Source organism: Candidatus Pelagibacter sp. HIMB1623 (assembly GCF_052047695.1).
GTDB lineage: Bacteria > Pseudomonadota > Alphaproteobacteria > Pelagibacterales > Pelagibacteraceae > Pelagibacter.
In genome coordinates this window covers 57260-172351 of the sequence record NZ_JBNAJN010000001.1, presented here as the reverse complement: position 1 = coordinate 172351, position 115092 = coordinate 57260, and the positions used below count along the sequence as shown (strand labels likewise).

Sequence of the window (115092 nt, the reverse complement as noted above, 5' to 3'; positions counted from 1 at the left end):
GGTGTTCTTCCACTTAAACCATCTAAAATTGATCCTTTTGGTAATTTTTTTTCAGGTTGTTTAATTCTAGTATTTTGCACTGGATTAGACATGATTTCTTTGCCTAAAATTTTTTCAACAACATCTAAAATGTTTTTATTTGTGATTAAATTCCATAAAGATTGAGTAGCAAAATAATCACTGTCTTTCTTAACGTGATCTCTTGGTAATCTAGTGTTAAAATATTGATCTAAATCATCAATTTTTAATTTTGATATATGTGAATATTTTTTTTTAAAATCTAAATTAAGAACTTTTTTTACATCCTTTTTTTTCGCAAATTTTTGGATTAAGCAATCCATTACAAATTCCATGTCATTAAGGATTGGCTTTAAATCTCTTTGATAGTTAAGAACATTTTTTACTCTCAAATATCCTTGTTCAAATAATTTTTTTTGTAGATTATTTGCCATTAATAGAACCTAGTAGAATTTATTAACAATATCAATTCTTAGGAGCAGTTGTTAAATAATTTGCATCATGGAAAGAAGTTAACATTTTTTTCTTAGTACTGATGATATGTGGATAGTAAGCTGTTCCTTTAAAATTCCAAATAACAGGTTTATTGAGCGCATAACTTCCATAAATAAAAAATCTTTTTGGACAGTTTTTTTCTATAAAACGCTTAACTCCATGATAAGAATTTGGTGTTGATTGAAAAAATACCACAGTTCCTTTCTTTGGTGTGAAAGCTTTAACTATTTCTAGTTCACTCATTTTTGGAAATCTTCTGAAACTTTTTCTTAAATTTTTCTTAGATTTTTTTCTATAGATTGTAAGCGATCCTCCATTTTTTTTTGGGATATCTGTTAGATAAATTAAGAAATTATACAATCTGGTTATATCATCTCTATGGGGACGCAATCTGTATCCTCCTTTAGAAACCGAAAAATCAATATCTAAATTAACTTTTGGGTTAGTGTAATTGTTTCCTAATAGTTTTTTTAACTCGCTCGAATTTAATTTCTTTTTAATAGTAAATTTCTTTTGATTAAATATTTTTGGTTTGTGAGTATTTGTCCAAGATCCATCCTTAAAATTTTTAGAAAAAAGAGTTTCAATTTTTTTATAAAATGCTTTGCTATTAAAAAGTTGGAAGAGTTTTGCAGAATTATTTGAAGATTTAATGTAGTTATTAAAATTTTTTGAGCCTTTGTTAATTCTGCTTCGACCACCCATAATCATGTCATCAAAAGCTTTAGATTTACTAATTTCATCAATTAATAAATTACAAGTTTTTTTCTCAACAACTTTGTCTCCAACTAGTACAGGAAAATTACTTTTAATTTTTTTTAATCGATTAATTTTAAGCATTAACTATACATACCTTCTTTCACCTTAATCATTTTATACATCAGGTCATTTAAAGGTGTTTTTACTCCATGTTTTTTTCCAATTTTAGAAACAGCACCACTTATAAAATCAATTTCTGTTTTTCTTTTGTATTGAACATCAAAAGCCATTGAAGATTTGTTAGTTTGCATAGAATCTACAATTTTATTGAACATAAATAGACACTCATCTTCAGAAACATTAACTCCATCAGCAAGTGCTACTTCTCTTGTCTCTAAAATGATTTCTTTACCAAGCCCTCTTGAAACATCATTAGCCTTATTATTTATGTAAAGATCGGTGTGATGTAGATCAAATATAGCTGAAAGAGGACCAATTGCTGTTAGAGCAAAAAGCTTCATCCATTTTCTTTTTTTAACATCTTCAGCTGCAATCATTTCTAAATTATGTGCAGTAAAAGTATCAGCTATTTCTGTAATTCTTTCTGTTATTCCTCCTTCATATTCACCAATCCATGAAGGCAATGCGCCATGGTTCATTATATGACCTGGTCCTAAAATATTAGAAGCTTGTGTTGTTGTTCCACCGATTACTTTTTCATTACCAACAATACTTTGAATTATTGCTTCATGACCAATTCCATTTTGAAAAGACATGAATACTGTTTTTTCACCAATAATATTTTTAATGCTATTTAAAGCTGGTTCTAATGCAGTTGCTTTACACATAACAATCACTGCATCCATTTTATCTAACGATGAAGGATCTGAAGTAGCATTAACTTTAATTATACGATCACCACCGTGACCATCCATTTTTAAACCATCTTTATTAATTGTATCTACGTGCTCTTTCCAAACGTCAATTAAAGTTACATTTAAACCTTTTTCAGCTAGCAATCCTCCAAACAGGCAGCCCATAGCACCTGCACCTAATACGGCTACTTTCAAATCTTTATTTATCATCGTTACCTTTTTAAAATTATTTATGTATAGAAATTATATATATTATCTATAGACAATATGCAAAATAAATTATAGCTTATTATCATCATGCAATTAAAAATAGAAAAAGGAACTTTCTCAAATCATTCACTTGAAGATATAGCGAGTGCATTAAAAAAAGGACTTTCAGAAAATTTTAAAAATGTTGAAGTAGAAGTTGTAGATTGTCCTAATCTTCGTGAATGGGATTGCCCATCTGAAGGAATTAGCGGTAACCAAAAAATCATAGATGTTGGTGGTGAGCCATACATGCATGATCCTAATTTTATTGGTGCTGAATTTGATTATCAAGAAATTTCTAAAATGATTGGATCAGAAAAATCTTATGCTTTAGGTGCTGGATCTGGTGCAATGTCGTGTTTGGATGGTCACTGCGGAGAATTAGTAATTAATGAAAATTTAATTACTGACGAGTCTAGATCTATTATTGCAAGAGTAAGTCCTGATAAAAAATGTATTGTTGAAAAATATAGCGCACGAAAACACGGTGGACTTGGAAACATTTATTATACAGATGGTAAACAAGGAAAAGTAATTAAAATAAAAATCAAAGGAAGATCAGGTGATCAAGGTTCGCTTCCACAAGCAATGAGATCTTCTTTGTCCAATAATTTAAATCTCAAAGAAAATGAGCATATTGCTATTGCAGGTGTGTTTAGAATTTTAGAAGGAAAAGTAAGATCTCATGTTCAACCAGATTATAAAGATATTAAACATGAATACTATGATCCAAAACAAATGAAGTGTGTAAAAGATTTTCTTCAATTTTATGAACCTGTTGGTCCAAAATTGCAGTGTTATACAGTACTTTGGACTGGAGACCCTACTGGAGGAGAATTGAATTTAAGAGAGTCTGGTGAACATACGCATTTTCATTCTTATGAAGATGATAAAGATGCTGGTCATTATCATTTCGATGTAACACCAGATGAAATAGAATATGAAGGATATTTTAATACAGCTTCAGAAGTGCATAGAGTAAATAATATTTATAAAGAACTGCTAAGCAAAAATAGTATTGAATAGAAAACTTATTAAGTTTAAGTTTATTTAAATGAAAAGACAGTTTAAGTATCCAAAACATTTTGAAGAAGATAAAAAAATTCCAAAACTTACACAAAAAAGAATTAAATTAGCTGAAATTTCACTTGGAGATTTTGAGGGAAGGTTAGCAAATGAGTTATTAAATTGGTTTTCTTTAACACCTCAACACTGGATTATGTTGCATATGGTGATGCTTGCTTATTATAAAAATAAATCCATTACTAAAAATGAACTGTTAAGAGTTATAGAGAAATCTTATTTAACATCGAATGTCTATATTGATACGGCTATAAAGAAAGGATACTTTAGAATTATCAGAAACGAAAAAGATAAAAGATCAATTTTTATTTTACCATCAGTTGTTACTATTAAAACATTCGAAGGATTTATAGATAGAAGAGATATTCTCTATAAAGATGTTAAATAATGAAGAATGTCTATACATGGGCTGCAAAACCAGCCAAAAGATCAACCACAGTAGGTGATTTAAAAGCAGCCAAAGGTAAAAGAAAATTTACTCAAGTTACTGCAAATACTGTTGATGAAGCATCAGCTGCAGAAAAAGCTGGTTTTGACATGATTATTGCTAATGCTAAAAATGTTATTCCAGTTAGGGAAGGGTCAAAAAATCTTTTTTTAACCGCAGCTTTAGTTTTGAACGAATTTGTTACAGCAGATGATATTATGCGTGGAGCATTTAAAGCTTTAGAAAATGGTGCTGATGCAGTGATGACACCAAGAAGTATGGACATAGTAGAAATGCTAGCAAAAGAAGATGTGCCTGTTATGGGTCACTTAGGATTAGTTCCAAGAAAATCAACTTGGATAGGTGGACTTCGAGCAGTTGGTAAAACTGCAAATGAGGCTTATGAGTTATTCCAAAAATTTAAAAGATTGGAAGATGCAGGAGCTTTTTCTGCTGAGTGTGAAGTAATACCTGAAAATGTAATGGGAGAAATTTCTAAACGAACAGATATTGTCACAGTCTCTTTAGGATCTGGAAGAAATGCAGATGTGATGTATTTATTTATGGAAGATATTTGTGGTGATACCGAAAATCCGCCAAGACATTCTAAAGCTTATGGAAACTTATTAAAACTTAGAAATGAAATTAAGGTTGAAAGAGTTAAAGCTCTTAAAGCATTTAAAAAAGATTCTATGACTGGAAAGTTTCCAGGTAAGAAACAATCTTCTAATTTAGATAAAAATCAGTTTGAAGAATTTTTAAATCAACTTGATTAATAAGTAGCGTTGTCGTCTTTTTTAGACAAAGAACCTTTCATCTTATCTACAGTTGCTTTTGCCCCAGCACTTAAAGCTCTTAAATCAGATGCTATTGTTACAAAATCGAAACCTTTTTTAATCATCTTCGTTGCGTATTCTGTTGTACCATTATGAATTCCTGCAAAAATATTATTTTTCTTTGCATGTTCTAGAATTCTTAAAATTTCAGAATAAGCTTTTGTAGTTTCAGCTCGATCAAATCCAGGTTTTTCACCGATTGCTAAACTTAAGTCTGCAGGCCCAATATAAATACCATCAACACCTGGTGTAGACATTATCTCATCTAAATTTTCCAAAGATTCTTTAGTTTCTATCATTGCTAATTTAAGAATTTCTTCATTAGCATGATCTGCATAATCTGCACCACCATAAATTAACCCTCTAACAGGACCAAAACTTCTGTAGCCATCAGGTGGGTACATACAAGCTTGAACAAAATTTTCAGCTTCTTTTCTATTACTGACCATTGGACAAACAATTCCATAACAACCAGCATCTAAAATTTTCATTATTTGTCCTGGCTCATTCCAATTAACTCTAGCAAGTGGAGTGACATCTGTTGTCGAAATTGTTTGAAGCATTGGAAGAGCATTACTGTAATCAACTAAACCATGCTGCATATCTATAGTTAATGAATCCCAGCCTTGATGTGCCATCGCTTCTGCAGATGCAGTACTTGGAATTGCACACCAACCATTAATGACGGGTTTACCGTCTTTCATCATTTGTTTAATTTTATTTTTTCTCATGATTAAACCTTTAATGCCATGTGAGTATATTTAACGTTTAGATAATCTTTGATAGCCATTGATCCACCTTCACGTCCATAACCAGTTTGTTTGATACCACCAAATGGAGCTTCTGCTACAGCAACTGCTCCAGTATTAACAGCAACACAACCAGATTCTAACATTTCAGATCCTCTATTAGCTTGATCCATGTTGTTTGTGTATAAATAACTACATAAACCAAGATCATTATTATTTGCTCTTTCAATAACTTCATCAAATGTTTTAAACGTAAGAACTGGTACTAAAGGACCAAATGGTTCTTCTCTCATAATTGTAAAGTCGTCTTTCACATTATCAAAAACAGTTGGCTCGTAAAAATAACCTTTGTTAAAACCAGAAGGTCTTTGTCCTCCCATTAAAACATCAGCCCCTTCATTTTTTGTTGTCTCAACTAGTTTTTCAATTTCCTCTAATCTTTTTGCAGTTGTTAATGGACCTAAGATAGTTCCTTCATCCATACCATTTCCAATTTTTAATTTCTTTGCTCTATCCATAAAAGCACCAAGAAATTCATCTTTTTTATTTTCTTGGATATAAAATCTATTTGGAGATATACAAACTTGCCCGTTGTTTCTAAATTTTGCAGTTATAGCAATGTCTGCAACTTTATTCATATCAACATCATCACAAACTATGAAAGGTGAATGACCACTAAGTTCCATCGTTACTCTTTGAACTTTGTCTGCAGCTTTCTTTAATATTAACTTACCTACTCTTGTTGAGCCTGTGATTGATACTTTTTTAATAATATCAGATTCTAATAGTTCATTTGAAATTTCTGCAGGATCACCAGATAACAAATTTACCACCCCATCAGGAACTCCTGCTTCTTTACAAATATTAACTAATTCCATAACTGCACCAGGTGTAATTACATCTGGTTTACAAATTACAGAGCAACCAGCTGCTAATGCTGTTGAAATTTTTCTTGCAGCCAAAATAATTGGAAAGTTCCATGGTATTAAAGCAGCTACAACACCTACTGGCTGATAATAAACATGGACTCTTGTATCAGGAAATCTACTTTGAACTGTTTGACCATAAATTCTTTTTGTTTCTTCTGCATTCCACTCAAATATATCCGCTCCTCCACCAACTTCCCCAACTCCTTCAGCAAGAGGTTTACCAACTTCAAGTGTTAACCATTTAGCAAGAACATCTTTTTTTTCTCTCATTAGATCTGCAATTTTTCTAATTACATATGATCTTTGCCAGGGAGTAGTGTTACTCCAAACTTTAAGACCTTTCTCAGCTGACTTTAGTGCTTTTTGTACATCTGCTGAAGACGCTTTTGATGCTTTTCCAATCACTTCCTCAGTTGCAGGATTGATTACATCATATGTCTCTTTTTTTTCTGCTTCTTGCCATTTTCCATCAATGAATTGTCCAAATTTGCTATACATAATTTTTATTTTTTAAGGTTTACTAAGTTGGGTTTTTTAATTTATAAATATAAATATATATAAACATTATACATAAAAAAAATAAACCCAATTATGAAAAAAATCACTCTTACTTGTGCACATGCAATCGTTAAATATTTAATTGCTCAAAAAATATTAATTAATGGCAAAAAAGAAGCACTCTTTCCTGGTGTCTTTGGAATTTTTGGACATGGAAACGTAGCTTGTTTGGGTCAAGCACTTGAAGAAAATCAAAAAGAATTACCAACCTATAGAGGCCATCATGAACAAAATATGGCTTTAACTGGAATAGGTTATGCTAGAGCTAAAAGAAGACAACAAATTTTTGTTGCTACTTCATCTGTTGGTCCAGGAGCAACCAACATGGTTACTGCAGCAGCAGTTGCAATGAGTAACAGATTACCAATTTTATTTTTACCTGGTGATACTTATGCAAATAGAATGCCAGATCCAGTATTGCAACAAGTTGAACATTTTAACAATCCAAGCATAACTGCAAACGATGCTTTCAAACCAGTTACAAGATATTTTGATCGTATCACTAGACCTGAACAAATAATTCAATCATTTCCTATAGCAGTTCAAACAATGTTAGATCCTGCTGATTGTGGTCCTGCTTGTATTGCGTTAAGTCAAGATATCCAAGGTCAAACTTTTGATTATCCAGGAGAATTTTTCCAAGAAAAAGTTCATACAATTAGAAGACCAAGACCAGATGAATTTCAAATTAAAGAGGCAGCTGAGAAAATTAAATCTTCAAAAAATCCAATTATAATATCTGGAGGGGGAGTTTTTTATTCAGATGCAATGGAAGAATTAAGTCAGTTTGCTATCAAACACAATATTCCAGTTACACAAACTGTAATGGGTTATTCAACAATGAAGAGAGATCATTCTCATTTTGCAGGTCAAATTGGAGGACTTGGAGGGAAAAATACAAACACATTAGCTAAACAAACTGATCTTGCTATTGCAATAGGGACAAAACTTGCTGATTTTACAACAGGATCATGGGCAAACTTTGAAAACGAAAATTTCAAATTAGTTTCAATCAATGTATCAAGATATGATGCAAACAAACACTTAGCACAAGCAGTTGTTGGAGATGCAAAAGTTTCATTAACTGAACTTTCCCAAGCTTTAGGTGATTGGAAAGCAGGGGAAGATTGGAATAATAAATCTCAAACAGAACTTAAGTCATGGAATGAACATATAGATAAAGAGAGCGCTCCAACTAATCAGGAAGTTCCAAGTTATGTTCAGGTAATTGGTGCAATTTACAGAAATTCTGATCCAACAGATATTGCAGTTACAGCTGCAGGAGGTTTGGTAGGTGAAGTAATTCAAGTATGGAGACCAAGAGAACTTAATACTCATGAAACAGAGTGGGGTTTTAGTTGTATGAGTTACGAAATATCTGGAGCATTAGGAATTAAAATGGCTAATCCAGATAAAGAAGTAATCTCATTTGTAGGTGATGGGTCTTATCTATTAAATAACACTGATATTTATTCTTCAGTAATTACAAAAAATAAATTGATTATAGTTGTTTGTGATAATGGAGGCTTTGCAGTTATAAACCGACTTCAATTATTCAAAGGTGGAAAAGAGTATAACAACTTATTAAAGAGTTCTAACACTCCTGGTCTAGTAGATGTAGATTTTGCAAAACATGCAGAAAGTATGGGTGCGAAATCTGAACACGTTACTTCGATTTCAGATCTTGAAGCTGCATTTAAAAGAGCTAAAGCATCCGATGTAACTTATGTTATTTCAATTAAAACTCATGCTTATAAATGGGTAGAAGGATCATCTTTTTGGGATAGTCCAACTTTAGAAATTCCAACTACTAAAGAAAATGAAGAAGCTTTAAAACTTTACAAAGAAGGAAGAAGCAAGCAAAGACAAGGTATTTAATCCTCTATGAACAAAGTATTTAAAGTTGGCCTTATAGGTTGTGGTCATATTTCAGAAACTTATTTTAGAGCTGAAAAATATTTTAATAATATAAAGATAGTTAAATGTGCTGATATCAATCATGCTAATGCACTTAAATGTGCAAAGACTTACAAAATTAAAGCATTATCAGTAAAAGATTTATTAAAAGATCAAGAAGTAGAAATCATATTAAATCTAACTATTCCAAAAGCTCATTATCAAGTTGCTAAGCAATCCTTGTTGAATGGTAAACATGTTTATTCTGAAAAACCTTTGGCCATTAATTTTAAAGATGGTTTAGACCTTGTTAAAATCGCAAAGAGAAAAAAACTTTATATAGGAAATGCACCTGATACTTTTTTAGGCGGCGGAATTCAAAAATCAAAAGAATTAGTAGAGAAAAATATATTAGGTAAAATTTCATTAGGAAATGCAATTTTTGCATTTCCAGGTGTTCAATCCTATCATCCAAATCCAGAACCTTGGTTTGCTAAAAAAGAAGGTGGTCCAGTTATTGATATGGGACCTTACTATCTAACTGCTTTAGTAAATTTATTGGGACCAGCTAAAAAAGTAACTGGTAGCATAATGGAAGGAGTAAAGAGACGAACAATTGGAATTGGACCTAAAAAAAATAAAACTTTTAAAGTTGAATGCCCAACAACATATTTATCAACAATTCAGTTTGAGAATGGCACAATTATAAGATTAACTTTATCATTTGATGTTATTGCACATCAAAGAAATCACATTGAATTATATGGAAGCAAAGGTTCCATGATTGTACCAGATCCAAATATGTTTGGTGGATCTGTTTATGTTTGTAATAAATTAGGAGACCCTTGGAAAGAGTATAAAACAAACAAAATGCATCTTGGTAAAATCAACATAAGATCACAGAGTTCTAGAGCAAACGAGTCTCCTACAAATGCAAATTACCGTGGAGCAGGACTAGCAGAAATGGCTTATTCAATTGAAAATAAAAAAATAAACAAATGTAATGGAGATCTATCTCTTCATGTTTTAGATATTATTCAATCAACAATGAAAGCATGTAAGACAAATAAACCACAAGTAATTAAAACTACATGCAAAAAACCAAGTTTATTTCAAACAAAAGATATAAAGAAAATATTGAAATAATATTTATAATCAAAATATGAAAGTTCAATATTTTGACCTAAAAGACAAACGTGCTTTAGTTTCAGGTGGGGCATCTGGTATTGGTGCATCAATTGTTGAACATCTTTGTGAACAAGGTGTCGAGGTTTATTTTTTTGATATAGATAAAAAAGAAGCTCAAAAGTTAATTTCGAAAATTAAAAAGAAAAAACAAAAAATTCCTTCTTTTCATTTCTGCAACATTAAAAATATAAAAAAATACAAAACTTTAATTCAGAGTATTATTAAAAAAAAAGGTCCAATTGATATTTTAGTAAATAATGCATCCAATGATCAAAGGCACACAATTGAAGAAATTACCGAAAAATACTGGGATGACAGAATGGCTATAAATTTGAAGCACTATTTGTTTGCTATTCAAGCAGTAAAAAAAAGTATGATTAAAAATAAAGGTGGTTCAATAATAAACTTAGGTTCTGTTAGTTGGATTAGGGGAGCCGTGATGTTTCCAGCATACAGTACTGCAAAAGCTGCAATTTATGGTTTAACCAAATCTTTAGCTAGAGATTTAGGGCAACACAATATTAGAATAAACTCTATTGCCCCTGGGTCCGTTGCAACTAAAAGACAGTCAAAAGTGTGGTTAAATCCAAAATTTAAAAAAGAAATTTTAGACAAACAGTGTCTTAAAAAACAAGTTTTACCTGAGGATGTCTCAAGAATGGTTTTATATTTAGCATCAGATGTTTCATCTGGATGTACTAAACAAAATTTTACGGTAGATGCTGGTTTAATTTAGAGCTTAGCTTAACTTCTTTTTATTTTCAGCCATTGATAATGCAATTTTAAATGAATTTAAAATTGGAGCTAAGTTGGCTTCATTTTTGCCTGCAATTGCAAATGCAGATCCATGTGCAGTTGTTGTTACAGGAACAGTTAGTCCACCTTGAACAGTAACACCTCTATCAAAACCAAATGCTTTAAGTCCAGACTGAAGTGCATCATGATACATGCCAACCATACAATCATGGTTTTTATTTTTATAAGCAACTACAAAAGAAGTATCACATGGTAACGGGCCATCCGTATTAAATCCAAGTTTTTTTGCCTCTTCTATTGCTGGAATAATTTCATCTTTTTCTTCAGTACCAAATTCTGCATGTGGGTTAAGTGCTTGAACTGCTATCCTAGGATTTTTCACTCCGTTCAATTCCATAACTTCATTTATTAATTTAATAGGTTTTAAGATATTTTCTTTTGTGATGTGCTGAGCCACTTCTTTAATAGGAATGTGAGAGGTTACTCTTGCAGTCCAAAAGTTATCAATAACATTAAACTCACAACAAAAACTTTTCACATCTAATTTTTCAGCCATTAATTGCAATTCATCTGAGTGGGTATTTCCTCCAAGTTTTAAACTTGTTTTGTTCATTGGCGCAAAATTAATAGCATCAATTTTTTTTTCTTTAGCAAGCGTTAGTGCTAAATCTAAAGCTTCCAAAACACTTTCACCTGATTCTTTTGAAGGTTCTGCTATTTTATATTTATGATTTTTTCCTTTTGAAATATCTAATAAAAATCTGTTTGATTTATTAAAATCAATTTGATCAAAATCTTCAACGATTTCAAGTTGATGAGGGATGCCGGTTACATTATATCCACTCTCAAGTATTTGTTTTTCACCAATTACAACAATATTTGCTTTATTTGTAATTTCTTCTTTTAATAGTTTTGAAATAAGCTCAGGTCCTATCCCCGCAGGATCCCCAAGTAGTAGAGCAATGTTAGCTTTTGTTTGTGTCATTTTTTACTTTACGTCTTATATCTGAGTATGATTAAATATTTATATATAAGTTGTATATATATAAACTAAATAAACTAAAGAGGGAAATAATGAAAAAAAGCTTTAAACTATTTTTAGCAGCTGCTTTTTTAGTAACTGAATTTTTTGTTGTAGCTCTTCCATTAATGATCACTTCAGCAAAAGCTGATGGACATCCAATACAAGCAATTACTCACGCTGGTTTTGGTGGTGGAACTGACGTTACTACTAGAATGATGTTATTAAGAGCAAGAAGAGTTCTTAAACAAGATATGCAGTTAGTGAACAAAAAAGGTGGTGGTGGAGCAGCATCTATGGATTACATGATGTCTTTACCTGCAGACGGTAACCACACTTTAACTTGGACTACTGGTCACGCAGTATCAATGGCTTTAGGAAAAACTAAAGTAAAATTAAGTGATATGCAGCCTTTAGCAAGAGGTACAGACGATCCTCAATTATTTGTTGTTAACTGTAACAATGAAATTAAAGATGCTAAAAAATTCATTAGCGCGCAAAAATCAAAATCACTAAAATATGGAACAACACATACAGGTGGTATTGATGACGTTAGTGCAATTGCATTTACTAAAAAAGGTGGATTAACAGATCCAACTATTGTTGCTTACAAAGGTGTAGCGCCAATTAAAACTAACCTAATCAAAGGCGATATCGATGTAGGTGTTTTAAACTTAGGTGAAGCATTAACTGAAATCAACGAAGGTAAACTTTGTGTATCAGTTGTTTTAGCAAACAATAGAATGGCTAAAATTGGTGACTCTCCAACAGCCAAAGAATTAGGAATTCCTGTTTCTTTATCTACTGTTAGAGGTTTCGTAACTAAAAAAGGTGCTCCAGCAGACAGAGTTAAACAATTAGAAGCTGGAATGATGAAAGCTATGAGCCACAACTATTACAAAAATTTCTTAACAGAAATTGGTCTTGATGACACTAGTGTAGTTGGTGCTGACGAGTGGGGTAAGCAAATGGAAGAAATGCTTGCTGAAATGACTGCTCAGCTAAAAGCTTTAGGTTACATTAACTAATCTAATTAAAAGTACATTTGCATATGAAAAATGTACAAAAACAAAAAAGGGCAAACAAAAGTTTGCCCTTTTTTTTTAGAGACGAATTTAAAGTCTCTTTTGTAATTATTTTTATATCTGTAGCATTATTAATCACTACTTTTACTTTTGATATTGTTCCTCCTATTTTGAATAGAGGAATACAGCCTGCAACATTTCCAAAAGCACTTTTAGTATTAATAATAGTAATGACTTTATTAATTTATTATTTAGCAACTAAAAACCCTTGGAAGGTTCAAAAAGAATTACCAAAGTCATTTTTTTTAACACTTTCTAGTTTTGTGATTTTTTTAATCATTTCAAAGACTTTAGATTTCTTTTTAGCAATTTCAGTTTTATCTATTTTTGTTTCTTATTGTTGGGGAGAGAAAAGAATATTTTATTTATTGCTTGTTGGAATTATTTTTCCTGTGATTGTCTTTATTTTTTTTGAAACAATTTTAGGTTTAAGATTTCCACCTGGAATTATAACTAACATTTATTATAGCTAGATGGATAATTTATTATTAATGATGGCTCCTTTATTTAGCTCAAAGCTATTATTGGTTTTATTTTTTGGAACATTGTTTGGATTAATTTTAGGAGTGTTACCTGGTTTAGGTCCAACAACCGGTGGTGCATTAATTTTACCTTTTACAATGACACTTGATCCATTGTCAGCAATTGTATTGTTAACTTCTATTTATTGTGCCGGTACTTATGGTGGCGCGATAACAGCAGTTCTAATTAATACACCAGGAACACCAGCTGCTGCAGCAACTTGTTTAGATGGTTATCCTTTGGCACAAAAAGGAGAGGCAGGAAGAGCCCTAGGAATGGCTACTGTTTCAAGTACAGTTGGAGGTATTTTTAGTGTTGTAATACTTGTCTTTTTTGCACCTATATTAGCTCAGCTTGCATATGAATTTGGTCAGCCAGAATATTTTGCATTAGCTATTTTCGGTTTAACAATGCTTGCATCAATTGGAGAAGGTAGTCCTATTAAAAATTTGATTGCAGGCGCATTTGGAATTTTAATTTCAACAGTTGGTAAAGATTTTATGACATCAATTGATCGTTTTACTTTTGGAATTAACGAGTTAACTGAAGGGATTGGTTTTATTCCTGTTGTTGTTGGGTTGTTTGCAATGAGTGAGATGTTAACTCAGTCAACTTTAATTAATCAAGTATTTAACAGAATAGCCTTAAAAGCAATCAAGCTTCCAAGCAAAGATGATTACAAAAAAACTTGGAAAACAATTTTAAGATCTAGTGGTATTGGTTCATTTATTGGAGTGCTGCCTGCAGAAGGTGGAACAGTTGCTTCCTTAATTGGATACTCAGAAGCAAAAAGATTTTCAAAAAAACCAGAGGAATTTGGAAAAGGATCTATTGAAGGTATTGCAGGTGCAGAAGCTGCAAACAATGCAGCAACAGGAGGTGCGATGGTACCAACCCTTGCACTTGGAATTCCTGGTAGTGCAACAACAGCTGTTATCTTAACTGGATTAATTATACATGGGGTTAGACCTGGTCCAGATTTATTTAAAGAACAACCTGATTTTTTATATGGAATATTTGGAGCAATGCTTATTGCTAATGTTTTGTTCTTTATATTTGGTTTTTTTGGTGCAAAAATTTTTGCAAGAATAACATTGGTGCCTAATAAAATATTATGGCCAATGATTTTTGCAGTTTCAGTTTGTGGAACTTATTCATTAAATCAATCTATAATTGATGTTTGGATAATGTTATTTTTTGGTGTGCTTGGTTTTTTTATGAGAAGATATGGTTTCTCAGTTGTCCCTGTTATTATTGGATTAATTTTAGGTGAGTTGGTTGAAGGTACGTTAAGACAATCTCTGGTTATATTTGATGGAAATTGGTTAATGTTTTTTACAAGACCAATAGCTTTAACATTCTTTATTTTATCTTTAATTGCTTTAGCTTTTCCTTTAATAAGAGCAAAAAAAATTAGAAAATAAACATGATTAAATTTGATTTAAATAACAGAGTAGCAATTGTAACTGGTGGAGCTCAAGGGTTTGGATTAGCTATCACTGAAAGATTTATCGAGTCTGGTGCTAAAGTAGTAATTTGGGATATCGATGAAGGTGAAGCTAAAAAAGCTTTAGAAAAAGTAAATTCTGAAAATTTAACTTATCAAATAGTTGATGTAAGCAACTATGAGACAATTAATTCAAAATTATCAGAAGTTGAAAAATCACATGGGAAGATTGATATCTTTATAAACAATGCAGGTGTAGCAGGCATGAACACTACTGTTGCAGAATATCCAATAGAAGAGTGGAACAAAGTTATTAACCTTAACTTAAATGCAGTCTTTTATTGTTGTAAAGCAGTTGTTCCATTTATGGTTAAGAATGATTATGGAAGGATTGTAAATATTGCATCTATCGCAGGTAAAGAAGGAAATCCAAATGCAAGTGCTTACAGTACTTCAAAAGCAGGAGTTATAGGTTTAACTAAATCTTTAGGTAAAGAACTTGCTCAAAAAAATATTGCAGTAAATTGTGTTACTCCAGCCGCAGCAAAAACTAGAATTTTTGATCAAATGACTGAGGAACATATAAATTATATGCTTTCAAAAATACCAAGAAATAAATTTGCTAAGGTTGAGGAATTAGCTTCTTTAGTTGCTTGGTTATCAAGTGAAGAAAATTCTTTTTCAACAGCTGCAGTATTTGATCTAAGTGGCGGTAGAGCAACTTACTAAAAATTATGCAAGTAGGTATAGATGTCGGTGCAACAAAGATAGAGAGTGTTGTTCTTGAAAAAGATGGACAAGAAAAACATAGATCTAGAATATCATGCCCAAAAAATTATACTCAAATTATTACTGCAATAAGAGATATTCATAAAAAATTAGAACAAGAGTTTAAACAAGAACTTCCAATTGGTGTTTGTCATCCAGGAGTTCACTCTCCTCAAACAGGATTAGTTAAAAATGCACCTAATATAACTTGGTTAGAAAAAAAACCTTTTCAAAATGATTTACGTAAAGCACTTGGGAAAGAAGTGTTTTGTGAAAATGATGCAAATTGTTTTGCCTTGTCAGAGGCTATAGATGGATCAGGCAAACATTATAAAATTGTTTATGGAATAATTTTAGGATCTGGAGTTGGAGGTGGTTTAGTAATAGATAAAAAAATTGTAAGTGGTCCTAATGGTGTTGCTGGAGAGTGGGGTCATAATCAAATTCCTTATTTCGCTGCAAAGAAAGAAAATTTCGACTCAAGTAATCCAAGAGAAGCAGAGATTGAGAGTTTTTTATCTGGTTTAGGGCTAGCTAAAAGATTTAAAAAACTTTACGGAAAAAATTTAAAAACAAATGAAATTTTTGAATTAAATAGAAAACATGATTTAGATGCAGAAAGATTTATAGATGATTTTAAAGTCAATTTAGCAATGTCACTTTCAAGTATAATAAATATTTTAGATCCTGATGCTTTTATTTTTGGAGGAGGAGTTTCAAATGAAATTGATTTTTTACATGAAATAGATTCACTGGTGCGAAAATTTGTGATTGGAAGAGAATACGAAGGTGTTTTTTTAAAACCAAGATATGGTGATGCTAGTGGCGTTCGTGGTGCTGCAAGATTAGGAAGAAGCGCGACATATTAGTTATAAATTTCTTGTTAAAATTTAAATTAGAAAAATTCTAATTTAATAAAAATAAGTAATGTCGCGAAAAAAATCTTAAAAAAAAATTTCAATTATTAGTTGAGCTTACATTTTTTGTTATGAACTCTTTTCAAATTAGTTATATTTCGTTTTTTAAATTAATTTAAAAACACAAAAAAAGGGAGAAATAATGAAAAAACTTATACTTTCGATTGCAGCTCTTGCATTATTTGCAACTTCTGCGTTCGCTGAAAGATATGTCATGATTACTCATGGTGAAGGAAAAGATCCTTTTTGGCCTGTAGTTCAAAAAGGTGGTGAAGATGCAGCTAGAGCAATCGGTGCTGACTTCGAATATATCTACAACCCTTCTGCTGACATGGCTGATATGGCAAGCTCAATTCAAGCTGCTGCAGCTACTCAACCAGATGGAATGGTGATTTCTTTACCAGATCCAGATGCATTAGGCCCAGCTATTAAAGCTGCTGTTGCTGCTGGTGTTCCAGTAATTACAATGAACTCTGGTTTAGAGTCATCTGCTAGCCTAGGTGCTTTAATGCACGTTGGTCAGCCTGAATTACTTGCTGGACAAAAAGCTGGTGAAAGAGCAAAAGCTGAAGGTGCTTCTAAAGCACTTTGTATGATTCAAGAAGCATACAACACAGCTCTTGTAGACAGATGTGAAGGTTACGGTTCTGCTGTTCCTATGCAAATGACTGATACTACATCTGACCCTGCAACTATTCAAACTAGAGCAACTGCTGCTTTACAAGCTAACAGCGATATCGATGCGATCCTTTCAGTAGGACCACACGTTTGTGAAGCTGTTGATAAAGCTTTAGTTGATCTAGGTATGACAGTACACCACTCTTGCTTCGACTTAAGTCCTGCAGTTATGGATTTAATTGGATCTGGAAGAGTTGCTTTCACTATCGATCAACAACAAAGATTACAAGGTTATATGCCAGTTATCGTATTACACTTGTACAACAACAGTGCTGGACTTTTACCAGGAGCTAACATCCCATCAGGACCTGGCTTCGTTGACAAGTCTAACGCTTCTTCAGTTGCTGCTTTAGCAGGTATTGATAGATAGTCTGTAATAATTTAAAGGGTCGATTATTCAATCGGCCCTTTTTTTTTAACAAAATTAATAAGTCTTTTATAAATGAATACATCAACAACAAAAAAACCAAGACAAGAGTCTGACCGACAAGGTGAAAAAAAATGGTACTCTGCATTTATGTCTCGACCAGAAGTTGGACCTTTTGGAGTTATGGTTTTACTTTTTTGTATGTTGGGATACTTTTCTATTCCAGAAGGACAATTTTCTCTTAACCCTTTTTCTGGTGAAGGATTTAACGCTTTAGGAATTAGAAATAATTTTAGGGTAATTGCACAATTAGGGATCGTTGCACTTGCTGCTGGAATGTTAATCATTGCAGGTGAATTTGATCTTTCGGTTGGTTCAATGATCGGCTTTGCTGGTGGTTGTATGGCAATGATACTAAAATGGGGTTTTGCTGTTGTTATTCCTTACATATCTTTTGAAGGTGGTTTTCATTTTGAAGGATTTACATTATTTAAAATTCAAGATGTATCTCCATTATTAGCAATATTAATTACATTATGTATGACATTATCTTTTGGATGGATACAAGGATGGATAGTTGTTAAAAGTGGTATATCCTCTTTCATTGTTACACTAGGTGGACTTTTTTTCTTAAGAGGATTAACTGAGGTATCATACAGAGCATTTAACAAAGCTCCTGATCAAACTGCTGGATCAACAACTGTTACAGATTTACCAGATATCAAAAACATTATAAATGTACCAGGTCATGGAGAAATGGAAAGAGACGCGGCCAAATCTTTACCAAATGACCAATTATTAGAAATTCTTAGTACTGTGCCAGCGAGCACGGTTGCGAAATTAACTGAACGATTAACATATGTTAACGAAAAAGTTGCAGCTTACAAAACTGCCATGAATGCTGAAAAGATGATTGCAACTTTAGAAAAATCATTAGCTGGAGCAAAAAAATCTGGCAATGACTCAATGGTTGAAATTTTAACAAAGAAAATTGAAGCTGGAGTTAATGTTCCTGATGTTGCTGCAAAAGCTGTTACGGATATTGATATAGCAAAAGCTTACATCGACACAATTGTTACAGCTAGACCAGTCGCTAATTTCTTTGGAGGCGACATTATGGAGCCAGTATTTAATTGGCTATATTATACGGTAGATTGGAACGTAAATAACTTTGGAAATATTTTTGCTAAAGGGATGTATTCCGCATTAATGATCTGGGGACTGATTGCATTTATTTGTTATTTAATTTTAAGTAAAACTCAAGCAGGTAACTGGATTTATTCAACAGGTGGAAATCTTAATGCTGCAAAAGCTAATGGTGTACCAACGAATAAAGTAAAGATTTCATTATTTATGTTCACAGCATTCTGCGCAACTATGTTTGCAGCTTGTCAGGTATTTGAAGTTAACACAGCAGATACAGCTAAAGGTAATTTAAAAGAGTTAGAAGCAATTGCTGCAGCGGTTATTGGTGGTGTAGTATTAACTGGAGGTTTTGGAACCATAGGTGGAATAATTCTAGGAACAATTATTTTTGGAATTGCAAAAGAAGCTTTCTTTTATATTCCTGGAATTGATGGATCATTCTACAGAGTGTTCCTTGGAGCAGTGCTTGTTACTGCTGCCTTTACTAATGAAAATATAAGAAAACGAATTATGGGAACTATCTAATGGACAAAAAACCATTAATTGAAATAAAAAATTTAGTAAAAAAATTTGGAGCATTTACTGCTTTAAATGGTGTTTCGTTAGATGTTTATCCAGGTGAAGTTCACGCACTTCTAGGTGACAATGGTGCTGGAAAATCAACTTTGATTAAAGTGTTATCTGGTGTTCATCCTATGACAAGTGGAGAAATAAAAGTCGATGGAGAAATTGTTAACTTCACCTCACCACGTCAAGCATCTGACGCAGGTATTGGAACAGTTTATCAAGATTTAGCACTAAATGCTCTAACTTCAGTAACAAGAAATTTTTTTCTTGGACGCGAATTAGTAAAAGGCCCTAGTGCATTTGGTTTAATGCAAATGGATGAGATGGATAGAATAACAACAGAAGAAATGTCCAAAATTGGAATTAATATTGCAAACCCTAATCAGCCAGTTGGAACAATGTCAGGTGGACAAAGACAAACATTGGCAATTGCTAGAGCAATTTACTTTGGTGCAAAGATATTAATATTGGATGAACCTACATCAGCATTAGGTCAGAAGCAGCAAATGGAAGTTTTAAAAACAATTAAAAAAGTTCAAAGTTTAGGAAATATTGCAATTATACTTATTACTCATAATGAAATTCATGCTCGTCTTATAGCTGATCGATTTACTTTTTTAAGTTTAGGAGAGGTAATTGGTTCAGGATTATCTTCAGAACTTGGAAATGAAGATGTGAAGAGATTGATGGCAGGTGGTGCTAAAATTGGCGATCTAGCTAAAGAATTAGAGTTATAATTTTTTATTTTTTTTTAATTTTTTTTCACTTAAAATTTATCCATGCGGAAATTCTCAACAGATAGTTTTAATATTACTGAAGCAATAAATGAATTAATGCATGAGTCTGGAGTTATTGTTATTGAAAATGCATATAATTTAAACGATATCAAAGAAGCAAGAGAGATTGTTAATCATTTTGCTGACACACAAGAGCAAAAAGAAACCCACTTTAATGCTGAAGCTGAAGCATATGATAAAATTAAACTTCAACAAAGGATATGGAACCTATTTGGCAAAGGGGAGGTTTTCAGCAAATTAATAACAAATGAGATTATTTTTAGCTTAATGTCTAAACTTTTAGGTTCAGAGTTTTTTTGTGGATCTTACTGTGCAAGTAGGTTGTTACCAGGATCTATAGGTCAAGAATTACATATCGATTATCCATATTGGGATTTTTATAATAGTGAGACTTTTCCCATAGGTCTTAATAGTTCATTTGCACAAAACTGTCAGGCTACTATACCTTTAGATATCTGTTCAGAACAATCAGGAGCAACGGCATACATACCAGGATCACAAAAGAAACTACACTATCCAAATAAAAATGATGACTTTTCAAACAAACAACAAATGATTGCTAATCCTGGAGATTTAGTTTTTTTTAATGGTAACTGTTGGCATGGAGCATCACCAAATAAATCAGATCACCAAAGAGCAGCTTTATTGATAGAGTTTTTACCTAAATATATAAAACCAGTTGAAGATTTAGTTACTTATCTATCTGAAGATTTTAAAAATAATTCAAATCCAAAAGTACGACAGCTTTTAGGATTAAATTATGAATATCCAAAAATTATGGATGCGAGTAAAAAAATAAATAATATCGGTTTAGGTTATAAAGCTAAATAAAATATATATTTTTAATTTAAATACTCTATAAATAGTAAAAATAATAAAAACAGCATTAAGAAAATTAATCAAATAAAAATTATAAATAATGCTGATAGAGATTTTTGTAACTAGTGGAGGATTAAGAAAATGAAAGTAAGATATTACGATTTAGAAAATAAAAGAGTATTTGTTACTGGCGGAGGATCAGGAATTGGAGCTTCAATTGTTGAACATTTTTGTGAACAAGGTTCAGAAGTTTACTTTATAGACATTAATGTATCAGAGTCTGAAAAATTAATTGAAGATATAAAAAATAAAAAATATTCAATACCAACTTTTATTGAATGTGATTTGTTAAACATAAAACAACTTCAAAAGACAATTGCAGATATCATAGATCAAAAAGGTCCAATTGATATATTAATCAATAACGCTGCTAATGACACAAGACATAAAATTGATGATGTTACAGAAGAATATTGGAATGAGAGAATGAATGTAAACCTAAGACATTATTTTTTCACAGTTCAATCAGTAAAAAAATCAATGATTGAAAATAAAGGGGGGGTAATTGTTAATATGGGTTCAGCATCTTGGATGGTTGGACAAGGTGGTATGGCAGCTTATACAGCTGCAAAATCTGGCGTAGTTGGCTTAACAAGATCCTTTGCTAGAGATTTAGGAGAATTTAATATTAGAGTTAACTCAGTAGTTCCTGGATGGGTATTAACTCAAAGACAAATTGATATGTGGTTAAACGAAGAATCCGAAAAAGATTTGATGAAAAACCAATGTTTAAAAGAGAAGTTAATGCCCCACGAGCTTGCACAAACGGTATTATTTTTTTCATCAGAACAATCTTCTGGTTGCACAAATCAATCTTACATTGTTGATAAAGGCTGGCTATAAGGGACTTTGTGAAAGTACAAAGTTCAACGATAGAAAATAAGTATTTAAGAGTTAAATCAATTAATATTGGTGCTTGTTTATATGAAGTTTATGACAAGCAAAGGAAAATTAATTTAATCTTAAATCTAGGTCCTACCAAAAATTATGGTAGTAAGAATTTTTATGTGGGTGCTACTTGTGGCAGGTACGCGGGCAGAATTTCAAATTCAAGATTTAAGATTAAAAATAAGATTTATAAACTTGAAGGCAACGAAGGAAGAAATACACTTCATGGAGGAAAAATAGGATTTGATAGATTAGAATGGAAAATAAAACATCATTCAAAAAATAAAATTATCTATCAATTGTCATCTAAACATCTAGATCAAGGTTTTCCAGGAGATTTGAATTCTGAGTGTATTTTTGAAATCAAAAACAAAAGTTTATTCATTAAATACCAATATAAATCAAACCAATTAACTCATGTGAGTTTAACCAATCATAGTTATTGGAATTTAAACAAGAATAAAAAAGAAACAATTTTTAATCATGATTTAAAAATTAACTCTGAAAAATATCTTGAAGTAACTAATAAATTAATCCCAACTGGTAAAATTAAAAAAGTTAAAAATACCATTAATGATTTTAATAAGTTTCAAAATATTGGAAAAAAAATAGACATTATTCAAAACAAAAAAATAAAGAGAGTATCTAATACAATTAATCAATTAGGATTTGATTTAACATATTGTATTAAAAAAAATTCTAAAAATTATTTAGCTTCTCTAAAAAATAAAAATACTAATATTCAATTAGACTTTTATTCAAATCTTCCCGGAGTGCAGCTCTATACTAGTCAAGGTTTAAGATATAAAAATAAACTTGCTCCTTATCAAGGTGTATGTTTGGAAACTCAACACTATCCAGATGCACCTAATAATAAAAATTTTCCAAGCACTTTAATTAAACCTAAAAAACTTTATAAGTGCTTTACAAAAATAAATATCTCATAAAATGAATAAAAAAATAAACATATCAATTGTTGGAACTGGTTTAATGGGATTGCAGCACGTAAAAGCAATTTCAAAATCTAAAAAAGCAAACCTTCATTCAATAGTAGATATTACTAACAATGCTAAAAAATTATCAAAAAAATATAAAATCCAGTTGTATTCAAATGTAGACGAACTTTTAAATTCAAAAAATTTGGATGCTGTAATTGTAGCTACTCCAAATCAACTTCATGAAAAACATACTGTTAGTTTTTTAAAGAAAAAAATTCCGGTATTATTAGAAAAACCTATTTCAGATAACATTAATTCTGCTAAAAAAATTATTAGTAGTGCTAATAAAAATAGAACACCGTTATTAATTGGGTATCACCGAAGACATAATTCAATTGTATCAAAGGTAAAAGAGCTTATCGATAAAGGAAAATTAGGAAATATTGTTTCAGCAAATGTCTTGTGTTGGCTTTATAAACACAAAGCTTATTACAAAGAAAAATGGAGAATTAGTAAAGGCGGAGGGCCTCTAGGAATTAATTTAGTCCATGATATCGATATGATTTGCTACCTACTTGGATCTATTAAATACGTTCAAGCATTTACAACCAATAAAACTAGAAAATTTGCAGTTGAAGATACGGCCACAATTAGCTTAATTTTTAATTCAGGTGTACTTTGCACCTTAAATTTATCAGATACAATTGTTGCTCCATGGAGTTATGAGTTAACTGCAGGAGAAAATCCTGCTTATCCAATAACTAATCAGTCTGCATACATGATTGGTGGCACCAAAGGATCATTACAATTTCCTAATTTAAAATATTGGTTTTATAAAAATGAGCGAAGTTGGTGGAATAAAATATTTGTTAATGAAGATAAAGACAAAAAAGACGATAGTACTTTAGTAAACCAAATTGATCATTTTGCCGATGTTGTTTCTAAAAAAGTTAAACCAAAGGTAAATGGAAATGATGGTTTAATTTCTCTAAAAATTTTTGCAGCAATAACAAAAAGTGCAAAAACTGGTAAGAAGGTTAAAATTTAAAGATTAGCCAATATTGAATTAGAACATTTTAAGGTATCAGCATCTCCACCTAAGTCTTTAGTTCTATTTTCTTTTTCATTTAAAGATTTTTCAATAGCTTCCACAATGGAATTAGAAGCTTCTTTTTCCCCTAAATAATCTAACATCATTGCACCAGACCAAATTTGTCCTACAGGATTAGCTATACCTTTTCCAGCGATATCAGGTGCTGAACCATGAACTGGCTCAAATAAAGATGGAAATTTATTTTCAGGATTAATATTTCCAGATGGAGCAATTCCAATGGTTCCAGTGCAAGCAGGTCCTAAGTCAGAAAGAATGTCTCCAAATAAATTAGATGCAACAACAACATCAAACCACTCAGGATTTAGTACAAATCTAGCAACCAAAATATCAATATGATATTGATCTGTTTCAATATCAGGATAATTTTCTTTCATTGCATTAAAACGTTCATCCCAAAACGGCATTGTAATTGAAATACCATTTGATTTTGTTGCATTCGTTAATTTTTTCCTTTTTCTTTGTTTTGCTAATTCAAAAGCAAATTTTTGAACTCTATCTACTCCATGTGCAGACATGATTGTTTCTTGAATAGCTATTTCTCTATTAGTATTTTTAAACATTCTTCCACCAACAGAAGAGTATTCGCCCTCGGTATTTTCTCTAACAATTAGCATATCGATATCACCTGGTTTTTTATTTGCTAAAGGAGGATTAATTCCAGGAAATAATTTTACTGGTCTAAGATTGATATATTGGTCAAACTCTCTTCTAAACTGAAGTAAGGATCCCCATAAAGATATATGATCTGGAACTTGATCTGGCATACCCACTGCACCAAAGAATATTGCATCATGTTTTTCTAATTTTTTCTTCCAATCATTTGGAAGCATTTTTCCATGTTTTTCATAATAATCACATGAAGCAAAATCATATTCTGTAAAATTTATTTTAAATTGATGTTTTTCAGCAGCGTCTTTTAATACTTTTAAGCCTTCAGGAACTACTTCTTTTCCTATTCCATCTCCTGCTATTGATGCAATATTATATTCTTTCATCAGTTGAGTTTTATACTTCAAAAACACTTTAATTTATAATGTTAAATTATTTTTAAAGTCTTAATCCTTCATTGTTTTGACATATTTTGTTTGTTAAATTTAGTTATGAAAAAAATACTTCTTTTAATATTCTTTAGTTTCTTTTTTGTTTCAAATTCAAATGCAGCGTGCGATGATCCATTAACAGATGGGGTTGATTATTCTAATTGTAGATTTTCTGATGCCCAAGATCTTCAAGGAAGCTATTTACCAAATTCAAATTTATCTTTTGCAAGTTTTATTCAGGTAAATTTAGACAAAAGTATCATGATGAATTCAAATCTATCTTTTGGAACTTTTCCAGAATCAACATTTGTAAGAGCTAATCTTTACGAGACAATTACAATAGGTGCTAATTTTGAAAAAACGAATTTTACAAGCGCTAATCTAACTAGGGTTGATTTTATGGGCGCAACTTTAATAGAAGCTAATTTTCAAAATGCTAATTTAATGGAAGCAAATTTTACATCTGCAAACATTACAAATGCTAATTTTGATGGTGCAAATTTAATTGGTGCTACTTGGACTAATGGTCAAACTTGTGGTCCAGACTCTATTGGAACCTGCAAACAGTAAAACATGAACACTTCAGTTAAAACTGATGATGTTATATTTAATTTTTTTAAACAAATATGTGATGAAAAAGATGACCAAAAATGCATTGAACTTGGTAAAGAGTGGATTAAGGCAATGGAAACCAACCTTTCTTCTATGGAAGCAAATCTGAATGGTGCCGATTATCTAAAACATAAAGACGATATTAAAAGTAACCGAGATCATTTAAATAGTTTAAAAGACAAGAATTCTTCAGAGTGGAGAGAGTATGCAACTCAGTGTATGATTGAAATAATGAATCATAAAGGGCAACAATAATGAGTAATCAAGAGAGAGTGTTTTTAATTATTTGTGCTTCTTTAATTATTTTTACTCTTCATTATTTAATTGAAAAACACTTTTTTTAATAAGAGCTAGATCTCGCCCACTTATTAATATTTCCGTCTTTAGCTTTTTTATTTATTTCTTTAAGTTCTGATTTAGAAAAATTTAAATTATTTAAGCTTTCAATATTTTCTTTAATTTGTTTCACACTACTCGCACCGATTAAAGCTGTAGTCACTGCTTTATTTTTCAACACCCAAGCTAGAGCCATTTGCGATAATGTTTGACCTCTTTTTTTAGCAATTTGATTTAAATCTGAAATTATCTTTATATTTCTTTTAGTTATGAAACTTTTATCTAGAGCTGATTTTGGATCACTTGCTCTTGATGTTTTTGGTATCCCTTTTAAATATTTATCTGACAGCATCCCTTGTGCTAATGGAGAAAAAGCAATAGTTCCAATTCCTAATTTAATTAAATTTTTATCTAAATCTTTTTCAAACCATCTATTTATTAAAGAGTAAGAAGGTTGATGGATAAATATTTTAATGTTTCTTTTTTTTAAAATATTAAACATCTCAATTGTTTTCTTTGAGGAGTAAGAAGAAATACCAATATAAAGAGCTTTACCAGATCTATAAATAAGCTCTAAAGCATCTGCTGTTTCTTCTAATGGTGTGTTTGGGTCAAATCTATGCGAATAAAAAATATCTACATAATCCAATCCCATTCTCTTTAAACTTTGATCACAGCTTGCAATGATATATTTTTTTGAACCCCATTCACCGTAAGGTCCTTCCCACATATCATAACCTGCTTTAGATGAGATAATTAATTCATCTCTATATCTTTTAAATTCTTTACTTAAAATTTTTCCAAAATTAGCTTCAGCACTTCCTGCTGGTGGACCGTAATTATTTGCTAAATCAAAATGAGTAATCCCTGAATCAAAAGAATAAAACAACATTTTCTTTGCTTCAGATGTAAGTTGTTTTCCACCAAAATTATGCCAAAGACCAAGGCTTATTAAAGGTAGATCAACACCACTCTTACCACATCTTCTATATTTCATGTTGGAATATCTTTTTGGTGATGCTTTGTAGTTCATAACTTCCAATATAACTTAATTTATTAGTTTAAAAACTTAAAATTAATTATATAGTTAAATAAAGGGGTGTCTTAACAGACTGAGATTAAACCCTAAGAACCTGTCCGGTAATTCAGAAAGGGATAAAATGGATAACACATACTTTTTAAGTCAATCATCATCATTAACATTAGTAATTATAATTAGTTTGATATTTGCTGCTTTAGGAATTTATCATTCTAAAAAATTCCAAGGAATAAGTAACTATTTAACAGCCAATAGAAATATAGAATTGTTTTCATTAACGACCAGTCTTATTGCATCTGCTTTAGGAGCATGGATTTTATTTGGTCCTGTTGCTGCTGCTACCTGGGGAGGAATAGGGGCAGTTATTGGTTATGCACTTGGTACAGCTTTTCCAATGATTTTCTTAATTTATTTTGGAAGAAAAATTAGATCAGAGTTTCCAAAAGGCTCATCTTTAATTGAGTTTATGAGAAAAAAATTTGGAAGAAGTTTATTTAAACTGATTTTGTTAATGACGATCTTTTATATGTTTATTTTTCTATGTGCAGAGGTGACAGCTGTTGCAGTTTTAATCAATTATCTATCAGGTACAGATCTTTGGATCACAGCATTAATAGTGCTTTTAGCTACTTTAACTTATACGCTTTATGGCGGTCTAAGAGCTTCTATTTTTACTGATAATATTCAAATGATTGTAATTGGCTTTCTTTTATTAATTCTAATTTTAATTATCAGTTCATCAACGGGAGATAATTTTTCATTTGAATTGATTAAAGAAAAAAATCCACAACTATTAAGCCCATCTTATATTCCAAGTTATACAGCTGGATTAACTTTTTTTATTGCAGTTGCAGCTACCAATTTATTCCACCAAGGAAATTGGCAAAGGGTTTATGCTGCTAAAGATTACGGAACTTTAAAATCAGCATTGATCATTTCTTTTTTTGTAATTGTACCGATAGTTTTTTTAATGGGCTTTATTGGAATGGTGTCATTTTCTATTGATCCATCAGTAAGAGCTGATTTAGGATTTTTCACTTTATTGTTAAAAGAACAAACTGAAATTTTATCCTTAATTATAATTATCCTTGGATTAGCTTTAACAATTTCAACAGTTGATACATTGGTTAATGCGATATCAAGTTTGTTTGTTGTTGATGGAAAAGCGACTTTTAATTTAGATAAAAAAACAGATTATCTAAAAATTTCTAAATACTTTATTATATTTTTATCATTAATAGCATTTGGTGTTGCTTCAAAAGGATTTGATATTTTATATTTATTTTTGCTTGCAGATTTATTTTGTTGTGCGTTTGTATTCACAGTCTTTTATAGTTTTTATAATAAGGTAAATGAGAAAACTGCTTATGTTTCGATTATAATTGGTTTGATTGGTGGATTTTTAATGTTTCCGTATCCAGATTTTTCTAAGAGTTTATTGGTTGGAGGATTGATGTCTAAAGATTTATTTTCACCTTTCATAGCTCAATCTTTATTATTTTTATCCTTTGTTATTGCAACTTTTTTACCAGCAATAATTTTGAAATTAAAGAATAGTTGATTTAGACCACAGAATTTAAAGCTTCATAAATAAGTTCTTTGGTTGTCTCACCAATGCTTCTGTAAACTTCTTTATTATCTTTAAAAATTAAAAGGGTTGTTTGATATTGAACATTAAAAAATTTAGCGATTTCTTTATTGGTTACATCAAATGTAAAATATTCAATATTATCAAAATCATTTTTTGCTTTATCGAGAACTTTCATTTGACTAGCGCAAGACGTGCAATATTTAATCCATGAACTAACCACGACAACTTTCCCATCCGATAAAGCTTTATCAAACAACTCTTTAGTATAAGTTGTTTCTTTAGCTATCCCATTAGTCGTAAATGCTAATATAAAACAAATAAATATAAAAAATTTTTTCATTTAAGTTAGTTTGTAAACAAATTTTAAATTATTGTAATACTATAAATTGTCTTTATATATGCCTAGTTCATGTCAGATCAAATAAGCATAAATAATCTATCAAAAGTCTACGATAATGGCTTTCAAGCCTTAAAGAAAATAAATTTAAATATCAAAAAAGGTGAAATTTTTGCAATGCTTGGACCAAATGGTGCGGGCAAAACTACACTTATAAGTATAATCTGCGGAATCGTTAGGCCATCTTCAGGAAAAGTTACTGTAGATGATTTTGACATCATAGATGATTATAGAGAAACAAGATCTAGAATTGGATTAGTTCCTCAAGAATTAACCTTAGAACAATTTGAAACAGTATTTAACAATGTTTCTTATTCAAGAGGTTTGTATGGAAAAAAACCAGATCCGAAACATATTGAAAAAATTTTAAAAGACCTAAGCCTATGGGATAAAAAAGATTTAAGATTAAGACAATTGTCTGGTGGAATGAAGAGACGTGTATTGATTGCAAAAGCATTGTCTCATGAACCAACTATATTATTTTTAGATGAGCCAACAGCTGGAGTTGATGTTGAATTACGTCAAGACATGTGGAAGGTAGTAGAAACTTTAAGAAAAACTGGTGTAACAATTATTCTAACCACTCATTATATTGAAGAGGCAGAAGCAATTGCAGATAGAGTAGGGGTAATCAATCAAGGAGAAATTATTGTTGTTGATGAAACCAAAGAACTTTTAAAAAAAATGGGACATAAAAAACTTACAGTAGATCTTCAAGAAGAGATTACTGAAATCCCTAATAGTTTAGATAAATATAATCTAGAACTTGGAGAAGATAAAAAATCAATTAATTATACTTATAATGTTAGAGCTAAAAGCACTGGAATAACTAACTTGCTTCAAGATTTAAAAGATGCAAACTTAAAATTACAGGATTTAAAAACTGAACAAACGACTTTAGAAAAAATATTTGTGACATTAGTAAAGGAGAACAATGAAGTTTAATTATTATGCATTTAGAGCAATGTATTTGCATGAAATGGATCGATTTAAGAGAACATTGATGCAATCATTGTTTTCACCTGTTTTATCTACTTCATTATATTTTATTGTTTTTGGATCTGTAATTGGTGGTTATGTAGAAAAAATTGATGGAATTAGTTATGGATCTTTTATTGTTCCAGGTCTTTTAATGTTAACATTGTTAACTCAATCAATCAGTAACACTTCGTTTGGAATATTTTTTCCTAAATTTAATGGAACTATTTATGAAATTTTAGCTGCACCAATTTCAACTTTTGAAATTGTTTTAGCTTTTGTGGGTGCTGGTGCTACTAAAACTCTTATAGTTGGAGTGGTTATATTTTTAACATCAACGTTCTTTGTTGAGGTTCAAGTAATGTATCCATTATTAATGATATTTTTATTAGTGTTAGTGGCATTTACATTTGCTTTATTTGGTTTTTTAATTGGTTTAATGAGTTCTAATTTTGAGCAAATGTCAATTATTCCAACTTTAGTTATTACGCCAATGGTATTTTTAGGTGGTAGTTTATATTCTCTAGATATGTTGCCTGAGTTTTGGCAAACTGTTACTTATTTTAACCCAGTTGTTTACTTAATTAATGGTCTAAGATTTGCCTTTTATGGAGTTTCAGATTTCAATATTTGGGTGAGTGTTATTTCAATGGTAGTATTTTTGATGTCTTGTGTAACTGTGGTTACAGTCCTATTAAAAAAAGGATATAATATTAAATCTTAGCTGCTAGCTATTTTCTTTTTTGGATCGTAAAAAGGTTTTTCTACAATTGTAGATGAATATTTTCCTTCATGTGTTTTAACATCTAATTGATTGCCTAATTCCGAATGATTAATTTCAATCATTGCAAGTGCAATATTTTTTTTTAATCTTGGGGAATATACAGCTGATGTTACTTTGCCAACTATCTTACCATCTTTTTCAACTGGCCAAAAAGTTGTATTAGGTCCTGTTAAAGGATCACAATCAATTATTAATCCGACTTGTTTTCTTTTTATTCCTTCTTGTTTTATTTTCTTTAATGCTTCTTTACCTATAAAATTAATTTCACTATCTAAATTAACTAATCGATCAAAGCCTAATTCAAATGGATTTGTGTGAATATCGGCATCTGCATGATAAGAAAGCATACCGCCTTCAATTCTTCTAATAGACGATGTATGACCAGGTTGAAGATGATATTCTTTACCAGCTTCCATTATTTTTTCATAAAGCTCATTACCTCTTGAACCATCTCTTAAATATATTTCATAACCAAGTTCACTTGACCAACCTGTTCTTGAAACAATTAATGGAATACCATCAAGTTGATATTCTTTTAACCAATAATATTTAAGATCTCTGACACCTTCACCAAATAGTTTGACCATTATTTCTTGTGAGGTAGGGCCTTGTAACTGTAGAGGGGATACATCTGGTTCAGATATTTTTACATCTAAACCTGAATTAATAGCAACACCTTGTGCCCATAACAAAACATCACTATCTGCTAAAGATAACCAAAAATGGTTTTCAGCTAATCTTAATAAAACTGGATCATTTAAGATACCACCATCATTGTTTACGATTAAAACATATTTACATTGTCCAACAGATAACTTTGAAAGATCTCTAGGAGTTAAAAGCTGAGTAAATTTATATGCGTCAGGACCAGTGATCTCAACCTGTCTTTCGACTGCAACATCGCATAAAATTGATTTTTCAATTAAGTTCCAAAAGTTTTGCTCAGGACTTCCAAAATCTCTTGGAATATACATGTGATTATATACAGAAAAACCTGTTGCCCCCCATTTTACAGTAGCATCAAAATACGGAGACTTTCTTATTTGTGTTCCAAAACCAAAGTTTTTATTAGACATTTGTGACCCTTAACAGTCTGAGTATTAATTACAAATAAAAAAATAGCCCAATTAAGGGCTACTAAAAAAAATGGAGAGGGAAAGTATTTTTTTTAAAATTGTTCAGATTCAGTAGATCCAGCCATAGCTGTTGTTGAGCTTTGGCCGCTACTAATAGTATTTGAGACTGCATCAAAATAAGATGTGCCAACTTCTCTTTGGTGCTTAACACTAGTATAACCGTCTTTTTCTCTAGCAAATTCCTGTTGTTGAATTCTAGAATATGCAGCCATACCTTCTTTTCTATATTTCTCAGCAAGTTCAAAAATTGCAATGTTTTGAGTATGAAATCCAGCAAGAGTAATGAACTGGAATTTGTAACCCATTTTAGCGATTTCTTGTTGGAATGAGGCAATCTCGTCATCACTTAAATGTTTTTTCCAATTGAATGATGGAGAACAATTGTAAGCTAATAGTTTTCCAGGAAATTTCTCATGAATTGCATCTGCAAATCTTTTGGCTTCAGCTAAATTAGGAGTTGCAGTTTCACACCAAATTAAATCAGCATATGGTGCATAAGCTAAACCTCTAGAGATAGCTTGTTCAATTCCATCTTTAACATAATGAAATCCTTCTGGAGATCTTTCACCAGTTAAAAATGGTTTATCATTTTCATCAAAATCATTTGTAATAAGTTTTGCAGCATTAGCATCTGTTCTTGCTAATATAATCAAAGGAACCTCAGCAATATCAGCAGCCAACCTTGCAGCTTTTAAGTTTTTGACCATGGTACCAGTTGGAACAAGAACTTTTCCACCCATATGACCACATTTTTTTTCACTAGCTAATTGGTCTTCAAAATGAACACCTGCAGCACCAGCTCTTATAAATTTTTTAGTTAATTCAAATACATTTAATGGTCCACCAAAACCCGCTTCACCATCAGCAATAATTGGAAGCATGTAATCTACTTTTTCCTCTCTTTTCATGTCCCCATCTTGCATTTCCATATGTTGAATTTGATCAGCTCTAATTAAAGAGTTATTCATTGACTCAACTAATTTAGGAGCACTATCATAAGGGTATAGAGATTGATCTGGATACATCTCTCCAGCAGTATTAGCATCAGCTGCAACCTGCCAACCACTTAAATAAATTGCTTTTAAACCAGCTTTTGCATGTTGAACAGCTTGGTTACCTGACAAAGAACCAAGGGTATTAACATAAGCTTCTGTATTTAATAATTTCCAAAGTTTTTCTGATTGATTTTTGCAAAGTGAGTATTCAATTTTAATTGAACCTCTTAATCTCTCCACTTCTTCATCAGTGTAGTCGCGTTTGATACCTGCGAATCTTTTTAACTCATAAGAGATTTTCTCTGCGCTCATTATTTATAATCCTGTGTTGAAGAAAATTGAAAAAAGTTGAATTAGTTACTATCGTTTAAAGCTTCGATTAGTTCACTCATTCCACTTGAACCCCAATCACAATGATCATCTCTCATGTAAATTCCTTTACTATGATGGTGGTCTAAATCTTCTTTTTTGATGATTTGAGCTTCATTTTCTGTGTTTTTTAAGTTTTTATCCATGTAAATTATATATTTTACAAAATTTACAAAATCTACAAAAAACGTTAAAAAGCTTTGTAAATTGGGAAAAAATATTGTAAAAATAAATTTACAAAATTTACAAATAGAAAAATGAGTCAAATTAATCTTAAAATAGGGCCAAAAATAAGAGCTTTTAGAAGACAGCTTGGACTGCAAGCCAACAAATTAGCTGAAGATTTAAACATTTCTCCTAGTTATTTAAACTTAATTGAAAGTGGAAAGAGAAAAATAGATGGCGATTTACTTTTAAATGTATGTGAAAAACTAAACATCCAATTATCGGATCTTACATCAAAGACAGATATTAATCTTCAAAATACCATTTCTGAAATTTTAGATGACAGTTTGTTTGAAGACTTAGATATTTTAGGTCCTGAAGTAAAAGATTTAGTAAGCACTAATCCAAAGATTGGAAAAGCAATTGTAAGACTAGGTGATATTCTTAAAAAAAAAGATCATGAGTTAATAAATAAAATTGAAAAAATTTCAGGTAAAATTGTTGATAATAGAAAAAATTCTTTTCCAGGTGAAGTCATTTCAGATTTTCTCCAAGAGCATAAAAACTATTTTCCAAAATTAGAAGAGTTTGCAAATAAAGTTTTTGATAAAATTCAAAAAAATAATCGAACAAGATATATTGCTTTGTGTGAATATTTAAATTCAGAATATTCAATAACAGTCAAAGATGTTATTCCAGATGAAAATAAACCATTTTCAAAAATTTATAATAAAAATAAAAAAGAACTTTTATTAAGTGATTACAGTTCTCTTGAAACAAAAAAATTACACGCAGCAGCTCAAATAGCTCAAGAGGGAGCTAATAAAGAAATTGATAATTATTTATCGAAATTTAGTTTCCCTTCAGAAGAATCTAAAAAGCTCACTAAAGTTGCATTGTTAAATTACTGTGGTGCTGCAATTTTGATGCCATATAAATTATTCCACTCTGAATGTAAAAAATTGAAATATGATTTAGAGTTACTGCAAAATACTTTTGCAACTTCATTTGAACAAGTAGCTCATAGGGTTACATGTTTACAGGACCCAAAACTACCTGGTATTCCTTTCCATTTTTTAAGAGTTGATATGGCTGGAAATATTTCAAAAAGGTTTTCGTTATCTGGAATTGATATACCAAGATATGGGGGAGCGTGTCCAAGATGGAATGTTTATTCTGCTTTTACAAGACCTGGTGTGATTCAAGCTGCAGTAAGTAAAATGAACAATGGTGAAAAATATGTTTGTATTGCAAGAACTGTTGAAAAAGGAATAGGAAGATTTGGACAAGCAAAAAGTGTTCTCTCTATTGGACTTGGATGTGATGCAAAATATGCAAAAGACTTTGTTTACACTGAAAATGTTAACATTAATGATAAATCTACAGAAATACCAATTGGTGTTTCATGTAGAACCTGTGACAGATTAGATTGTTCACAAAGAGCATTTCCGCCACTACATAAAAAGTTCGATGTTGACTTAAATACAAGAGGTGTTTCAGTTTATGTCAGTGACAACAAATCTTAAAATATGATTAAATATATAATTCCAGCTATCATTGTTTTCTTAATTGTATTATTTTGGGAAAAAATTACTGATTTTGTTGAGAAAAAGTTCAATATTAAGCTTAATTATATTGTTGTTAGTTCTATTATTGCAGCCATAGCAATTATCCTTTTGCTTCTTAATTACTAGGATTTATGAACAGCATTGATTTTTCAAATTATCAATTAGATGAAGCTGATGGTGTATTTACTTATAAAAATGAATATACAACGCTAGGGTTCGTTAGATTTAATGAAAAGGGAGAAGTTGAATACATTTTCGTTAATCCAATTTTTAGAAAAAAAGGAATAGCAACAAAATTATTGCAGTTAGTTAAACAAAAAACAGGAAAAGAAATAATTCTTCAAGAACCAATTAGTCCTTTAGGATCAAAACTATTAAATTCATTGAAAAAATGGAAATAAACTTATTATTTTTCTTCACAGTAGTTCCAGCAATAATTTTATATGGTATTGCAAAATCCGGTTTGGGTGGGTCGATGACTTTAATATCTATTCCATTAATGACTATTGTAATGCCTTTAAACCAAGCATTAGGAATAATTTTGCCAATTTTAATATTTTCCGATTTTATTGCGGTTTATAAATATAGAAAGGAATATGACTTAAGCACCCTAAAGTTAATGGTTCCATTTGCTGCTGTTGGAATATTAATTGCTTCTTTCACGTTCACATATTTTTCAGAAGAATTATTAAAATTTATGATTGGTTTAATGGGATTTATTTTTGCAGGTCATTATTTTTTTTTTAAAAAAGATAAAGAAGCTAAGTCACAAAAAAATTCTATTAAAGGAGGAATTTGTTCAGTAATAGCTGGATTTACAAGTTTCTGCGTCCATGCAGGAGGAACACCGGTAAGTGTTTATATGCTTCCATTAAGAATGAAGAAAGAAATTTATGTTGGAACAAGAATTATATTTTTTACTTTTGTTAATCTAATAAAACTTCCTCTATATATTAACCTCTCAATGACAAATTTAGTAACTTTTAAACAATCAGTATTTTTATTTCCACTTGCTTTTATAGGAATATTGATTGGTTACCGATTAATTAAAATTATAAATGAAAAATTATTTTATAATATTTTGTATATTTTAATTTTTATAAGTAGTTCAAAACTTTTATATGATTATTTAATATGAAAAAAAAATTTAATCCTAGAATAAAAGCTCGTATAAGAAAAAATAAACAAGTTCTTAATAAACAAATTGATAATTTTTTTGGTTGGGTAAAAGGTGCTAAACTTGTTGAACTTAAAGAATGTAATGTAGAGGAAGATCCAGTTCGACCAGAATTAGATAATGAATTTAGAACAGGATTTGGAAGAAAAATTTATGGTGTTGAGTATCAAGGCGAAATTCATGCTGTTATGTGTTTTGCTTACACCAATGAAATTCCTAAAAGTGTTGATGAACTTGAAAAATTAAGCACCGATGCTTTTTTGCAAAGTGCAATGAGAGATCAAAAAGGTGGACAAATCGCTATTGCTTATACTGTTTGGTCAAAGAAAAAAGGAGGTGGAAAGTTAATTGTAAAAGAAGTGTTTAAAAAGATTAAAAAATCTAATCATTTAAACAGATTAGTAACCCTTTCACCTTTAACAGAAATGGCAAAGAATTTTCACGAAAGAAATGGAGCTAAATTAATTCAAATTAATGAAACAACACAAAATTTTGAATATAAAGTCATTTAATCCATGAACCTAAAAAAACAATTAATTCTTCTATTTTGTACTTTCTTTGTTTTACCGTATTCTATTGTTATGGCCAATGAAGAAGCAAAGTATGAAGTAGTTGATAAAAATGAAATTTATGAGATTAGAAAGTATTCTGATCGTTTAGCAGTTGAAACCTCTAGAGCTGGAATAGATAGTAATTTTAGAAAATTATTTAATTATATTTCTGGAAGAAATGATGCTCAGGAAAAAATAGCAATGACTACTCCAGTTACTCAAGTAGAAAAAAATGGTAATATGACCATGCAGTTTTATTTACCTTCAAAGTTTAATTCAGATAACGTACCCAATCCTAGTAGAGAAGATGTAAGTATAGTAAATATTGAAGGGGGATATTATGCTGTACTTAGATATTCTGGTCGAGCTTCTGATGGAAATTTCATAAAACATAAAGAAATCCTAGAAAAAGAGTTAAACAAAAATAATATTTCAATTATAAGTCCACCTATTAGAGCTACATATGATAGTCCATTTACCCTTCCAATGAATAGAAGGAATGAAGCAATGTATAAAGTAGAGTTTAATTCATGAAATCAAAGTTTAAAGCAATGGTGTTATCTTGTATGGACCCAAGATTTCAACATTTAGTTCATAATCATTTAAAGAAAAAAAAATTAACTGGAAAATATAGTGCTTTTACAATTGCTGGTGCCGCGGTAGGGGTCACACATAATAAATTTAAAAAATGGCATAATACTTTTTATGATAATCTTGCAACTTCAATCCAACTTCACAAAATAGAAAAACTTATTGTTATTAATCATAAAGATTGTGGTGCTGCAAAAATTGCTAATGGAAAAAAAGAATTTAGTCCAGCAAATGAAAAAAAAATACACCAAGAATCATTTAATAAACTTAAAAAAGAAATTAAAAAAAGATTTCCAAAACTAAAAGTGGAATTAAATGTAATTGCTTTAGATAGTAAAATTACAAAATTTTAATTATTGATTTCTAATTAAAGGATAAACTTTTGGATTTAGATATTTTAAGTTTGTTAACATAATCAATAACAATGTTACAAATCCAATTGAAAAACCTAAGTAAATTAAAACTTTAAAATCAAACATCCACACAAGTTCAAAGATATTTTCCATAATAAATTTTGAACCAATTACAGCAAAGAATATTGCAATTAGTATGACTGATTTAAAGATAATGATGAATTCTATTAATGATGAGAGGATTATTTCTTTTTTTGAAAACCCTAGAATTTTAAACACTAAGTTTTGATATTCTTTAACTTTACCTTGAACCATAATTGCACTCGAAATAACAATTAAACCAATCACAATAGTTACAGCTGATATTAAAGTAACTGCAATGAATACTTTATTTAGCACAGCTGTTACTTTTGTCAGATAATCTGCAATTTTAATCATAGATAAACTAGGCATAACTTCTAGCATTTCAGTTTCATCAAATTTATCAGAATTAAATTTTGCTGTTGCTAAATATTCATGAGGAATATTTTGAGCGAATTGTGGGTTAAATAGCATTGCAAAGTTAATACTTAAATCTCGATAATCAACTTCTCTAAAATTAACCACTTCACCATCTATTTCTCTTCCATATATATTTAAAGTAAAAATATCTCCTAATTGAATGTTAAAATCTCTTGCAACTTTAGCATCTAAAGATATTTGAAGTTGATTAGGTTTATTTAAATCCCACCATTTTCCAGCAACTAATGGATTATCTTCAGGAACATCTTCAACCCATGAAGATCTTCTCTCACTACCAATTACCCAATAACTATCATTATCAGGTTTAATATAAGTATTTGGATTAATACCATTAATTTTTGCAATGCCAGATGAAACCATTGGAACAACTTCAATGTTTGCATCAGGATCCATCTTTAATATTCCTTGCTCAAACTTTTGACGCTCTCCTTTTTGAATACCCACAAAGAAATAATCAGGAGCGATATCAGGAATTGATTTAGCAATTTCCCTTTGAAAATTTGTTCCAACTAACGCTAACGTTAAAAGTAAAGTAACTCCTAATCCTAAAGACATAATAGTAATTGGAGTAATACTTTTAGTTTGAGTGATATTCTTAATTGATACCTTTAATGAAATATTGGAGCTTGATTTAAATTTTTTAAGAAAAAATATAATTATTCTTGAAAGAAAGAAAAATACAATCAAACAAACAAAAAATGCCGCAAAGTATCCAAGACTGTAAGTTGGTTGCTCTGAACCAACTGTAAATAATAAAACTAAAATAGAGAGCAAAATAAAACTTAAAACAACAGACTTTTTTGAATAATAAAATTGCAAGTTTTGAAAAACGTTTCTAAATAAATTAGAAGCTTTTACTTGATCAATTGAACTTATTGTTGGGATAGAAAATATTACAAGTACTAATAAACCAACTAAAAATATTTTAATAAAATTAACTATAGAAAATACTGGATAAACATTTAATCCAAGTCCATCTGATAAGTACTTATCAGCGATAGGTACTATTAAAAAACTAGAGCCATAAGAAACAACTGTGATTACAAATAATAATATTAGCAACTGAAGATAATAAAGTGTCTTTATATTTCCTGAATAAAATCCAACTGCTTTTCTAACTGCAATTGACATGTTGTTTTGATTAATAAAAGAGAGAAGGGTATTTGCAATCCCAATACCCGCAATCAACATCGCACTTATTGAAACAAGAGATAAAAATTGTGAAAAATTATTAATTATTCTCTTTATTCCACTTGCTGAATTTTCAGGATAACGAAGTTTTACTTTTTGATCATCTTTAAAGATATTTTCAATTCGTTGTTCTAACTCTTCAGAGCTATCTCCTTCGTTAAATTTTACTTTATATTCGTAGTTTAAAAAGCTTCCAATACCATTTAGTTTTAATATCTCTAATGTTTGTTTTCCAGCAAGTGCCCAATCACCAAAAGCAACAAATCCACTAACATCAGGAACTGATTTTATAATTCCAATAACGGTAAAGTTTTGGTTTTGAACTTTAACTTGTTCATTAAGTTTTATGTTCAGTGTCTTTGATAAGCTTTCATTTATTAAAATAGTATTTGGTTCTTTTTGCATTCGCTCATATGCACCTTCGGGTTCAAATACTACTTCGCCATATAACGGATATTTTTCATCAACTGTTTTAATTCTAGTAAATAAAGATTTGTTTTTTTCTCTTCCAGTTGTTGAAAGCATAGTGCTGAACTCAATCATTTGAGATACAGTTGCAAACTCTCTAACTTGATTAACTAGTTCTATATTTCCTTGATTACGATTGTAATCAATTTCTAAATCACCACCCAATAAAGCTTTTGCATTATCGTTCAGTTCTTTTTTAAGACTATCTTCAATTGTAAAAATAGCACTTAATATAAAGAGACTGATAAATAGAGTAACAATAATACTTGAGATTTTGTGATAGTTTCTGCTTAAATCCTTTAAAGCATATTTAAAAATCAAACTAAATTCAGATCGATTATTTAATTTTTCCATCTTTTATTTTGATTTTTCTTTTTGCTTTATTGGCTAGTTTTGGATCATGCGTTACCATGATTAAGGAAGATCCTTCCTCTTTTACATATTTAAACAAAATATCTGATATCATTAGTGAGTTTTCAGTATCCAAGTTTCCAGTAGGCTCATCAGCAAGGATTAATTCAGGTTTCATAGCTATAGCTCTTGCAATTGCAACTCTTTGCTGTTCACCACCTGATAACTGACTTGGTAAATTATTAAATCGGTGCTTTAAACCAAATCTATCTAATAAACTTTTTGCTTCACTCTCAGGATTTTTAAAATTATTTAACTCTAGAGTTAATGCAACGTTTTCAACTGCAGAATAATTTGGAATTAAGTAGAAGGATTGAAATATAATGCCAATATTCTTCTTTCTAATTTCTGAAACTTCATCTTCATTAAGTCCTGTAATTTCTTGATCTTGAAAAATAATTTTTCCAGAAGTTGGTTTTTCTAAACCTCCAACCAACATGATTAAACTAGTTTTACCAGATCCACTTTCACCAACGACAGAAACTGTCTCTTTTTTCTTAATAGTTAGATCAATATTCTTTAAAACACTGATACTTTCTTTACCAGTTTGGTATTTGAGATTTATTTTTTTTAATTTAAGAAGATCACTCATGAATAAAAGTTTATTTATAAAAATTTTGATAATCTTTCTAGTGCACATAAATGCATTCGCAATAGAAAAGGTTGTATTATTTGGCGACAGTTTGATGGCTGGGTATGGTTTACCTAAAGAGCATCACTTATCCGTAGTATTAGAAGATAATTTTAAAAAAGATGGTTTAAATATAAAGATAATTAATGGCAGTGTTTCTGGGAGCACATCTTCAGGAGGATTAAACATTGCTGAATGGAGTTTATCTGAACCTGGTATCGACTTAATCATTTTAGGCTTAGGCGCCAATGATATGCTTAGAGGAATAAAACCAGAGGAAACTGAGAAAAATTTAGAAGAAATCATAAAGATAGCTAACAATAAAAAAATTAAAATTATTATTGCAGGTATGGTTGCTCCAACCACGCATGGAGCTGAATACAAAAAAAAGTTTGATGCAATCTATCCAAAACTATCAAAAAAATATAATTTACCCCTGATCCCATTTTTACTTGATGGAGTTGCACTTGATTCAAGTTTAAATCAGCAAGATGGAATTCATCCTAATAAAGAAGGAACAATTAAAGTAAGTGAAACTATTAAAAAAAGTATTATTAGTGTTTTAAATTAAATGAATAAATTTTTATACAATCTGAAAGAAAGTAGAATTTTTCAGTTTGTTGTTATTTCAATTATTATTTTAAATGCAATTACAATTGGCGTTAACACTTATGATCTAAGTGAATTAACTAAACAGGCAATTAATTATTTAGATTATTCAATTACTATTTTCTTTGTAATTGAAATTGTAATTAGGTTTGTAGGAGAACCTAAAAAACTATATTTTTTTAAAAGTGGTTGGAATGTATTTGATACTTTAATTGTCTTAATTTCATTAATACCAATTCCTAACAATTCTAGCTTCTTACTTTTAAGGTTACTAAGAGTATTTAGAGTATTGAGAATTATCTCAGTAGTCCCAGAATTAAAAAAAATAATTGAAGCTCTTCTTGCGTCTGTCAGAAGAGTATTTTACGTTGGATTATTATTGTTCATAATTCTTTATATATACGCAACTATAGGCTCTATTTTATTTAGCACAGATATTCCTGAGAGATGGAATGATGTTGGAGTTTCAATGATTACATTGTTTCAGGTTTTAACATTATCAAGCTGGGAACAAGTAATGCTGCCATTACAAGATATTTATTGGTGGGCCTGGATTTATTTTTTTAGCTTTATAATTATCTGTGGCATTACAATGCTTAATTTGCTGATTGCGATATTAGTAGACGTGGTAATCAATCAGAAAAAGTTATAAAATTTCCTTAATGAAAAAAATAATATCACTTTTAATTTTATTAATTTTAACTAACTATTCTTATGCAGAATTAAAAAATCCAAACAAAAATATTTCACCAAAGGAAGTTGTTAAAATTCAACTTAGTGGGTTACAAAAAAATGATTTAAATTACAAAGATAGAGGTATAGAGCAAACTTGGATTTTTGCTCACCCTAACAATAAAAGAATGACTGGACCCTTAAATAATTTTAAAAGAATGATTAAAGGAGCCTCTTATCAAATGATGATTAATCACCTAAGCCATACAATTACAGAGCTTGGCAGTAGTGACAAATGGGCCCAATTTGAGGTCATAATTTTAGATAAGGACAAAATTTATCATAAGTTTAATTGGCAAGTCGAAAAATATACTGAGGACGGAGATTTAAAAGATTGTTGGTTGACCACCATGGTCTCAAGTCCAATTCCCCTCGGCAGCTCAATTTAATTATCCACAGATACATTTTTGTTTCGTTACTAATAAAAATTTAGTAGGAATCACAAAATGAAAACAAAAACTAAAGTCGTAGTAGTTGGTGGAGGAGTTGTAGGTGTCAGTGCTCTTTATCATTTAGCAAAAAAAGGTTGGTCTGATGTTGTGCTTGTTGAGAGAAAAGAGTTAACTTCAGGTTCAACTTGGCATGCAGCAGGTTTATTGCCGCTATTTAATATGAGTTATTCTGTAGGTCAGCTCCACAAGTATGCAGTAAATCTTTATAAAACTTTAGAAGAAGAAACTGGAAAAAATGTTGGCTTTAGTGTTGTTTCAAATATTCGTTTAGCAAGCACAAAAGATAGAATGGATGAGTACCATCAGTATGCAGGTGTTGCTCGAACAATTGGAGTCGATGTAAAATTTTTAACTCCTCAACAAGTAAAAGAAATTTGGCCTCTATGTCATACAGATGATTTAGTTGGAGCAATTCAACACCCAGAAGATGGATACATCCAACCAGCAGACTTAACACAAGCTTTAGCTACTGGTGCAAGAAATAGGGGAGCTGAGATTTATAGAAACACAACTGTTCTATCAATGAGACAAACAAAAGATGGATGGATTGTTGAAACAGATAAAGGATCAATAGAGTGTGAACACGTAATTTCTTGTTCTGGAAATTTTGCAAGACAAACTGGTGAAATGGTTGGATTAGATATTCCAGTTATTCCTGTTGAACATCAATACATTGTAACTGAACCACATCCTTTAATTCAACAAAGAAAAAAAGATGGTTTGCCAGAAATGGGTGTTTTAAGAGATAGCGATAGCAGATGGTATATGAGAGAAGAAGCGGGTGGATTAATTTTAGGACCTTATGAAGATGGTGCACCAGCATGTTATGTAGAAGGACCCTCAAAGAATTCTGAATACGAATTATTTCAAGAAGATTTAGATAGATTAGCTCCACATATCGAAGGAGCAATACATAGAGTTCCTGCTTTTGGAGAAGTTGGAGTTAAGAAAGTTTATAACGGAGCAATTTGTTATACACCTGATGGAAATCCAATTGTTGGACCTGCTTGGGGCCTTAAGAATTTTTGGATTAATGAAGGTCATAGTTTTGGAATAACTGCAGCAGGCGGTGCAGGTTGGCAACTTGCTGAATGGATTGTAGACGGCGAACCAACAATTGATATGTTGGGAGTTGAGCCAAGACGATATGGAAATTATGCAACAAAATCTTATTTAAAAGCTAAAAATGAAGAAGCTTATAGTCATGTTTTTATAGTTCACTATCCAGATGAGGAAAGACCTGCAGCAAGACCTTTAAGAACAGCTCCATGTTATGAAAGAATGAAAAATTTAGGTGCAGTCTTTGGTCAAAAATTTGGATGGGAAAGACCTAACTTTTTTGCAACAGATGGAATGGAACAAAAAGATGATTGGTCATTTAGAAGATCAAAATGGTTTGATGCAATTAAAAAGGAATGTCAAAATGTAAAAGAAAATGTTGGTCTTTTAGATATGACTGCTTTTGCAAAATGTAGAATTAGAGGACCTAAAGCAGAAGAGTTTTTAGACTATTTAGTTGCAAACAAACTTCCAAAAAAGATAGGAAGAATAAATCTATGTCATGCATTAAATACCAAAGGTGGTGTGCATTCAGAATTTACAATCATGAAAGAAGCTGAGAATAGCTATTATTTAGTATCAGCTGGAGCAAATTTAAGACTAGACCATGATTGGATTCAAAAATGGATGCCAGATGATGGTTCTGTAATTTTTGAAGATTTAACAAATAGCACAGGTGTATTGGTAGTAGCTGGCCCTAAAGCGAGACAACTAATGCAGAAAGTTTCAACAGATGATTTTTCAAATGAAAACTTTAAATGGCTCACTGCAAAAAATGTCAATGTAGGATACGCACCAGTTAATGCTATGAGAGTAAATTTTGTTGGTGAACTTGGATGGGAACTTCATCATCCAATCGAGTATCAAAATCATATTTTTGATAAATTAATGGATGCTGGTAAAGATTTAGGAATTAAACCATTTGGTATTAGAGCAATGAATAGCTTAAGGGTAGAAAAATCTTACAAACTAGTTGGAACAGAATTATCTATTGAATATTCTCCATATGAATCTGGACTAGATAGATTTATTCATCCAAATAAAGGAAACTTTATCGGTTTAGAGGCGCTCAATAAATGGAGAGAAAAAGGTTTTGATAACAAATTAGTAACTTTAGAAGTTCACAATACTAAAGATGCAGATGTTTTGGGAAATAATCCTATATTTAAAGACGGTAAAGTGGTTGGAAGAGCAACAGGCGGTGAGTTTGGATTTAGATTAGATAAATCAATCGCTCTTGCAATGGTAAAACCTGATTGTTCTAATGTGGGTGAAAAATTACAAGTTGATATATTGGGTGAAATGTATGACGCTACAGTTTTAGATGAAAGTCCATACGATTCAGAAAATAATTTGTTGAGAGCTTAATGAAAATCTTGGTAGCAGTAAAAAGAGTTATTGATTACAACGTTCAAATCAGAGTTAAAGAAGATGGCACTGGGGTTGTTACTGACAACGTAAAAATGTCAACCAATCCACCAGATGATAATGCTATCGAAGAAGCAGTAAAAATTAAAGAAACAGGAAAGGCAACCGAAGTGGTTGCAATTACTGTAGGAGAGGAAAAAGCTCAAGAAACTGTCAGAAAGGCTTTAGCAGTTGGAGCGGATAGAGGAATTCATGTTAAAGCAAATGGAATACTAGAGCCATTAGCTGTTTCAAAACTTTTACAAAAAGTTGTTGAAAAAGAAAAACCAGATTTAGTTTTTATGGGAAAACAAGCAATTGATGATGATTGTAATCAAACAGGTCAAATGTTGAGTGCATTATTAAATTGGCCACAAGCAACTTTTGCATCAAAGATTGATGTCAAAGATAATAAATTAGAAGTTACTAGAGAAATTGATGAGGGACTTGAAACGATTGAAATAAATGTTCCAGCTATAGTAACTTGCGATCTAAGATTAAATGAACCACGATACGCTTCTCTTCCTAACATTATGAAGGCGAAGAAAAAACCAATTGAAGAAATTTCTGCATCTGATCTAGGTGTTGATACTTCTCCAAGAGTAGAGCAAATTAAAGTAGAAGAGCCACCAAAAAGAAAAGCAGGTATTAAAGTGGCTAATGTAGCAGAATTAGTTCAAAAATTAAAAAATGAAGCAAAGGTAATATAATGGCAGTTTTACTCATAGCAGAACACAACAATAAAGAGTTAAGACCATTTACATTAAATGCGGCTACAGCTGCTTCACAAATTGATAGCGAAGTTCACGCTGTGATAATTGGAAATAATAGCGCGGAAGCATCAAAACAACTATCAGAACTTCCAGTGATAAAAAAAGTGTTAAGTGTTGAGGCATCACACTATGAAAACTTTACTGCAGAAAATTTTGCTCCAGTTGTTGTAAAGTTAGCAGAAAATTATTCTCATATTATTTGTTCAGCAAATACATTTGGTAAAAATTTAATGCCAAGAATTGCTGCTCATCTTGATACTTCGCAAGTTAGCGACATTATTAAAGTAGTTTCACCTGATACTTTTGTCAGACCAATTTATGCTGGAAATGCTTTTGCAACAGTTAAAAGTAATGATGCTAAAAAATGTATTACTATTAGACCAACTTCTTTCGAGCCTTGTGAAAGTTCTGGAGGTTCTGCACCAATTGAAAAAATTGAAGCTAGTGAAGAATTTTCAAATACTAAATTTATAAAGAGAGAGGAAATTAAATCTGATAGACCTGAACTTGGAACTGCTAGAATAGTTGTTTCAGGTGGAAGAGGAATGCAAAGTGGAGATAACTTTAAATTAATTACTGAAATTGCTGATAAACTTGGAGCAGCTATCGGAGCATCAAGAGCAGCAGTAGATGCAGGTTATATAAGTAATGATCACCAGGTTGGTCAAACAGGAAAAGTTGTTGTGCCAGATTTATATATTGCAGTTGGAATTTCAGGAGCAATTCAGCATCTTGCAGGAATGAAAGAAAGTAAAGTTATAGTTGCAATTAATAAAGACGGTGAAGCCCCAATTTTTAGTGTGGCTGATTATGGTCTTGAGGCAGATCTCTTCGAAGCCTTACCTCAATTCATGGAAGAGTTGAACAAATTAAACACTATACAAAAATAATCCTTACAGTTAAAAATTAGAGTATGTCTAGAGAATCGATGGAATATGATGTTGTAATCATAGGTGGAGGGCCATCGGGATTATCAACTGCTATTAAATTAAAACAATTAGATCCAAACTTAAATGTTTGTTTGTTAGAAAAAGCTTCAGAAATTGGAGCTCACATTTTAAGTGGAAATGTTTTTGAAACAAGAGCGCTAGATGAACTGTTACCTAATTGGAGAGAATTAAATTCACCCATAAAAACAAAAGTTACTAAAGAAAAATTTTTATTTTTAGGAAAAACTAAATCTTTAAGTTGGCCAACTTGGCTGCTACCAGCAGTTCAGCAAAATCATAAAAATTATATTATTAGTTTAGCTAATTTATGCAGATGGTTAGCTGAGCAAGCAGAAGCTTTGGGTGTAGAAATTTTTCCAGGTTTTCCAGCAAGTGAAATTTTATATAATGATGATGGTTCTGTTAAGGGAGTAGCTACTCAAGATATGGGTATAGACAAAGAGGGTAACAAAAAAGATAGTTTTGAACCAGGTATTGAGCTTTTAGGAAAAGTTACAGTTTTTGCTGAAGGTTGCAGAGGTCATTTAGGAAAACAATTAATTCAAAAATTTGAACTGAGTAAAGGAAAAGATCCTCAACAATATGGAATTGGTTTTAAAGAAATTTGGGAAATAGAAGAAAAAAATCATGAAGAAGGACTAGTTATGCATACAGCTGGGTGGCCACTTGATAACAATACTTATGGTGGAAGCTTTATGTATCACGCTGAAAATAAACAAGTATTTTTAGGCTATGTAATTGGTTTGGATTATAAAAATCCACATTTATCTCCTTATGATGAATTTCAAAGATTTAAAACTCATCCAGCAATAAAAAAAATAATAGAGGGAGGAAAAAGAATTTCTTATGGTGCAAGAGCATTGATTGAAGGAGGATTTCAAAGTTTACCTAGAATGTTTATGCCTGGCGCATTATTAGTAGGTTGTGATGCTGGTACATTAAATATGCCTAAAATTAAAGGCTCTCATACTGCAATGAAAAGTGGAATGATTGCAGCTGAAACTATTCATGAACACTTAAAAGAAAATAAAGAATTATCTATTTATGAAAATAAATTTAAAAATAGCTGGTTATTTAAAGAATTATATGAAGCCCGAAATGTAAAACCTAGCTTTAGTTGGGGGCTAATTTTAGGGATAATCTTTACAGGTATTGATCAAATTTTATTTAGAGGAAAACTTCCTTTTACTCTTAAACATAAACATGCTGATCATGAAACATTAAAACCTGCAAATCAAATGCCTAAAATAGATTATCCAAAATATGATAATGTTATAACTTTCGATAAAACTAGCTCAGTATATCTTACAGGAACTAATCATGCTGATAATCAGCCAGTGCATTTGCAACTTAAAGATCCTGCTTTACCAATTAATTATACTCTGGAAAAATTTGATGAACCTGCACAAAGATATTGTCCTGCTGGAGTTTATGAAGTTCAAAAAGAAAATGATATTAACAAATTTGTAATTAATTCACAAAATTGCATTCACTGTAAAACTTGTGATATTAAAGAACCTTCTCAAAACATAACTTGGGTAACTCCTGAAGGCGGTGGTGGACCAAGATATGGAAATATGTAGATTAAGATAAATCTATCGCAAATTTTTTTAGAGTTTCAATAGGTAAATGTTTTAAAGTATTTTTATGAGTTCTTTTTAAAAATACAGGACATCCTTTTCCAGCCTCAACTGCTCTTGCATACCAACTTGCACATACACACCATCCGTCTCCATCTTTTAATCCAGGAAATCCAAATTCAGGATGAGGAGTAATTAAATCATTTCCCGCTTCCTTTAACCATTCTAAAAATTCAGTAGTAACTTTTGCACACACAGTATGTACACCGTGGTCATTTTCATCTGTATTACAGCACCCGTCTCTAAACCAACCTGTTAATGGATCATTAGAACATTCTTCTAGATCCTCACCTAGAACATTTTTCTGTTTTTCATTCATTTAGATTTTTGTAGGATTTGGTTGTCCTTTATAAACTTCTTCAGGGTCAAATTTTTTTTCTTTTTCAAGAAATTCCATTTCTACTTTACGTCCATTATCAATTGGTCCCATAGGAATAGATCTGTAAAAGCAAGATCTGTATCCAACATGACAACTAGCACCATCTCCTATATCAACTGTTAACCAAATAGAGTCTTGATCATCATCAATTCTGATCTCAGTTACTTTTTGAGTAAAGCCACTTGTTTTACCTTTGTGCCAGATTGCTTTTCTAGATCTACTAAAGTAGTGAGCTTCTTTAGTTTCAATTGTTTTTTTTAATGCTTCAACATTCATATACCCATGCATTAAAATATCTTTGGTTTTAGAACACATTGTAATGACAGGAATTAAACCATCATTATCAAATTTTGGTGAAAGAAGATTTCCTTCTTCAATATCGTAGATATTTTCTCTTTTTTTGAACATAAAGGGTGATTATGTAGCACATATATAGATATAATAAATATTTTTAAAATAAAGCATTTACTGTATAAAAAGGCCCTATGAAATTAGTAAAAGACACCGACGATAAACCAATTGAAAATAAACAAGTTTCTGACAAAGATGCAGAAGAAGCTTTTAAGACAATTTTAACATGGATGGGAGAAGACCCAAATAGAGAAGGTCTTTTAGAAACTCCGAAAAGAGTAGTTAAAGCATTCAAAGAATATTTTAAAGGATACAAAGAGGATCCAAATAAAATTTTGGATAAAACTTTTGGCGATGTGGAAGGATACGATGATATGGTTGTGCAGAAAAATATTTCTGTTCAAAGTCACTGCGAACACCACATGGCTCCAATTATTGGAAAAGCTCATGTTGCATATATTCCTAAAGAAAGAGTTGTAGGTTTAAGTAAACTTGCAAGAGTAGTTGAAGTATTTTCTAAAAGACTTCAAACTCAAGAACGACTTACAATGCAAATTGCTAACACATTAATGGAATCATTAGATGCCAAAGGAGTTGCCGTAACAATAGATTCAACCCATCAGTGTATGACTATGCGAGGTATTAAAAAAGAACAAGCAACTACAGTAACAAATTATTATTTAGGTCAATTTAAAGAAGATTTAAGTTTTCAAAATAGATATTTACGATTTATTAGCACTACGCTAAAAGATTAAAGTGTCTGACCAATTCAAAGCAATAGTTCTTAATCAAGAAGGTGAAAATTTTTCTAGAGAAGTAAAATCTTTAGATAGAAGTTTTTTAAAACATGGAGATGTAACTGTTCAAGTAGAATATTCTGATTTAAATTTTAAAGATGGAATGATTCTAAAGAATGGTGGAAGACTAGTAAAAGAGTATCCGCACATACCAGGAATAGATTTTTCAGGAAAAGTAATTGAAAGTGAAAACTCAAATTTTACATCAGGTGATGAAGTAATATTAACTGGTTTTAGAGTTGGAGAAGTGTTTTTTGGAGGCTATTCACAAATAGCAAAAGTTAGTGGAGATTTTTTAGTAAAAAAACCAGATAGTTTAACTAGTAAACAAGCAATGATTTTAGGAACAGCAGGTTTAACTTCTTTAATGAGTGCTTTTGCAATTCAAGCAAGAGAAAGTATTTTGCTTGGCGAAAAAGTTAACGATGTTTTAGTAACAGGGGCAACTGGAGGCGTTGGCAGTGTTGCAATAATGGTTTTAACAAAATTAGGATACAATGTAACTGCAGTATCTGGAAAAGATAGTAAGTCAGATTATTTAAAATCTTTAGGTGCAAAAAACATTATAAATAGAGCTGAATTCGATAAAGATCCAAGACCAATAGATAAAGGTTTATGGGATGGAGTAGTAGATACCGTTGGAGGAAAAATTTTAGCAAACGCAATTGCACAAACAAAGCCCAATGGAATTATAGCTGTATGTGGAAATGCAAATAGTAATGAACTTAACACCAATTTACTTCCTTTTATGTTACGAGGTATTAAAGTTTGGGGAATGGACTCTGCAAATTGCAGTATAAAAAGAAGAGAATTTATGTGGGGTGAAGCATCAAAATTAATTGATTTTGAATTACTTGAAAAATCAGTTTTAACAGTAAGTTTAGAGGAGCTAATTGAAACTTATCCTAAAATTTTAAAAGGTGAAATTTCAGGTAGAGTATTGGTAGATGTAAACAAATAATGGATTGGGATAAATTAAAAATTTTTCATGCAGTTGCGGAAGCAGGAAGTTTTACTAATGCTACTGTAAATTTAAATCTTAGCCAATCTGCAATCAGTAGACAGATACAGTCCCTAGAACAAGATTTGAAAGTACAATTATTTGAAAGACATGCAAGAGGATTAACTCTTACAGAAAACGGTGAGTATGTTTTTAAAACTGCACACGAAGTGATAAGCAAGTTAAAAGAAGTCGAAACATCTCTAGGTGATCAGAAGAATAAACCAACAGGAAAATTAACTATAACAACAGTAAGAAGTTTTGGTACTCACTGGTTAACGCCTAGAATTCAAGAATTTATGAGACTTAATCCAGAGATTGAGATTGAATTAGTCTTTGATGATAAAGAATTAGATTTAAGTACAAGACAGGCTGATATTGGAATTTTCATGAGAAGGCCAAAACAGCTTAATTATATTCAAAAAAAGCTAGTTGATATTAAATATTATATTTATGGATCAAATAAGTACTTAGAAAAAAATGGAATGCCGAAGACAATAAATGATTTAAATAAACATAAATTTATTTCATTTGGAAAAGGAGCACCTTCTCCAGTTTATAATCCAGATTGGGCACTAAAAATTGGAATGCATGATGGTAAAAAAAGAAAATCGATTATGAAGGTAAATAGTGTAATGGGATTATTGTTAGCAGTAGAGTCAGGGGTAGGATTAGCAGCACTTCCTGAATATTTAGTTACAAATTCAAACAATGTAATTAAAGTACTTCCAAAAGTCGAAGGTCCAATAACTGAGGCACATTTTGTTTATCCCCAATCTTTAAAGAATACAGCTAGAGTTCAAGCGTTTAGAAATTTCTTATTTAGCAAAATCGGCGACTGGGAATAAAAATTCTCTATATTTAGCAATTTTAAATAAAGTATTGATATATGCGTCAATATATGCGATTGATAATCATTCGCATTGAGAATAATTCTCATTCGCAAATAAACTAGGGTAAAGAAAAGGATACGAATGAAAAATATAACATTATTAGCATTAATTTTATTTTTCTTTACCAAAATGAGTATGGCAGGTGAAGTAAATGTTTTTAGTGCAAGACATTACGACTCTGACATTCAGCTGTATGAAAAGTTTACTAACAAAACAGGTATAAAAGTTAACGTAGTTTCTGGTAAAGACAAAGCTTTGCAAAAAAGAATTACTGAAGAAGGAAAAGACTCCAAAGCTGATTTATATATAACAGCAGATGCTGGAAGATTAGGTTCATTTGATGCAAAAGGTATGTTTCAGAACTCTATGACGACACTTATAGAAGCTTCTGTACCATCAAACTTTAGATCTGATAATTGGACAGGTATCGCTAAAAGAGCAAGAATTATTTATTATTCACCAGAAAGAGTAAGTTCAGAAGATTTAAAAGGGATAACTTATGAAAGTTTGTCAGATTCAAAATGGAAAGGGAAAATTGTAATTAGAAAATCTAATAATATTTACAATCAATCTCTTGTTGCATCATTAATTAAAAATAATGGTAAAGAACAAACTTTAGAATGGGCAAAAAAACTAGTTTCAAATTTTGCAAGAAATCCTAAAGGAAATGATAGAGCTCAAATTTTAGCAGTTGCCGCAGGTGAAGCTGATTTAGCTATAGCCAACACTTACTACTATGCTTTGATGTTATCTGGTCAAAAAGGAGAAGATCAAAAAGAAGCTGCTCAGAAAGTCTTACCTTATTTCCCAAATCAAAATGATAGAGGGACACATATGAATATAAGTGGTGGAGGTATTTTAAAAAATTCTCCTAATCCTGAAAATGCAAAAAAATTACTAGAATTTCTTTTAACAAAGGAAGCGCAACAACATATAGTAAACAATACATTTGAATATCCAATGATAGAAGGTGTTGAACCACACCCTCTTATAAAAACAATGGGTGAAAATTTTAAACAAGATTTGAAAACAAAAGTTGGAGACTATAAAAAAAATCAGGCTGATGCGTTAGAGGTAATGTTGATGTCTGGTTGGAAATAAAAGAGGTTAACACTAAGTACTTTTGGTATAAAGTTTATTACCCTACTTAATACCATTAGTACTTCGTTAAAATGGGTAATAAAATTAATATTTGGTTTTTGAGCTCTTTGCTCATTTCTATTATAGTTGCAATACCAATTGTAACTGTATTTAGTAGTTTTTTTGAACCAACTGGTGAGTATTTATCAATAGTTAAAAATACATTTTTGTTTGAATATATCTTCAATTCAATAATTCTTGTAATTGGAGTTTTAATTACAACTTTTATAATTGGTGTTGGATCTGCTTATTTAGTTTCATTTTATAAATTTCCTGGAGTTAATTTTTTTAAATGGGTTTTAATTTTATCTTTTGCAGTTCCAGCCTATATCTATGCATATTCATTAACTGCTTTTTTTGAAAATTATGGAACAGCTTTTTCAATCATGAAAAACTTATTTGGTGATGGGAATTATAACAATATTTTACCTAAATTTGATGGAATGCTAGGAGCTATAATTTCAATTTCATTTTCACTATTTGGTTATGTTTATGTGTTAACAAGAACCTCCTTTCATTATCAATCACAAAATTTGCTAGAACTTGGTAAAAACCTTGGTTTTTCTACAAAAAAAACTTTTTTTAATATTATTTTACCATCAGCAAGACCAGCAATTATTGCTGGATTATCTTTAGTTGCTATGGAGACTTTATCAGATTTTGGTGCAGTATCTTTTTTTGGAATATCGACTTTAACCACTGGAATTTATGATGCGTGGATATCTTTTGATGATTTGGCTTTAGCAAACAGAATATCTTTTTTTCTTTTAATTTTCATATTTGGATTATTTTTTTTAGAGAACATATCTAGAAAAAAAGCACAGTATCATTCGCCTGCTAAAGGAAATTTTAAAACAAAAACTCCCAAAAAATTAACTGGTTATAAATCTTTAATGGCAATAATGTTTTGTTCATTTGTATTTGTCGCAAGCTTTATATTTCCAGTTTTGCAAATGCTGTATTGGACAATTAAATTTCCAAAACATTTTATGGATTTAAATATTATAGAATTATTATCAAACACATTGATATTAGTCTTTTTATCAGGCTTTCTTTTAATATTTTTATCTTTCGTATCAAATTATGGAAATAGAATTAGCAAAAATAAGTTACTAAACATATTAACAACTTTTTCAATTACTGGTTACGCGATACCAGGAATAATATTAGCTGTGGCCTTCATAACTTTTATTTCTTGGTTTGATGAAAATGTTTTTTATTTTTTTGATATAAAACAACTTTTTATTGGATCTATACTTGGTTTAGTAATTGTTTATTTTGTAAGATTTTATTCTTTAGCTAACAATGGTATTAAATCTGGATATTTAAAAATTAATTACTCAATTGATGAAAGCGCATATCTACTAGGTTATTCAAAATTAAAAACTTTTTTAAATATTCATATCCCTTATCTTAAAAACTCAGTCCTATTAATTGCTATATTATTATCAATCGAAATAATCAAAGAATTACCAATTACATTAATTATGCGTCCTTTTAATTTTGAAACATTTGCCACCCAGGCCTATATATTTGCTTCACAGGATTTACTAGAAGCTGCTGCCGCACCTTCATTAATACTTATTATGATTGCAAGTATTTTTATTTTAACTACATCTAAGTATATGTTTAAAGATAAATAAAATGAGAAATAATTTTTTAGAAATTGAAAATGTTACTTTTGCTGCAAGCTCTAAAAATAAAGTAACTAATGTTTCATTTAATATTGAAAATGAAGGAGATATAGTTTGTTTGCTAGGACCTTCAGGAATTGGAAAAACTACAATTTTAAGAACAATAGCTGGCCTTGAAAAAATTCAGTCTGGTAAAATTATTTTAAAAAATAAAATTATTTCATCTAAACAAAACCATGTTGAGCCCGAAGATAGAAATATATCTTTAGCTTTTCAAGACAACTCTCTATTTCCTCATTACAATGTTTTGGAAAATATTAATTTTGGAGCTGAGAGAAATAAAAAAAAGAAGAAAGGTCTAAATTTTAAAGAAATAGTGAAATTTCTTCATTTAGAAAAAATCTTAGAAAAATATCCTCATGAAATTAGCTCAGGAGAAGCTCAAAGAGCCTCTTTAGCTAGATCTTTGTTATCAAATCCTGATTTGTTACTGTTAGATGAACCGCTGTCGAATATAGATCAAAGTTTTAAAGAGGAAATACAAGTAAAGTTAAAGCAAATTTTAAAAGATTTAAAAATTACAACAATAATTGTTACTCATGATTCTTACGAAGCATTTTATTTAGGTAACAAATGTGGAATTATTTTAGACGGAGAACTCAAACAATTTGATGACCCTTATAATGTTTATCACTTCCCAAATTCTGTTGATGTAGTTAATTTTTTAAACAGAGGAATATTAATTCCAGCAAAAGTTACAGATGAAAATACTTTAGAAAATGATGATTTAGGTACAATTAAAGGTAATTTTACAAAACATTATCCAAAAGGATCTAAAGTACAGCTATTGTTGCAACCAGAGGATTTAGAACATGACGATAAAAGTAATTTAAAATTAGAAGTGGTTGATAGAAAGTTTAGGGGAACAAATTTTATATATACTCTAAAAACTAGCAGTGATTTATTAATACCTGTTTTTGTTCATTCGCATCACGTCCATCAACATGAAATTGATGAAAAATTTGGGATTAAACGACCAATAAATATTGATCACATAGTTTGTTTTTAATAGAACCCAAATAAATGCTTACAAAAAAACAATTATTTACTAGGGGTATGTTGGATATTTCCCCACACATGTTGTCTGTGATTCCATTTGGAATAATTTGTGGAGCTATCGGTGTTGAATTGGGATTTGACCCATTATTAGTTTATGCGATGTCTATAATAATTTTTGGCGGTGCGTCACAAATTGTTTTTTTACAATTATTATCAGGCGGTGCATCTGGATTAGTGGCAGCGACATCTGTTGGTGTTATTAATTCAAGACATCTTTTGTATGGAGCAGTTTTATCAGAGTACTTAGAAAAATTATCACTAATAAAAAAATTATTAATCTCTTATATCATTGTTGATCAAGGTTTTGCAGAATCTAATAAATTTTTTAAAAAAAATAAATCGGAGCAATACTTACATTATCATTTGATTGGTACAGGTTGCACGATGTGGGTTTGTTGGCAAATTGCTACATTGTCAGGAATCATTTTAGGTTCATTTGTTCCAGAGGAACTTGGATTAAAATTTGCAATACCACTTACGTTTATAGCTATCGTAATACAAGATTTAAAAAAAATTGATCACTTAATTGTAATGATTGTATGTGGATTGAGTTCATTATTGTTTTATGATGCTCCATTTAGATCCTATATAATTATTTCACCTATACTTGCTTTGTTTGTTGCCGCTTTAATATTGAGGTTAAAAAAATAAAATGACCTGGTTATCAATTATTGTTGCAGGAATATTAACTTACTTGACTAGAATGACGATGGTGGCTTTAGTGAGTAGAGACATGTTGGGAGATAAAATAAAAGCTGTATTAGCATATGTTCCATCTGCAGTGTTTCCTGCAATAATATTCCCTGGAATTTTTATAAATGACTACGGTCAGTTCATTGAAATGGATGATCCTAAAATATTTGCAGCAATTGTTGCTGTAATTGTTGGTTATTTTTCAAGAAATATAATCGCAACTATTTTGTCTGGTTTAATTTCTTATTGGTTTTTGATATTTATCTAAAATGATATTTAGACAAATATTCGACAGTGTTTCTAGCACTTATACTTATTTAATTGCATCTGGAAGGGGACGCGAAGCTTTAATAATTGACCCAGTGTTAGAAAAAGTTGATCAGTATATTAACTTATTAAATCAATTAGATTTAAAATTAGTAAAGGTGATAGATACCCATATTCACGCAGATCATATTTCTGGAATTGCTGAACTAAGAGATAAAACTAATTGTGTAACTGTTATGGGTAATAAAACTCCTGCCGATGTAGTTGCAATGAGAGTATCAGATGAAGAGATAATCAAAATAGATGGAATTGATTTACAAGCTTTATATACTCCTGGTCATACTTCTGAGAGCTTTAGTTTTTTGATGGGTGATAGAGTTTTTACTGGAGATACATTATTAATAAGAGGTACTGGTAGAACAGATTTTCAAAACGGTGATCCTAAAGACTCATATAATTCAATATTTAACAAACTATTAAAACTACCTGATCAAACTCTAGTTTATCCTGCACATGATTATAAAGGAGAAATGGTAAGTACCATCATAGAAGAAAGACAATTTAATCCAAGATTACAGGTAAAATCAGTTGAAGAGTACGTGGATATTATGAATAATTTAAATTTACCAGATCCTAAAATGATGGATGTTGCTGTTCCTAGTAATCTTAAATTGGGCATTGATTTAAATCGTCAAAAAGTTAATAATGGAATTGAGCCAGAGGAGTTTAACAAGATTAAAAAAGAAGAAAACACAGTTTTAATAGATTTAAGAGAGCAAAACGAAATAGATAAAGAAGGCAAAATAGATAGAAGCACTATAGTTCCCTTTCCTTCCATGCATGATTATATAAAAAAAAATAAAAATAGTTTAAAAGATAAAAAAATTCTTTTTTACTGTGCTCACGGACACAGATCTACATTAGCAGTTCAGATTTCTAAATCATATAATTTTGGTAACTGTTTTCACTTAATTGGTGGTTTAGAAAAATGGAAAAAACATGGACTTAATATTAATTAATTTAATCAGAATGATAAAATTTATAAATATTTTTAAAATTTTTATAGTTCTATTATTTTTATCAAATACTACTTTAGCACATAATCATTTTCCGATTACTACAGATTCTAAAATGATGATTAAAAGAGGTAAAATTTTATATGAACAGAATTGTGCTTCATGTCATATGATTAACTTATCTGGAGCAAAGAATTGGAAAGGTGTAGATGAGGATGGTCACAGAAAAGCACCTCCTTTAAATGGAACTGGACACACATGGCATCATGACGATAAGACACTACATGCAATAATTAAGTATGGATTTGCTAAATTAGTAAAAAATTATGAAGGAAAAATGATGGGCTTTGGCGACAAATTGTCTGATAAAGAAATTGATAGTGTTTTGGCTTATATCAAATCTTTTTGGTCAAAAGAAAATTACGAATACCAATTAAAACTGAATTAACATATTGAATTTTTATATAAATTACCTAAATTTAATACATGATTAAAAACTTATTTATTACTACAATTTCTACAATTCTATTAATCTCAACTGCTTTTGCTGATAAGAGTATGATGATAGGTAAAAAAGGTAAACAAGAGGATGTTACAAGAGTTATCAAAGTATTGATGTATGATAATTATTTTGAACCAAGTTCCTTTCAAGTTCAGTCAGGTGAAACTATAAAGTTCGAAGTAGAAAATGTTGGTGAACTAGTTCATGAATTTAATATTGCAAACCCGAAGATGCATATTCAACATCAATCTGAAATGCAAAAAATGGTTGAAATGGAAATTTTATTAGCTGACAGCATTGATAAAAATAAAATGAAAAAAATGTCAAAGATGGACAAATCAATGGCACATAGTCATGCCAATAGTGTTTTATTGGAACCTAAAGGTAGTAAAGATTTGATATGGAAATTTGAAAATGCTTCCAATATAGAAATTGCCTGCAATGTACCGGGTCATTATGATGTCGGTATGATAGCTAAGGTAGCTATAAATTAAAATTTAAAGTTGGAAAAAACTATATCATTTAATTGGTCTTGTAATCACACTTGGAAAAGAAGTGCTAAGAACACCGCATGGTGCTTGTTAGGTTGTGCAATTGGAGACTTTGGAACTATTTTATATTTTCAAATAACAGGTATTCCATGGCCAGTTTTAGCTATTATGACTTTAGCAATTATTAATGGTTTAATTACAAGTATTATTTTAGAAACTATAATTTTAATCAAACAAAATTTTAAATTTAAAGATGCTTTAAAAACTGCCTTAGGAATGAGTTTTATCTCAATGGTTAGCATGGAAATTGCAATGAATTTGACAGATTATCTTTTAACTGGTGGCGCTATGTTAACATGGTGGGTGGTACCAATAATGCTAACAGTGGGTTTTTTAACTCCATGGCCTTATAATTATTGGAGATTAAAGAAATTTGGTATTAGTTGCCATTAAACCTTAAATAAATCTTGTTTAAATAATAATATAAAGACAACGCTCTCAAGATCATAAATATAGTTAGCGATATCCAAACCCCATCATTTGAAATGTAATTTGTGAGAACTAATGAAATTAATAAATATAAAGAAACAGAGAAAAACATAGCATTTCTAATTTCTTTTGTTTGAGAGGCTCCAATGAAAATACCGTCAAATTGATAACAAAAAGATGCAAAAAAAGGCAAGATAATCATCCAAATTGAATAATCTAAACTTAAAGATCTTATTTGATCAATATCAGACATCATATAAATCACATTCTTGTGAACAAAATAATACACAATAGAAATACCTAATCCTGTAACTGAACTTAAAATAAAAGAATTTTTAACAATAGTACTGAATAAATTTTTATCTTTCTTTCCCAAAGAATAACCAATAATTCCCTCAGTTGAAAATGCATAAGCATCTAAAATAAATGCAGATAGAAAAACAAGATTAATTAATATTGCGTTTGCAGCGATATACTCTTCTCCAATTTTTGATCCAAGGTACGTAAACCATAAAAAGGAAAAAGTTAGCAAAATAGTTCGAATAAAAATATTAAAATTTATATTAAAAATATTTTTTAATTTATTTAAATCGACTATCTCTCTTATTTGAAAATTAATCTTAGTAAGCTTATTTAAATAAAAAAAAGTATAAATTAAAAATACAGTAGACGTAATTATCCCAGAAAAAAGAGTTCCATATGCAACACCTTTAATATTTAAATTGTATTGAGTTACGAGAATTATACTCAGTATAATATTTAATATTGAGAAAAATCCTACTGCAAAACTTGAAATTTTTGTTTTTTGTAATCCAACAAAGAGACCCGTTATAATATAAAGAGTAAGTTCACCTGGAGCTGAATAAATTCTAATTTTAAAATATTCCTTATAAAAAGTAGTAGTTTGTGAATTTAGATCAAATATTTGTAGACTTATCTTAAGAATTAAATTTTGAGCAAAAAATAAGACAATAGAAAGTATAATTACAAATAACAAATTTCTTAATATAATATTTAAAATTTCCTTATAATTTTTAGCTCCATTTGCTTGTGAGACCATACCAACAGTTCCCATTCTTAAAAACCCAAAACTCCAAAAAATCATTGAAAATAAATTTGCAGCAACAGAAGTTGCAGATAAATAAGAAACATTACCCAAGTTCCCCATTAAAGAAGTATCAATTATAGCTACTAGTGGAATAGCTAAATTAGCAAAAAAAATTGGAATAGATAATTTTAAAATATATCCAATAGAAGATTTTTCCATATGTATCAGGAATTATTTACAATATTTTCTTTAATAAATTTTCTTTAAAGAATAATTTGTGAATTATAACTGCACTTATATGTAGAGCAACTAGACCTATCATAGCATAGTTTGATAAGATATGAATATTGTAAAATTGATCAGCAAGTTCAAAATTATCTTCTATTTTAATTTTTTTAAAAAAAATCACTAAGGACTCACCATTAAATAGTTTTTTTAATATTCCAGATATACTTATTGATAAGATAGCTATGTATAAAAACAAATGATTTAGTTTAGCAATAAACCTCTGTCCTAAAAAAGTGGCAGGACCTAATTTTGGTACAGGATTAATTAAATTATTTAGTAATCTAAAAATTACAACATAAAATATTCCAAGCCCAACCAACACATGAATATATTCAATAGTTATTCTTTCTTCTCCAAAATCTAAATCAACTAAATAAAATCCAAGAGGAATTTGAATTAAAATTAAAATTGCGCTCAGCCAGTGCAATAACTTTGATATTATTCCATATTCTGTTAAGGTGTTCTTAACATGCATATCATATTAAAACATACAAAGAAGATCTTTGGTACAACAATATTGTTTTTTATAATGATGTTTTCTGGCTCTTTAGCTAATGCAGAGTTGTCAGTAGAAGATATTATAAAAGGTAGAAAAGCACTATTTAGTAAGAATTATAGCACCGCTAAGAGGGTTCAGTCTTTTTCCTCAAATGGAGATTTTGACGAAGCGATAGAACTAATGAAAGAAATGAATGAAAATTACATTACTTTATTAGATCTATTTCCAGAAAATTCTAAAGAAGGATTTAAAACAGAAGCACTACCTATAATTTGGGAAGAAAAAGATGCTTTTAACGCATTAATGCAAAAATCTGCTGATGATATGATTAAACTTACTTCTATTATAGAAGATGCAGATGACATTAGAGGAACTCTAGGAAAATTGATGTGGGCAAACTGTAAGGCATGTCACTCAAAATATAGAGCACCACAATAGACTTTAGTCTTAAAAATAGACAATGATTCCAGTAACTGTAACAGATCATATAGAGGAATACGTTTCTCAAGAAATATATGTTCAAGTTGCAATAATTAAAGGTAAAGAAAAAATTTCCACAGAATTGGCAATAAAAAAATATTTTGTTAGCAATCATTTTAAAGATTTAAGTTTAGGAAAACCTTACGACCATTTTATCGATGGTTTGAAAGACAAATGTTTAGGTAAATTAAAAAATTCACCTATGAGAAACACAGAAACAGATGATGAAACAATTATAATGTTACAAAAAAAATTAAATGAATTAAGTGAAGTAGAATTAGAGGATACTTACTGGGAAATAGAAACTGGAGAATTTTTTTCAGGCGAACAAATTAAAGAGTTAGAAAAAGATCGAGATAAACTAATTACAAAATTGAACTCAAGAGACGAAAATGAAGTTGTAAAAACAATTTTTAACTTTTGTGAAATTTATGAGAAGTTGTGTGATAAAAAATATCCAGAAGCACCACTTCCGCTTGAAATATTGAAGTCTAAAAATTGATTTTTTTTAAGGGTTCGCTCTTTAGTTGATACCTAAAGAGCTCCCTTTTTATAGCCTCTTTGGCATTAAATCCAAACGGATTTTATTACTTTTAAGTTTTTTGATATCTAAAGATCTTCAGCTAAGTATCAGGTGGTAGTAATTTTAACATAAACCTCCTTCATCTAAAAAGTTAATTATATTAAAACTATTTTCAATAAATTTATTTACATTTTATGCAAATAAATATGTTGAATACAACCTACTGCTTTAGTAGATTCCCGATATCTTATTTAGTTTACTTCAATTACTTTTTATTTATTAATTCACTAATAAAATTTTCTCCATAACCATCATCAACAGCTTTTTGAAAATAATTTTTATTTAGTTCAGCAACTTTTTCAGCTTCAGGAAAATCTTTTAAAAGATCCTGAATGTAAGTTAAATCTTTGACAGAGTTACTTGCAGTAAATTTAAATCCTGTGTAATCACCTTTAAGCAAATTATCAAAAACTCTGTTCAGAGCTGCAGAGTTTCCAGATCCCAGCTTTGCAACATCAAATACTTTTTTTAGATCTAATCCTAATCCAGTAGCACATTTTGCTAAATGATTTACTAATGCTCCATTTCCTAAAGATAAAAAGTTATTTAAAAGTTTTGATTTTGCACCCATACCTACTGGACCAAAATGAAAATAATCTTTACAAAATATATTAAAATAAGGCTCTGCTATTTTAAAATTCTCATCTGATGCTCCGACAATACCGCCTAAAACACCTTGTTCTGCTTGAACAGGTCCCCCCATTACTGGGCATTCAACGTAGTTAATATTATTTGATTTAAAAATTTCCTCAGTTTCAATAGAGCCAGTTTTATTGTGAGTGGTAATATCAATTACAATTGTTTTATCACTTAAGATATTTGATAATTTTTCTGAAATAGATTTTGCAATAGGTGTGTTGGTAACACACATAAATAAAGCATCTAAATTTTTAGACGCAAAATCTTCGAATGACTTAACTTCTTCAGCTCCCTCACTTACTATCCTTTCAATAGGTTTGCGATTTTTGTTAGCAATTACAAAAAGATTATTTTTGTGCTTAATGATGTTTTTAGCAATTCCATAACCCATATAACCAACACCAATAAAACCAATATTTTTCATCTAACCTCCTAATTTAACTTTTTTTACCTTCAGTTCTTATAAATAATAAACCAAAAATTATTACCCCCACAACACCTACAATCTTATTTACATCAAAAGGTACACCAAAAATGAAAAAATTAAATACTGTAGACCAAACTAATTGAGAATATTGAAAATTTGTTACAAAAGATAAATTTGATAATTGAATTGCATATATAATTAAAGAGTGACTCACAAAGCCTGCGATACCAAGCAGCGCTAAGTATAACCAAAAAATATTATTACTTAATGGTTCCCAGTTAAAAAAAATATAAACACTAAATATTATTGCTCCCAAAATAGAAGTATAAAATATTGCTGCAAATGGATCGTTATCACTAGATACAACTTTTGTAAAAAATTGGTAAAGTGCCCAACATATAGGTGGAACGATTGGAAAAATTAAATCTACACTAAATATTTTCATGCTAGGACTTAATGAATAAACAATTGAACTGAAGCTAAGGAGCATCAAAAGAATTCCTTTAAAAGTCAAAATATCCTTTAAAAAATACGCAGAAAGCAAAGCAACAATTAATGGGGCTGTAAAGAAAACTACATAAATATCTACTAAGTCAAACTTTTGAAGAGAAAAAAACATAAACGATGTAGCTGTCACCATTAATGTTGATCTAATTATTTGAACTTTAAAATTTTTTTTTAAGTTTACTTTTGGCTTAAATATTAAAAAAAATACAATTAAAGATACTAAATGAAAAAAAAATCTTCCCCAAATTGCTTGTGTAACAGGCATTACTGTTCCCAGGTATTTTGCTGTAGAGTCCATACAAACAAACATAAAGAAACCACCTGCAGCTAATAAAATTACATTTAATAAAGATGTTTGATTTTGCACTTTAGGAAAATTTTTACATTACAACGCCTACTTGCCAAGGATTAAACTCCTCGTCACCGTAGCCATTGATTTCACTCTTAGATTTATTTCCTGATGCAGTATTTACTACTAATTCAAATATTTTTTGACCAACTTCTTCAACTTTTTCTTTTCCTTCAGCTATTGTTCCACAATTAATATCCATATCTTCTGACATTCTTTCAAACATTGCTGAATTAGTTGAGAGTTTTAAACTTGGAACTGGTTTACATCCAAAACAAGATCCTCTTCCAGTTGTAAAACAAATTACATTTGCTCCTGATGCAACTTGCCCTGTAACAGATACTGGATCATATCCAGGTGAATCCATAAAATTGAAACCTTTATTTTTTAAAGGTTCAGCATAATTCAATACATCTTGTAAAATTGAGTTTCCACCTTTAGCAACTGCTCCTAAAGATTTTTCTAAAATAGTTGTAAGTCCACCTTTTTTATTTCCTGGTGCAGGGTTATTATCCATAGAACTATTATTTATCGATGTATAATGTCTCCACCATTCAATTCTTTTAATTAATTTATCTGCAGTTTGTTGTGAATTAGCTCTATTAATTAATAAATGTTCTGCACCATAAATTTCTGGTGTTTCAGATAATATTGAGCTTCCACCTTTTTTAACTAAAAGATCTGCAGCAACTCCCAATGCAGGATTAGCTGTAATTCCAGAATAGCCATCTGATCCCCCACATTGTAAGGCTAAAGTTAAATGACTAACAGGTTGCGATGTTCTTTGAACATTATTTGCTTCAGATAAAAGGTTTTTTATTTGAGATAATACTTTATCAACAATTTTTTTAGTTCCACCTTCATCTTGGATAGTTAGAAAATGAATTCGGTTATGTTTCTTTAACGATCCATCAAACAAACTGACTTGCGCACATTCACATCCTAAACCTATAACAAAAACATGAGAAAAATTAGGGTGATTTTTAAATCCATCTATAGTTCTTTGAAAAATTTGCATTCCTTCACTTTCAGTATTCATTCCACATCCTGTTGAGTGAGTAATGGGCACAATCCCATCTATATTTGGATAATCTTTTAAAATTTCAGAATATTTTATTTTTTCAACAATCATTTTAGTAACTGTTGCAGAGCAATTAACGGTACTAACTATTCCAATATAATTTCTTGTAGCTACTTGGCCGTTATCTCTTAAAATTCCATTGAAAAAAGTATCTGCTTTTTCGTCAACATTGTGTGATTTATTTGTTACTTTGAAATCTCTTTTAAATTCTCTAAATTCTAAATTATGAGAGTGAACATGCTCTCCTGGTTTAATATCATTTAAAGCAAATCCAATAATTTGATCATATTTGATAATAGGATCACCTTTTTTAATCTCTTTTAAACATACTTTGTGACCAAAAGGGATTGGATCTAACGTACTTATGTCATGTCCTTCAATTTTAGTTTTTTCTGGTATGATAAATTGACTTACGCCAACATTGTCATTGCCATTTAAAACTATTAGATTATTCATAAATTTATTATATAACCAATAACTTAAACAAACCATTATATTAATTATGCCTAAAAAAAGAAAAAAAACCTTTAGAAGTCAACAGTGGTTCAATAATCCAAAAAACCCTGACATGACGGCTTTATATTTAGAAAGGTATTTAAATTATGGTCTTACAAGAAAAGAATTACAATCTGGAAATCCAATTATAGGAATAGCACAATCTGGCAGCGATCTTTCTCCATGTAACAGGCATTTCATGTCTTTGAGTAAAAGAATAAAAGATGGAATTAGAAGAGCAGGTGGTATACCAATGGAATTTCCTACTCATCCTATTCAAGAAACTGGAAAAAGACCAACAGCAATGTTGGATAGAAATTTATCTTATTTATCTTTGGTAGAAGTTTTATATGGATACCCAATTGATGGAGTTATCTTAACAACAGGATGTGATAAAACTACTCCTGCAGCCTTAATGGCAGCAGCCACAGTTAATATTCCTGCAATAGTACTTTCAGGTGGCCCAATGTTAGATGGAGTTTACAAAGGAAAATTAGCTGGTTCAGGAATGGTAGTTTGGGAAGCAAGAAAAATGTTAGCTAAAGGAGAAATAAAATACGAAGAATTTATGGATATGGTTGCATCTTCCGCTCCAAGTGCTGGACATTGTAATACCATGGGAACAGCATCCTCAATGAACTCTGTTGCTGAAGCATTGGGTATGTCTTTACCAGGGGGTGCAGTTATTCCAGCTCCGTATAGAGAAAGAGAGCAAATCTCTTATGAAACAGGAAAAAGAATTGTTGGAATGGTTCATGAAGATTTAACTCCATCAAAAATTATGACACGTAAAGCTTTTGAAAACGCAGTAGTGGTTGCAAGTGCTATTGGTGGCTCAAGCAACTGTACAGCTCATCTAAGTGCTATTGCGAAGCATATGGGAATTAAATTTGATCTTTCTGATTGGCAAAAACTTGGGCACAACATTCCGTTATTAGTGAATTGCCAACCTGCAGGAGAATACTTAATGGAGAGTTTTCACAGAGCTGGAGCAATACCTGCGGTAATGAAAGAATTAATTAAAAACAAAAAAATTCATACAAAAATAAAGACAGTAACAGGAAAAACTGTAGGAGAAAACTTAAGAAAGAAAGTTGATGTAGATAATGAAGTAATCAAAACATTTAAGAATGCGTTAACCGAAAAAGCTGGATTTTTAGTTATGAAAAGCAACTTTTTCTCATCTGCTATTATGAAAACATCTGTAATCAGTAAAGAATTTAGAGATCAATATTTGTCAAATCCTAAGCACCCAAATGTTTTTGAATGTAAAGCAATAGTTTTTGAAGGTCCTGAGGATTATCATAAAAGACTTAATGATAAGAAGTTAAAAATAGATGAAAACTCTCTATTAATTATAAGAGGTTGTGGTCCAGTAGGCTACCCAGGTTCTGCAGAAGTAGTTAATATGCAACCACCAGACAGATTGTTAAAAAAAGGAATAAGACATTTACCAACTCTTGGAGATGGAAGACAGAGCGGAACATCAGAAAGCCCATCAATACTTCATGTATCACCTGAGTCTGCAGTAGGTGGAGATCTAGGTATTGTTAAAACATACGATAAAATAAAAATAGACTTAAATAAAAGAAGAGTTGATTTGTTAATTTCTCAAGCTGAATTTAAAAAACGAAGAAAAAACAAAAAAGTATTTAAACCAAATAATCAAACTCCATGGCAAGAAATTTTTAGAAATACAGTGGGTCAATTAGACGATGGTGCATGTATAAATTCTAGAGGAAAATACTTGGACGTATCTCATACAAAAGGTTTACCTAGAGACTCACATTAATGAAACCTAAGATATTAGTTTCTAGAAAAATTTCAGATTTAGCAGAGGAAAAACTTAGTAAAGAATTTGATGCAACATTAAATCCAAAAGATGAACCAATCCCAGAAAGTGAGTTAATTAAAATTATCAACGACTATGATGGGATGATTTCTACAGGGTTTGATAAAATTGGAGAAAATTTTTTCAATAATCTAAATGGTAAATTAAAAATCATTGCTCAGGTGGGAGTGGGGTATGATAATATCTCTGTTAAATCTGCTTTAGAAAAAAAAATAAAAGTTACCAATACACCTAACGTGTTAAATGAAGCTGTTGCAGAGCTTACTATTCTTTTAATTTTAGCTACCTCAAGAAGAATTGGTGAAGCTTATAATTTAGTTAGAACTGATAATTGGAAAAATCAAAAACCTGACTTAACTAAATTTATGATTGGTAATTCAGTTACTGGCAAAACTTTAGGTATTATTGGTATGGGACGAATAGGAAGAATGGCTGCTAAAAGCGCAAAAGCATTTGGAATGAAAATAATTTATTATAATAGAAATAAGTTGTCTGAAGATTTAGAGGATGGTGCAAAATATTATTCAGATTTAAATTCAATGTTACCAAATTGTGATTTTGTAAGCATACACACACCAGCTACCGCAGAAACAAAATACATTCTTAATAAAGATACAATTGGTTTGTTACCAAAGCATGCGGTTGTTATAAACACATCAAGAGGATCAACAATTGATGATGATGCATTGATTGATGCACTAGAAAATAAAAAAATTTATGCAGCTGGTTTAGATGTTTTTAACAATGAACCAAATTTAGATAATAGATATTTAAAATTAGATAACTGTTTTGTTCTTCCTCATGTAGGTAGTGCGACACATGAAACACGTCTTGCAATGAGCATGATGGCGGTAGACAATATCTATTGTTTTTTTAATGAAAAACCTTTGATTTCAGAAGTAGTTTAGAACAATTCTAGTCTCTGTGTTTATAAAATATATATAATTTCTATATATAATAATTAAACCGATTTAATTGAAATAGAAAATCATTTATGATTAACTTTCGAAAAAACATAAACGAGAGGAAGATAATGTTTAAATTAATATCTAAAACTTTAGCAGCGGTGGCTATGGTTTCAGTTGCTTTATTTGGCTCTGCAAATGCAAAGACTTTAAAGATTGAAACTCACTTTACTGCTAGCTCGCCAAATGGTGAAGTTGCGGCTCAGTTCGCAAAAAATGTAGAAAAGTTTTCTGGTGGAAGCTTGAAAGTTGAAATGTTCTACTCATCTTCAGTAACAGGTAAATCTGCTGAGGTGTTTAACTCTGCACAAACTGGAATTATCGATTGTGATATGACTGGTGCTGGTTACCAAACTGGTAAAAATGCAGCGTTCCAATTTGCAGGTGATGTAATGGGTGGATATGATAACCCATACCAACAATATGAATTCTTGAATTTTCCAGGAGCTCAAGAAGCTGTTGATGCATTATACAACAAATATGGAATGACTTTAATTGGTTGGTGGATACCAGGACATGAGTCTTTAATATCTAGCAGACCAATTCCAGATGTTGCTTCATTGAAAGACTTTAAATTTAGATCACCTCCAGGAATGGAAAGTATGATCTTTACAACTTTAGGTGCGAAGCCAATCGTTATGGACTTTGGTGAAGTTCCTACAGCTTTACAAACTGGTCTAATCGATGGTGCTGACTATTCATCTTTAGCAACTAACTATGCTGGTGGACACTATGAGCAAAACAAATATGCTACATACCCAGGTTTCCACTCTATGCCGGCTGACCATTTAGCTTGTAACACAAAAGTATGGAACAAGTTAAAGCCACATGAGCAAGGTGCTATGAAAGCTGCAATAGAAATCGCTGGAAGAACTATTACTAGCTTAGTTGAGAGAAAAAACGCTGAAGCTGTTAAAGCTTTAAATGAAATGGGCGTTACTCTTCATGACTGGTCTAGAGAAGATAGACTTAAATTCAGAACAGCTGCACTTGCTGCTTGGGAAGAATGGAAGACTAAATCTCCAGAAGCTGAGGCTTTAATCGAAATACATAAAGCTTACATGAAAGCTAATGGTATTATGTAATAAATAAATTTTGAAGGGCCTGAAAAAGGCCCTTCGAATAAAATCTAAAATTTTTACTCAATGATAGATAAAGAGTTACAAGAACAAAACGAAAAAGTAGCGAGTAAAGATGATTTTCCAATAAATTGGATTGATAGAATTTCCTTATTTTTAAGCCACACAATAAAATATCTAATTCCAGTTATCGTAATTGTAATGATGTACGAGATATTTATGAGGTACGTTTTATTTAAGCCTACTTTGTGGGCAAATGAATTATGTTTGTGGCTTGCTGGTGTTTGTTATTTGGTTGGTGGAATTTACGCAACAAGATTAAGAAGCCATATTAGAATAGTTTTACTTTACGATTGGGTGGGAAGACCTACACAAAGAATTTTTGACTTAATTAGTACTATTATTATTGTACTTTTTGCTACAGCAGTAATTTATGGTGGATGGGAAGATGCGCACAGATCTTTCACGACTTGGGAGAGATTTGCAACTTATTGGGATCCTCCAATTCCAGCTACAATGAAACCACTTACACTTTTATGTGTATTCCTTATAGCTCTTCAATCAGTAAATAACCTAATTATTGATTGGAGAAATCCAAAAGAGAAACAATACGACCCATCAAAAGAATTAAAGTAAGATGGAATTTGAAATAGGAACACTCTCGATAATATTAATAGTCGGATTATTAGCGCTAATATCTATTGGTGTTCCGATGGGATTTGCATCAGGTTTCATGGGTGCAGTACTAGTATTTTTATATATAGGAGAACACGCATTAGGAATATTGCTTTCAAGGTATTATTCACTGGTTGTTACTTATTCATTTTTATCAGTACCTTTGTTTATTTTTATGGCCTCCTTGCTCGAACGCTCGAACATTGCAAGAGATCTTTATGATGCTTTAAACGCTTGGTTAAGAAAAACTAGAGGTGGAGTAGGTGTAGTTACTGCAATCATGGCAACTATTATGGCTGCAATGAGTGGAATTATTGGAGGAGAAATAGTTTTGTTAGGATTAATTGCATTACCTCAAATGTTAAGACTTAAATATGATCAAGACATGTCTATTGGTATTATTTGTGCATCTGGATCTTTAGGAACAATGATACCTCCATCAATTGTTTTAATTATTTATGGATTAACAACAGAGACTTCTATTACGATGTTATTCCAAGAAGCAATTGTTCCGGGTTTAATGATCTCAGGTTTAATTATTACATACATTCTTATTAGAACAAGATTACAACCTCATTTAGCTCCAATAAGTGATGAGCCAGCTTTAACTTTAAAAGAAAAAATGTCTTACCTACCAGGTCTACTTCCGCCAATTGGAATTGTAATTATTGTATTAGGTTCAATTTATTCTGGAATGACTGGTATTACTGAAGCTGCGGGGATGGGGGTTGTTGCGACATTAATTATTATTTTTGCAAGAAAAGAACTGACATGGTTTTTATTTAAAGATGCATTAACAAGAACTTTCAAAGCATCTGGAACAATTTTGACAATTACTTTTGGTGCAACAGTTTTAGCAGGAGCTTATTCTCTTGCTGGTGGCCCGAAATATGTTGCAGAAACAATTTTAGCGTATGATTTAAAACCAATGTATTTAATTTTTATGATGCAGATTATGTTTTTAATCATGGGAGCATTTATGGATTGGGTTGGAATTGTATTGTTAGCTATGCCAGTATTTTTACCAATTGTACTAGCACTTGGTTTTGATCCGATTTGGTTTGGAATATTGTTTTGTGTAAATATGCAGGTTTCATTTTTAAGTCCACCATTTGGGCCCGCCGCTTTCTATTTAAAATCGGTTGCTCCTCCACATATATCTTTAACAGATATCTTTAGAGGTTTTGCTCCATTTATAGTTATTCAGCTAATTGTATTAGCATGTGTTATGTTCTTCCCTGAAGCAATGACACAAAATTTCCACGAGTTTAAACCTAAACCATGATAACAATTGGATTTATTGGAACAGGCTTGATGGGCCTTCCAATGGCTAAAAATATATTAAAATCTGGATTTAAATTAAAAGCGTTCAATCGATCAATAGAAAAAGCAGAACCATTAAAAGAGTTTGGTGCAGAAATTTCAAAAACTATAGGTGATGTAGTTAAAGACAGCGATTTTATTATTACTATGTTAACTGACGATAGTGCGGTAGATGCAATAACTTCTAGTATAGATTTTTTGAACAACTTAAAATCAGGTTCAACAGTTATAGATATGAGTTCTGTAAAACCTACGACAGCAACAAAACATGGAACTAATTTAAAATCAAAAAATGTAAATTATTTAGACGCACCAGTTTCAGGAGGAACAATTGGAGCAGAAGAAGCTTCACTAGCTATCATGGTTGGAGGTGAACAAAATGTATTTGAAAATTCTGAAAAAATTTTAAAAGCAATGGGAAACCCAACATTAGTTGGACCCATTGGAAGTGGACAAGTATCAAAACTAGCAAATCAAATTGTTGTTGGAGTTACAATAGGAGCGGTTGCAGAAGCCATAACACTATGTGAAAAAGCTGGAGCAGATCCAAACAAATTAATCAAAGCTCTTTCAGGTGGATGGGCAGATAGTAAAATACTTCAAACACATGGAAAAAGAATGATTGATAAAGATTTTACCCTTAAGGGTAAGACTTATACTCATTTGAAAGATATGAATAATATTTTAGAATGTGCAAATTCTTATAATACTCATTTACCTATTTCAAATTTAGTTAAAGAAATGTATAAGACTTTAGTTGATAATGGTCATGGTAACACTGATCACAGTTCACTTTATAACGAGATTGAAAGGATAAATAAGAAATGAGTGGAAGACTTAATGGCAAACAAATTGTTGTAACAGCAGCAGGACAAGGAATTGGAAAAGCAACAGCAATTGCATTTCATAAAGAAGGAGCTCACGTAACAGCTACAGATTTAAACGATAAAACATTAGCAGAATTAAATAAAGAATATCCAGATATCAAAGTTACCAAATTAGACTCAACTGATAACAACGCTATCTTAGAATTTACCAAAACTCTTGATAAAGTAGATGTGTTATTTAATGCAGTTGGATTTGTTCATCATGGAACAATTCTTGAATGTGATGAAAAAGACTGGGATTTCTCATCAAATGTAAATGTTAAATCAATGTATTTTATGTGTAAGGCGATACTACCACTAATGGTAAAACAAAATGGTGGAAGTATTATTAATGTGTCTTCATGTGCTTCAAGTTTAAAAGGTTTTCCAAACAGATTTGTTTATGGGACAACAAAAGGTGCTGTAATAGGTTTAACTAAAGCAATTGCAGCTGACTTTGTGAAACAAAATATCAGATGTAATTCAATTGCTCCTGGAACAGTTTATTCACCATCATGGCAAGATAGAGTAAACCAGAGTCCAGATCCAGTTCAGGCAAAAAAAGATTTTATTGCAAGACAACCAATGGGAAGATTAGGAACTGCAGAAGAAATTGCTGCAGTTGCAGTTTATCTAGCAAGTGATGATGCAACATTTACAACAGGAACTACAATTTCTGTTGATGGTGGAATTTCAATATAATTTAATAACAAAAGGACAATTATGAAATTATTAAGAGTAGGTCAAAAAGGACAAGAAAAACCAGCAGCTTTAGACAAAGATGGTAAAATTAGAGATATCAGTTCACATATTTCAGATTTAAATCCTGATCATTTAGATTTTGAAACTATTTCAAAATTACAAAGTGCTGATTTAGCAAGTCTTCCAGAGATATCATCAAGTGAAAGAATTGGTTCATGTATTACAAAACCAGGAAAATTTATTGCAATAGGTTTAAATTTTTCAGATCACGCTGCCGAAACAGGGGCAGAAGTTCCATCTGAGCCAATTACTTTTATGAAAGCAACAAGTTGTATCAATGGTCCTAACGATGATATCGAAATTGTGTCTGGTTCAAAAAAATTAGACTGGGAAGTAGAATTAGGAATTGTAATTGGAAAACATACAAAACATATTTCAGAAGCTCAGTCACAAGATCATATCTTAGGATATTGTTTAGTAAACGATATTAGTGAAAGAGAATGGCAAATAGAAAAAATGGGTCAATGGGTTAAAGGAAAATCTCATGACACGTATGGACCAATCGGACCTTATTTAGTAACTAAAGATGAAATTGCTGACATTAATAATTTAAAAATGAGTTTAGATGTTAATGGTCAAAGAATGCAAACTGGAAACACTAATACTATGATCTTTAATGTTAACGTTATTGTATCTTATTTAAGTAAATTCATGTCATTACAGCCAGGAGATATAATTACAACTGGTACACCTCCAGGAGTTGGTATGGGAATGAAACCACAACAATTCTTAAAAGCTGGTGATACAATGAGATTATCAATTGAAAATTTAGGAGAGCAAAACTCTAAAGTAGTTGCTTTATAATCTTTTGTGAAAATAACTTCTATTAAAAGTCATGTACTTAAATATGAGTTAGAGAAAGAACTAGGTTATTCACAACAATATTATAAACACCGAACAGCCCATTTGGTTGAAGTACAAACTGACGAAGGTATTACTGGATGGGGCGAATGTTTTGGTCCAGGTAATATTGCTTTAGCCAATAAGTTCATTGTTGAAAAGGTAATTCAGCCTTTAATAATAGGTGAAAACCCTTTGAATAAAGAACATATCTGGCAAAAAGTTTACAATCTTTTAAGAGATAGTGGTCAAAAAGGAATGCCAATACAAGCTTTGTCAGGAGTTGACATAGCTCTATGGGATATCTTAGGAAAAAAAACAAACTCTCCTCTTTATCAACTTGTTGGTGGAAAATGTAATAATGAAGTTCCTGTGTATGGATATGGAATGATGTTGCAAAAAAAATCAGTTGATGAGCTAATTCCATTGTTTGAAGAAGAAGCAAAACAAATTAAATCAAAAAACTTTAAAGCGATGAAAATGAAGGTTGGATTAGGTCCAAAAGAAGATTTGAAGTTAGTTCAAGCAGTTAGAAATTCTATAGGTAAAGATTTTAAATTAATGGTGGATGCTAACCATGCTTATAATCTGAAAGATGCTCTTTATGTTGGAAAAGGACTTGATGAACTAGATGTTTATTGGTTTGAAGAACCTGTTGCTCCTGAAGATTACAACGGTTACCGAGAATTAAAAAAAAATATATCAACCAGTGTTGCTGGAGGTGAAGCAGAATTTACAAAGTATGGTTGGAATAAATTAATTAACAATAATTGTATTGATATAGCTCAACCAGAAGTATGTGGATTAGGAGGTATTACAGAATATTTGAAAGTTGCAGCCTTGGCGCAGGCTAACTTTGTTCCTGTAATTAATCATGTTTGGGGATCTGCCGTAAGTATAGCGGTAAATCTTCATTTATTGACTGCACAACCAGATATGCCAGGGGGATTATTCCCAACAAAATCTATGCTAGAATTTGATACAACAGAGAAAAATATCTTTATTACAGATCTACCAAAAGAAAATTTTTCAATTTTAGATCAAGTTAAAAACAATAATGGATTTGCATCAGTGACAGACAATGTAGGTATTGGTATAAATCCTAATGAGGACTTTATTAAGGAGTTTGAAGTAAATGAATAAAATTAAAACTACAGAACCTAAACCAATTTGGAAAATAAGATGTACCTTAGGTGAGGGAACACTTTGGGTTAAAGAACACAACTCAATTTATTTTGTTGATATAAAAAAAAAGAAAATTTGTTCTTTAAATATTAAAAATAAAAAAAAGAAAATATTTAAAGTTAATAAAGAGATAGGCTTCGTTGCTCATGTAAGAGATCATATATTTATTTTAGGATTGCAAGGTGAAATAAGAATTCAAAATTTAAAATCAAAAAAAGTTTTAAAATCGATACCTATAGAACCTAAATTAAAATTGAATAGAATAAACGATGGTAAAACAGATCCTGCTGGAAATCTTTGGTTTGGTACCATGGATAATTTAGAGAGAAAAATTGAAAAAGGATCTTTGTATAAATTAGATAAAAATCTTAAATTAACTAAAGTTGATAAAAATTATAGAATTACAAATGGCCCAGCATTTATCGATCAATATAATTTTTACCACACTGATAGTCCTAAAAAAACTATCTATAAAATTAAGATAAATAAAAATAATAAAATAATTAGTAAAAAAATATTCAAAAAGTTAACTCCTGAAGAAGGAGTTCCAGATGGAATGACTGTAGATAAAAATAAAAATTTATGGGTTGCCCATTTTCGAGGGGCATGCGTCTCAGTATTTAATAGTAGAGCAAAATTAATTCATAGAATTCAGTTTCCAGCAAAAAATATTACAAATTGTGCGTTTGGTGGTAAGAATAATCAAGAACTGTACGTTTCAACAGCTACAAAAGGAATGGACAAGGCTGATTTGCGAAAATTTAGATATTCAGGATTCTTTTTTGGTGTAAAAACAAACACAAAAGGAGTTTTGCAAAAAAAATTTATTTTAAGTAATGAAGCAGAGAGATCTTTACTATGAACGAATACCCACTAAGCTTTTAAGAGAAGATATAAGATTATTAGGAACTTTTCTTGGAAGAGTAATCAAAGATCAAGAAGGCATAAAATTTTTCAATATAGTTGAGCGATTAAGATTATTATCTAAAAATACCTTATTAGATAAAAATAAAAGAAAAGTATTTTCCAAAATTTCAAAAGATATCAGAAAGCTTTCACCTGAAATTACTTTTAAGGTCACTCGAGCTTTTTCACATATTTTAAATTTAATGAATTTAGCAGAGTCGTTAGATGCTTCTAGAAAACTTAATGAATACGATAATCCATATTTTAAGAGCAAAAAACAAAATCTATTTATTGAGGATATAATTAACAACCTATTTAAAAATAGAAAAATTTCTGACAAAAAAATTTATGATCAGGCAACAAAACTTGATATTGGAATAGTTCTCACAGCACATCCAACAGAAGTAAAAAGAAGAACACTAATTCAAAAATATGCAAATTTAACTACTTTGATGGAGCAACGTCATCTTTATAAAAAATACCCCGCAAAGATTATTGAAATAGATCGAAAACTGTATTCTGAGATAGCCATTATTTGGAAAACTGATGAATTAAAAAGAACCAAACCATCACCACTAGATGAAGCTAGATGGGGTTTGGCTGTAATAGAGGATAGTTTATGGGACACAATTCCAAGAGTTTATAAAAGATTGAATGATATTTTCAGAAAAAATTTAAATAAAGATCTTCCTAGAAACTTTAATCCAATTCAATTTGGTTCATGGATGGGTGGAGATAGAGATGGAAATCCAAATGTTACATCTGAAGTAACAAAAAAAGTAATTTTGTTTTCAAGATGGCAAGCTGCAAAGTTATACGAAAGAGAACTTACAAAATTAATTCAAGATTTATCAATGGAAGAATGTTCTAATAAAATTAAAAAAGTTACTGGAAATAGTTTTGAACCTTATAGAGTTTATTTAAGACCTTTAAGAGACAAAGTAAGAAGAACACATCAGTTAATTGAGGCACATATAAATTATAATAAACCATTAGATCAAAATAAATTACTAAAAGATAAGTATGAAATTATAAATCCATTAAGAGAAGTTAGAACTTCCTTAAACATGAACAAAGGGCAACATATTGCAAATGCAGATTTGTTGGATTTGATAAGAAGAGTTAGATGTTTTGGAATAAATTTAGCAAGATTAGATATCAGGCAGGAGTCTGATAGACATGAAAAACTTTTAAATGAAATATTTAAAAAGAAAAATAAAATAAATTATTCACAATTACCTGAAGAAAAGAAAATTGAATTACTTAATAAATCAATAAAACAAAAAAAATCTTTTGTTAATAAAATTAATTTAAGAGACAAAGAGAATTTAGAAGTTTGGAAAACATTTAAACAAATATCTAAAGAGCCAGAACAATGTATGGGTGCGTATGTAATTTCAATGACTTCAAAAGCATCTGATATTTTATCTGTTTATTTATTGCAATTACAGGCTGAAACAAAGAATTTGTTAAGAGTAGTACCACTTTTTGAAACTTTAGATGATTTAAAGAATGCCAAAGGTGTTATGCAAAATTTATTTAAACTTCCTTGGTACAGAAAAATGATCAACTCAAAACAAGAAGTAATGATTGGATATTCAGATTCTAGTAAAGATGCAGGAAAACTATCTGCAAGTTGGCATCAATACAAACTTCAAGAGGAACTTAGAAATTTAGCTAAAAAATATAAAATAGATCTTGTTTTTTTCCATGGAAGAGGAGGATCTCCAGGAAGAGGAGGAGGACCAATTCAGGCAACTCTTAAATCTCAACCATCTGGAACAGTAAATGGAAAAATTAGAATTACTGATCAAGGAGAGGTGATACAGCAAAAATATGGATATAAACCTTTAGCTGAATACAACCTATGTAGTTATATTGGTGCAGTGATGGAGGCTACTTTAAATCCACCTCCTAGATCTAAACCAAATTGGCGAGAGCTTATTCAGAAAATGTCTGAGATTTCTACATCTGCTTACCGGAAGTATTTAAATCAAAGCGAAGATTTTATTAGATATTTTAAAACTGTTACTCCGCATAAATCTCTTGGAAAACTCGCAATTGGTTCAAGACCTACCAAAAGAAAAAATGTTGATAATATTCAAAGTTTAAGAGCTATTCCTTGGGTATTTGCTTGGACACAAATTAGATTAATGCTTCCTGCATGGCTCGGTACAACCGAGGCTTTGAGATATGGATCAATAAAAAAATTTAAAAAAACAATGACAGACATGGAGAGGAACTGGCCTTATTTTGTATCAACAATGGATATTTTGGACATGGTGATTTCAAAGGTTGATCCTGAAATATCAGTGATTTATGAAAATAATTTGGCTGATCAATCTTTAATAAGAATTGGAAAAAGATTGAGGTTTCAATTTGATGCATTGGTCAAATTGCACAATAAAATTACTCCAAAAGAAGTTATAAAAGAGAGAAAAGAGTTTAGAAAAGCTTTATTTATCAGAAACAACTATACTGAGATGCTAAACATTCTTCAGGCAAATATAATGAATAAATTAACAAACAAAAAATATAAAAATTTAGATAAGAAATTTTTAGACGATGCTTTAATGACATCTATTGCAGGAATTTCTGCAGCAATGAAAAACACTGGATAGATGATTGAATATTTAATTGCTTTTGGGGCAGGGTTAATAAGTTTTTTATCTCCTTGTGTTTTACCCTTAATCCCTGGATACATTTCTTATATCTCAGGTCAGTCACTACAAGAAATTTTAAATAAAAAACAAACAAATATTTTCCCATTGATTTTATTTTGTCTAGGGTTTTCAACTGTATTTGTTATCTTAGGAGCATCTGCATCTTTTTTAGGACAAGCACTTTTACAAAATTCAGAAATATTAAGAATTTTAGCTGGAATTATAATTGTAATTTTTTCTCTTCAATTAATTGGAATTATTAATATTTCGTATTTAAACTTTGAAAAAAGATTTGATGCAAAAGAATCAAGAAATATTCTTTTTCCATATGTAATTGGTGTTGCTTTTGGTTTCGGTTGGACACCATGTATTGGTCCAATTTTAGGATCAATTTTAGCTTTAGCATCTATCGAAGAAACATTATCAAAAGCAGTCATAATGTTAATTTTTTATTCTTTAGGTTTGGCTATACCATTTGTTTTATCAGGATATTTAATTCAAAGATTTTTATTATTTTCTAAAAACTTTAAGAAGAATATTAATTTAATATCAAAAATAGGTGGAATAACTTTATTAATAACTGGAATTTTGATTTTAACTAATCAATTGCAAGCAGTTGGTTTTTATATAATTAAAATCTTTCCTTTTATGCAAAATTTTGGTTAGTGTGTTTTATGAAAATTTATCAAATAGATTCAAGTGCTAGAAAAAAAGGCTCAACTTCGAGGGCATTAGCAAAAAAACTTTTAGAAAAAATCAAAAAACCAGAGGATGAAGTAATTTATAGAGATTTAGATGATGAAATGCTTTTTGTAAGCGGTCTGACAGAGTCTGGAATGAAAATTGATGAGAAGGATCAAACTGAAGAACATAAGAAAATGTTTGAACTTTCTGACAAGCTTGTAAAAGAATTAAAAGAGAGTGATATTATAATAATTTCAGCTCCAATATATAATTACGGACCACCCGCAACTCTTAAAGCTTGGTCAGATTTAGCTGCAAGAATAGGGGAAACCTTTAAATTTAAACCCAATGGTAGAAGAGAAGGGTTATTAAAAAATAAAAAAGCATATCTTGTAATTACTTCTGGTGGAACAAAACTAAATAGCTCTGAGGATTTTTTAACGCCTTGGTTAAAATTTATTTTAAACTTTTTTGGAATTGAAAAAGTTGAAGTTATAAGCGCTGATCAAATGGCTTTAGATTATGAAAAATCTATTAGAGATGCTGAAGCTCAAATAGAAAATATTTCTATAGATTAAACTTTCTTTTTAAGTGTCTTAATTTTCCTTCGGTACTATCATAGTCTATATAACAACCTTGTAGAAATCTTTTACCTTCATTAGCATCATAAACTGTTCGTCCATGGAGCAACCTGTGATTATCCATCATCATTAAATCTTTTGGAGCAAGTTTAAATTCTATTCTATATTTATCTGAATTGTACATCTCAGATAGTTTTTTTCTTGCTTGATAGTATAAATCTAATTCTTCTTTATCTAAGATTGGAACAAAATCTAATCTTGGACTAAATCTTACTTGTTTAAAATTTTTATGCTCATCTAATTCAATCAAAGGACACAAAGATTCTAAAATTACCTCTTTATCAATAAATTTAAATCTTACTTTTACTTCTGTTAAGATTTTATAATAATCAGGATAACTTTTCTTTAAATCTTCAGTAACAGTATATCCATCAACCAATGTAGAATATCCTCCTGAAACTTTACTCTCTATGCAATGTAAAAGTTGGATGCATGGAACTGGGTTTCGATATGGATTATCTGTGTGCGGTGCAAGAGCTAAAGAAGTATATGCAAGATCATTAGGATCAGGTTTTGATTTAACATCAAAATATTCTCCAAAGTTAGTACGCCTTACACTGCCAATTGAGTTTGCAAACTCAACAATATAATTTTTAGTTGTTGGTATATTTTTAATTACAACAAATCCAAACTTATAAAAAGAAACGAGCAAGTCATGCATTTCTTTACTTTCATAAAAATTCTCTTGGTATTCAAAATTTTTGATATTACTTAGACTAGAATCCCATTTAGTTTTTTCTATAGATTTTATGACTGTATCTTCTTTTGCGAATTCTAAAGCAATTTTATTAAGATTAAGCTTAGAACTAATTCCATCATTAAAGTTAACTTCTAAAAATTCTTCATGAATAGAGGCATTATTAATAATTATATCGTTGCTCAAACTAGTTGGGTCAAAAAGTCTTTGTTGAGTTCCTTGATCAACAAATTCTTCACCATCCACTCTTTCTCTTAACCAAAAAGGATGTATTTCTTTTTTCTCAGTACCATTATTGAAGTAAACTTTATTTTCGTGAAGCTCAATTTTCATAAATAATACTTGAGCATTATTTAAAATTTAACTTTAATCAATATAAATTAAATAGTAAGAGTTCTTTGTGAATAATTTTGATACAAAAAAATATCCAGTATTTTCAAGTTTTTTAAACCAGTTAGCAAAAGATTTAACAAAATTTTATTATGCTAAGTTAGATAAGCCATTCAAGATAACCAATAAAATGAAAGGCAAAGGTTACGATCCAGTAACTACATCTGACAAAGCTTTTGAAAAGTTTATAAGGTCCAAAATTTCTAAAAGATTTCCAGATCATCAAATCATAGGTGAGGAATACGGTCATAAAAATACTAAAAGTGAATTTTCATGGGTAATAGACCCAATTGATGGAACTAGATCATATGTTGTTGGCAATCCTAGTTGGAGTAATTTGATTTCATTAAATTATAATGGGGAGCCAATTTTAGGATTAGCAAATTTCCCTAAAATGAAAAAATATTATTTAAATGTAAATAAAAACACCGCATATGTTTTTGAAAATAACAAAAAAAGAAAACTAAAGGTAAATTCTAAATTAAATTTTGCAAATTCAAAATTAGCTGCTGCATTTCACAATCAATTAACATTAAAACAACAATCTAAGATCCAAAAATTTATAAATCGAATGCAATTTCCGTGTTTTGATGCTTTAACATATTGTCAACTAGCTGAAGGTAGATTGGAAATGGTTGCACAGTGTGCAAACAAGATTTGGGACATTCATCCAATAATGCCAATAGTGAGAGCAAGTGGGGCCATAGTAACTACGTGGGGTAATAGAAATCCTGTGGTAGGAGGAAATATTATTGTCTCAAATAATAAAGCAAATCATAAAAAAATATTAAAATTATTAAAGCCCCTAGCTGAATGATACCAGAACGAGCACAATCAATTCTAGATTTCTGGTTTAAAGAAACTCCCTCTGAAATGCGTTTCAAAAAAGACGAAAAGTTTGATCAAAAAATTAAAGATAATTTTTTAAAAGATTATGAATTAGCATGTCAAAATGAGTATGATGATTGGCAAGATAATCCTATGAGCTGTCTAGCACTAGTTATTTTGTTTGATCAGTTTTCTAGAAACATGTTTAGAAACGATAAAAAGGCTTTTGCACAAGATCAAAAAACTAGATTGATTGTAAACGATGCAGTTTATTCAGGTTATTTAGAAGCCATGAATGTAAATCAAAGATTTTTTATGTTGTTACCTTTAATTCATAGTGAGGAAATTAGTGATCATGAAATGGCTTATTACTTATTAAATAAATACTTAAGAGAACACGAAGGTTACAACGAAATAAAAAAATTTTGGCAAGATCACACCAAAGCTATAAGGCAGTTTCATAGATATCCACATAGAAATGAAATTTTAGGAAGAGAATCTACCGAAGAAGAGCTAGAATTTTTAAAAGGCCCAAACTCTTCCTGGTAAAATGAATTTAGAATTTATTTTTAAAGTAATAGATAAAGAAGAATGGCAAAAAGCTAAACAATCTGGGACTTATGGTGGATCTGAAAAAGATATTAAAGATGGCTATATTCATTTCTCAGAAGAAGATCAGGTTGAGGAAACCTTAAAAAAACATTTCCCAAATAAAGAAAACCTAGTTTTATTAAGAGTAAATGCTTTTAAGCTTGAACATTTATTATGGGAGCAGGCATCTAATGGAGATATGTATCCCCATTTATATTCACCTTTAGATACTACCACTGTTGTGAATGAATATGAGTTGCCATTAAATGAAGACGGAAGCCATCAGCTTCCTGAGATATTAAAAAAGTATCAGTTCAGTCGTCCAAGATAATTGACCATTATTACACCAATAATAATTAAAATAATTCCTATAGTTCCATAAATATTAGGTACTTGATTAAATTTTAATACAGCAAAAAGAACAACCCCTGTTACTGTTAAGCCACTATAAGTTGAGTAGGCAAATCCAACTGGAAGTGTAGACATAGCTTTTGCAATTGAAAACATTGTAATACACATAAATAAAATACATAAAACTGAAGGAGTTAGTTTTGTGAATCCCTCAGAAATTTTAGCAAAACTATTTGATGCGATACCAAAAATTATACCGTTAGCTAAAAATAAATATCCTAAAAGAGGTTTCATATTATTTATTTCCTAACAAATTAACCATTAAAACTCCAATAATTATAAATGCTAATCCAATCATAGAATAAAGATTGGGAACTTGGTTATATTTAATTACACCAACTATAACTGTTGCAATAATTGTTAATCCTGCGAATGAAGCATAAGTGATACCCATTGGAATATTTTTCATCACTAATGAAAGTGCATACATACACAAAACAATTGTAATTGCTGTAATTATACTTGGAACAAGAAGTGTAAATCCTTCAGCACTCTTAGCAAAACTATTTGAAGTAACTCCTAGGAATACAGCAACACCTAGGAACAAGTATGAAGTAGCGAGACTCATTCAATAATATTAAATGAAATCCCGCTAAATATATATAATTATTTAGGCATTGGAGTAGCACCAGTTTCTAAACTAACAATTTTTCCATTGTCATATTTATAAACTGCCATTACAGCCTCAACATTTCCATCGTTAAAGGTAACAAAAGCATGATGAATTCCAACTTCATCATTCTCGTAAACAATTCTAACCTTATCTTGATTGATGTCACCACTCATGGCCCATTTGATAACATCACCTTTTGTTAAAACATTTCCAGATTTATGCATAGTAAATTTAAAGTCATCATGCAAAAGCTCATTCATCGCTGCTTCATCTTTATTTTTTAGTGCCACACTATATTTTTCTAAGATAGACATTTATACCTTTCTTTTATTCACCTGGTTTTTTAAATTTTTTTCCAGCATCTGCAGCTTTGTTGAAAGTTTTATTATAATCAAACACTTCATGAATCATAATATCTTCCATTAAACCTGCATTCATAATTGCAACTTTCATTCCAAGAACACTTTCATAATCTCCTTCAATAACATTGATGACATCAAATCTTCCTCGAACCCACTCATAACTATGAAATTTTACTCCAACAGTATCACAAATAGCTTTGATCGCCGCTCCTCTGTCTGCATTAGGATCACTTTGCATTCTTTTTGCAAGATCACGACTGATCTTTCCAATAATATAAAATTTAGACATTTTTTCTCCTGTTGCTTAATTTAATAATTAAAGTCTAACAGAGATAATCCATCATGTGGAGTCTCTGTTTTTAGCTATTTAATTCAATTTAAATTTTTGATAACATTTTAAATGATCGAAAAATTTAATGGAATATTTTATTTAGTTGTATTTTTAGTTCACTTTATAATTTTTGCCACATACGCTTATCAAACAGTTTTTGCTACGAAGAAATTTTTAGATAAATTTGGTATTGACGATACAGGTGCTGGAATGACAAGATTTTTCGGATCATTATTTATTGGAGCTGTTGCGATGGCTATATGGGTTGGCTTTATTAGACCTGACGGACTTCAAGGAACATGGGCTTTTTTTAATTTAGTATTTTTACAAAACCTTTCAGCTTTTTGTGTAGGAATTTATACAATTAAAATAAATAAATTAGGCCATACTCCACAAACATCTAATGAAGGAATTATTGCACCGGGTATTTTAACTTTGTTAAGTGCAATACTTTGTTACGGATTAGCAGATAAGATTTATATCTAAAACCAACTAGGTATTGGTAGACCTTTTTCTTCTAAGAATTTTTTATTGAACATTTTGGTTGCATATTTATCGCTTCTATCACAAAGAATGGTTACTATAGTTTTACCAGGTCCTAATTCTTTTCCCATTCTAATAGCTCCTGCAATATTTATTCCACAACTAGTTCCTAAACTTAATCCTTCATTTTGAATAAGATCATAAAGAATAGGTAGAGCTTCATGATCATCAATAGAGTAGGCATCATCAATTTTGGCCTCACCAAAGTTAGCTGTAACTCTACTTGAACCAATTCCTTCTGTTATAGATCCTCCTTCAGATTTTAGCTCTCCATTCTTTATATAATTATAAAGAGCAGAACCTTTAGGATCTGAAAGGTAAATTTTGATATCTTTATTCTTTTCTTTTAAAGCGTTACTTACACCCGAAATGGTGCCCCCAGTTCCAGACGAACACACAAAACCATCTACTTTACCATCTGTCTGTTCCCAGATCTCCTGACCTGTTCCCTCATAATGACCTTTTGCATTTGCAGTATTATCAAATTGATTAGCCCAAATAACTCCATTGTTATTTGAGGGTCTTAATTCATCAGCAAGTCTTGCAGCAACTTTTACAAAGTTATTGTCATCTTTATAAGGCTTTGGTTCAACTAATCTTAACTCAGCGCCAAGGTTTCTAAGTAAATCTTTTTTTTCCTGAGTTTGATTGTCGTTCATTACAATAATCGTTTTGTAACCTAAAGAATTTCCTAAAAGACCTAATCCAATTCCAGTATTACCAGCTGTACCTTCAACAACAGTTCCTCCTTTAGAGATTAATTTTTTTTCTTGTGCATCTTTTATTAATGCAAGTGCAGCTCTATCTTTTACTGATCCACCTGGATTTAAAAATTCTGCCTTACCATAAATATTGCAACCAGTAATCTCTGATGCAGCTCTAAGTTTAATGAGAGGAGTATTTCCAATTCCAGAAATAAAATCGTTTTGTGTATTATTCATTATCTGATTTTTTATCACTATCAGGAGTAATCCCGTAAGGTTTAAATTCACTGTCAGCTATTCCAACATTCTTAGCAGGAATTCCAACCATTACTGCATTTTCAGGAACATCTTTTGTAATTACAGCGTTTGCTCCAATTTTTGCACATCGTCCAACAGTTACAGGACCTAACACTTGTGCCCCTGATCCAATTACTACTTCATCTTTAATTGTTGGATGTCTCTTCATGTTTCTTTGATCATTTGAATTTATACTTGGTGCAATTCCACCCAGTGTAACCATATGGTAGATAGTAACATTATCACCAATATCTGAAGTCTCACCAATTACAACTCCCATACCATGATCTATAAATAAATTTTTTCCAATTTTTGCATTAGGATGAATTTCAATTCCAGTTAAGAATCTTGAAAATTGAGAAATGATTCTTGCAATCAAATGAAATTTTGCAGTACTAAAAAAGTTTGCTAGTCTATGAAAGAAAACTGCCTTAACACCTGGATAAGTAAGAACTAAACTTAGTTTTGACTTTGCTGCAGGGTCTCTATCAATTATCGATTGTAAAAAATCACTCATTTTAAATTTTGTCGCGGTTGATTATAAAAATTACATGCTTTATATAGTTATTAATTAAGCAATTAAAAGAGATTATATATGTATAAGAATACTAACTGTTTTCATTTAGCTATACCTTGTGGCGATCTAGAGGTCGCAAAAAAATTTTACAGCGAAACATTAGGATGTAGACTAGATAATTCTGCCCAAGAGTGGGCCGATGTTGACTTTTGGGGTAATGAATTAACACTTCATAAAAGTGCTCATAAGTTAGACAATGAAAGACATGATGTTGATATGGGGAATGTGTCAGTACCCCATTTTGGTGTTCATTTATCTAGAAAAGATTTTGATGCTTTAAAACAAAGATTAAAAGATAGTGGTACTAAATATTACGATGAGCCATATTTAAGATTTAAAGGTACTAAGTATGAACAAGAAACATTCTTTGTAAAAGATCCAAACGAAAATATTTTAGAAATAAAGACACTAACGTCTAATCCAGAATAAATTATATTTAATAATTATACTTATCTTTTATATCTTTATTTTCTTTGACACATTATCTCAATTCGCGTTAGACTTTATTTATAAATAATTAAGGAGAGATAATGAAAATAATCAAATCTACACTTGTAGCTGGATTAATTTCAATTTTATCAATTTTCTCTGCAAACGCAGAAAAAGTTAAAATTGGAGATCCAGGTTGGACAGGTGCAACTGCAATTGCAAATTTACTTGCTGCAGTAGTTATAGACAAAATGGGTGGGGAAGCAGAACTAGTTCCTGGAAACAATACTGCAATTTATGCAGCGATTGATAGAGGAAAAGGTGAAATCGATGTTCACCCTGATATCTGGTTACCAAACCAAGAAGCTTACACTAATGATTTAGTTCCAAAAGGAACTTTAAAATTAAGTAGCAAACCATATGAAGGAAACCAAGGTTACTGTGTTTCTCAACAGTTTGCAAAAAAAATGAATATTACAGCAATTGAAGACTTAGCAAGACCAGAAGTTGTTAAAGCAATGGACAGCGATGGAAATGGTAAAGGTGAGTTTTGGATTGGTGCTGATGGTTGGGCTTCTGCAAATGTTAACCAAGTTAAATTAAGAGACTATGGTTTATATGATGCTGGTATCGAAGCAGTTAGAGCTGCTGAAGCAGTGAAAAATGCAAGAGTACTAGACTCAATCAAAAAAGGTGAAGGTTATGCATTCTATTGTTACAAACCTCATGCAATTTGGGGAATGGCTGACGTAGTGATGTTAACAGAACCAAAATATGATCCTGCAAAATATAAAATGATTCAACCCAAAGCAGATGCTGACTGGTACAAGAAATCTTATGTTGCATCAAAAGATGCTCTTAAGCAAATCCAAATCGGTTGGGCTACTTCTTTAGAGAGTCAATCACCAGCAATTGTAGAATTCTTTAAGAATTTTCAATTAACAGCTGATGATGTTTCTGCAATGGCTTATTCAGTTTCAGTTGAGAAAAAAGATCCAGCTGATGTCGCAAGAGCTTGGATGGAAGCAAATAAATCAACTGTAGACGGTTGGTTAGGACTATAATCTAAATCAAAATCTATACTCGGCAATTTAAGATTGCCGAGTATATTTTCCTATAATAAAAGACAAAAATGGATTCATCGGGTTCAGCAATACAAATTCAAAATGTTTGGAAAGTATTTGGAAATACTTCTAAAGAAGCATTAGATGCAATCCAAAATAAAAAAATTTCAAAAACAGAAGCTTTAGAAAATTACAACTCAGTTATTGGAGTTTCAGATGTTTCGTTTGATGTTAAACAAGGTGAAATATTCTGTGTTATGGGGCTTTCTGGAAGTGGAAAGTCTACATTAGTAAGACATATTAATAGACTTTTAGAACCAACATCAGGAAAAATTTTAATTAATGGTCAGGATGTAATGGCCTTAGATAGAGAAAACCTTCAAGAATTAAGAAATAAAAAAATAGGGATGGTTTTTCAAAACTTTGCGCTTATGCCTCATAGATCAGTTGTAGATAATATTGCAATGCCGCTTGAGATAAGAGGTGTAAGCAAAAATGACAGATTAGATGCTGCAAATAAAATTTTAGAAATTGTAGAATTACAAGGTTGGGGCAATAAGTTTGCTCACGAACTATCTGGAGGAATGCAACAAAGGGTAGGTCTTGCAAGAGCACTAGCAGCTGATCCTGAGTTTCTATTAATGGACGAGCCTTTTAGTGCATTAGATCCACTGATTAGAAGACAGCTTCAAGCTGAATTCATCAAACTTTCAAAACAAATGAAAAAAACCACAGTATTTATTACTCATGATTTAGATGAAGCAGTAAGAGTAGGACACAGAATTGCAATTATGAGAGATGGAAAAGTAATCCAAATAGGTACACCTGAAGAAATAGTTGTAAGTCCTGCAGATGAGTATGTTGCTGACTTTGTAAAAGGAATTTCAAGACTTAAAGTTGTTCAAGCAAAAACAATTATGCAATCTATTGAGAGTTATGAGAATGCTAATGGAAAATTAAATGAAAGTACGCAAAGTGTTGGAGAAAATGAATTATTAAGTAAGCTTATTGAATTGTCAAAATCTAACGATGGGCCACTAATTGTTCTAGACAACAATAAAAATAAAGTAGGTGTTTTAACACAATCAGATCTTTTAAAAGCAGTCGTTGAGGGTGGGGATGGAGAATAAACAAATACATAATCCTTCTAGGTCTGAATTAATTACAGATTTTGTAAAATCTAATCCTGAATATTATATTAAAGAATTTCAAAAAATTGGTAGCAAACCTTCATTTTCATTTTCATTTAATTTGTATGCTGGAATTCTAGGACCAATTTGGTTTGGAATGAGAAATATTTGGAATTGGGCTTTGGCCTTTTTAATTATTGAAACTTTTTCTGTTGTTCAAATAATAAGAGGTTTGTTTGGTAATATTACTAAAGAAGCTGTAGAAAAAATCAAACAAGTTGAGTCAACAATCGCTTTTAGAAATAAACAGTTAGAAGCAGCTATAACAAATAATCCAGATAAAGTTGATGTATATAAAAGAAATATCAAATCACTAGAAGATGCTATGCAAGGCTACATAGATGAAGTAGCAAGAATTGAAGCTTCAGCTATTTGGATTACAATTTTTGGTATTGGATTATTAATAGTAATTAAAATTGTTCAAGGAATACTAGCAAACTCAATATTAGAAAAAAGATATTCAGAATGGTTATCAGACAAAACTCTAAAACCTGGAATGCAAGTGAAGAACTTTGTTTCCAGCACAATGTTTGCTGCAGTTATTATGTTTTTTTCTGTAGTGCATTATAGTTTTCCTGGTGTCATTACATTAATGGATGACTTTCCAACCCATCCAGATATTAGGTTAACATCAATAAAATGGGTAGAAACGATCTTCGATTATGCAGTACTAAAAGGAGATGCTTTATTTACAGCCATAACCATAGGTATTAGATCAGTACTAGATTTCTTAGAGTTACTTTTTGTAAAAACTCCTTGGATAGTAATTATTACAACCATTGTAACCTTAACTGGATTAGCGGCAGGACCTAGAGCCGCAATATATTCAGCAGGATTTTTATGTTACATGGGATTTTTAGGTTTCTGGGTTAAAGCTATGACAACACTAGCTCTTTTAGGAACAGCAGCTGTATTAAGTATTGTAATTGGTATTCCACTTGGAATTTTTTGTGCAAGGCGTCAAAGATTTTATTCAATGATCAGACCAATTATGGATTTTATGCAAACAATGCCTGCTTTCGTATTTATGATTCCTGTTATAGCATTTTTTGGAACAGGAAAGGTTGCTGCAGTTATTATTACAATGATATTTGGTGGAACACCTGTGGTTAGATTAACTGTTCTTGGTTTAAGAGGAGTGCCTGAAACAATTAGAGAGGCTGCAATCGCTTATGGTGCTTCTAAATGGTATTTGCTTAGAAAAGTAGATTTACCATTAGCAACTCCTTCTATATTAGCAGGAGTTAACCAAACAGTAATGTTAAGTTTAGCGATGGTAGTTGTAGCTTCATTAATTGGCGCTAAAGGATTAGGCCAAGATGTACTCGAGGCACTTCAATACGCTAATGTAGGACAAGGTATTTTAGCGGGTGTTGCGATATTATTTGTAGCTCTTATTCTTGATAGAGTTGTTCAAGGTAGAAAAAGAGTTTAAGCAAAATCAATGGAATACGCACTGTTAGGTTTTTTTACTGGCCTAAGTTTAATTTTAGCAATTGGTGCTCAAAATATTTTCGTAATTGAACAAGGTTTAAAAAAACAGCATGTATTTCTAGTTTGTTTAGTTTGCTCTGTTTCAGATTTGATATTAATTTTTGTTGGAATTTTTTTATTTCACTTTTTTAACCAATTTTTTAATTCATTAGTAGAATTTATTTTCAATCTTGTTTTGGTGGTTTTTTTAATTCATTTTATATATTCAAAAATAAAAACTCATTATAAAGAAGTTAATTTTCAAAGTAATATTAATGCAATATCAAAGATAAATATTTTCTTAAAAACTTTAGGGTTCACATATTTAAATCCACATGTTTACTCTGATACAGTTTTTATTCTTGGAAATTTCTCTAAGAATTACTTGTTAAACCAAAAATTGGCTTTTGGGATAGGAGCGTCTTTTGCTTCATTTTTGTTTTTCTTTACTTTGGGATATTTATCAAATTATTTATCCAAGTATGCCAATGACAAAAAAATATGGCAGGTAATAAATATTTTCATCGTAGCTTTTATGAGTTTTTTAGTTTTGTTTATTTTAAAGGAAATGATAATTAAGCTTTTATGAGTAATATTTTTGTAGATGATAAAGGAGAAGGCTTTCCATTTGTTTTAGTCCATGGATATCTGGGTTCTTCAGAGATGTGGTGCTTTCAAAAAGATTACTTTTCAAAAAATTTTAGAGTTATAGCTCCAGCTCTACCTGGTTTTGGTGAAAGTCATAATGCACAATCATTAAATTCTATTAATGCGATGGCTTTAAAAATAATTCAAATTTTAGATGAGAAAAAAATTGATAAATTTAATTTGATTGGACATTCAATGGGTGGAATGATTGTTCAAGAAATAACAAAATTAATTGGTGATAGAGTTAATAAATTAATCTGTTTTGCAACAGGATCTATTGGAGATATTCCAGGTAGATTTGAAACTATGGATCAAACAAGAGAAAAACTTAAGCGAGAAGGTACTGAAATGTCATTTTCAAGAGTTCCTCCTAAATGGTTTGTTAAAGGAGATAAAGATAAAAATTATTATTTATGTGCTAATGCAGTTAAAAATGTTTCATTAGAAACTGCTGACAATGCTTTACTCGCAATGAAAAATTGGAGAGGTATTGATAATTTAAAAAATATTAAAAATGACACTCTAATTATATGGGGTGATAAAGATATCTCCTATAATTTTGAACAGGTCGATACGTTAAATAAAAATATTAAGAATAGTCGACTAGAAATATTTGAAAATTGCAGTCACAATGTTCATTTAGAAGAACCAGATAGATTTAATAATCTGGTAAATGATTTTATTTCAGAATAATATTTTTATTTAATTTCTCTAATTTTTTAAAAGCGTTCTTAAATTTTTTATTTAAATGAAACTTTCCTGGAAAAATTATACATTTAATTTTTGCATTAACAGCAGAATTTAAACTTTCTTGAGAGTCTTCAATAGCTAAACAGTCCTTAGGTTTTAAATTAAGTTTTTTTAATGCAAGGAGATATATATCTGGATTTGGTTTTAAATTTTTTACCAACTCTGAATTTCCAATAAAACTTAAATTTTTTTGACTAATTGATTTTCTTAATGAGAAAAGAATAGAATTAATATTATTTTTTGAGGTAGAGGTTACAAAAGCTAATTTTATTTTTTCTTTATTACAAAGTCTAATTAAATTTTTAACACCTGGTCTTAATTTTAAATGATTTTTCTTTAAGTAATTGTTGAACAGTTTAGTTTTTAAATCTCTTAATTGCTTCGCATTAACTTTAATGCCTTTTGATTTTGCATATTCTGATATTCTATCGCTACCTCCTGATTTGTTTAGTAGTTTGATATATTCCTTTTTAGTCCAATACCAATCCAATTGTTTTTTTTTAAAAGCTTCATTAAAGGATTTTCTCTGAATTTCAGATGTTTCAACAAGTGTTCCAATGGAACCGAATAGCAAACCTTTGTAATATTTCTTCAACCTTTTACAGCTCCAGTAGTTAAACCACTGATAACTTGTCTTTGGAAGAACATTACCAACATAAACAATGGTGCCGTTGCAGAAACTACTGCTGAAACTGCCCACATTAGATTACCCTCATGTTGGTTAGTCCCTAAATAACTTTGTATCTTAGGAACCATCGTATGATTTTCTTGATTTAGAAGTAAAGCCGTTACTGTGAAATCATTGTAAGCAAGCATTAAACTAAATAATCCAGCAGTAATAACTCCAGGCCACATCACTGGCATTATAATATGTCTAAATGCTTGAAAATATGAACATCCATCAATCAACGCACTTTCATCAAGTTCTTTTGGAATTGTTTTAAAGAATGAATACAGTAACCATAAAGTAAATGGTTGATTAATAGCTACCAAAACGACAATAGTTGTTGGCAGTATTCCCCATATTTGTAATTCAAAAAATGGAAATAGATAACCGGATACTAAAGTTATATGTGGCATAGCTCTAAAGATTAAAGCTGCCATCAAAATCCAAAATGCATATTTCTCAGTTGATCTAGAAAGGGCGTAAGCTCCTAAAGTTCCTAAAAATAAAGAAATACTAACCACAAACACAGTAACGATAATGGTATTTTTGGAAGCTTTCCAAAATTCTCCCTCAAACCATGCCTCATGATAAGCATTTGTTGTAAATTTTGCTCCAGTTTCAATTAAGGTATTGAAAGCTGAAACAGCATACCACCAGTCTGACCTTGAGAAAAAGTCTGCTCTTACTTTAAATGATCCCCAAAAAGTCCAGATGAATGGAAAGCACGCAACTAACAGCCAAGAAATAATAAATATGGTATTAAATGTTTTTAAAGTATTTGATTTTTTATCTAAACCGTAATCCATATTTATCTCGCAGTTTTAAATTCTTTCCATGTTCTAACTAATACAGGGGCAAGCAAAATAGCTATTCCGATGATTGTCATCATCGATGTTGCTGCTGCTGAACCAAATAAAATTACTTCTTCATTAACTAAGTTGTCGTAAATTAACCATGAAAGAGATTGAGCGCTTCCTTCAGCACTAAAACCTATAATCGGTTCAAATACTCTAAAATTGTCCATCAATGATATTAAGGCAACAAATGTTACTACCGGGTAAATATGAGGGAGCACTATATGTTTAATTCTCTGAAATCTAGAAGCACCATCAATAATTGCAGCTTCAATTGGTTCTTGAGGAACTGTTTGAAGCGCAGCATAGAAAACTACAAATGCAAAAGGGGAGTGATGCCAAATTCCATATATAATAATTGTTATCCAAGTTAGAGTTTTAGAGGATTTCAAAGACAAATATGGATCATTCATTAAATTTTGAATATTAGCACCAATTATTCCTTGAGAGTCTATCATCCAAAATAATACTAAAGATCCAACTAGCGGAGTTACAATCATTGGTAAAATAGTACCAAAAATTAAAGGACCTCTAATTTTTCTTGAGATTGCGTTTAAGCTCAAAGCTATAATAAAACCTAACAACAAGACATTTGGAGTTACAAATATACAATAAGTTAATGTAAATATTAGTGCTTTGTAAAATGGTAGATTGGTTACTTGATCAACAAATTCACCAAAAGTTTCTGTTTCATTCCAAAATTTTTTTATTTCTTCTGTTGCTAAATGGTTTCTATCTATATACGTCCCAAAACCATTAAATTTTCCAAGAGGTTTTGCTTCTCTTATTTTAGTAGTTGCTTCATTATCGACTACAATTGAAACAGTACAGCCAAATGGATCACATTTTTTAACTTCTTTAACTACTTGATCATGCTGAGCGTAAAAAGATTGAACTCCTGTAGAAATGATAGGAAGCCCAATAAATAGGACCATTGCTAATCCTGTCGGTAAAAAAAACCAAAAAAAAGTTTTATTAGGCATGAAAATTTTAGTTAAGTGGGGATCAAGTCCCCACTTAAAGATTAGATTTTATAGAAAGCCTTGTTCTTTAGCTTTACTAGTGTAAGCAGCTTCAACATCTTTCAATGCTTGTTCAGCTGACTCTTTACCTTGTAAAAACTCAACAATCTCACTTCCTAATGCACCATGCATTAAACCCATTTGTGGTAACATTGGATATGGTTTTGCACCCATTTTTACAGCTTCAATTACACCAATAGATTTTGGTCCTGGAACAAATCCTTCTACTAACCAAACAGCTTGGTCAGCAGCATCAGCAACCATTTTCTTATTTGATGCAGCGTGCGCTAAAGCTCTAAATGTTGCTTCAGCATCAGCATCAGGTCTATTTTTTGCAAGTGTGAAACCATCCCACCATAAAGTTGCAGCTGGGATATTTCCACCAGCAACAGTAGCTGGACCTGTTAGTTTTGTAGCCTTAGTAATATTAGCATCACCTTCATCATCTAAAAGTGTACCTGATCTAGAAGCCCACAATGTCATTAATGCAACATTTCCTGCTTCCCATTCGACTTTAATAGCTTCACTATCATGTGTTAAATAATCTGGGTTACTTAATTCAGATAATTTTTTAAGCATGTTTAAAGTAGCTACACCTTTTGCGTTATTTACATTTGGTTCTGCACTTCCAGACTTAAAGAATTCACCACCATGACCAATGTACATGTTCACAAATTCCTCAGCTAAGTTCCAACCTGCTTTGTAAGCAGCAGCATATGGATATTGCATTTTTCCTGAAGCTCTAATTTTTTCAGAAGCAGCAACTACCTCTTCATATGTTTTTGGAACAGCTATACCAAGATCTTTTAAAACATCTTCTCTATAGTATAAGTGTTGTGTGTTAGCCATAAATGCTACAGCCATAACTTTTCCATCAATTGTGATCAATTGAGAGTCTTGAATTCCTTTTCCATATTTTTTAACAAGATCATCTAAAGGTCTTATTAAGTCTTGGTTCATTAAAGGAACGATTGAACTGTTTGCTGCAATTCTAGCTGAAAATTCAGATGGATTTGCAGTAAGAGCTGGCACTGCGATTTTATTGTGCTCAGATGAATGAGTCACTTTAAAATCTGCACTTCCTTTACATTGTTTAGAAGTTTCAACGAAAGTTCTTAATGCAGGAAAATCATTAGCCAAAATATTTATTGAACCACTTTTGATGTTACAATCTGCATAAGCAGAAGTTCCAAAAAGTAAAAACAATAAAGTAACTAGTATTTTTCTCATATGTTTTCTCTCTTTATATTTATTGTTAAATTATAATTTAAGTTCAAAAACTATATCTATTACGAAGTTTAAATTAAAGAGGAAATTAAATCACTTTTGACGCAAGTTCTGCGCCATGCACCAAAGACTCTAGCTTCTTATAAACAATATTTTCATCAACATTTCCAAAGCCAGCAAAGGTGCTAAAACCACAATCTGTTCCTGCTACCAGCTGATCTTTCTCAACGACTTTTGAATAAGTTAAAATTCTATTTTTTACAACCTCGGGATGTTCGACAAAGTTTGTGGTTGAGTCGATAACTCCAGGAGCAATTATTTTATCTTTTGGAATTTTTAAATTTTCAAAAATTTGCCACTCATGAGAATGTCTTGGATTTGACGACTCAATTAAGTAGGTTTGTATATTAGCCTTTAAAGCTATTGGCATAATTTTTTCTAGTGCAATGTCATGTAAATGAGGTCCCTCATAATTACCCCAGCAAATGTGCATTCTTATTTTAGAGCTATCAATATTACTAATGGCGTTGTTTAAACACTCTATTTGTTTTTCTGCTCTGATTAAAAATTCTTTTTCAGACAAATCCTTAAAAGTCATGTGTCTTGCAAGTGCTAAATCTGGACAATCTAACTGAAGTTTTAATCCATTTGATGTAATTTCTTCATATTCATCTTTCATCAGGTTAGATAAATTTTCTAAATATTCATCATCATTTTTATAAAATTTGTTGGGCAAGAAAGCTGAAATAACTCCTGGAGAAGCAGCATTCATGAACGCATCTTTATGATTATTTTTTTTTAAAGCTTGTTTAAAATTATTTATATCTTTTGTTAGGGAAGTTTTATCTTTAATTTTTAATTCACTTGTACAACAAGGTCTTGTGTAAGTAGGAGTACCGCCTGTTCTTGCAATTCTTTCTTTAAAAGATGGAAAGTCATCTAAATCTTTTGGTGCTTTTCTTTCACTCTCTCCTGAAAAGCCATCAATTCTATCTTTAACATAAGTTGCATAGCTAATCTTAGACATTTCACCATCACTAATATAGTCAATCCCAACATCTAATTGTTTTTTAACAATTTCATTTACATCTCTTTGAACAATTTCATCAAATTGATTTAAATCTATTTTTTCTTTTTGATCTTTCTTAAATAAAAGATCGGATAATTCATTAGATCTTGGTAAACTTCCAACATGTGTTGTTTTAATTTTACTCATAATTTATTTCATTAAAATTTGTTTCCAAATTGCAACCTCATCAAACAAAACCCATTCTCTTATAACATTTCCATCAATTATTTCTGCATGGTTTATACCCATTATAAAAATATTTTGATTTGATTTTTCTCCAAATTCTTCAGTGTCTTTAGAATGTTTACCTTCTAGAAACCATCTTATTGATGCTTTAGGATTTTTATCTACTTCTTCCAAATAACCAATGTGCTCTATAGAAAACTTTATATCGCTAAAAGTATTTTTCAAAGTATTCCAAAATTTGATTATATCCTCTCTCCCATGTCCAATTTTGTTTCCAGGCCAAAATATAGTTGCAGCTCTTGCATAATCAGAAAAATCATAATCATCTTTAAAGATATTTTTTAATGTTTTGGAGTATTTACCTCCAGCAGAATTATCAGGTACAATGCCTTGTTTGTAATCTGAATTCATCTCAGAGTTTGAATTAAACAATTGTTTTGCTTTATCAACACCACCTTCTTTATCTATAAGCATTTGAGCAAAATCTTTAGGTGTAAATCCTATTTGTCTTACCATTGCACCTTGATCACGAACAATCCATTCATCATAGACTTGATTGTTTTTGCATGCACAATCAGCAATTACTCTATAGTAAATATCTTTACCAGTTGGTTTGCCATACGAACCATCACCAAGATGTGTTCCTTTGCTTAAAATTCTATGAGATGAATGATAACCCTCATTATCATTTCCATTCCAAATCACATCTTCACCAAGCAATTGTCTGTTAGGAAATTCTTTTAATGTAGCATAAGTAGCATCAATTACAGGTTTGTTTCCATAGGTGACACCAAATGGTGATCTAACTGGAATATTATCGCTATAAAATTGAGCAATAGACTCAACATCTTTATTTTCCCAAATTTGTTTAGTTATTTTTAGTATGTAATCAGGAAAGTTTTTATATTTAGGATCAAAACCTTTCATTAGATTTGAGTTACACAATTTAAGTAACATTCCTCTTTTTCATCTATTTTAATATTAACGTTCGAATTAATTGGAATAGAAATTGTGTCTTTAGCATTTAAAACACACTGAAAATCATCAATCATTATTTCCCATTTTCCAGTTCTTGAGAACATTATTGTAGGTTTTTCAAATTTTAAATTGGTTATATGACCCTTACTAGATTTTAAGATCGAAAGATTAAATCCTGTATCTTGATTTATAACTGGTGAGAATTCTTTTTTTTCAAATTTGTTTCCAAGAATTTGAATTAAATTAATATTCTCATTTAATTTATTTTCATATTTTGAATTTTCATTACTTTTACAAATAAACTTTTCTAGTTGATCCAATTTATAGTTATCAAATTTTTTTATTTCCTCTTGAGAAATAGGCTCGAGAATTGTTTTTCCGTCTGGAATTTGATTAATAGATAAATCAATTAATGAATTATCATTTAATAGTGCCATACCAGTTTTTTTTGCTTTTTCTAAAACACTTGGAACCCAAGTTATAATTCCAGGATCATCTCCACCTAAAACAACAAAAATTAATCCTTCTTCATCACCAGCGTTTTCAAATGCTCTAAACATATTTGTTGGCATTGAAATTATGTCACCAGCATTCAAAATTGTTTCATCTTTTCCTTCTGCTCCCCAATAAAATCTCCATCTACCAGAATAAATAACAAATACTTCTGCAGTTGTATGACTATGTAGGCCCGAACCATTTTGGGGAAGTGCTGACACAGCGCCTAAATTAAAACTATGAGGCATAGCAATTTTTATAAATTGTTTGCTATCTTCAGCTACACCAGGTCCAACTATAGAATAATTTTTTCTTTCTTTATGCCCTTCAAGTTTTCCTTCCACAAAGGGTAGGGTGCTTGGAACCAGCTCATTAAACTTTGCTAACCTATTTTCCATATGTTTTTTTAATTGAATTATGATATTAACCCTACTTAAATTATTATAAATGCCAATACAACAATTTGATACAGGTTTAAAAGAACAGCAAGGTGTAAAAAAATTAGAAATTACACCTGAAGAAAATTTCAATAATAAAACAAAAGTAAGAGGCTACTTAAAAACAATTATAGAAGGTGGAATATCTAAATTAGATCAAAATATAGAAAATTATTTTGATAAAGATGTAAAAGTTAATTGTTTTCACCCTGTTAATGAATTTGAAGGTGCAAATACTTTTAAAGAAAAATTTTGGTTACCTCTATTTGAAGCTTTTCCTGACATTGAGAGAAGAGAGCAGATAGTCATTGGAGGTACATTTAGAGATAAAGTTCAGGTTGGATCAGTATCTATGCTTTCAGGCACATTCAAAAAACCTATTTTTGGAATAAAGCCAATTAATAAAATGGTAAATCTTAAATGCTGCGAAGTTCATGAATTGAAAAATGATAAAATAGTAGAAAGTTATATCTTAATTGATTTATTAGATTTGATATTTCAGACTGGCAAAAATCCAATTAAACCTTCAAGAGGTTCAGAAGGGAATTGGCTAAATCCAATTAATACTGATGGTGTAAATTATTTTGAAAAAGATATGAAAGTTTCTGAAGCAAGTTTAGACCAATCTTTAACAATGCAAAGAAGCTTGAATATAAAGCCAGAGTTGGAAACTAATTCAGATGAAGAATTAAAAGATAAATTAATAAATCATCCACAAAGTGAATTTTGGCATGATAAAATGATATGGTATGGGCCAAGTGGAATAGGTACTGGAAGAAACCTAGAAGGATTTGTTGATAATCATCAGTTACCATTTAGAAAAACTTTTAAAGAAAGAAATTATTGGAAACTGGGACACTACTGTGAACTTGGTGATGGAAACTTTTCAATGACTGCTGGCTGGCATAGCATACAAGCAGTTTATGGGTCAGATGATTGGTTAGGATACAAATCTGATAATCAAAAGGTAACTATGAGAGTTATGGATTTTTATCATCACCACGAAGGTAAAATTAGAGAAAACTGGGTACCTATAGACTTAATACATATACTTAAGCAAATAGGTATTGATGTTTTAGATTTAATTAAGGACTAATCTTTTAACTTATCCCACTCAGACATACCGCCTGTAATATTTTTAACGTTCTTAATTCCCATTTCTTTCATTGTTTTTGTAGCAAGGGTTCCTTGTCCACCTAGTCCACAAAACACAACATATTCTTTGTCAGGATTATTTTTAAAAGTATCGTTTTCAATAGGACTTCCTTCAGCTAAATAAAATTCTAGCAAACCTCTATCTAAATGCATTGCATTTCCAATAGTACCTTTAGAAAAACTTTCTTTATCTCTAACATCAATAAATTGAACGTTAGGATCGTTTAATTTCTTTTTAGCTTCTTCAGCAGTAATGTTTTCAATTTCATTGCTGACGCTCATTACTTCTTCAAATTTTTTCATGTTAAAACCTATTTAATAAATTGTTTAGTAACCGTATTTTTTCAATCTAACATCACCAGTTCTAGCATGAGCTTCCATTCCTTCATATCTTGAAAGTCTAGCAGCAGCTGCTCCAACAAGTTCAGTAGATTCTTTAGTCATTCTTTGGAAACTTAAAGTTTTGATAAATTTACCAACAAACAAACCACCCGTATATCTTCCAGCACCTTTAGTTGGAAGAATATGATTTGTTCCTGAACATTTATCACCATAAGCAACAGTTGTTTCTTCACCAATAAATAAAGAGCCATAATTTTTTAATCTTTTGTGGAACCACTCTAAGTTTTTAGTTTGAACTTCCAAGTGTTCAGGAGCATACTCATCACTAATTGTAGCCATTTCCTCGTCTGTATCACAAAGAACAACTTCTCCGTAATCTCTCCAAGCAGCTTCAGCATTAGTTCTTGGTAACTCAGGAAGATCAGCAATAAGTTCAGGCACTCTTTTAATTACCTTTTCTGCTAATTCTTTACTTGTTGTATAAAGCCAAGCTGGTGAATTGTATCCATGTTCTGCTTGACCAACTAAATCTACTGCAACAATTTCTGGATCTGCGTTTTCATCAGCAATAATTCCAATTTCTGTTGGACCTGCAAATAAATCAATACCTACTTTACCAAATAAAATTCTTTTAGCTTCAGCAACAAATTGGTTGCCTGGACCTACCAATATATCAGCAGGTGCATTTCCAAATAAACCATTTGTCATTGCAGCAATTGCTTGAACACCACCAAGGTTCATAATTACATCTGCACCACAAAGATCAGCTGTGTAAACAATAGTTGGATGAACCCCAACACCAGGTTTTGGAGAGCTACATACTAAAATATTTTTAACTCCAGCAACTTTAGCAGTTGTTACACTCATTACTGCAGATGCAATGTGAGCATATCTTCCAGCAGGCACATAACATCCGGCTGTATTAACAGGAATTAACCTTTGACCTGCATACAAACCTTCAGATAATTCAACTTCAAAATCTTGACCATAATTTTTTAATTGAGCTTCAGCAAACTTTCTTACTCTTTCATGAGCAAACTGGACATCATCTTTTGTTTTTTGATCTAAATTTTTTTTAATATCTTCAATTTTTTCTTTAGAGATAACTACTTCACCTTCATACTTATCAAATTTTTTTGAAAGCTCTTTACAACCTTCTTCTTTGCTTGTCTCAATATCTTTAAGAATATTTTCAACTATTTCTCTTGTTTTTGTATCATCAGTTGATGATGTTTTTGGTGATTTTTTTAAGTATGTAATTGCCATTTCTCTCCTTTTAAAATTTTAAGTTTTTTAAGTTAATTTTTTATAAAATTCAATTAATCATTTAGTCCAAAGCTACTACTGCCGCAGCTATAGATGCTAATCTTGCTTGCGCTTCATCAGATCTACTTGTTATTACAACTGGAACTTTTCCTCCTACTACAACTCCTGCAGCACATGAACCCATAAAATAAATCATCATTTTAACAAGAGCATTTCCAGTTTCAACGCTTGGAACCAATAATACATCTGCTTCTCCAGCAACTAAATTTTTAATACCTTTAATACCAGCAGATTTTTTTGAAATACTATTATCAAATGCCAAAGGTCCAAATACATCTGCGTTTAAATTTTCTTCTTTAGCAAGTTTTGATATTTCAGCAGCTTCAATTGAACTTGGTACACTTTCTAAAACTTCTTCTGTTGCAGACAATACAGATACCTTTGGTCTTTCAATTCCAATACGATTTGAAAAATTTATTACATTTTTTAAAATATGCATTTTGGTTTTAACATTTGGTAAAACATTTAAAGCACCATCAGTTATTATTAATGGCTTATCATCTTTTCCAATAGTCATATGCCAGATATGACTTAATCTAGTTTTGCCTAATAAATTGTATTCTCGTTTTAATACTTCTTTCATAAGTACATCGGTATGAATATGTCCTTTAACAATTATTTTAACTTTACCCTCACTTGCAAGTTTAGCTGCAATTTTTGCTGTATTGTTTTCAACTGGCTCATGAATAAGTTCGTATTTTGATATATCCCAACCAAGATCTTCAGCACATTTTTGTATTTCAACTTCATGACCAATAAAAACTGGTTCAATTAAATTTTCATTTACAGCATCTTGAACAGATAACATGGGTAAGGGTTTACCAGCATTTACAACTGCAACTCTTACTCCTTTTTTACTATGAGCTATATCTAATAGTTTATTTGGACAGATAATTTCTTTATTTGAAAGCATAATATTAGTCGTTAAGAATTTTTACTTCTTGCTCATTTATACTCAAGAAAACTTCTTCTCCAACTTTAAAAATGTCATTTGTATCACCAGATACAACATACAATTTACCAACTTTAGAATTTAAAATATATTGATAACTACTGCCCACAAAAGATGCATTATTTACAGTCGCATGAATACAGTTATCACCTTTATTTCTATCAATTGATATTTTTTCTGGTCTTAATGCAACAGAAATATCTCCATCTAACTCGTTGTTACTTTGAATTTTGATATTCATTTCAGCTATTTTGATATCAAATGAATTTGAATTTTTATTTATTACCTCAGCTTTCACAACATTTGCATCACCAATAAAGTTTGCAACAAATTTGTTTCTAGGAAAATTATAAAGATCTTTTGGACTACCTTCTTGAGCAATTACTGCATTGTTCATTACAATTACTTTGTCTGAAATAGCCAAAGCTTCTTCTTGATCATGTGTTACGTAAATAGTTGTTACCCCCAACTTTTGTTGGATTTCCCTAATATCTTCTCTCACCTGTCTTCTTAATTTTGCATCCAAGTTTGAAAGAGGCTCATCAAATAGAAGTACTTTTGGCTCCAACACAATCGCTCTTGCAACAGCAACTCTTTGTTGTTGTCCTCCAGATAATTCTGAAGGCATTCTATTTTCATATCCCTCAAGATTTACTAGTTTTAATGTTTCTAATGATTTTTGAACGTATTCCTCTTTATTTACATTGATCATTTTTAAGCCATAAGAAACATTTTCCAATACACTCATGTGTGGAAATAAAGCGTAAGATTGAAATACCATAGATACATCTCTATCTGTTGCAGGTAGTAATGTTACGTCCTCATCATCAACTAAAATTTTTCCACTTGTAGCTCTTTCAAGACCTGCAATAATCCTCAGTGAAGTTGTTTTTCCACATCCAGAAGGACCAAGTAAGGTTGTTAAAGTTCCAGCTTCAAATTTACAACTAACATTATCAACAGCTGTAGTTTCGTTAAATTTCTTTGTAATATTTTCAAACTTTACTTCAGCTTTTTTCATTATCTAAATTCCCTGTAAAATTGATGAGTTTTGATCTCTTCTTCCTAGTTTACGTTTTCCTATTATTAATTGCATTAACATAATTGTAAACAACATTACTACAATTAAAGCAGATGAATATACTATCGCTAAACCATAGTCATTATTTTCTAATCTTCCTAAAATATAAGATACTGCTAGGTCGTAATTTGCACTGACCAAGAATATAACAGCACTAATTGCTGTCATTGCTCTTACAAAACTAAATACTAATGAAGCAGTAATTGCTGGTTTAAGCAATGGAAGAATTATATTTCTAAAAGTTTGAGCACTTGATGCATTTAAAGTTGAAGAAGCTTCATCTAAATGAGGATCGAGTTGATTCATGGCAGCTATTCCAGCTCTGACCCCAACTGGCATATTTCTAAATACAAATGCAATTACTAAAATTATTCCTGTACCTGTTAGCTCTAAAGGTGGAACGTTAAAAGCAAAAACATAACTAACACCAATAACACTACCAGGTATTGCAAAACTTAACATGGTACCAAATTCGAAAGCATTTTTACCTTTAAATCTATGTCTTGTTAAAAGATACGCAGTTAAAATTCCTATTGCAGCAGTTGGTAAAGATGAAATCAAAGCAATTGTAAATGTTGTATTAAATGAGTTCCATGCAGTTCCTGTCCACAAGAAGCCTCTGTCTTCTACCCATTCAACACTAAAGGCTTCAATATAATGTTTTAAAGTAAAGCTATGATCAATGCCCCACATCTCCACAAATCCACCAAACATAATCATGACGTAGATAATAAAAGTTAGTAAAGCCCATGGAAGTACTGTTGAATAAATGACCCATTTTGTTTTATTTGGTAGCTCAGGATGAACACCGCTATCTCCTTTACCTGAAATTGAAATATAAGATTTTTTTCCTAACCACTGATTTTGAAGATAAAAAACAACTAAAACAACAGACAATAAAATCATTGCAAGTATTGCTGCTTTAGTTTCATCATATTGTGCACCTACAATTGCAAAAAATATTTCAGTAGACAAAACATCATATTCAGCTCCAAGCACTAATGGGTTTCCAAAGTCTGCTAAACTTTCAATAAACCCAAGTAAAAATGCGTTTGCAATTCCTGGTCTCATTAAAGGTAATGTAACAGTTTTAAAGACTTGCCATTTAGAAGCCCTTAATGTTTGTGATGCCTCTTCCATTGATGGACTGACACTTTCAACAACTCCAATTAAAACTAAAAATGCAATAGGTGTGAAAGCAAGAGTTTGTGCAAACCAAATCCCTGGCAAACCATAAATCCATCTTGAAGGTTCGATATCAAATCCCCATTCAAGAAATGAACTTACAACACCGGTTCTTCCAAATAAAATTATGATAGCTAAACCAATTACAAATGGAGGAGTAATAATTGGTAAAACAGATAATATTCTTACTGTTTTTTTAAATTTAAAACTGGTTCTTGCTATTAAAAGTGCAAAACCTAAACCTAAAATTGTCGATGAAAAAGCTGTAAGGGTACCCATGGTAATAGTGTTCCAAAAAACACCACAAGCATAATCACTGTATAAACAATCTAATCCCCATATCCCTTTGTTAAAAATCTTTTCTGAAAAATTACTTATTTCGTAACCACCTTCAGTTCCCTTAAAGGCCACACCAAACATTCTAAATATTGGAAAAAATACAAAAGTAGATACTAAAATAATTATACTTCCAATACTTCCTACAATAAAATTATCTCCATTTAACCAACCACGAGAAGCAAGACCATGAGTAATATAAAAAATAAAAGCACAACATGTTAATACTGCACCTGAACCCATTCCATATTGATTTTCTACATCTCCAAAAATTGATTGGAATATTTCATAATTCCATCCTCTGATCCCAACTGAGAACCCTTGTAAGAAAAAATAAAAAAAACCAAATAAACCTGAGTACAAAAATATTTTTGAATACAGAGGATTGGTTTGATTTAATTTAACTGTGGTTAAAGGTAGAAATAATGGAAAGATTAATGGGAATAACCAATATTTTTTATTTATAAAAACTTGAGGTAGGGCAGAGCCGTAATCTTCTAAAGAATACTCTAAAATCCAATTGATTGAGAAAAACCCGTCACCTGTTACATACCATGGGAAGATAAAAAAACCTACTCCACCTATAAGTATCCAACAAATGACGAGCCCTCTCATTAATTCCTTAAATTATCTAGGAATTACAGATACGTCTTTATCCCACTTAGATAACAGACTCGCTCTTGTTGATTTGTCTCCATAAACTTTAAAATTGTAATCAATCAAGTTTATAGTTGATAAATCTGGAGCATCAGGATCAGCTTTTGCTTTAGTATTAGATGGTACTTGCAAAGATTTTCCTGAAGTGAACACCATAGTTTGTATTGCAGGACTTAATGCCCAGTCATAAAACTTTTTAGCTTCCTTCATATTTCTTGCACCAGCAATAATACTCATTGATCCAACTTCATAACCAGTTCCTTCTTCAGGAGAAACAGTTACTACAGGTAAACCTTTCTTAGTTTGTTTCACACCATCGTGTTGGAAACAAATACCAATTAAGTTTTCACCTCTTCCAGTTGCTTTAATTGGAGCAGAACCTGATTTAGTGTAAGTATTTATATTTGCATGAAGTTTCTTCATGTAATCCCAACCCTTATCTTCTCCAAAAATTTGAAGAATTGTAGCTAAGGTTGTGTAAGCAGTTCCAGATGAATTTGGATTTGCTACTTGGATTTCACCTTTGTAGATTGGTTTTGTTAAATCCATCCATGATTTAGGAGCTGGAAGACCTTTTTTTGCTAAAAGATCTTTGTTGTATCCAAAACCTAATGCACCAACATAAATTCCTACAGATTTATAGTTAGCATTTTTTGCTTGGTTTTGAGCTGCTGGTAATAAATCATCAAAGTGTTTTGATTTATATTCTTCAGTTAAATTTTCCTGAGCAGCTGTTAAGTGTGGATCACCTGTTCCACCAAACCAAACATCTCCTTTTGGATTAGAGGCCTCTGCTTTAATTTTAGCAAAAGTTTCTCCACTACTTGCTCTTGTCATAGCAACTTTTGTGCCTGTTTCTTTTTCATATGCTTGTTCAAGCATTTCACAAACATCAATTTCAACGCTGCAATATAAAGTTAATTTTGCAGCAGAAGCTTTGTTTGTTAACCCAAACATTGTTAATGAAAAAAGAAGGACGATAGAAGCTATCTTAATTAGATTTTTCATAATTTCCTCTTTAAGTTAGTTTTTATGAAATAAATAATAATTAGAAATAAATGTCACTAGTTATATTGACCAATTCACCTTCAGGTTTAATTTTTATTTTAGTTATTAAATTTGTAAGAATGGTATAAGTTTAAACAATCGTTCATATGGAAATAGTTACAAAAATTGCGCCATTAGCTTTAGCTTTAATTATGTTAGGCCTTGGACTTGGTTTATCTGTAAAAGATTTTACGAGAGTAATTAGAAATCCTAAAGATTTTTTAATTGGAATAACTTGCCAATTAATACTCTTACCAATTGTAGCATACATATTAGTTTTAATTTTAAGATTACCAATTGAAATAGCTTTAGGTTTAATGATTATAGCTGCTGCACCAGGAGGTGTTACATCAAATGTTCTTACTAAGTTTGCAGATGGAGATGTAGCTTTATCAATTTCTTTAACAGCTGTTGGAAGTTTAATTAGTATTATTTCAGTTCCATTTATAGTTTTTACCTCAGCTGGAATGCTAGGGGTTACTGAAATGTCTACAGATATTACTATGACCGGGATTGCATTAAAAATGGCTTTAGTTATAACTGTTCCAGTAATTATAGGAATGGTCATAAGAGGATTTGCAGAAAATTTTATCTCTTCAAATATTAATATCGTCAATAGAACTACTAGTTTATTGTTTGTTATTGTATTTGCAGCGATATGGATTGAAGAAAGAGAAAATATTTTTAATTATTTAGCTCAAGCAGGAATAGCAGTTTTAATCTTAAATATAGTGATGATGATTTTAGCTTTTTATATTGCGAAAGCTTTTGCAACTGGAATTGCTCAAAGAAAATGTATTTCGTTAGAGTGTGGTCTTCAAAATGGAACTTTAGCAGTATTTGTAGCAACCCAAATTTTTAATGACGTTGCTTACATGATACCAACAGCTGCTTATGCTTTAGTGATGTATATTACAGGATTTATTTTTATATATATTTTAAGAAGATCTAATTAATAGAAGCTTTATTTAAGATTTTATAAATTAGTACTGAGACATCTTTAACCGTTCGTTCTTGCATTTTCTGGGTATTTGAAAAAACTTTTTTTTCAATATTCAGTGAAATTAATTTTTTTTGATCAATCTTAGCATATCCTTGTTTAATCAAACTATTTACTTTCCTAACAACTGTTGGTCTTGGGATACCAGTTATGTCTGATATTGACATAGAATTTAAACCAACTTTATCTGCGTGAGAAATTCTATTTCTCCATTTTTCAATATCTATATCCTGAATAATTAAATCTTTATTTGATGATGCATTAGAAATTATAAGTAAAGCTATACTTAATGTTTCTAAATCGCCTAATATTTTTCTCCATCTGAAATAGTAAGAAAAAATAAATTTATAAAATTCGTACCAACAAAATGAGAAATTTTTCTTAATTGTGTCTGATATTTCTTCAGAAGAAAAAAAGTTTGGAATTTTATTTTCTTGTTTTAAAATTTTTGAGGAAATTGATACTAAATACGATATATTTTTTAATGCACTTTCTGGCCGTACTGTTTCATAAGCAGTTCTATCAATAAAAATTTTTTTTCTTGATCTTTTAAGCACTCCTAGTTTTTCTAATATAATAATTTTTCTTCTTACACTTTCTTTGGGTATTTCAAGAGCCTCTGATATTTCAATAATTTTAATTTCCTCAATTTCTAAAGTTTTGTCCTGATAAAATGTATTGTAATCAACCTGAATTCCATTTTTTCTATAAAATTTAAAATCATTATTAACCAAATAGATCAAGATCATGTACATTTCTATGTCTTTGAAATTTGAATAAGCGTTGATTATCCATTCAGATACAAATTTATAAAAAGCAGGAACAAAATTATTAAATTTTTTATTGATTGCTGATGTCACTTTTTTTTCATCTAGTGCGTCAGATATGCTTGGTAGTATGCTCATAATTTAAAAAAACCCAATATGGACAATACATAAATCAGAGTCAACCCATTTTGGACATTCCTAATATGTAATAATGTAAATACTAATGATTAGATAATTTTATATTAAAAAAATTATGAGTACAGAAAGCTTAAACAGAACATTTGCTAAAATCGATAACCCCTCTGATTTATCTGAAACTGTTAAGACAGTTGATGTAAATGTTCTAAAGCAAAGACTTATTAGTGAAAAAAAGAAAGAGAAGGTAAAAAGAACAATTATCCTATCTTCTGTTGTTGCTTCTTTAGGTGTTATTAGTTTTTTAACTTATTAAAATTTCTAAATCTTTTTTGATTAAATCTGGAATGTTTATTTCTTTTTTAAGATTTTGTTTGTAACGATTAAATTTATTTTGTCCTGGATACATTATTTCTTTAACACCTTTAATTTTAGGAAGTTTTTTAATTGTTTTAATATTGTCTTTAATTCTTTGATTATAATTTTTTTGAAATAAGTTTGCTTTAAACGTTATAAACAAATGACCTATATTTTGTGGTCCTGAAAAGTCATCAAAAGGATCTTTAACTTGACCTGCGTGATTTCCTCCTGTTAATACTCCACTTAAAATATCAACCATCCAAGCAAGTCCCGAACCTCTAAAACCAGCAATAGGTAATTGAACTCCTGCTAATGCTTTTTTTGCATCAGTAGTCGGTTTTCCAAATTTATCTAAGGCCACACCAGCTGGAATTGTTTGATTGTTTCTTGCTGCAACTCTAATTTTACCTCTGTTTATCATTGAGATTGAGGTATCTAAAATAAAAGGAATTTTAGAACCAGTAGGGGTGCCAAAACAAATTGGATTAGTTCCAAATAAAGTTTTTAATGCACCATGAGGAGCAACTGCTGGAGGAGCATTTGTATAAATCATTGTTATTAAATTTTTCTTAACTGCTTGTTCTGCGTAATAACCTGATAAACCATAGTGACCACTATTTTTAACTGCCACCATTCCTATCCCAGTTTTTTGTGCATGTTTAATTGCAGTTTTTATTCCAAGATCAGCAGCAACAAATCCAATACTATTATTTGCATCAATATGAGAAATAGAAGATGAAATTTTCTTAACTTTTATTCTTGGTTTTGGATTAATTAATTTTTTAGAAATTCGATCACAGTACATTTTAAGTCTTGATAAACCATGACCATAAGCTCCAACTAACTCTGCATTTATTAAAGCATTAGCAGAAATTAAAGCATGTTCTTTACTTAAACCAAATTTTTGAAAAATTTTAATTACTTGATTTTTTAACAAAGGAGTTTTCATTTATCCTTTTCCACGCCATGGAATAGTTTTATCAATTATCTTTCTTAAAGTTACATCGAACAATAAACCAAGAAGACCCATAATAAATATCGTTATCCAAATAACTTCGTATTGGAAGTATTTTTTAGCAACATTTTCAACGAAACCAATACCAGTTGTTCCAGCTAAAAATTCTGCTGCAACCAATGTTCCCCAGCACATACCAACCGCAACTCTTATTCCTGTTAGAATTTCTGGAAGAGAATTTGGGAAAATTACATATCTTAAGATTTGTTTTTTTGTAGCTCCTAATGAGTGAGCAGCATGAATTTTTGATAATTGAGTTCCTGATGCTCCAGCTCTTGCTGAAATAATCATAATAGACAAAGATACCATAAATAATAAAAATATTTTTCCAGAGTTATCAATTCCAAGTACAGAAATAATTAATGGAGCCCAAGCAAGTGGGGGAACTGGTCTATAAAGTTCAATTAATGGATCAAAGAAACCTTTTGCAAATCTATTAAGACCCATAAATAATCCTAATGGAACACCAATAATAATTCCGAACACTAATCCTAAAAATACCCGCATAAAAGAGTCCCAGATATGCCCATATGGAACAGGAACTTTGAATAATTTAAAGTCACCAGTAACAACTTTTAAAACATTGCTTTTAAAGTTCTCTTTAACTATTCCATCTTTTGTATGAACTGGATACTCACCAGGTAAGATATCAGCTATCCAATCTGGTAAAACGAAGCCAATCATTTTACTTACATCAACCATTTCAATCCATAAAAGAGGAACATTTTTGTATCCAACACTTGGTTTGGACATCAAGACAAACTTATTAAATGTATCAGATGGTTTTGGTAACCATCTACCAGAACCTTGTTCTGAACAAGTAGGTCCACTAGCTACAATTGTTCCAGCAGGAAATAAAAGTATATCGATTAATCTTAATCCAGCTTGTTCTTTATTTTGTAACTCATCAAACTCAATAATTGCTGCTTGCATTTCATTTAATGCATTAGGAGGGTAGATACTTGCAAATTCTATTCTTCTTGCAATTTTAACTATATTTTTTGCATAATCAGATGCAATCTCCTCACTATCATCTAAACCTTTTCTGTAAGCTTTAATGTCATCTTTAAGTTGTTTAATTGAGCTTTTGAAAGGTGGATTATGATTTTTTAATTTAAAAAACTTGTCGTCAATTTTTTTTAATTCTGCTGCAGCTGCATGAAATTTTAAACCTTTATTTGTTTGAGGTGCAGTTGGTATTTCAATTGTATTTTCAATAGAACCACTTCCAGCGTCTATTGTAGTAATTCCCCAACCACCTTGTTCATCAATAAGTTTTTGCCTTTCAGTTTTTTGAGCATCTGTCTCAAAAGGATAATCTTTCTTTTGAAAGTTAGAACTAAGAAGTTTTATTTCCTCTGTTATTTCTTGGAGTTTAATTTTGGTATCCATTTCCATTAACTCTTCACTTGTTAAAAGTGGAATTAATTTGGAAGTTCTATCAATGTAGCTTACAAGAATTGTTTTTTGTTGATCATTCAGATCAGGAGATCCATTTATCTCATTTGCAATTTTTGTAAGATTTTTATTTTCAATTTTAATAATGGATGTACTTTTGAATTCTCTCTCTTCAATAGGGAATTGATATTTTAAACCTAATAACGACTCATTGATTTTAGCAACCTGACATAATTCATTTGCTGATTTTGGATAAAAACCTTTTGCAATATCCCATGAATAATAAAGCCATAGCATCAAGATTGCACTACTTCCAACAATTACCCAGTGCGTTCCACCTTTAGCTCTTTCTGGATTTCCAAAAACAGCATCTACTTTTTCAGTTCTGATTAATCTTCTTCCATAAAGAATACATCCAATAACTGAAACGATAATTAGTATTGTTACAAATTGGGTTAACATTAATTATCTTTCCCCATTATCTCTTCTTCCATATTCCAGATCATGGATAAAATTTCTTCTCTAGTAGATGAAAATTCTTTATTTTTTTTAATTTCTCTTAGATCTTGAGTAAGACCCATTTCAGCAAATGGAAGATTGTACTCTTTATGTATTCTTCCAGGTCTTGGTGCCATTACATATAATCTTTCACCAAGTAAAAGAGCTTCTTCAACAGAGTGAGTAATTAAAATAATAGTTTTTCCTGTTTCTTTCCAAATTTTTAAAACTAATGATTGCATCTTTTCTCTTGTTAATGCATCTAAAGCACCCAATGGTTCATCCATTAAAATTAAATCAGGATCATTGATCAAACATCTTGCAAGAGCAACTCTTTGCTGCATACCACCTGATAATTGATAAGTAGGCGTGTTACCAAATCCTTTTAAACCAACTATATCTAACCATTCTTCAACTTTTTTTGCTGTTACTTCTGGATCTTCTTTTTTCATACGAAGACCAAAGTTGACGTTTTCAGCAACTGTTAACCACTCAAATAAAGCACCTTGTTGAAATACCATTCCTCTTTCAACACCAGGCCCATCTATTTCATTATTATTTAAAGTAATTTTTCCTGAAGTAGGTCTTAAAAATCCTGCGGTAATATTTAATAAAGTTGTTTTTCCACACCCAGATGGGCCAAGAACAGTAAGTAGTTCTCCTTTTTTTAAAGTAAAACTAACATCTTTTAATGCATGAACTGTTTCTCCTTTTGGAGTTTTAAAAATCATGTTTAGATTTTGAGAAACAAGATCACTCATAGCGCCCTTATATTAGAAATTTTTTAAAAAAAATAGGCACTAATTTTTTAAATCAGTGCCTATTTAAAAAGTTTTAAACCTTTAAAATTACAAAGGTAAGAAACTTGTGTCTACGTTACCAGATGGAGTTCCCATTCCTTTTAAGAAACCATCTAAGTTTCCGCTCTCCATAGAAGCTTTAGTTTCTTCTGGAGTTAAGAATTTAAATCCACTTAAAGTTTCTTTCATATCAGCAACTTTCATTTCAGAAGCTTTTGCCATAGAATTCATATCAGATTTACCTGCTCTGTATCTATCGTTTGCTTCGTGAGTTACTTCTATGAAAGTTCTTAACATTCCTGGATTTTCTTTCATGAATTTATCTGTAACAGATGTGATATCTATACCTAAGATACCAGCAGCTCTTGCTTCATCTACAGTTAATAATCTTGAACCAACTGCAGTTGCTGCTTTAATAGAGTTACCACCAAATAAACATGCCATTACAACATCACCGCTTACTAATGCAGCAGCACCTTCTTCTGGGTCCATTTGAATGATATCCATTTTACCTCTGTCAGCACCAACAACTTTCATACTTTCATCAAAAACGTATTCAGCCATTGTTCCAAGCGGAACAGCAACTTTTTTACCTTCTAATTCAGTAGCGTTAGCTTTTGTAATTCCAGATGCATTTGAAGTTACACAAGTTGTTCCACCCATTCCGTATTCCATTGCGATATCAACTAATTTGATTGGCGCGTTAGATTTTACAGCGTTAATGAAAGGTACTAAACCTTGTGAGTAAGAAATATCAATATCTCCTGCTAACATTGCATCAGTCATAGCTCCACCGTTAGTGAAGTTTGTCCACTTAACTGGTACACCAAGAGCTTTTGCAAAATTTTTCTTCTGCATGTCCTCTAGATTTGGACTTGGCCATTCTAGAAAGTATGCAACTCTAACCTCATTAGCTGCAGAGTTTGCAACTGAAATTGAAAGGTTAAGAGCAAAAATAGATCCTAGAATAAAACTTAGTATTTTTTTCATTTATTCCCCTATGTTAATTTAATTAAATTATCTTTATTTAAATTCAATTTTGAGCACTTGTAAAACAAAAAAAATAATTCAATTAAAAGTTGTATACTTATGACGCATCATTTTGGGTGGTCAAAATATTTCTAGAAATCAAATTGATTTAGTCTAATAGTTGAGAATATTTATAACAGCTAATTAAAGAGAGAAAAAAATTTATGAGCTCAGAGACAAGAACTTCAGTTCCAAATTCATTAAATGAACATTGGATGCCGTTTACATCGAATAAAGACTTTAAAGCAAACCCAAGATTAATTACCGAAGCAAAAGGAGTTTATTTAAAAACTCACCATGGAAAAACACAAATTGATGCGAGCTCAGGATTATTTTGTAATCCATTAGGACATGGAAGAAGAGAAATTACAGAAGCAGTTACTAAACAATTAGAAACTTTAGATTACGCGCAACCATTCCAACAAGGTTTTGGTGGTTCATTTGAATTAGCTACAAAAATTTCAAAACACACTCCAGGTGATTTAAACAAAATGTTTTTTACTATTTGTGGATCGACTGCGGTTGAAACTGCAATTAAAATTGCAATTGCTTATCATAGAGCAAAAGGAAACGCTCATAGATTTAGATTTGTTGGACGTGAACGAGGTTATCACGGAATGAATATCGGATGTGTTTCAGTTGGTGGAATGATTAATAATGTTAAAACATTTGCAAGTATCTTGATGCCAGGTGTCCAACACATGAGACATACACATTTGCCAGAACACAAATTTGTTAGTGGTCAACCTGAAACAGGAGGAGATCTTGCAGATGATTTAGAGAGAATTGCAAGTAACTTTGGACCAGAAAATATTGCAGCTTGTATAGTAGAACCAATTGCTGGATCTACTGGAACTTTAGTTCCACCAAAAGGATATTTACAAAAACTAAGAGAGATTTGTGACAAGCATGGAATACTTTTAATTTTTGATGAAGTAATTACAGGTTGGGGCAGAACTGGTTCAGCTTTTGCAAGTCATGAATTTGGTGTTACTCCAGATTTAATGACTATGGCTAAAGCAACTACCAACGGCGTTGTTCCTATGGGTGTTGTTGCATGTAAAGATGAAATTTATGATGCTGTAATGGATGCTTCACCAATGGGATCTGTTGAGTTATTTCATGGTTACACTTATTCAGGAATTCCAG

123 protein-coding genes (2 of these 123 only partly in view) are annotated in these 115092 nt (G+C 30.7%); 77 read left to right on the top strand and 46 right to left on the bottom strand.

The features are described 5' to 3' along the window. The 3 genes in view from ACTTBN_RS00930 to ACTTBN_RS00920 are tightly spaced (at most 31 nt apart) and all read right to left on the bottom strand, a layout consistent with a single transcriptional unit that may run on beyond the window. Positions 1-452 carry the 5' portion of a phytanoyl-CoA dioxygenase family protein gene (locus ACTTBN_RS00930; RefSeq protein ID WP_440680567.1) on the bottom strand. 532 nt of this gene lie to the left of the window's left edge, so 452 of the gene's 984 nt are visible here — the first part of the coding sequence; its start codon is at positions 450-452; its stop codon lies off the left edge, out of view. Between the two features lie 31 nt (positions 453-483). Next, on the bottom strand, positions 484-1353 hold the full coding sequence (locus tag ACTTBN_RS00925) for a 2OG-Fe(II) oxygenase (protein ID WP_440680566.1): 870 nt from the start codon (positions 1351-1353) through the stop codon (positions 484-486). Beyond that, on the bottom strand, positions 1353-2297 hold the full coding sequence (locus ACTTBN_RS00920; RefSeq protein WP_440680565.1) for a ketopantoate reductase family protein: 945 nt from the start codon (positions 2295-2297) through the stop codon (positions 1353-1355). Before ACTTBN_RS00920 ends, ACTTBN_RS00925 begins: the two co-directional genes overlap by 1 nt. A gap of 87 nt (positions 2298-2384) precedes the next feature. Between ACTTBN_RS00920 and ACTTBN_RS00915 the strand changes: the two genes are divergently transcribed. The 3 genes from ACTTBN_RS00915 to ACTTBN_RS00905 are packed head-to-tail and all read left to right on the top strand — an operon-like array spanning position 2385 to position 4622. Continuing rightward, complete coding sequence (locus ACTTBN_RS00915; RefSeq protein WP_440680564.1) at positions 2385-3362, top strand: DUF1907 domain-containing protein; 978 nt, start codon at positions 2385-2387, stop codon at positions 3360-3362. A gap of 28 nt (positions 3363-3390) precedes the next feature. Beyond that, positions 3391-3807, top strand: coding sequence for a hypothetical protein (locus ACTTBN_RS00910; RefSeq protein WP_440656441.1), 417 nt, complete (start codon positions 3391-3393; stop codon positions 3805-3807). Next, positions 3807-4622, top strand: coding sequence for a 3-methyl-2-oxobutanoate hydroxymethyltransferase (locus ACTTBN_RS00905; RefSeq protein WP_440680563.1), 816 nt, complete (start codon positions 3807-3809; stop codon positions 4620-4622). The genes ACTTBN_RS00910 and ACTTBN_RS00905 overlap by 1 nt, the downstream gene beginning before the upstream one ends. On the opposite strand, the gene ACTTBN_RS00900 is transcribed toward ACTTBN_RS00905, so the two are convergent. Further along, on the bottom strand, positions 4619-5413 hold the full coding sequence (locus ACTTBN_RS00900) for an HpcH/HpaI aldolase family protein (protein WP_440680562.1): 795 nt from the start codon (positions 5411-5413) through the stop codon (positions 4619-4621). The two genes, ACTTBN_RS00905 and ACTTBN_RS00900, sit on opposite strands and share 4 nt — an antisense overlap. A gap of 2 nt (positions 5414-5415) precedes the next feature. Then, positions 5416-6858 (bottom strand): NAD-dependent succinate-semialdehyde dehydrogenase, encoded by a 1443-nt coding sequence (locus tag ACTTBN_RS00895; protein WP_440680561.1) that lies wholly within the window; start codon positions 6856-6858, stop codon positions 5416-5418. Positions 6859-6951: 93 nt separating this feature from the next. On the opposite strand from ACTTBN_RS00895, the gene iolD reads away from it, so the two are divergent. Genes iolD through ACTTBN_RS00880 form a run of 3 tightly spaced genes read left to right on the top strand, consistent with a single transcriptional unit; the run spans position 6952 to position 10738 of the window. Continuing rightward, on the top strand, positions 6952-8796 hold the full coding sequence (iolD, locus tag ACTTBN_RS00890; RefSeq protein ID WP_440680560.1) for a 3D-(3,5/4)-trihydroxycyclohexane-1,2-dione acylhydrolase (decyclizing): 1845 nt from the start codon (positions 6952-6954) through the stop codon (positions 8794-8796). Between the two features lie 6 nt (positions 8797-8802). Further along, positions 8803-9960, top strand: a complete 1158-nt coding sequence (locus tag ACTTBN_RS00885; protein ID WP_440680559.1) for a Gfo/Idh/MocA family protein — start codon at positions 8803-8805, stop codon at positions 9958-9960. A gap of 16 nt (positions 9961-9976) precedes the next feature. Further along, positions 9977-10738, top strand: coding sequence for an SDR family NAD(P)-dependent oxidoreductase (locus tag ACTTBN_RS00880; protein ID WP_440680558.1), 762 nt, complete (start codon positions 9977-9979; stop codon positions 10736-10738). A gap of 3 nt (positions 10739-10741) precedes the next feature. On the opposite strand, the gene ACTTBN_RS00875 is transcribed toward ACTTBN_RS00880, so the two are convergent. Further along, positions 10742-11743: a 4-hydroxythreonine-4-phosphate dehydrogenase PdxA gene (locus ACTTBN_RS00875; protein ID WP_440680557.1), complete on the bottom strand. Its 1002-nt coding sequence runs from the start codon at positions 11741-11743 to the stop codon at positions 10742-10744. Positions 11744-11832: 89 nt separating this feature from the next. Between ACTTBN_RS00875 and ACTTBN_RS00870 the strand changes: the two genes are divergently transcribed. The 12 genes from ACTTBN_RS00870 (at position 11833) to ACTTBN_RS00815 (ending at position 23826) form a co-directional block, all read left to right on the top strand. Next, on the top strand, positions 11833-12807 hold the full coding sequence (locus tag ACTTBN_RS00870; RefSeq protein ID WP_440647715.1) for a Bug family tripartite tricarboxylate transporter substrate binding protein: 975 nt from the start codon (positions 11833-11835) through the stop codon (positions 12805-12807). 23 nt (positions 12808-12830) lie between these two features. Further along, positions 12831-13337 carry a tripartite tricarboxylate transporter TctB family protein gene (locus tag ACTTBN_RS00865; protein WP_440652616.1) on the top strand — a complete coding sequence of 169 codons (507 nt, stop codon included), beginning with the start codon at positions 12831-12833 and terminating at the stop codon, positions 13335-13337. Continuing rightward, positions 13338-14810 carry a tripartite tricarboxylate transporter permease gene (locus tag ACTTBN_RS00860; protein WP_440680556.1) on the top strand — a complete coding sequence of 491 codons (1473 nt, stop codon included), beginning with the start codon at positions 13338-13340 and terminating at the stop codon, positions 14808-14810. Positions 14811-14812: 2 nt separating this feature from the next. Then, positions 14813-15562, top strand: a complete 750-nt coding sequence (locus ACTTBN_RS00855) for an SDR family NAD(P)-dependent oxidoreductase (protein ID WP_440651200.1) — start codon at positions 14813-14815, stop codon at positions 15560-15562. Between the two features lie 5 nt (positions 15563-15567). Continuing rightward, positions 15568-16470, top strand: coding sequence for an ROK family protein (locus ACTTBN_RS00850; RefSeq protein WP_440680555.1), 903 nt, complete (start codon positions 15568-15570; stop codon positions 16468-16470). A 190-nt stretch (positions 16471-16660) separates the two neighbouring features. Beyond that, complete coding sequence (locus tag ACTTBN_RS00845; protein ID WP_440680554.1) at positions 16661-17566, top strand: sugar ABC transporter substrate-binding protein; 906 nt, start codon at positions 16661-16663, stop codon at positions 17564-17566. Between the two features lie 72 nt (positions 17567-17638). Further along, the gene (locus ACTTBN_RS00840) at positions 17639-19234 is read left to right on the top strand and encodes an ABC transporter permease (protein WP_440680553.1); all 1596 of its coding nucleotides are present in this window, start codon (positions 17639-17641) and stop codon (positions 19232-19234) included. Continuing rightward, positions 19234-20013, top strand: a complete 780-nt coding sequence (locus tag ACTTBN_RS00835) for an ATP-binding cassette domain-containing protein (RefSeq protein WP_440680552.1) — start codon at positions 19234-19236, stop codon at positions 20011-20013. Before ACTTBN_RS00840 ends, ACTTBN_RS00835 begins: the two co-directional genes overlap by 1 nt. A 42-nt stretch (positions 20014-20055) precedes the next feature. Next, a complete protein-coding gene (locus ACTTBN_RS00830) occupies positions 20056-20904 on the top strand; it encodes a phytanoyl-CoA dioxygenase family protein (protein ID WP_440680551.1) in 849 nt (282 codons plus the stop codon). Positions 20905-21033: 129 nt separating this feature from the next. Then, positions 21034-21795, top strand: coding sequence for an SDR family NAD(P)-dependent oxidoreductase (locus ACTTBN_RS00825; RefSeq protein WP_440680550.1), 762 nt, complete (start codon positions 21034-21036; stop codon positions 21793-21795). A gap of 8 nt (positions 21796-21803) precedes the next feature. Next, entirely contained in the window at positions 21804-22787 is a 984-nt protein-coding gene (locus ACTTBN_RS00820; protein WP_440680549.1) for an aldose epimerase family protein, read from the top strand. Between the two features lies 1 nt (position 22788). Beyond that, on the top strand, positions 22789-23826 hold the full coding sequence (locus tag ACTTBN_RS00815; RefSeq protein WP_440680548.1) for a Gfo/Idh/MocA family protein: 1038 nt from the start codon (positions 22789-22791) through the stop codon (positions 23824-23826). Here ACTTBN_RS00815 and ACTTBN_RS00810 read toward each other — a convergent pair. Continuing rightward, entirely contained in the window at positions 23823-24887 is a 1065-nt protein-coding gene (locus tag ACTTBN_RS00810; protein ID WP_440680547.1) for a tartrate dehydrogenase, read from the bottom strand. The genes ACTTBN_RS00815 and ACTTBN_RS00810 overlap by 4 nt on opposite strands. 105 nt (positions 24888-24992) lie before the next feature. On the opposite strand from ACTTBN_RS00810, the gene ACTTBN_RS00805 reads away from it, so the two are divergent. Then, the gene (locus tag ACTTBN_RS00805) at positions 24993-25502 is read left to right on the top strand and encodes a pentapeptide repeat-containing protein (RefSeq protein WP_440680546.1); all 510 of its coding nucleotides are present in this window, start codon (positions 24993-24995) and stop codon (positions 25500-25502) included. 3 nt (positions 25503-25505) lie between these two features. Next, complete coding sequence (locus tag ACTTBN_RS00800) at positions 25506-25799, top strand: hypothetical protein (protein WP_440680545.1); 294 nt, start codon at positions 25506-25508, stop codon at positions 25797-25799. 85 nt (positions 25800-25884) lie between these two features. Here ACTTBN_RS00800 and mgrA read toward each other — a convergent pair whose 3' ends face one another. After that, complete coding sequence (gene mgrA, locus ACTTBN_RS00795) at positions 25885-26913, bottom strand: L-glyceraldehyde 3-phosphate reductase (protein WP_440680544.1); 1029 nt, start codon at positions 26911-26913, stop codon at positions 25885-25887. 127 nt (positions 26914-27040) lie between these two features. Here mgrA and ACTTBN_RS00790 point away from each other — a divergent pair, with 127 nt between their 5' ends. Then, a complete protein-coding gene (locus ACTTBN_RS00790) occupies positions 27041-28480 on the top strand; it encodes a sodium:solute symporter family transporter (protein ID WP_440680543.1) in 1440 nt (479 codons plus the stop codon). 1 nt (position 28481) lies between these two features. On the opposite strand, the gene ACTTBN_RS00785 is transcribed toward ACTTBN_RS00790, so the two are convergent. Continuing rightward, positions 28482-28850: a thioredoxin family protein gene (locus tag ACTTBN_RS00785; RefSeq protein WP_440680542.1), complete on the bottom strand. Its 369-nt coding sequence runs from the start codon at positions 28848-28850 to the stop codon at positions 28482-28484. Between the two features lie 69 nt (positions 28851-28919). On the opposite strand from ACTTBN_RS00785, the gene ACTTBN_RS00780 reads away from it, so the two are divergent. Continuing rightward, the gene (locus tag ACTTBN_RS00780; protein ID WP_440680541.1) at positions 28920-29852 is read left to right on the top strand and encodes an ABC transporter ATP-binding protein; all 933 of its coding nucleotides are present in this window, start codon (positions 28920-28922) and stop codon (positions 29850-29852) included. Continuing rightward, positions 29842-30609 (top strand): ABC transporter permease, encoded by a 768-nt coding sequence (locus ACTTBN_RS00775; RefSeq protein ID WP_440680540.1) that lies wholly within the window; start codon positions 29842-29844, stop codon positions 30607-30609. Before ACTTBN_RS00780 ends, ACTTBN_RS00775 begins: the two co-directional genes overlap by 11 nt. Here the strand turns inward: ACTTBN_RS00775 and ACTTBN_RS00770 are convergent. The 3 genes from ACTTBN_RS00770 to ACTTBN_RS00760 all read right to left on the bottom strand — a co-directional run bounded on the left by ACTTBN_RS00770 (position 30606) and on the right by ACTTBN_RS00760 (position 33315). Continuing rightward, on the bottom strand, positions 30606-31745 hold the full coding sequence (locus tag ACTTBN_RS00770) for a glycine cleavage T C-terminal barrel domain-containing protein (RefSeq protein ID WP_440680539.1): 1140 nt from the start codon (positions 31743-31745) through the stop codon (positions 30606-30608). The genes ACTTBN_RS00775 and ACTTBN_RS00770 overlap by 4 nt on opposite strands. Before the next feature lie 92 nt (positions 31746-31837). Beyond that, complete coding sequence (gene aceA / locus ACTTBN_RS00765) at positions 31838-33112, bottom strand: isocitrate lyase (RefSeq protein ID WP_440680538.1); 1275 nt, start codon at positions 33110-33112, stop codon at positions 31838-31840. 41 nt (positions 33113-33153) lie between these two features. Beyond that, a complete protein-coding gene (locus ACTTBN_RS00760) occupies positions 33154-33315 on the bottom strand; it encodes a hypothetical protein (protein WP_440614544.1) in 162 nt (53 codons plus the stop codon). Positions 33316-33426: 111 nt separating this feature from the next. On the opposite strand from ACTTBN_RS00760, the gene ACTTBN_RS00755 reads away from it, so the two are divergent. From ACTTBN_RS00755 to ACTTBN_RS00730, 6 genes are all read left to right on the top strand, one after another. Continuing rightward, the gene (locus ACTTBN_RS00755) at positions 33427-34860 is read left to right on the top strand and encodes a helix-turn-helix domain-containing protein (RefSeq protein ID WP_440680537.1); all 1434 of its coding nucleotides are present in this window, start codon (positions 33427-33429) and stop codon (positions 34858-34860) included. 173 nt (positions 34861-35033) lie between these two features. Next, positions 35034-35303, top strand: a complete 270-nt coding sequence (locus ACTTBN_RS00750) for a GNAT family N-acetyltransferase (RefSeq protein WP_440680536.1) — start codon at positions 35034-35036, stop codon at positions 35301-35303. Next, the gene (locus ACTTBN_RS00745; protein WP_440680535.1) at positions 35294-36040 is read left to right on the top strand and encodes a sulfite exporter TauE/SafE family protein; all 747 of its coding nucleotides are present in this window, start codon (positions 35294-35296) and stop codon (positions 36038-36040) included. The genes ACTTBN_RS00750 and ACTTBN_RS00745 overlap by 10 nt, the downstream gene beginning before the upstream one ends. After that, the gene (locus ACTTBN_RS00740; protein ID WP_440680534.1) at positions 36037-36591 is read left to right on the top strand and encodes a hypothetical protein; all 555 of its coding nucleotides are present in this window, start codon (positions 36037-36039) and stop codon (positions 36589-36591) included. Before ACTTBN_RS00745 ends, ACTTBN_RS00740 begins: the two co-directional genes overlap by 4 nt. A gap of 3 nt (positions 36592-36594) precedes the next feature. Beyond that, positions 36595-37164 (top strand): SOUL family heme-binding protein, encoded by a 570-nt coding sequence (locus tag ACTTBN_RS00735; protein WP_440680533.1) that lies wholly within the window; start codon positions 36595-36597, stop codon positions 37162-37164. Beyond that, positions 37161-37574 (top strand): carbonic anhydrase, encoded by a 414-nt coding sequence (locus ACTTBN_RS00730; protein WP_440680532.1) that lies wholly within the window; start codon positions 37161-37163, stop codon positions 37572-37574. The genes ACTTBN_RS00735 and ACTTBN_RS00730 overlap by 4 nt, the downstream gene beginning before the upstream one ends. Here ACTTBN_RS00730 and ACTTBN_RS00725 read toward each other — a convergent pair whose 3' ends face one another. Together ACTTBN_RS00725 and ACTTBN_RS00720 are read right to left on the bottom strand one after the other, a co-directional pair. After that, positions 37575-40109, bottom strand: a complete 2535-nt coding sequence (locus ACTTBN_RS00725; protein ID WP_440680531.1) for an ABC transporter permease — start codon at positions 40107-40109, stop codon at positions 37575-37577. Beyond that, the gene (locus ACTTBN_RS00720) at positions 40093-40758 is read right to left on the bottom strand and encodes an ABC transporter ATP-binding protein (RefSeq protein WP_440680530.1); all 666 of its coding nucleotides are present in this window, start codon (positions 40756-40758) and stop codon (positions 40093-40095) included. Before ACTTBN_RS00720 ends, ACTTBN_RS00725 begins: the two co-directional genes overlap by 17 nt. Here ACTTBN_RS00720 and ACTTBN_RS00715 point away from each other — a divergent pair. From ACTTBN_RS00715 to ACTTBN_RS00685, 7 genes are read left to right on the top strand one after another with little or no spacing between them, the layout of a single operon-like run. Beyond that, positions 40757-41368, top strand: a complete 612-nt coding sequence (locus ACTTBN_RS00715; protein WP_440680529.1) for an arylesterase — start codon at positions 40757-40759, stop codon at positions 41366-41368. The genes ACTTBN_RS00720 and ACTTBN_RS00715 overlap by 2 nt on opposite strands. Continuing rightward, entirely contained in the window at positions 41369-42058 is a 690-nt protein-coding gene (locus ACTTBN_RS00710) for an ion transporter (protein ID WP_440680528.1), read from the top strand. It begins immediately after the preceding gene. 10 nt (positions 42059-42068) lie between these two features. Further along, entirely contained in the window at positions 42069-42527 is a 459-nt protein-coding gene (locus ACTTBN_RS00705; protein ID WP_440680527.1) for a hypothetical protein, read from the top strand. A gap of 57 nt (positions 42528-42584) precedes the next feature. After that, positions 42585-45017: a GcvT family protein gene (locus ACTTBN_RS00700; RefSeq protein WP_440680526.1), complete on the top strand. Its 2433-nt coding sequence runs from the start codon at positions 42585-42587 to the stop codon at positions 45015-45017. Beyond that, positions 45017-45766, top strand: a complete 750-nt coding sequence (locus ACTTBN_RS00695) for an electron transfer flavoprotein subunit beta/FixA family protein (protein ID WP_440680525.1) — start codon at positions 45017-45019, stop codon at positions 45764-45766. The genes ACTTBN_RS00700 and ACTTBN_RS00695 overlap by 1 nt, the downstream gene beginning before the upstream one ends. Beyond that, positions 45766-46719, top strand: a complete 954-nt coding sequence (locus ACTTBN_RS00690; protein WP_440680524.1) for an electron transfer flavoprotein subunit alpha/FixB family protein — start codon at positions 45766-45768, stop codon at positions 46717-46719. The genes ACTTBN_RS00695 and ACTTBN_RS00690 overlap by 1 nt, the downstream gene beginning before the upstream one ends. A gap of 23 nt (positions 46720-46742) precedes the next feature. Next, complete coding sequence (locus tag ACTTBN_RS00685; RefSeq protein WP_440680523.1) at positions 46743-48362, top strand: electron transfer flavoprotein-ubiquinone oxidoreductase; 1620 nt, start codon at positions 46743-46745, stop codon at positions 48360-48362. Between the two features lies 1 nt (position 48363). Here ACTTBN_RS00685 and ACTTBN_RS00680 read toward each other — a convergent pair whose 3' ends face one another. Then, a complete protein-coding gene (locus tag ACTTBN_RS00680) occupies positions 48364-48738 on the bottom strand; it encodes a DUF2237 family protein (RefSeq protein WP_440680522.1) in 375 nt (124 codons plus the stop codon). Then, positions 48739-49206 (bottom strand): phosphoribosyl-AMP cyclohydrolase, encoded by a 468-nt coding sequence (hisI, locus tag ACTTBN_RS00675; RefSeq protein WP_075506137.1) that lies wholly within the window; start codon positions 49204-49206, stop codon positions 48739-48741. 77 nt (positions 49207-49283) lie between these two features. On the opposite strand from hisI, the gene folE reads away from it, so the two are divergent. The 12 genes from folE to ACTTBN_RS00615 all read left to right on the top strand — a co-directional run bounded on the left by folE (position 49284) and on the right by ACTTBN_RS00615 (position 59154). Then, positions 49284-49904 (top strand): GTP cyclohydrolase I FolE, encoded by a 621-nt coding sequence (gene folE / locus ACTTBN_RS00670; RefSeq protein WP_440680521.1) that lies wholly within the window; start codon positions 49284-49286, stop codon positions 49902-49904. Position 49905: 1 nt separating this feature from the next. After that, on the top strand, positions 49906-50907 hold the full coding sequence (locus tag ACTTBN_RS00665) for an MDR family oxidoreductase (protein ID WP_440680520.1): 1002 nt from the start codon (positions 49906-49908) through the stop codon (positions 50905-50907). Beyond that, positions 50907-51794: a LysR family transcriptional regulator gene (locus tag ACTTBN_RS00660; RefSeq protein WP_440680519.1), complete on the top strand. Its 888-nt coding sequence runs from the start codon at positions 50907-50909 to the stop codon at positions 51792-51794. Before ACTTBN_RS00665 ends, ACTTBN_RS00660 begins: the two co-directional genes overlap by 1 nt. 126 nt (positions 51795-51920) lie before the next feature. Continuing rightward, positions 51921-52940, top strand: a complete 1020-nt coding sequence (locus ACTTBN_RS00655) for an extracellular solute-binding protein (RefSeq protein WP_440680518.1) — start codon at positions 51921-51923, stop codon at positions 52938-52940. A 71-nt stretch (positions 52941-53011) separates the two neighbouring features. Then, positions 53012-54622, top strand: coding sequence for an ABC transporter permease (locus ACTTBN_RS00650; RefSeq protein WP_440680517.1), 1611 nt, complete (start codon positions 53012-53014; stop codon positions 54620-54622). 1 nt (position 54623) lies between these two features. After that, entirely contained in the window at positions 54624-55682 is a 1059-nt protein-coding gene (locus ACTTBN_RS00645) for an ABC transporter ATP-binding protein (protein WP_440680516.1), read from the top strand. Between the two features lie 14 nt (positions 55683-55696). Beyond that, positions 55697-56383, top strand: a complete 687-nt coding sequence (locus tag ACTTBN_RS00640; protein ID WP_440647618.1) for an AzlC family ABC transporter permease — start codon at positions 55697-55699, stop codon at positions 56381-56383. A gap of 1 nt (position 56384) precedes the next feature. Then, positions 56385-56693, top strand: a complete 309-nt coding sequence (locus ACTTBN_RS00635) for an AzlD domain-containing protein (RefSeq protein ID WP_440680515.1) — start codon at positions 56385-56387, stop codon at positions 56691-56693. 1 nt (position 56694) lies between these two features. Continuing rightward, a complete protein-coding gene (locus ACTTBN_RS00630; RefSeq protein ID WP_440680514.1) occupies positions 56695-57711 on the top strand; it encodes an MBL fold metallo-hydrolase in 1017 nt (338 codons plus the stop codon). Positions 57712-57721: 10 nt separating this feature from the next. Beyond that, on the top strand, positions 57722-58156 hold the full coding sequence (locus ACTTBN_RS00625; RefSeq protein WP_440680513.1) for a c-type cytochrome: 435 nt from the start codon (positions 57722-57724) through the stop codon (positions 58154-58156). A 38-nt stretch (positions 58157-58194) separates the two neighbouring features. Beyond that, positions 58195-58704, top strand: coding sequence for a cupredoxin domain-containing protein (locus tag ACTTBN_RS00620; protein WP_440680512.1), 510 nt, complete (start codon positions 58195-58197; stop codon positions 58702-58704). A gap of 21 nt (positions 58705-58725) precedes the next feature. Next, positions 58726-59154 carry a DUF4396 domain-containing protein gene (locus ACTTBN_RS00615; RefSeq protein ID WP_440680623.1) on the top strand — a complete coding sequence of 143 codons (429 nt, stop codon included), beginning with the start codon at positions 58726-58728 and terminating at the stop codon, positions 59152-59154. Here the strand turns inward: ACTTBN_RS00615 and ACTTBN_RS00610 are convergent. Together ACTTBN_RS00610 and ACTTBN_RS00605 are read right to left on the bottom strand one after the other, a co-directional pair. After that, positions 59141-60457: an MATE family efflux transporter gene (locus ACTTBN_RS00610; RefSeq protein WP_440680511.1), complete on the bottom strand. Its 1317-nt coding sequence runs from the start codon at positions 60455-60457 to the stop codon at positions 59141-59143. The genes ACTTBN_RS00615 and ACTTBN_RS00610 overlap by 14 nt on opposite strands. 16 nt (positions 60458-60473) lie before the next feature. Beyond that, on the bottom strand, positions 60474-61001 hold the full coding sequence (locus tag ACTTBN_RS00605; RefSeq protein WP_440680510.1) for a cytochrome b: 528 nt from the start codon (positions 60999-61001) through the stop codon (positions 60474-60476). On the opposite strand from ACTTBN_RS00605, the gene ACTTBN_RS00600 reads away from it, so the two are divergent. Both ACTTBN_RS00600 and ACTTBN_RS00595 read left to right on the top strand, forming a co-directional pair. Next, positions 60996-61463, top strand: a complete 468-nt coding sequence (locus tag ACTTBN_RS00600) for a cytochrome c (protein ID WP_440680509.1) — start codon at positions 60996-60998, stop codon at positions 61461-61463. The two genes, ACTTBN_RS00605 and ACTTBN_RS00600, sit on opposite strands and share 6 nt — an antisense overlap. Before the next feature lie 22 nt (positions 61464-61485). Beyond that, on the top strand, positions 61486-62007 hold the full coding sequence (locus ACTTBN_RS00595) for a hypothetical protein (protein WP_440680508.1): 522 nt from the start codon (positions 61486-61488) through the stop codon (positions 62005-62007). A gap of 286 nt (positions 62008-62293) precedes the next feature. On the opposite strand, the gene ACTTBN_RS00590 is transcribed toward ACTTBN_RS00595, so the two are convergent. The 3 genes from ACTTBN_RS00590 to ACTTBN_RS00580 are packed head-to-tail and all read right to left on the bottom strand — an operon-like array spanning position 62294 to position 65547. Continuing rightward, complete coding sequence (locus ACTTBN_RS00590) at positions 62294-63151, bottom strand: NAD(P)-dependent oxidoreductase (RefSeq protein WP_440680507.1); 858 nt, start codon at positions 63149-63151, stop codon at positions 62294-62296. Between the two features lie 13 nt (positions 63152-63164). Next, positions 63165-64028: a DMT family transporter gene (locus tag ACTTBN_RS00585; RefSeq protein WP_440680506.1), complete on the bottom strand. Its 864-nt coding sequence runs from the start codon at positions 64026-64028 to the stop codon at positions 63165-63167. Positions 64029-64041: 13 nt separating this feature from the next. Beyond that, positions 64042-65547, bottom strand: a complete 1506-nt coding sequence (locus ACTTBN_RS00580; protein WP_440680505.1) for a UxaA family hydrolase — start codon at positions 65545-65547, stop codon at positions 64042-64044. A gap of 46 nt (positions 65548-65593) precedes the next feature. Here ACTTBN_RS00580 and ACTTBN_RS00575 point away from each other — a divergent pair, with 46 nt between their 5' ends. From ACTTBN_RS00575 to ACTTBN_RS00515, 13 genes are all read left to right on the top strand, one after another. Continuing rightward, positions 65594-67378 carry an IlvD/Edd family dehydratase gene (locus ACTTBN_RS00575; RefSeq protein WP_440680504.1) on the top strand — a complete coding sequence of 595 codons (1785 nt, stop codon included), beginning with the start codon at positions 65594-65596 and terminating at the stop codon, positions 67376-67378. Continuing rightward, positions 67378-68346, top strand: coding sequence for a 2-hydroxyacid dehydrogenase (locus ACTTBN_RS00570; RefSeq protein ID WP_440680503.1), 969 nt, complete (start codon positions 67378-67380; stop codon positions 68344-68346). Before ACTTBN_RS00575 ends, ACTTBN_RS00570 begins: the two co-directional genes overlap by 1 nt. Positions 68347-68471: 125 nt before the next feature. Further along, complete coding sequence (gene dctP, locus ACTTBN_RS00565) at positions 68472-69488, top strand: TRAP transporter substrate-binding protein DctP (RefSeq protein WP_440680502.1); 1017 nt, start codon at positions 68472-68474, stop codon at positions 69486-69488. 60 nt (positions 69489-69548) lie between these two features. Beyond that, positions 69549-70118, top strand: a complete 570-nt coding sequence (locus ACTTBN_RS00560; protein WP_428079829.1) for a TRAP transporter small permease subunit — start codon at positions 69549-69551, stop codon at positions 70116-70118. 1 nt (position 70119) lies between these two features. After that, positions 70120-71442 (top strand): TRAP transporter large permease, encoded by a 1323-nt coding sequence (locus ACTTBN_RS00555; protein ID WP_428079830.1) that lies wholly within the window; start codon positions 70120-70122, stop codon positions 71440-71442. Next, entirely contained in the window at positions 71439-72308 is an 870-nt protein-coding gene (locus ACTTBN_RS00550) for an NAD(P)-dependent oxidoreductase (RefSeq protein ID WP_440680501.1), read from the top strand. The genes ACTTBN_RS00555 and ACTTBN_RS00550 overlap by 4 nt, the downstream gene beginning before the upstream one ends. Then, entirely contained in the window at positions 72305-73048 is a 744-nt protein-coding gene (locus ACTTBN_RS00545; RefSeq protein WP_428079832.1) for an SDR family oxidoreductase, read from the top strand. The genes ACTTBN_RS00550 and ACTTBN_RS00545 overlap by 4 nt, the downstream gene beginning before the upstream one ends. Before the next feature lie 21 nt (positions 73049-73069). Continuing rightward, positions 73070-73912 carry a fumarylacetoacetate hydrolase family protein gene (locus ACTTBN_RS00540; protein WP_428079833.1) on the top strand — a complete coding sequence of 281 codons (843 nt, stop codon included), beginning with the start codon at positions 73070-73072 and terminating at the stop codon, positions 73910-73912. Positions 73913-73918: 6 nt separating this feature from the next. Next, positions 73919-75091 (top strand): mandelate racemase/muconate lactonizing enzyme family protein, encoded by a 1173-nt coding sequence (locus ACTTBN_RS00535; protein WP_440680500.1) that lies wholly within the window; start codon positions 73919-73921, stop codon positions 75089-75091. Then, entirely contained in the window at positions 75084-75995 is a 912-nt protein-coding gene (locus ACTTBN_RS00530; RefSeq protein WP_440680499.1) for an SMP-30/gluconolactonase/LRE family protein, read from the top strand. Before ACTTBN_RS00535 ends, ACTTBN_RS00530 begins: the two co-directional genes overlap by 8 nt. Beyond that, the gene (gene ppc / locus ACTTBN_RS00525; protein ID WP_440680498.1) at positions 75970-78660 is read left to right on the top strand and encodes a phosphoenolpyruvate carboxylase; all 2691 of its coding nucleotides are present in this window, start codon (positions 75970-75972) and stop codon (positions 78658-78660) included. The genes ACTTBN_RS00530 and ppc overlap by 26 nt, the downstream gene beginning before the upstream one ends. Beyond that, positions 78661-79368, top strand: coding sequence for a cytochrome c biogenesis CcdA family protein (locus tag ACTTBN_RS00520; protein ID WP_440618235.1), 708 nt, complete (start codon positions 78661-78663; stop codon positions 79366-79368). 8 nt (positions 79369-79376) lie between these two features. After that, positions 79377-79964, top strand: coding sequence for an FMN-dependent NADH-azoreductase (locus tag ACTTBN_RS00515; protein ID WP_075505866.1), 588 nt, complete (start codon positions 79377-79379; stop codon positions 79962-79964). Here the strand turns inward: ACTTBN_RS00515 and ACTTBN_RS00510 are convergent. Beyond that, positions 79954-81057, bottom strand: coding sequence for a TauD/TfdA family dioxygenase (locus ACTTBN_RS00510; RefSeq protein ID WP_440680497.1), 1104 nt, complete (start codon positions 81055-81057; stop codon positions 79954-79956). The genes ACTTBN_RS00515 and ACTTBN_RS00510 overlap by 11 nt on opposite strands. A gap of 67 nt (positions 81058-81124) precedes the next feature. Here ACTTBN_RS00510 and ACTTBN_RS00505 point away from each other — a divergent pair, with 67 nt between their 5' ends. The 3 genes from ACTTBN_RS00505 to ACTTBN_RS00495 are packed head-to-tail and all read left to right on the top strand — an operon-like array spanning position 81125 to position 82864. Next, positions 81125-81931 (top strand): inositol monophosphatase family protein, encoded by an 807-nt coding sequence (locus ACTTBN_RS00505; RefSeq protein ID WP_440680496.1) that lies wholly within the window; start codon positions 81125-81127, stop codon positions 81929-81931. Continuing rightward, entirely contained in the window at positions 81928-82491 is a 564-nt protein-coding gene (locus tag ACTTBN_RS00500; protein ID WP_440680495.1) for a DUF924 family protein, read from the top strand. Before ACTTBN_RS00505 ends, ACTTBN_RS00500 begins: the two co-directional genes overlap by 4 nt. Before the next feature lies 1 nt (position 82492). After that, the gene (locus ACTTBN_RS00495) at positions 82493-82864 is read left to right on the top strand and encodes a DUF952 domain-containing protein (protein ID WP_440680494.1); all 372 of its coding nucleotides are present in this window, start codon (positions 82493-82495) and stop codon (positions 82862-82864) included. Here ACTTBN_RS00495 and ACTTBN_RS00490 read toward each other — a convergent pair. Genes ACTTBN_RS00490 through ACTTBN_RS00475 form a run of 4 tightly spaced genes read right to left on the bottom strand, consistent with a single transcriptional unit; the run spans position 82843 to position 84208 of the window. Beyond that, entirely contained in the window at positions 82843-83178 is a 336-nt protein-coding gene (locus ACTTBN_RS00490) for a DMT family transporter (RefSeq protein ID WP_440680493.1), read from the bottom strand. The genes ACTTBN_RS00495 and ACTTBN_RS00490 overlap by 22 nt on opposite strands. A 1-nt stretch (position 83179) precedes the next feature. Next, a complete protein-coding gene (locus ACTTBN_RS00485; RefSeq protein ID WP_440680492.1) occupies positions 83180-83512 on the bottom strand; it encodes a DMT family transporter in 333 nt (110 codons plus the stop codon). Positions 83513-83550: 38 nt separating this feature from the next. Beyond that, positions 83551-83871, bottom strand: a complete 321-nt coding sequence (locus ACTTBN_RS00480; RefSeq protein ID WP_440680491.1) for a nuclear transport factor 2 family protein — start codon at positions 83869-83871, stop codon at positions 83551-83553. 13 nt (positions 83872-83884) lie between these two features. After that, positions 83885-84208 (bottom strand): GYD domain-containing protein, encoded by a 324-nt coding sequence (locus ACTTBN_RS00475; protein ID WP_440680490.1) that lies wholly within the window; start codon positions 84206-84208, stop codon positions 83885-83887. Positions 84209-84319: 111 nt separating this feature from the next. Between ACTTBN_RS00475 and ACTTBN_RS00470 the strand changes: the two genes are divergently transcribed. Further along, positions 84320-84736 carry a hypothetical protein gene (locus ACTTBN_RS00470; protein WP_440680489.1) on the top strand — a complete coding sequence of 139 codons (417 nt, stop codon included), beginning with the start codon at positions 84320-84322 and terminating at the stop codon, positions 84734-84736. On the opposite strand, the gene ACTTBN_RS00465 is transcribed toward ACTTBN_RS00470, so the two are convergent. Both ACTTBN_RS00465 and epsC read right to left on the bottom strand, forming a co-directional pair. Then, the gene (locus ACTTBN_RS00465; RefSeq protein WP_440614186.1) at positions 84733-85734 is read right to left on the bottom strand and encodes a cysteine synthase A; all 1002 of its coding nucleotides are present in this window, start codon (positions 85732-85734) and stop codon (positions 84733-84735) included. The genes ACTTBN_RS00470 and ACTTBN_RS00465 overlap by 4 nt on opposite strands. Further along, complete coding sequence (gene epsC / locus ACTTBN_RS00460; RefSeq protein ID WP_440680488.1) at positions 85727-86311, bottom strand: serine O-acetyltransferase EpsC; 585 nt, start codon at positions 86309-86311, stop codon at positions 85727-85729. The genes ACTTBN_RS00465 and epsC overlap by 8 nt, the downstream gene beginning before the upstream one ends. Before the next feature lie 78 nt (positions 86312-86389). Between epsC and ACTTBN_RS00455 the strand changes: the two genes are divergently transcribed. The 6 genes from ACTTBN_RS00455 (at position 86390) to ACTTBN_RS00430 (ending at position 91868) form a co-directional block, all read left to right on the top strand. Then, the gene (locus ACTTBN_RS00455; RefSeq protein WP_440680487.1) at positions 86390-86800 is read left to right on the top strand and encodes a VOC family protein; all 411 of its coding nucleotides are present in this window, start codon (positions 86390-86392) and stop codon (positions 86798-86800) included. Positions 86801-86901: 101 nt separating this feature from the next. After that, the gene (locus tag ACTTBN_RS00450) at positions 86902-87864 is read left to right on the top strand and encodes a glycine betaine ABC transporter substrate-binding protein (protein WP_428079851.1); all 963 of its coding nucleotides are present in this window, start codon (positions 86902-86904) and stop codon (positions 87862-87864) included. Positions 87865-87932: 68 nt separating this feature from the next. Next, positions 87933-88994, top strand: coding sequence for a quaternary amine ABC transporter ATP-binding protein (locus ACTTBN_RS00445; protein WP_440680486.1), 1062 nt, complete (start codon positions 87933-87935; stop codon positions 88992-88994). Continuing rightward, positions 88984-90489 carry an ABC transporter permease gene (locus ACTTBN_RS00440; protein ID WP_440680485.1) on the top strand — a complete coding sequence of 502 codons (1506 nt, stop codon included), beginning with the start codon at positions 88984-88986 and terminating at the stop codon, positions 90487-90489. The genes ACTTBN_RS00445 and ACTTBN_RS00440 overlap by 11 nt, the downstream gene beginning before the upstream one ends. A 9-nt stretch (positions 90490-90498) precedes the next feature. Beyond that, positions 90499-91116: a LysE/ArgO family amino acid transporter gene (locus ACTTBN_RS00435; protein WP_440680484.1), complete on the top strand. Its 618-nt coding sequence runs from the start codon at positions 90499-90501 to the stop codon at positions 91114-91116. Continuing rightward, positions 91113-91868 (top strand): alpha/beta fold hydrolase, encoded by a 756-nt coding sequence (locus ACTTBN_RS00430; protein ID WP_440680483.1) that lies wholly within the window; start codon positions 91113-91115, stop codon positions 91866-91868. Before ACTTBN_RS00435 ends, ACTTBN_RS00430 begins: the two co-directional genes overlap by 4 nt. Here ACTTBN_RS00430 and ACTTBN_RS00425 read toward each other — a convergent pair. The 7 genes from ACTTBN_RS00425 to ACTTBN_RS00395 all read right to left on the bottom strand — a co-directional run bounded on the left by ACTTBN_RS00425 (position 91855) and on the right by ACTTBN_RS00395 (position 98821). Further along, positions 91855-92520 (bottom strand): HAD-IA family hydrolase, encoded by a 666-nt coding sequence (locus tag ACTTBN_RS00425; protein WP_440680482.1) that lies wholly within the window; start codon positions 92518-92520, stop codon positions 91855-91857. The two genes, ACTTBN_RS00430 and ACTTBN_RS00425, sit on opposite strands and share 14 nt — an antisense overlap. Then, positions 92517-93398 (bottom strand): carbohydrate ABC transporter permease, encoded by an 882-nt coding sequence (locus tag ACTTBN_RS00420; protein ID WP_440680481.1) that lies wholly within the window; start codon positions 93396-93398, stop codon positions 92517-92519. Before ACTTBN_RS00420 ends, ACTTBN_RS00425 begins: the two co-directional genes overlap by 4 nt. A 2-nt stretch (positions 93399-93400) precedes the next feature. Beyond that, positions 93401-94429 (bottom strand): carbohydrate ABC transporter permease, encoded by a 1029-nt coding sequence (locus ACTTBN_RS00415; RefSeq protein WP_262590502.1) that lies wholly within the window; start codon positions 94427-94429, stop codon positions 93401-93403. 48 nt (positions 94430-94477) lie between these two features. Further along, positions 94478-95698 carry an ABC transporter substrate-binding protein gene (locus ACTTBN_RS00410; protein ID WP_262590503.1) on the bottom strand — a complete coding sequence of 407 codons (1221 nt, stop codon included), beginning with the start codon at positions 95696-95698 and terminating at the stop codon, positions 94478-94480. An 85-nt stretch (positions 95699-95783) separates the two neighbouring features. Next, a complete protein-coding gene (locus ACTTBN_RS00405) occupies positions 95784-96911 on the bottom strand; it encodes a cobalamin-independent methionine synthase II family protein (RefSeq protein ID WP_440680480.1) in 1128 nt (375 codons plus the stop codon). Positions 96912-96914: 3 nt separating this feature from the next. Further along, the gene (locus tag ACTTBN_RS00400; RefSeq protein ID WP_440680479.1) at positions 96915-97907 is read right to left on the bottom strand and encodes an ester cyclase; all 993 of its coding nucleotides are present in this window, start codon (positions 97905-97907) and stop codon (positions 96915-96917) included. Further along, positions 97877-98821, bottom strand: a complete 945-nt coding sequence (locus ACTTBN_RS00395) for a cupin domain-containing protein (RefSeq protein WP_440680478.1) — start codon at positions 98819-98821, stop codon at positions 97877-97879. Before ACTTBN_RS00395 ends, ACTTBN_RS00400 begins: the two co-directional genes overlap by 31 nt. A 49-nt stretch (positions 98822-98870) precedes the next feature. Here ACTTBN_RS00395 and ACTTBN_RS00390 point away from each other — a divergent pair, with 49 nt between their 5' ends. After that, on the top strand, positions 98871-99956 hold the full coding sequence (locus tag ACTTBN_RS00390) for an ester cyclase (protein WP_440680477.1): 1086 nt from the start codon (positions 98871-98873) through the stop codon (positions 99954-99956). Here the strand turns inward: ACTTBN_RS00390 and ACTTBN_RS00385 are convergent. From ACTTBN_RS00385 to ACTTBN_RS00360, 6 genes are all read right to left on the bottom strand, one after another. Next, positions 99953-100318 carry a rhodanese-like domain-containing protein gene (locus tag ACTTBN_RS00385; RefSeq protein ID WP_075505893.1) on the bottom strand — a complete coding sequence of 122 codons (366 nt, stop codon included), beginning with the start codon at positions 100316-100318 and terminating at the stop codon, positions 99953-99955. The two genes, ACTTBN_RS00390 and ACTTBN_RS00385, sit on opposite strands and share 4 nt — an antisense overlap. 24 nt (positions 100319-100342) lie before the next feature. Next, positions 100343-101623, bottom strand: a complete 1281-nt coding sequence (gene hisD / locus ACTTBN_RS00380; protein WP_440680476.1) for a histidinol dehydrogenase — start codon at positions 101621-101623, stop codon at positions 100343-100345. Between the two features lie 61 nt (positions 101624-101684). After that, the gene (locus tag ACTTBN_RS00375) at positions 101685-102596 is read right to left on the bottom strand and encodes a bifunctional enoyl-CoA hydratase/phosphate acetyltransferase (RefSeq protein ID WP_440680475.1); all 912 of its coding nucleotides are present in this window, start codon (positions 102594-102596) and stop codon (positions 101685-101687) included. Between the two features lie 4 nt (positions 102597-102600). Beyond that, positions 102601-103656, bottom strand: a complete 1056-nt coding sequence (locus ACTTBN_RS00370; protein ID WP_440680474.1) for an ABC transporter ATP-binding protein — start codon at positions 103654-103656, stop codon at positions 102601-102603. A 3-nt stretch (positions 103657-103659) separates the two neighbouring features. Further along, complete coding sequence (locus ACTTBN_RS00365) at positions 103660-105852, bottom strand: ABC transporter permease (protein ID WP_440680473.1); 2193 nt, start codon at positions 105850-105852, stop codon at positions 103660-103662. A gap of 12 nt (positions 105853-105864) precedes the next feature. Then, on the bottom strand, positions 105865-106902 hold the full coding sequence (locus ACTTBN_RS00360; RefSeq protein WP_440680472.1) for an ABC transporter substrate-binding protein: 1038 nt from the start codon (positions 106900-106902) through the stop codon (positions 105865-105867). A 146-nt stretch (positions 106903-107048) separates the two neighbouring features. On the opposite strand from ACTTBN_RS00360, the gene ACTTBN_RS00355 reads away from it, so the two are divergent. Beyond that, the gene (locus ACTTBN_RS00355) at positions 107049-107897 is read left to right on the top strand and encodes a bile acid:sodium symporter family protein (RefSeq protein ID WP_440680471.1); all 849 of its coding nucleotides are present in this window, start codon (positions 107049-107051) and stop codon (positions 107895-107897) included. Here the strand turns inward: ACTTBN_RS00355 and ACTTBN_RS00350 are convergent. Then, entirely contained in the window at positions 107890-108846 is a 957-nt protein-coding gene (locus ACTTBN_RS00350; protein ID WP_440680470.1) for a MarR family transcriptional regulator, read from the bottom strand. The genes ACTTBN_RS00355 and ACTTBN_RS00350 overlap by 8 nt on opposite strands. Positions 108847-108961: 115 nt before the next feature. Between ACTTBN_RS00350 and ACTTBN_RS00345 the strand changes: the two genes are divergently transcribed. Further along, complete coding sequence (locus ACTTBN_RS00345; protein WP_440680469.1) at positions 108962-109159, top strand: hypothetical protein; 198 nt, start codon at positions 108962-108964, stop codon at positions 109157-109159. Here the strand turns inward: ACTTBN_RS00345 and ACTTBN_RS00340 are convergent. From ACTTBN_RS00340 to ACTTBN_RS00325, 4 genes are all read right to left on the bottom strand, one after another. After that, a complete protein-coding gene (locus tag ACTTBN_RS00340; RefSeq protein WP_440680468.1) occupies positions 109148-110152 on the bottom strand; it encodes an Ldh family oxidoreductase in 1005 nt (334 codons plus the stop codon). The two genes, ACTTBN_RS00345 and ACTTBN_RS00340, sit on opposite strands and share 12 nt — an antisense overlap. Beyond that, the gene (locus tag ACTTBN_RS00335; RefSeq protein ID WP_440680467.1) at positions 110153-112078 is read right to left on the bottom strand and encodes an ABC transporter permease; all 1926 of its coding nucleotides are present in this window, start codon (positions 112076-112078) and stop codon (positions 110153-110155) included. Beyond that, positions 112078-112875 carry an ABC transporter ATP-binding protein gene (locus tag ACTTBN_RS00330; protein ID WP_440656848.1) on the bottom strand — a complete coding sequence of 266 codons (798 nt, stop codon included), beginning with the start codon at positions 112873-112875 and terminating at the stop codon, positions 112078-112080. Before ACTTBN_RS00330 ends, ACTTBN_RS00335 begins: the two co-directional genes overlap by 1 nt. Positions 112876-112962: 87 nt before the next feature. Then, positions 112963-113904, bottom strand: coding sequence for an ABC transporter substrate-binding protein (locus tag ACTTBN_RS00325; protein WP_440680466.1), 942 nt, complete (start codon positions 113902-113904; stop codon positions 112963-112965). Positions 113905-114107: 203 nt separating this feature from the next. Between ACTTBN_RS00325 and ACTTBN_RS00320 the strand changes: the two genes are divergently transcribed. Then, positions 114108-115092: the 5' portion of an aspartate aminotransferase family protein gene (locus tag ACTTBN_RS00320; protein WP_440680465.1), read on the top strand. It continues 362 nt past the right edge of the window; the window shows 985 of its 1347 coding nt (coding positions 1-985); its start codon is at positions 114108-114110; the stop codon falls past the right edge of the window.

Bases quoted from the DNA above. Each gene is read 5' to 3' on its own strand.
- ACTTBN_RS00925 (WP_440680566.1), bottom strand. From the start codon at position 1,353: ATGCTTAAAATTAATCGATTAAAAAAAATTAAAAGTAATTTTCCTGTA.
- ACTTBN_RS00920 (WP_440680565.1), bottom strand. From the start codon at position 2,297: ATGATAAATAAAGATTTGAAAGTAGCCGTATTAGGTGCAGGTGCTATG.
- ACTTBN_RS00915 (WP_440680564.1), top strand. From the start codon at position 2,385: ATGCAATTAAAAATAGAAAAAGGAACTTTCTCAAATCATTCACTTGAA.
- ACTTBN_RS00910 (WP_440656441.1), top strand. From the start codon at position 3,391: ATGAAAAGACAGTTTAAGTATCCAAAACATTTTGAAGAAGATAAAAAA.
- ACTTBN_RS00905 (WP_440680563.1), top strand. From the start codon at position 3,807: ATGAAGAATGTCTATACATGGGCTGCAAAACCAGCCAAAAGATCAACC.
- ACTTBN_RS00900 (WP_440680562.1), bottom strand. From the start codon at position 5,413: ATGAGAAAAAATAAAATTAAACAAATGATGAAAGACGGTAAACCCGTC.
- ACTTBN_RS00895 (WP_440680561.1), bottom strand. From the start codon at position 6,858: ATGTATAGCAAATTTGGACAATTCATTGATGGAAAATGGCAAGAAGCA.
- iolD (WP_440680560.1), top strand. From the start codon at position 6,952: ATGAAAAAAATCACTCTTACTTGTGCACATGCAATCGTTAAATATTTA.
- ACTTBN_RS00885 (WP_440680559.1), top strand. From the start codon at position 8,803: ATGAACAAAGTATTTAAAGTTGGCCTTATAGGTTGTGGTCATATTTCA.
- ACTTBN_RS00880 (WP_440680558.1), top strand. From the start codon at position 9,977: ATGAAAGTTCAATATTTTGACCTAAAAGACAAACGTGCTTTAGTTTCA.
- ACTTBN_RS00875 (WP_440680557.1), bottom strand. From the start codon at position 11,743: ATGACACAAACAAAAGCTAACATTGCTCTACTACTTGGGGATCCTGCG.
- ACTTBN_RS00870 (WP_440647715.1), top strand. From the start codon at position 11,833: ATGAAAAAAAGCTTTAAACTATTTTTAGCAGCTGCTTTTTTAGTAACT.
- ACTTBN_RS00865 (WP_440652616.1), top strand. From the start codon at position 12,831: ATGAAAAATGTACAAAAACAAAAAAGGGCAAACAAAAGTTTGCCCTTT.
- ACTTBN_RS00860 (WP_440680556.1), top strand. From the start codon at position 13,338: ATGGATAATTTATTATTAATGATGGCTCCTTTATTTAGCTCAAAGCTA.
- ACTTBN_RS00855 (WP_440651200.1), top strand. From the start codon at position 14,813: ATGATTAAATTTGATTTAAATAACAGAGTAGCAATTGTAACTGGTGGA.
- ACTTBN_RS00850 (WP_440680555.1), top strand. From the start codon at position 15,568: ATGCAAGTAGGTATAGATGTCGGTGCAACAAAGATAGAGAGTGTTGTT.
- ACTTBN_RS00845 (WP_440680554.1), top strand. From the start codon at position 16,661: ATGAAAAAACTTATACTTTCGATTGCAGCTCTTGCATTATTTGCAACT.
- ACTTBN_RS00840 (WP_440680553.1), top strand. From the start codon at position 17,639: ATGAATACATCAACAACAAAAAAACCAAGACAAGAGTCTGACCGACAA.
- ACTTBN_RS00835 (WP_440680552.1), top strand. From the start codon at position 19,234: ATGGACAAAAAACCATTAATTGAAATAAAAAATTTAGTAAAAAAATTT.
- ACTTBN_RS00830 (WP_440680551.1), top strand. From the start codon at position 20,056: ATGCGGAAATTCTCAACAGATAGTTTTAATATTACTGAAGCAATAAAT.
- ACTTBN_RS00825 (WP_440680550.1), top strand. From the start codon at position 21,034: ATGAAAGTAAGATATTACGATTTAGAAAATAAAAGAGTATTTGTTACT.
- ACTTBN_RS00815 (WP_440680548.1), top strand. From the start codon at position 22,789: ATGAATAAAAAAATAAACATATCAATTGTTGGAACTGGTTTAATGGGA.
- ACTTBN_RS00810 (WP_440680547.1), bottom strand. From the start codon at position 24,887: ATGAAAGAATATAATATTGCATCAATAGCAGGAGATGGAATAGGAAAA.
- ACTTBN_RS00805 (WP_440680546.1), top strand. From the start codon at position 24,993: ATGAAAAAAATACTTCTTTTAATATTCTTTAGTTTCTTTTTTGTTTCA.
- ACTTBN_RS00800 (WP_440680545.1), top strand. From the start codon at position 25,506: ATGAACACTTCAGTTAAAACTGATGATGTTATATTTAATTTTTTTAAA.
- mgrA (WP_440680544.1), bottom strand. From the start codon at position 26,913: ATGAACTACAAAGCATCACCAAAAAGATATTCCAACATGAAATATAGA.
- ACTTBN_RS00790 (WP_440680543.1), top strand. From the start codon at position 27,041: ATGGATAACACATACTTTTTAAGTCAATCATCATCATTAACATTAGTA.
- ACTTBN_RS00785 (WP_440680542.1), bottom strand. From the start codon at position 28,850: ATGAAAAAATTTTTTATATTTATTTGTTTTATATTAGCATTTACGACT.
- ACTTBN_RS00780 (WP_440680541.1), top strand. From the start codon at position 28,920: ATGTCAGATCAAATAAGCATAAATAATCTATCAAAAGTCTACGATAAT.
- ACTTBN_RS00775 (WP_440680540.1), top strand. From the start codon at position 29,842: ATGAAGTTTAATTATTATGCATTTAGAGCAATGTATTTGCATGAAATG.
- ACTTBN_RS00770 (WP_440680539.1), bottom strand. From the start codon at position 31,745: ATGTCTAATAAAAACTTTGGTTTTGGAACACAAATAAGAAAGTCTCCG.
- aceA (WP_440680538.1), bottom strand. From the start codon at position 33,112: ATGAGCGCAGAGAAAATCTCTTATGAGTTAAAAAGATTCGCAGGTATC.
- ACTTBN_RS00760 (WP_440614544.1), bottom strand. From the start codon at position 33,315: ATGGATAAAAACTTAAAAAACACAGAAAATGAAGCTCAAATCATCAAA.
- ACTTBN_RS00755 (WP_440680537.1), top strand. From the start codon at position 33,427: ATGAGTCAAATTAATCTTAAAATAGGGCCAAAAATAAGAGCTTTTAGA.
- ACTTBN_RS00750 (WP_440680536.1), top strand. From the start codon at position 35,034: ATGAACAGCATTGATTTTTCAAATTATCAATTAGATGAAGCTGATGGT.
- ACTTBN_RS00745 (WP_440680535.1), top strand. From the start codon at position 35,294: ATGGAAATAAACTTATTATTTTTCTTCACAGTAGTTCCAGCAATAATT.
- ACTTBN_RS00740 (WP_440680534.1), top strand. From the start codon at position 36,037: ATGAAAAAAAAATTTAATCCTAGAATAAAAGCTCGTATAAGAAAAAAT.
- ACTTBN_RS00735 (WP_440680533.1), top strand. From the start codon at position 36,595: ATGAACCTAAAAAAACAATTAATTCTTCTATTTTGTACTTTCTTTGTT.
- ACTTBN_RS00730 (WP_440680532.1), top strand. From the start codon at position 37,161: ATGAAATCAAAGTTTAAAGCAATGGTGTTATCTTGTATGGACCCAAGA.
- ACTTBN_RS00725 (WP_440680531.1), bottom strand. From the start codon at position 40,109: ATGGAAAAATTAAATAATCGATCTGAATTTAGTTTGATTTTTAAATAT.
- ACTTBN_RS00715 (WP_440680529.1), top strand. From the start codon at position 40,757: ATGAATAAAAGTTTATTTATAAAAATTTTGATAATCTTTCTAGTGCAC.
- ACTTBN_RS00720 (WP_440680530.1), bottom strand. From the start codon at position 40,758: ATGAGTGATCTTCTTAAATTAAAAAAAATAAATCTCAAATACCAAACT.
- ACTTBN_RS00710 (WP_440680528.1), top strand. From the start codon at position 41,369: ATGAATAAATTTTTATACAATCTGAAAGAAAGTAGAATTTTTCAGTTT.
- ACTTBN_RS00705 (WP_440680527.1), top strand. From the start codon at position 42,069: ATGAAAAAAATAATATCACTTTTAATTTTATTAATTTTAACTAACTAT.
- ACTTBN_RS00700 (WP_440680526.1), top strand. From the start codon at position 42,585: ATGAAAACAAAAACTAAAGTCGTAGTAGTTGGTGGAGGAGTTGTAGGT.
- ACTTBN_RS00695 (WP_440680525.1), top strand. From the start codon at position 45,017: ATGAAAATCTTGGTAGCAGTAAAAAGAGTTATTGATTACAACGTTCAA.
- ACTTBN_RS00690 (WP_440680524.1), top strand. From the start codon at position 45,766: ATGGCAGTTTTACTCATAGCAGAACACAACAATAAAGAGTTAAGACCA.
- ACTTBN_RS00685 (WP_440680523.1), top strand. From the start codon at position 46,743: ATGTCTAGAGAATCGATGGAATATGATGTTGTAATCATAGGTGGAGGG.
- ACTTBN_RS00680 (WP_440680522.1), bottom strand. From the start codon at position 48,738: ATGAATGAAAAACAGAAAAATGTTCTAGGTGAGGATCTAGAAGAATGT.
- hisI (WP_075506137.1), bottom strand. From the start codon at position 49,206: ATGTTCAAAAAAAGAGAAAATATCTACGATATTGAAGAAGGAAATCTT.
- folE (WP_440680521.1), top strand. From the start codon at position 49,284: ATGAAATTAGTAAAAGACACCGACGATAAACCAATTGAAAATAAACAA.
- ACTTBN_RS00660 (WP_440680519.1), top strand. From the start codon at position 50,907: ATGGATTGGGATAAATTAAAAATTTTTCATGCAGTTGCGGAAGCAGGA.
- ACTTBN_RS00655 (WP_440680518.1), top strand. From the start codon at position 51,921: ATGAAAAATATAACATTATTAGCATTAATTTTATTTTTCTTTACCAAA.
- ACTTBN_RS00650 (WP_440680517.1), top strand. From the start codon at position 53,012: ATGGGTAATAAAATTAATATTTGGTTTTTGAGCTCTTTGCTCATTTCT.
- ACTTBN_RS00645 (WP_440680516.1), top strand. From the start codon at position 54,624: ATGAGAAATAATTTTTTAGAAATTGAAAATGTTACTTTTGCTGCAAGC.
- ACTTBN_RS00640 (WP_440647618.1), top strand. From the start codon at position 55,697: ATGCTTACAAAAAAACAATTATTTACTAGGGGTATGTTGGATATTTCC.
- ACTTBN_RS00635 (WP_440680515.1), top strand. From the start codon at position 56,385: ATGACCTGGTTATCAATTATTGTTGCAGGAATATTAACTTACTTGACT.
- ACTTBN_RS00630 (WP_440680514.1), top strand. From the start codon at position 56,695: ATGATATTTAGACAAATATTCGACAGTGTTTCTAGCACTTATACTTAT.
- ACTTBN_RS00625 (WP_440680513.1), top strand. From the start codon at position 57,722: ATGATAAAATTTATAAATATTTTTAAAATTTTTATAGTTCTATTATTT.
- ACTTBN_RS00620 (WP_440680512.1), top strand. From the start codon at position 58,195: ATGATTAAAAACTTATTTATTACTACAATTTCTACAATTCTATTAATC.
- ACTTBN_RS00610 (WP_440680511.1), bottom strand. From the start codon at position 60,457: ATGGAAAAATCTTCTATTGGATATATTTTAAAATTATCTATTCCAATT.
- ACTTBN_RS00600 (WP_440680509.1), top strand. From the start codon at position 60,996: ATGCATATCATATTAAAACATACAAAGAAGATCTTTGGTACAACAATA.
- ACTTBN_RS00605 (WP_440680510.1), bottom strand. From the start codon at position 61,001: ATGCATGTTAAGAACACCTTAACAGAATATGGAATAATATCAAAGTTA.
- ACTTBN_RS00595 (WP_440680508.1), top strand. From the start codon at position 61,486: ATGATTCCAGTAACTGTAACAGATCATATAGAGGAATACGTTTCTCAA.
- ACTTBN_RS00590 (WP_440680507.1), bottom strand. From the start codon at position 63,151: ATGAAAAATATTGGTTTTATTGGTGTTGGTTATATGGGTTATGGAATT.
- ACTTBN_RS00580 (WP_440680505.1), bottom strand. From the start codon at position 65,547: ATGAATAATCTAATAGTTTTAAATGGCAATGACAATGTTGGCGTAAGT.
- ACTTBN_RS00575 (WP_440680504.1), top strand. From the start codon at position 65,594: ATGCCTAAAAAAAGAAAAAAAACCTTTAGAAGTCAACAGTGGTTCAAT.
- ACTTBN_RS00570 (WP_440680503.1), top strand. From the start codon at position 67,378: ATGAAACCTAAGATATTAGTTTCTAGAAAAATTTCAGATTTAGCAGAG.
- dctP (WP_440680502.1), top strand. From the start codon at position 68,472: ATGTTTAAATTAATATCTAAAACTTTAGCAGCGGTGGCTATGGTTTCA.
- ACTTBN_RS00560 (WP_428079829.1), top strand. From the start codon at position 69,549: ATGATAGATAAAGAGTTACAAGAACAAAACGAAAAAGTAGCGAGTAAA.
- ACTTBN_RS00555 (WP_428079830.1), top strand. From the start codon at position 70,120: ATGGAATTTGAAATAGGAACACTCTCGATAATATTAATAGTCGGATTA.
- ACTTBN_RS00550 (WP_440680501.1), top strand. From the start codon at position 71,439: ATGATAACAATTGGATTTATTGGAACAGGCTTGATGGGCCTTCCAATG.
- ACTTBN_RS00545 (WP_428079832.1), top strand. From the start codon at position 72,305: ATGAGTGGAAGACTTAATGGCAAACAAATTGTTGTAACAGCAGCAGGA.
- ACTTBN_RS00540 (WP_428079833.1), top strand. From the start codon at position 73,070: ATGAAATTATTAAGAGTAGGTCAAAAAGGACAAGAAAAACCAGCAGCT.
- ACTTBN_RS00530 (WP_440680499.1), top strand. From the start codon at position 75,084: ATGAATAAAATTAAAACTACAGAACCTAAACCAATTTGGAAAATAAGA.
- ppc (WP_440680498.1), top strand. From the start codon at position 75,970: ATGAAGCAGAGAGATCTTTACTATGAACGAATACCCACTAAGCTTTTA.
- ACTTBN_RS00520 (WP_440618235.1), top strand. From the start codon at position 78,661: ATGATTGAATATTTAATTGCTTTTGGGGCAGGGTTAATAAGTTTTTTA.
- ACTTBN_RS00515 (WP_075505866.1), top strand. From the start codon at position 79,377: ATGAAAATTTATCAAATAGATTCAAGTGCTAGAAAAAAAGGCTCAACT.
- ACTTBN_RS00510 (WP_440680497.1), bottom strand. From the start codon at position 81,057: ATGAAAATTGAGCTTCACGAAAATAAAGTTTACTTCAATAATGGTACT.
- ACTTBN_RS00500 (WP_440680495.1), top strand. From the start codon at position 81,928: ATGATACCAGAACGAGCACAATCAATTCTAGATTTCTGGTTTAAAGAA.
- ACTTBN_RS00495 (WP_440680494.1), top strand. From the start codon at position 82,493: ATGAATTTAGAATTTATTTTTAAAGTAATAGATAAAGAAGAATGGCAA.
- ACTTBN_RS00490 (WP_440680493.1), bottom strand. From the start codon at position 83,178: ATGAAACCTCTTTTAGGATATTTATTTTTAGCTAACGGTATAATTTTT.
- ACTTBN_RS00485 (WP_440680492.1), bottom strand. From the start codon at position 83,512: ATGAGTCTCGCTACTTCATACTTGTTCCTAGGTGTTGCTGTATTCCTA.
- ACTTBN_RS00480 (WP_440680491.1), bottom strand. From the start codon at position 83,871: ATGTCTATCTTAGAAAAATATAGTGTGGCACTAAAAAATAAAGATGAA.
- ACTTBN_RS00475 (WP_440680490.1), bottom strand. From the start codon at position 84,208: ATGTCTAAATTTTATATTATTGGAAAGATCAGTCGTGATCTTGCAAAA.
- ACTTBN_RS00470 (WP_440680489.1), top strand. From the start codon at position 84,320: ATGATCGAAAAATTTAATGGAATATTTTATTTAGTTGTATTTTTAGTT.
- ACTTBN_RS00465 (WP_440614186.1), bottom strand. From the start codon at position 85,734: ATGAATAATACACAAAACGATTTTATTTCTGGAATTGGAAATACTCCT.
- epsC (WP_440680488.1), bottom strand. From the start codon at position 86,311: ATGAGTGATTTTTTACAATCGATAATTGATAGAGACCCTGCAGCAAAG.
- ACTTBN_RS00455 (WP_440680487.1), top strand. From the start codon at position 86,390: ATGTATAAGAATACTAACTGTTTTCATTTAGCTATACCTTGTGGCGAT.
- ACTTBN_RS00450 (WP_428079851.1), top strand. From the start codon at position 86,902: ATGAAAATAATCAAATCTACACTTGTAGCTGGATTAATTTCAATTTTA.
- ACTTBN_RS00445 (WP_440680486.1), top strand. From the start codon at position 87,933: ATGGATTCATCGGGTTCAGCAATACAAATTCAAAATGTTTGGAAAGTA.
- ACTTBN_RS00440 (WP_440680485.1), top strand. From the start codon at position 88,984: ATGGAGAATAAACAAATACATAATCCTTCTAGGTCTGAATTAATTACA.
- ACTTBN_RS00435 (WP_440680484.1), top strand. From the start codon at position 90,499: ATGGAATACGCACTGTTAGGTTTTTTTACTGGCCTAAGTTTAATTTTA.
- ACTTBN_RS00430 (WP_440680483.1), top strand. From the start codon at position 91,113: ATGAGTAATATTTTTGTAGATGATAAAGGAGAAGGCTTTCCATTTGTT.
- ACTTBN_RS00420 (WP_440680481.1), bottom strand. From the start codon at position 93,398: ATGGATTACGGTTTAGATAAAAAATCAAATACTTTAAAAACATTTAAT.
- ACTTBN_RS00415 (WP_262590502.1), bottom strand. From the start codon at position 94,429: ATGCCTAATAAAACTTTTTTTTGGTTTTTTTTACCGACAGGATTAGCA.
- ACTTBN_RS00410 (WP_262590503.1), bottom strand. From the start codon at position 95,698: ATGAGAAAAATACTAGTTACTTTATTGTTTTTACTTTTTGGAACTTCT.
- ACTTBN_RS00405 (WP_440680480.1), bottom strand. From the start codon at position 96,911: ATGAGTAAAATTAAAACAACACATGTTGGAAGTTTACCAAGATCTAAT.
- ACTTBN_RS00400 (WP_440680479.1), bottom strand. From the start codon at position 97,907: ATGTTACTTAAATTGTGTAACTCAAATCTAATGAAAGGTTTTGATCCT.
- ACTTBN_RS00395 (WP_440680478.1), bottom strand. From the start codon at position 98,821: ATGGAAAATAGGTTAGCAAAGTTTAATGAGCTGGTTCCAAGCACCCTA.
- ACTTBN_RS00390 (WP_440680477.1), top strand. From the start codon at position 98,871: ATGCCAATACAACAATTTGATACAGGTTTAAAAGAACAGCAAGGTGTA.
- ACTTBN_RS00385 (WP_075505893.1), bottom strand. From the start codon at position 100,318: ATGAAAAAATTTGAAGAAGTAATGAGCGTCAGCAATGAAATTGAAAAC.
- hisD (WP_440680476.1), bottom strand. From the start codon at position 101,623: ATGGCAATTACATACTTAAAAAAATCACCAAAAACATCATCAACTGAT.
- ACTTBN_RS00375 (WP_440680475.1), bottom strand. From the start codon at position 102,596: ATGCTTTCAAATAAAGAAATTATCTGTCCAAATAAACTATTAGATATA.
- ACTTBN_RS00370 (WP_440680474.1), bottom strand. From the start codon at position 103,656: ATGAAAAAAGCTGAAGTAAAGTTTGAAAATATTACAAAGAAATTTAAC.
- ACTTBN_RS00365 (WP_440680473.1), bottom strand. From the start codon at position 105,852: ATGAGAGGGCTCGTCATTTGTTGGATACTTATAGGTGGAGTAGGTTTT.
- ACTTBN_RS00360 (WP_440680472.1), bottom strand. From the start codon at position 106,902: ATGAAAAATCTAATTAAGATAGCTTCTATCGTCCTTCTTTTTTCATTA.
- ACTTBN_RS00355 (WP_440680471.1), top strand. From the start codon at position 107,049: ATGGAAATAGTTACAAAAATTGCGCCATTAGCTTTAGCTTTAATTATG.
- ACTTBN_RS00350 (WP_440680470.1), bottom strand. From the start codon at position 108,846: ATGAGCATACTACCAAGCATATCTGACGCACTAGATGAAAAAAAAGTG.
- ACTTBN_RS00345 (WP_440680469.1), top strand. From the start codon at position 108,962: ATGAGTACAGAAAGCTTAAACAGAACATTTGCTAAAATCGATAACCCC.
- ACTTBN_RS00340 (WP_440680468.1), bottom strand. From the start codon at position 110,152: ATGAAAACTCCTTTGTTAAAAAATCAAGTAATTAAAATTTTTCAAAAA.
- ACTTBN_RS00335 (WP_440680467.1), bottom strand. From the start codon at position 112,078: ATGTTAACCCAATTTGTAACAATACTAATTATCGTTTCAGTTATTGGA.
- ACTTBN_RS00330 (WP_440656848.1), bottom strand. From the start codon at position 112,875: ATGAGTGATCTTGTTTCTCAAAATCTAAACATGATTTTTAAAACTCCA.
- ACTTBN_RS00325 (WP_440680466.1), bottom strand. From the start codon at position 113,904: ATGAAAAAAATACTAAGTTTTATTCTAGGATCTATTTTTGCTCTTAAC.